111 protein-coding genes, 17 tRNA genes, 7 rRNA genes and 3 other annotated features (2 of these 138 cut by a window edge) are annotated in these 115,343 nt (G+C 52.3%); of the genes, 5 read left to right on the top strand and 130 right to left on the bottom strand.

Features of this window, described 5'->3' with window-relative positions; translation table 11 throughout:
- Positions 1-436, bottom strand: the beginning of a protein-coding gene (locus QWV57_RS00960; protein WP_119877699.1) for an IS3 family transposase. The gene continues 521 nt to the left of window position 1, outside the view; the window shows 436 of its 957 coding nt (coding positions 1-436); the start codon lies at positions 434-436; its stop codon lies beyond the left edge, outside the window.
- Between QWV57_RS00960 and QWV57_RS00955 the strand changes: the two genes are divergently transcribed.
- The gene (locus tag QWV57_RS00955; RefSeq protein WP_301100183.1) at positions 435-1,670 is read left to right on the top strand and encodes an IS256 family transposase; all 1,236 of its coding nucleotides are present in this window, start codon (positions 435-437) and stop codon (positions 1,668-1,670) included. The two genes, QWV57_RS00960 and QWV57_RS00955, sit on opposite strands and share 2 nt — an antisense overlap.
- 569 nt (positions 1,671-2,239) lie before the next feature.
- Positions 2,240-2,491: a binding site (T-box leader), on the top strand.
- Positions 2,492-2,663: 172 nt separating this feature from the next.
- Positions 2,664-3,608 (top strand): tryptophan--tRNA ligase, encoded by a 945-nt coding sequence (gene trpS, locus QWV57_RS00950; RefSeq protein ID WP_240432106.1) that lies wholly within the window; start codon positions 2,664-2,666, stop codon positions 3,606-3,608.
- A gap of 342 nt (positions 3,609-3,950) precedes the next feature.
- On the opposite strand, the gene QWV57_RS00945 is transcribed toward trpS, so the two are convergent.
- Positions 3,951-5,618 carry an IS1634 family transposase gene (locus QWV57_RS00945; RefSeq protein ID WP_023633822.1) on the bottom strand — a complete coding sequence of 556 codons (1,668 nt, stop codon included), beginning with the start codon at positions 5,616-5,618 and terminating at the stop codon, positions 3,951-3,953.
- Between the two features lie 435 nt (positions 5,619-6,053).
- Between QWV57_RS00945 and QWV57_RS00940 the strand changes: the two genes are divergently transcribed.
- On the top strand, positions 6,054-7,241 hold the full coding sequence (locus tag QWV57_RS00940; protein ID WP_081133251.1) for an IS701 family transposase: 1,188 nt from the start codon (positions 6,054-6,056) through the stop codon (positions 7,239-7,241).
- Positions 7,242-7,744: 503 nt separating this feature from the next.
- On the opposite strand, the gene glmS is transcribed toward QWV57_RS00940, so the two are convergent.
- From glmS to QWV57_RS00855, 17 genes are all read right to left on the bottom strand, one after another.
- Entirely contained in the window at positions 7,745-9,547 is a 1,803-nt protein-coding gene (glmS, locus tag QWV57_RS00935; RefSeq protein ID WP_301100182.1) for a glutamine--fructose-6-phosphate transaminase (isomerizing), read from the bottom strand.
- Positions 9,548-10,072: 525 nt separating this feature from the next.
- Entirely contained in the window at positions 10,073-11,422 is a 1,350-nt protein-coding gene (glmM, locus tag QWV57_RS00930; protein ID WP_301100181.1) for a phosphoglucosamine mutase, read from the bottom strand.
- 27 nt (positions 11,423-11,449) lie between these two features.
- Positions 11,450-12,688 carry a CdaR family protein gene (locus tag QWV57_RS00925; protein ID WP_301100180.1) on the bottom strand — a complete coding sequence of 413 codons (1,239 nt, stop codon included), beginning with the start codon at positions 12,686-12,688 and terminating at the stop codon, positions 11,450-11,452.
- Positions 12,681-13,502, bottom strand: coding sequence for a diadenylate cyclase CdaA (gene cdaA, locus QWV57_RS00920; RefSeq protein WP_014194616.1), 822 nt, complete (start codon positions 13,500-13,502; stop codon positions 12,681-12,683). The genes QWV57_RS00925 and cdaA overlap by 8 nt, the downstream gene beginning before the upstream one ends.
- 72 nt (positions 13,503-13,574) lie before the next feature.
- The gene (rsiW, locus tag QWV57_RS00915) at positions 13,575-14,186 is read right to left on the bottom strand and encodes an anti-sigma-W factor RsiW (protein ID WP_015373735.1); all 612 of its coding nucleotides are present in this window, start codon (positions 14,184-14,186) and stop codon (positions 13,575-13,577) included.
- Positions 14,187-14,200: 14 nt separating this feature from the next.
- Positions 14,201-14,764, bottom strand: coding sequence for an RNA polymerase sigma factor SigW (sigW, locus tag QWV57_RS00910; RefSeq protein ID WP_020279758.1), 564 nt, complete (start codon positions 14,762-14,764; stop codon positions 14,201-14,203).
- Between the two features lie 200 nt (positions 14,765-14,964).
- Complete coding sequence (rocF, locus tag QWV57_RS00905; protein ID WP_014194613.1) at positions 14,965-15,864, bottom strand: arginase; 900 nt, start codon at positions 15,862-15,864, stop codon at positions 14,965-14,967.
- Between the two features lie 148 nt (positions 15,865-16,012).
- A tRNA-Ala gene (locus tag QWV57_RS00900) sits at positions 16,013-16,085 on the bottom strand.
- A 6-nt stretch (positions 16,086-16,091) separates the two neighbouring features.
- Positions 16,092-16,163, bottom strand: a tRNA-Gly gene (locus QWV57_RS00895).
- 4 nt (positions 16,164-16,167) lie between these two features.
- Positions 16,168-16,243: transfer RNA gene (locus tag QWV57_RS00890), tRNA-Lys, on the bottom strand.
- A 438-nt stretch (positions 16,244-16,681) separates the two neighbouring features.
- Positions 16,682-16,756: transfer RNA gene (locus tag QWV57_RS00885), tRNA-Gln, on the bottom strand.
- 114 nt (positions 16,757-16,870) lie between these two features.
- Positions 16,871-16,942, bottom strand: a tRNA-Glu gene (locus tag QWV57_RS00880).
- Positions 16,943-16,952: 10 nt separating this feature from the next.
- Positions 16,953-17,028, bottom strand: a tRNA-Thr gene (locus tag QWV57_RS00875).
- Positions 17,029-17,035: 7 nt separating this feature from the next.
- Positions 17,036-17,110: transfer RNA gene (locus tag QWV57_RS00870), tRNA-Asn, on the bottom strand.
- A 156-nt stretch (positions 17,111-17,266) separates the two neighbouring features.
- A 5S ribosomal RNA gene (rrf, locus tag QWV57_RS00865) occupies positions 17,267-17,383 on the bottom strand.
- A gap of 358 nt (positions 17,384-17,741) precedes the next feature.
- Positions 17,742-20,671: ribosomal RNA gene (locus QWV57_RS00860) — 23S ribosomal RNA — on the bottom strand.
- Positions 20,672-21,313: 642 nt separating this feature from the next.
- Positions 21,314-22,871 (bottom strand): 16S ribosomal RNA (locus QWV57_RS00855).
- Together the 16S, 23S and 5S rRNA genes with 7 tRNA genes alongside form the textbook arrangement of a ribosomal RNA operon.
- Before the next feature lie 673 nt (positions 22,872-23,544).
- On the opposite strand from QWV57_RS00855, the gene pdaB reads away from it, so the two are divergent.
- Positions 23,545-24,300: a polysaccharide deacetylase family sporulation protein PdaB gene (gene pdaB / locus QWV57_RS00850; RefSeq protein ID WP_033004638.1), complete on the top strand. Its 756-nt coding sequence runs from the start codon at positions 23,545-23,547 to the stop codon at positions 24,298-24,300.
- Between the two features lie 137 nt (positions 24,301-24,437).
- Here pdaB and QWV57_RS00845 read toward each other — a convergent pair whose 3' ends face one another.
- Complete coding sequence (locus QWV57_RS00845; protein ID WP_013143992.1) at positions 24,438-25,037, bottom strand: KinB-signaling pathway activation protein; 600 nt, start codon at positions 25,035-25,037, stop codon at positions 24,438-24,440.
- A 149-nt stretch (positions 25,038-25,186) separates the two neighbouring features.
- Here QWV57_RS00845 and gerD point away from each other — a divergent pair, with 149 nt between their 5' ends.
- Positions 25,187-25,816 carry a spore germination lipoprotein GerD gene (gerD, locus tag QWV57_RS00840; protein WP_013143991.1) on the top strand — a complete coding sequence of 210 codons (630 nt, stop codon included), beginning with the start codon at positions 25,187-25,189 and terminating at the stop codon, positions 25,814-25,816.
- A gap of 85 nt (positions 25,817-25,901) precedes the next feature.
- Here gerD and QWV57_RS00835 read toward each other — a convergent pair whose 3' ends face one another.
- From QWV57_RS00835 to mfd, 110 genes are all read right to left on the bottom strand, one after another.
- Positions 25,902-26,918: an iron-sulfur carrier protein/transcriptional regulator SalA gene (locus tag QWV57_RS00835; RefSeq protein WP_011229655.1), complete on the bottom strand. Its 1,017-nt coding sequence runs from the start codon at positions 26,916-26,918 to the stop codon at positions 25,902-25,904.
- Between the two features lie 193 nt (positions 26,919-27,111).
- Positions 27,112-27,828, bottom strand: a complete 717-nt coding sequence (gene cwlD / locus QWV57_RS00830) for an N-acetylmuramoyl-L-alanine amidase CwlD (RefSeq protein WP_012820500.1) — start codon at positions 27,826-27,828, stop codon at positions 27,112-27,114.
- Positions 27,829-27,894: 66 nt separating this feature from the next.
- Positions 27,895-28,335 (bottom strand): YbaK family protein, encoded by a 441-nt coding sequence (locus tag QWV57_RS00825; RefSeq protein WP_015373733.1) that lies wholly within the window; start codon positions 28,333-28,335, stop codon positions 27,895-27,897.
- A 119-nt stretch (positions 28,336-28,454) separates the two neighbouring features.
- Positions 28,455-28,847 carry a 30S ribosomal protein S9 gene (gene rpsI / locus QWV57_RS00820; RefSeq protein WP_011229652.1) on the bottom strand — a complete coding sequence of 131 codons (393 nt, stop codon included), beginning with the start codon at positions 28,845-28,847 and terminating at the stop codon, positions 28,455-28,457.
- 20 nt (positions 28,848-28,867) lie between these two features.
- A complete protein-coding gene (gene rplM / locus QWV57_RS00815; protein WP_011229651.1) occupies positions 28,868-29,305 on the bottom strand; it encodes a 50S ribosomal protein L13 in 438 nt (145 codons plus the stop codon).
- Positions 29,306-29,484: 179 nt separating this feature from the next.
- Complete coding sequence (truA, locus tag QWV57_RS00810; protein WP_060788516.1) at positions 29,485-30,261, bottom strand: tRNA pseudouridine(38-40) synthase TruA; 777 nt, start codon at positions 30,259-30,261, stop codon at positions 29,485-29,487.
- Positions 30,262-30,273: 12 nt separating this feature from the next.
- A complete protein-coding gene (locus QWV57_RS00805) occupies positions 30,274-31,071 on the bottom strand; it encodes an energy-coupling factor transporter transmembrane component T family protein (protein ID WP_020754519.1) in 798 nt (265 codons plus the stop codon).
- Positions 31,068-31,937 (bottom strand): energy-coupling factor ABC transporter ATP-binding protein, encoded by an 870-nt coding sequence (locus QWV57_RS00800; protein WP_301100179.1) that lies wholly within the window; start codon positions 31,935-31,937, stop codon positions 31,068-31,070. The genes QWV57_RS00805 and QWV57_RS00800 overlap by 4 nt, the downstream gene beginning before the upstream one ends.
- Positions 31,913-32,752: an energy-coupling factor ABC transporter ATP-binding protein gene (locus QWV57_RS00795; RefSeq protein WP_011229647.1), complete on the bottom strand. Its 840-nt coding sequence runs from the start codon at positions 32,750-32,752 to the stop codon at positions 31,913-31,915. The genes QWV57_RS00800 and QWV57_RS00795 overlap by 25 nt, the downstream gene beginning before the upstream one ends.
- Positions 32,753-32,869: 117 nt before the next feature.
- Positions 32,870-33,232, bottom strand: coding sequence for a 50S ribosomal protein L17 (rplQ, locus tag QWV57_RS00790; RefSeq protein WP_011229646.1), 363 nt, complete (start codon positions 33,230-33,232; stop codon positions 32,870-32,872).
- A gap of 100 nt (positions 33,233-33,332) precedes the next feature.
- Positions 33,333-34,277: a DNA-directed RNA polymerase subunit alpha gene (locus tag QWV57_RS00785; RefSeq protein ID WP_011229645.1), complete on the bottom strand. Its 945-nt coding sequence runs from the start codon at positions 34,275-34,277 to the stop codon at positions 33,333-33,335.
- 150 nt (positions 34,278-34,427) lie between these two features.
- Positions 34,428-34,817 carry a 30S ribosomal protein S11 gene (rpsK, locus tag QWV57_RS00780; RefSeq protein ID WP_011229644.1) on the bottom strand — a complete coding sequence of 130 codons (390 nt, stop codon included), beginning with the start codon at positions 34,815-34,817 and terminating at the stop codon, positions 34,428-34,430.
- A gap of 25 nt (positions 34,818-34,842) precedes the next feature.
- The gene (gene rpsM, locus QWV57_RS00775) at positions 34,843-35,208 is read right to left on the bottom strand and encodes a 30S ribosomal protein S13 (RefSeq protein WP_008881920.1); all 366 of its coding nucleotides are present in this window, start codon (positions 35,206-35,208) and stop codon (positions 34,843-34,845) included.
- Positions 35,209-35,228: 20 nt separating this feature from the next.
- The gene (gene rpmJ / locus QWV57_RS00770) at positions 35,229-35,342 is read right to left on the bottom strand and encodes a 50S ribosomal protein L36 (RefSeq protein WP_011229643.1); all 114 of its coding nucleotides are present in this window, start codon (positions 35,340-35,342) and stop codon (positions 35,229-35,231) included.
- A 36-nt stretch (positions 35,343-35,378) separates the two neighbouring features.
- Positions 35,379-35,597, bottom strand: a complete 219-nt coding sequence (infA, locus tag QWV57_RS00765; RefSeq protein ID WP_011229642.1) for a translation initiation factor IF-1 — start codon at positions 35,595-35,597, stop codon at positions 35,379-35,381.
- A gap of 95 nt (positions 35,598-35,692) precedes the next feature.
- Positions 35,693-36,460: a type I methionyl aminopeptidase gene (gene map / locus QWV57_RS00760; protein ID WP_012820493.1), complete on the bottom strand. Its 768-nt coding sequence runs from the start codon at positions 36,458-36,460 to the stop codon at positions 35,693-35,695.
- Complete coding sequence (locus tag QWV57_RS00755) at positions 36,457-37,110, bottom strand: adenylate kinase (protein WP_014194603.1); 654 nt, start codon at positions 37,108-37,110, stop codon at positions 36,457-36,459. The genes map and QWV57_RS00755 overlap by 4 nt, the downstream gene beginning before the upstream one ends.
- A 43-nt stretch (positions 37,111-37,153) precedes the next feature.
- Positions 37,154-38,446, bottom strand: coding sequence for a preprotein translocase subunit SecY (gene secY / locus QWV57_RS00750; protein WP_011229639.1), 1,293 nt, complete (start codon positions 38,444-38,446; stop codon positions 37,154-37,156).
- Positions 38,446-38,886, bottom strand: a complete 441-nt coding sequence (rplO, locus tag QWV57_RS00745; protein WP_013143982.1) for a 50S ribosomal protein L15 — start codon at positions 38,884-38,886, stop codon at positions 38,446-38,448. Before rplO ends, secY begins: the two co-directional genes overlap by 1 nt.
- Before the next feature lie 24 nt (positions 38,887-38,910).
- Positions 38,911-39,099 (bottom strand): 50S ribosomal protein L30, encoded by a 189-nt coding sequence (rpmD, locus tag QWV57_RS00740; RefSeq protein WP_011229637.1) that lies wholly within the window; start codon positions 39,097-39,099, stop codon positions 38,911-38,913.
- A 13-nt stretch (positions 39,100-39,112) separates the two neighbouring features.
- Positions 39,113-39,613, bottom strand: coding sequence for a 30S ribosomal protein S5 (gene rpsE, locus QWV57_RS00735; protein WP_011229636.1), 501 nt, complete (start codon positions 39,611-39,613; stop codon positions 39,113-39,115).
- Between the two features lie 19 nt (positions 39,614-39,632).
- Positions 39,633-39,995, bottom strand: a complete 363-nt coding sequence (gene rplR, locus QWV57_RS00730) for a 50S ribosomal protein L18 (protein ID WP_011229635.1) — start codon at positions 39,993-39,995, stop codon at positions 39,633-39,635.
- 33 nt (positions 39,996-40,028) lie between these two features.
- Positions 40,029-40,565, bottom strand: coding sequence for a 50S ribosomal protein L6 (gene rplF, locus QWV57_RS00725; protein WP_011229634.1), 537 nt, complete (start codon positions 40,563-40,565; stop codon positions 40,029-40,031).
- 32 nt (positions 40,566-40,597) lie between these two features.
- Entirely contained in the window at positions 40,598-40,996 is a 399-nt protein-coding gene (gene rpsH, locus QWV57_RS00720) for a 30S ribosomal protein S8 (RefSeq protein WP_012820490.1), read from the bottom strand.
- Positions 40,997-41,029: 33 nt separating this feature from the next.
- Complete coding sequence (locus QWV57_RS00715) at positions 41,030-41,215, bottom strand: type Z 30S ribosomal protein S14 (RefSeq protein WP_003247599.1); 186 nt, start codon at positions 41,213-41,215, stop codon at positions 41,030-41,032.
- A 29-nt stretch (positions 41,216-41,244) separates the two neighbouring features.
- Complete coding sequence (gene rplE / locus QWV57_RS00710; RefSeq protein ID WP_012820489.1) at positions 41,245-41,784, bottom strand: 50S ribosomal protein L5; 540 nt, start codon at positions 41,782-41,784, stop codon at positions 41,245-41,247.
- 27 nt (positions 41,785-41,811) lie between these two features.
- Positions 41,812-42,123 (bottom strand): 50S ribosomal protein L24, encoded by a 312-nt coding sequence (rplX, locus tag QWV57_RS00705; RefSeq protein WP_020754510.1) that lies wholly within the window; start codon positions 42,121-42,123, stop codon positions 41,812-41,814.
- Between the two features lie 36 nt (positions 42,124-42,159).
- Positions 42,160-42,528 (bottom strand): 50S ribosomal protein L14, encoded by a 369-nt coding sequence (gene rplN / locus QWV57_RS00700; protein WP_011229630.1) that lies wholly within the window; start codon positions 42,526-42,528, stop codon positions 42,160-42,162.
- A gap of 49 nt (positions 42,529-42,577) precedes the next feature.
- Positions 42,578-42,841: a 30S ribosomal protein S17 gene (gene rpsQ / locus QWV57_RS00695; RefSeq protein WP_011229629.1), complete on the bottom strand. Its 264-nt coding sequence runs from the start codon at positions 42,839-42,841 to the stop codon at positions 42,578-42,580.
- A 24-nt stretch (positions 42,842-42,865) separates the two neighbouring features.
- Positions 42,866-43,066 (bottom strand): 50S ribosomal protein L29, encoded by a 201-nt coding sequence (gene rpmC, locus QWV57_RS00690; protein WP_011229628.1) that lies wholly within the window; start codon positions 43,064-43,066, stop codon positions 42,866-42,868.
- On the bottom strand, positions 43,066-43,491 hold the full coding sequence (gene rplP, locus QWV57_RS00685) for a 50S ribosomal protein L16 (protein WP_011229627.1): 426 nt from the start codon (positions 43,489-43,491) through the stop codon (positions 43,066-43,068). The genes rpmC and rplP overlap by 1 nt, the downstream gene beginning before the upstream one ends.
- 2 nt (positions 43,492-43,493) lie before the next feature.
- Positions 43,494-44,150: a 30S ribosomal protein S3 gene (gene rpsC, locus QWV57_RS00680; RefSeq protein ID WP_011229626.1), complete on the bottom strand. Its 657-nt coding sequence runs from the start codon at positions 44,148-44,150 to the stop codon at positions 43,494-43,496.
- A 3-nt stretch (positions 44,151-44,153) separates the two neighbouring features.
- Positions 44,154-44,495 (bottom strand): 50S ribosomal protein L22, encoded by a 342-nt coding sequence (rplV, locus tag QWV57_RS00675; protein ID WP_011229625.1) that lies wholly within the window; start codon positions 44,493-44,495, stop codon positions 44,154-44,156.
- An 18-nt stretch (positions 44,496-44,513) separates the two neighbouring features.
- Entirely contained in the window at positions 44,514-44,792 is a 279-nt protein-coding gene (rpsS, locus tag QWV57_RS00670) for a 30S ribosomal protein S19 (protein ID WP_011229624.1), read from the bottom strand.
- A 33-nt stretch (positions 44,793-44,825) separates the two neighbouring features.
- The gene (gene rplB, locus QWV57_RS00665) at positions 44,826-45,656 is read right to left on the bottom strand and encodes a 50S ribosomal protein L2 (RefSeq protein WP_011229623.1); all 831 of its coding nucleotides are present in this window, start codon (positions 45,654-45,656) and stop codon (positions 44,826-44,828) included.
- Between the two features lie 27 nt (positions 45,657-45,683).
- Positions 45,684-45,971, bottom strand: a complete 288-nt coding sequence (gene rplW, locus QWV57_RS00660; protein WP_011229622.1) for a 50S ribosomal protein L23 — start codon at positions 45,969-45,971, stop codon at positions 45,684-45,686.
- Positions 45,971-46,594 carry a 50S ribosomal protein L4 gene (gene rplD, locus QWV57_RS00655; RefSeq protein WP_011229621.1) on the bottom strand — a complete coding sequence of 208 codons (624 nt, stop codon included), beginning with the start codon at positions 46,592-46,594 and terminating at the stop codon, positions 45,971-45,973. The genes rplW and rplD overlap by 1 nt, the downstream gene beginning before the upstream one ends.
- 29 nt (positions 46,595-46,623) lie before the next feature.
- Positions 46,624-47,265, bottom strand: a complete 642-nt coding sequence (gene rplC / locus QWV57_RS00650; RefSeq protein ID WP_011229620.1) for a 50S ribosomal protein L3 — start codon at positions 47,263-47,265, stop codon at positions 46,624-46,626.
- Between the two features lie 20 nt (positions 47,266-47,285).
- Positions 47,286-47,594 (bottom strand): 30S ribosomal protein S10, encoded by a 309-nt coding sequence (gene rpsJ, locus QWV57_RS00645; RefSeq protein ID WP_008881945.1) that lies wholly within the window; start codon positions 47,592-47,594, stop codon positions 47,286-47,288.
- Between the two features lie 296 nt (positions 47,595-47,890).
- Positions 47,891-49,078 (bottom strand): elongation factor Tu, encoded by a 1,188-nt coding sequence (gene tuf, locus QWV57_RS00640; RefSeq protein WP_011229619.1) that lies wholly within the window; start codon positions 49,076-49,078, stop codon positions 47,891-47,893.
- Positions 49,079-49,206: 128 nt separating this feature from the next.
- Positions 49,207-51,285: an elongation factor G gene (gene fusA / locus QWV57_RS00635; RefSeq protein WP_060788513.1), complete on the bottom strand. Its 2,079-nt coding sequence runs from the start codon at positions 51,283-51,285 to the stop codon at positions 49,207-49,209.
- A gap of 180 nt (positions 51,286-51,465) precedes the next feature.
- Entirely contained in the window at positions 51,466-51,936 is a 471-nt protein-coding gene (rpsG, locus tag QWV57_RS00630; protein ID WP_011229617.1) for a 30S ribosomal protein S7, read from the bottom strand.
- A gap of 39 nt (positions 51,937-51,975) precedes the next feature.
- On the bottom strand, positions 51,976-52,398 hold the full coding sequence (rpsL, locus tag QWV57_RS00625) for a 30S ribosomal protein S12 (protein WP_011229616.1): 423 nt from the start codon (positions 52,396-52,398) through the stop codon (positions 51,976-51,978).
- 96 nt (positions 52,399-52,494) lie between these two features.
- Positions 52,495-52,743, bottom strand: a complete 249-nt coding sequence (locus tag QWV57_RS00620) for a 50S ribosomal protein L7ae-like protein (RefSeq protein ID WP_011229615.1) — start codon at positions 52,741-52,743, stop codon at positions 52,495-52,497.
- A gap of 134 nt (positions 52,744-52,877) precedes the next feature.
- Positions 52,878-56,477 (bottom strand): DNA-directed RNA polymerase subunit beta', encoded by a 3,600-nt coding sequence (gene rpoC, locus QWV57_RS00615; RefSeq protein WP_025950559.1) that lies wholly within the window; start codon positions 56,475-56,477, stop codon positions 52,878-52,880.
- A gap of 92 nt (positions 56,478-56,569) precedes the next feature.
- A complete protein-coding gene (gene rpoB / locus QWV57_RS00610; protein WP_015373724.1) occupies positions 56,570-60,145 on the bottom strand; it encodes a DNA-directed RNA polymerase subunit beta in 3,576 nt (1,191 codons plus the stop codon).
- Positions 60,146-60,559: 414 nt separating this feature from the next.
- Complete coding sequence (locus QWV57_RS00605; protein ID WP_301100178.1) at positions 60,560-61,162, bottom strand: class I SAM-dependent methyltransferase; 603 nt, start codon at positions 61,160-61,162, stop codon at positions 60,560-60,562.
- A gap of 111 nt (positions 61,163-61,273) precedes the next feature.
- A complete protein-coding gene (gene rplL, locus QWV57_RS00600) occupies positions 61,274-61,642 on the bottom strand; it encodes a 50S ribosomal protein L7/L12 (RefSeq protein ID WP_012820484.1) in 369 nt (122 codons plus the stop codon).
- Positions 61,643-61,696: 54 nt separating this feature from the next.
- Positions 61,697-62,197 carry a 50S ribosomal protein L10 gene (gene rplJ / locus QWV57_RS00595; protein WP_011229610.1) on the bottom strand — a complete coding sequence of 167 codons (501 nt, stop codon included), beginning with the start codon at positions 62,195-62,197 and terminating at the stop codon, positions 61,697-61,699.
- Between the two features lie 47 nt (positions 62,198-62,244).
- Positions 62,245-62,408: a sequence feature (ribosomal protein L10 leader region), on the bottom strand.
- Between the two features lie 47 nt (positions 62,409-62,455).
- A complete protein-coding gene (gene rplA / locus QWV57_RS00590; RefSeq protein WP_012820483.1) occupies positions 62,456-63,157 on the bottom strand; it encodes a 50S ribosomal protein L1 in 702 nt (233 codons plus the stop codon).
- A 181-nt stretch (positions 63,158-63,338) separates the two neighbouring features.
- Positions 63,339-63,764, bottom strand: coding sequence for a 50S ribosomal protein L11 (rplK, locus tag QWV57_RS00585; protein WP_011229608.1), 426 nt, complete (start codon positions 63,762-63,764; stop codon positions 63,339-63,341).
- A 234-nt stretch (positions 63,765-63,998) separates the two neighbouring features.
- Positions 63,999-64,532: a transcription termination/antitermination protein NusG gene (gene nusG / locus QWV57_RS00580; protein WP_012820482.1), complete on the bottom strand. Its 534-nt coding sequence runs from the start codon at positions 64,530-64,532 to the stop codon at positions 63,999-64,001.
- A gap of 112 nt (positions 64,533-64,644) precedes the next feature.
- Positions 64,645-64,827, bottom strand: coding sequence for a preprotein translocase subunit SecE (secE, locus tag QWV57_RS00575; RefSeq protein ID WP_012820481.1), 183 nt, complete (start codon positions 64,825-64,827; stop codon positions 64,645-64,647).
- A 40-nt stretch (positions 64,828-64,867) separates the two neighbouring features.
- The gene (rpmG, locus tag QWV57_RS00570; protein WP_012820480.1) at positions 64,868-65,017 is read right to left on the bottom strand and encodes a 50S ribosomal protein L33; all 150 of its coding nucleotides are present in this window, start codon (positions 65,015-65,017) and stop codon (positions 64,868-64,870) included.
- Between the two features lie 93 nt (positions 65,018-65,110).
- Complete coding sequence (gene sigH / locus QWV57_RS00565) at positions 65,111-65,794, bottom strand: RNA polymerase sporulation sigma factor SigH (RefSeq protein ID WP_013143979.1); 684 nt, start codon at positions 65,792-65,794, stop codon at positions 65,111-65,113.
- Positions 65,795-65,830: 36 nt separating this feature from the next.
- Entirely contained in the window at positions 65,831-66,343 is a 513-nt protein-coding gene (locus QWV57_RS00560) for an NYN domain-containing protein (protein ID WP_012820478.1), read from the bottom strand.
- A gap of 3 nt (positions 66,344-66,346) precedes the next feature.
- Positions 66,347-67,084, bottom strand: coding sequence for a 23S rRNA (guanosine(2251)-2'-O)-methyltransferase RlmB (gene rlmB / locus QWV57_RS00555; RefSeq protein WP_011229602.1), 738 nt, complete (start codon positions 67,082-67,084; stop codon positions 66,347-66,349).
- Positions 67,084-67,509: a Mini-ribonuclease 3 gene (locus QWV57_RS00550; protein ID WP_060788770.1), complete on the bottom strand. Its 426-nt coding sequence runs from the start codon at positions 67,507-67,509 to the stop codon at positions 67,084-67,086. Before QWV57_RS00550 ends, rlmB begins: the two co-directional genes overlap by 1 nt.
- Positions 67,510-67,515: 6 nt before the next feature.
- Positions 67,516-68,916, bottom strand: coding sequence for a cysteine--tRNA ligase (gene cysS / locus QWV57_RS00545; RefSeq protein ID WP_014194590.1), 1,401 nt, complete (start codon positions 68,914-68,916; stop codon positions 67,516-67,518).
- Positions 68,894-69,604 carry a serine O-acetyltransferase gene (gene cysE / locus QWV57_RS00540; RefSeq protein ID WP_235048601.1) on the bottom strand — a complete coding sequence of 237 codons (711 nt, stop codon included), beginning with the start codon at positions 69,602-69,604 and terminating at the stop codon, positions 68,894-68,896. The genes cysS and cysE overlap by 23 nt, the downstream gene beginning before the upstream one ends.
- Positions 69,605-69,628: 24 nt before the next feature.
- Positions 69,629-69,864: a binding site (T-box leader), on the bottom strand.
- Positions 69,865-69,936: 72 nt separating this feature from the next.
- The gene (gene gltX / locus QWV57_RS00535) at positions 69,937-71,409 is read right to left on the bottom strand and encodes a glutamate--tRNA ligase (protein WP_033005073.1); all 1,473 of its coding nucleotides are present in this window, start codon (positions 71,407-71,409) and stop codon (positions 69,937-69,939) included.
- Positions 71,410-71,612: 203 nt separating this feature from the next.
- Positions 71,613-72,089, bottom strand: a complete 477-nt coding sequence (ispF, locus tag QWV57_RS00530; RefSeq protein ID WP_013143976.1) for a 2-C-methyl-D-erythritol 2,4-cyclodiphosphate synthase — start codon at positions 72,087-72,089, stop codon at positions 71,613-71,615.
- 14 nt (positions 72,090-72,103) lie between these two features.
- Positions 72,104-72,790 (bottom strand): 2-C-methyl-D-erythritol 4-phosphate cytidylyltransferase, encoded by a 687-nt coding sequence (gene ispD / locus QWV57_RS00525; protein WP_015373720.1) that lies wholly within the window; start codon positions 72,788-72,790, stop codon positions 72,104-72,106.
- A gap of 21 nt (positions 72,791-72,811) precedes the next feature.
- Complete coding sequence (locus tag QWV57_RS00520; RefSeq protein ID WP_012820471.1) at positions 72,812-73,906, bottom strand: PIN/TRAM domain-containing protein; 1,095 nt, start codon at positions 73,904-73,906, stop codon at positions 72,812-72,814.
- Between the two features lie 308 nt (positions 73,907-74,214).
- Entirely contained in the window at positions 74,215-75,588 is a 1,374-nt protein-coding gene (gene radA / locus QWV57_RS00515) for a DNA repair protein RadA (RefSeq protein WP_015373719.1), read from the bottom strand.
- A gap of 77 nt (positions 75,589-75,665) precedes the next feature.
- Positions 75,666-78,098 (bottom strand): ATP-dependent protease ATP-binding subunit ClpC, encoded by a 2,433-nt coding sequence (gene clpC, locus QWV57_RS00510; protein ID WP_011229593.1) that lies wholly within the window; start codon positions 78,096-78,098, stop codon positions 75,666-75,668.
- Positions 78,095-79,186 carry a protein-arginine kinase McsB gene (gene mcsB, locus QWV57_RS00505; RefSeq protein WP_011229592.1) on the bottom strand — a complete coding sequence of 364 codons (1,092 nt, stop codon included), beginning with the start codon at positions 79,184-79,186 and terminating at the stop codon, positions 78,095-78,097. The genes clpC and mcsB overlap by 4 nt, the downstream gene beginning before the upstream one ends.
- Positions 79,187-79,191: 5 nt before the next feature.
- Positions 79,192-79,740 (bottom strand): protein-arginine kinase activator protein McsA, encoded by a 549-nt coding sequence (gene mcsA, locus QWV57_RS00500; protein WP_011229591.1) that lies wholly within the window; start codon positions 79,738-79,740, stop codon positions 79,192-79,194.
- 15 nt (positions 79,741-79,755) lie between these two features.
- Positions 79,756-80,217, bottom strand: coding sequence for a transcriptional regulator CtsR (gene ctsR, locus QWV57_RS00495; protein WP_011229590.1), 462 nt, complete (start codon positions 80,215-80,217; stop codon positions 79,756-79,758).
- A 264-nt stretch (positions 80,218-80,481) separates the two neighbouring features.
- Positions 80,482-80,598 (bottom strand): 5S ribosomal RNA (rrf, locus tag QWV57_RS00490).
- Positions 80,599-81,072: 474 nt separating this feature from the next.
- Positions 81,073-84,002, bottom strand: a 23S ribosomal RNA gene (locus tag QWV57_RS00485).
- 442 nt (positions 84,003-84,444) lie between these two features.
- Positions 84,445-86,002, bottom strand: a 16S ribosomal RNA gene (locus QWV57_RS00480).
- 346 nt (positions 86,003-86,348) lie between these two features.
- Positions 86,349-86,421: transfer RNA gene (locus tag QWV57_RS00475), tRNA-Ala, on the bottom strand.
- 12 nt (positions 86,422-86,433) lie between these two features.
- Positions 86,434-86,507, bottom strand: a tRNA-Pro gene (locus QWV57_RS00470).
- A gap of 4 nt (positions 86,508-86,511) precedes the next feature.
- Positions 86,512-86,585 (bottom strand) — tRNA-Arg (locus QWV57_RS00465).
- A 3-nt stretch (positions 86,586-86,588) separates the two neighbouring features.
- Positions 86,589-86,674, bottom strand: a tRNA-Leu gene (locus QWV57_RS00460).
- 16 nt (positions 86,675-86,690) lie between these two features.
- A tRNA-Gly gene (locus QWV57_RS00455) sits at positions 86,691-86,765 on the bottom strand.
- An 11-nt stretch (positions 86,766-86,776) separates the two neighbouring features.
- A tRNA-Leu gene (locus tag QWV57_RS00450) sits at positions 86,777-86,861 on the bottom strand.
- Positions 86,862-86,871: 10 nt separating this feature from the next.
- Positions 86,872-86,947, bottom strand: a tRNA-Lys gene (locus QWV57_RS00445).
- A 520-nt stretch (positions 86,948-87,467) separates the two neighbouring features.
- A tRNA-Val gene (locus tag QWV57_RS00440) sits at positions 87,468-87,543 on the bottom strand.
- An 8-nt stretch (positions 87,544-87,551) separates the two neighbouring features.
- A 5S ribosomal RNA gene (rrf, locus tag QWV57_RS00435) occupies positions 87,552-87,668 on the bottom strand.
- Between the two features lie 220 nt (positions 87,669-87,888).
- Positions 87,889-89,373, bottom strand: coding sequence for a lysine--tRNA ligase (gene lysS / locus QWV57_RS00430; RefSeq protein ID WP_015373717.1), 1,485 nt, complete (start codon positions 89,371-89,373; stop codon positions 87,889-87,891).
- A gap of 329 nt (positions 89,374-89,702) precedes the next feature.
- On the bottom strand, positions 89,703-90,704 hold the full coding sequence (dusB, locus tag QWV57_RS00425; protein WP_011229588.1) for a tRNA dihydrouridine synthase DusB: 1,002 nt from the start codon (positions 90,702-90,704) through the stop codon (positions 89,703-89,705).
- A gap of 16 nt (positions 90,705-90,720) precedes the next feature.
- Positions 90,721-90,942: a helix-turn-helix domain-containing protein gene (locus tag QWV57_RS00420; protein ID WP_011229587.1), complete on the bottom strand. Its 222-nt coding sequence runs from the start codon at positions 90,940-90,942 to the stop codon at positions 90,721-90,723.
- Positions 90,894-91,421: a 2-amino-4-hydroxy-6-hydroxymethyldihydropteridine diphosphokinase gene (gene folK, locus QWV57_RS00415; RefSeq protein ID WP_015373716.1), complete on the bottom strand. Its 528-nt coding sequence runs from the start codon at positions 91,419-91,421 to the stop codon at positions 90,894-90,896. Before folK ends, QWV57_RS00420 begins: the two co-directional genes overlap by 49 nt.
- Entirely contained in the window at positions 91,422-91,811 is a 390-nt protein-coding gene (folB, locus tag QWV57_RS00410) for a dihydroneopterin aldolase (RefSeq protein WP_014194586.1), read from the bottom strand.
- Positions 91,774-92,625: a dihydropteroate synthase gene (gene folP, locus QWV57_RS00405; protein WP_015373714.1), complete on the bottom strand. Its 852-nt coding sequence runs from the start codon at positions 92,623-92,625 to the stop codon at positions 91,774-91,776. Before folP ends, folB begins: the two co-directional genes overlap by 38 nt.
- Entirely contained in the window at positions 92,625-93,500 is an 876-nt protein-coding gene (gene pabC / locus QWV57_RS00400; RefSeq protein ID WP_015373713.1) for an aminodeoxychorismate lyase, read from the bottom strand. The genes folP and pabC overlap by 1 nt, the downstream gene beginning before the upstream one ends.
- 5 nt (positions 93,501-93,505) lie before the next feature.
- Positions 93,506-94,081 (bottom strand): aminodeoxychorismate/anthranilate synthase component II, encoded by a 576-nt coding sequence (gene pabA, locus QWV57_RS00395; RefSeq protein WP_015373712.1) that lies wholly within the window; start codon positions 94,079-94,081, stop codon positions 93,506-93,508.
- Positions 94,082-94,086: 5 nt separating this feature from the next.
- Positions 94,087-95,508, bottom strand: a complete 1,422-nt coding sequence (gene pabB / locus QWV57_RS00390; protein WP_015373711.1) for an aminodeoxychorismate synthase component I — start codon at positions 95,506-95,508, stop codon at positions 94,087-94,089.
- Positions 95,509-95,623: 115 nt separating this feature from the next.
- Positions 95,624-96,550 carry a cysteine synthase A gene (gene cysK / locus QWV57_RS00385; protein ID WP_011229580.1) on the bottom strand — a complete coding sequence of 309 codons (927 nt, stop codon included), beginning with the start codon at positions 96,548-96,550 and terminating at the stop codon, positions 95,624-95,626.
- Positions 96,551-96,636: 86 nt separating this feature from the next.
- On the bottom strand, positions 96,637-97,527 hold the full coding sequence (gene hslO / locus QWV57_RS00380) for an Hsp33 family molecular chaperone HslO (protein ID WP_015373710.1): 891 nt from the start codon (positions 97,525-97,527) through the stop codon (positions 96,637-96,639).
- A gap of 8 nt (positions 97,528-97,535) precedes the next feature.
- Entirely contained in the window at positions 97,536-98,312 is a 777-nt protein-coding gene (locus QWV57_RS00375; RefSeq protein ID WP_011229578.1) for a type III pantothenate kinase, read from the bottom strand.
- 126 nt (positions 98,313-98,438) lie between these two features.
- On the bottom strand, positions 98,439-100,337 hold the full coding sequence (gene ftsH / locus QWV57_RS00370) for an ATP-dependent zinc metalloprotease FtsH (protein WP_015373709.1): 1,899 nt from the start codon (positions 100,335-100,337) through the stop codon (positions 98,439-98,441).
- Positions 100,338-100,431: 94 nt separating this feature from the next.
- The gene (gene hpt / locus QWV57_RS00365) at positions 100,432-100,977 is read right to left on the bottom strand and encodes a hypoxanthine phosphoribosyltransferase (protein ID WP_012820458.1); all 546 of its coding nucleotides are present in this window, start codon (positions 100,975-100,977) and stop codon (positions 100,432-100,434) included.
- A gap of 11 nt (positions 100,978-100,988) precedes the next feature.
- Complete coding sequence (tilS, locus tag QWV57_RS00360; protein WP_015373708.1) at positions 100,989-102,383, bottom strand: tRNA lysidine(34) synthetase TilS; 1,395 nt, start codon at positions 102,381-102,383, stop codon at positions 100,989-100,991.
- Between the two features lie 67 nt (positions 102,384-102,450).
- Entirely contained in the window at positions 102,451-103,425 is a 975-nt protein-coding gene (gene prkT, locus QWV57_RS00355) for a serine/threonine protein kinase PrkT (RefSeq protein WP_015373707.1), read from the bottom strand.
- Positions 103,388-104,128 carry a vWA domain-containing protein gene (locus tag QWV57_RS00350; RefSeq protein WP_011229573.1) on the bottom strand — a complete coding sequence of 247 codons (741 nt, stop codon included), beginning with the start codon at positions 104,126-104,128 and terminating at the stop codon, positions 103,388-103,390. Before QWV57_RS00350 ends, prkT begins: the two co-directional genes overlap by 38 nt.
- 65 nt (positions 104,129-104,193) lie before the next feature.
- On the bottom strand, positions 104,194-106,674 hold the full coding sequence (spoIIE, locus tag QWV57_RS00345; RefSeq protein ID WP_012820456.1) for a stage II sporulation protein E: 2,481 nt from the start codon (positions 106,672-106,674) through the stop codon (positions 104,194-104,196).
- 197 nt (positions 106,675-106,871) lie between these two features.
- A tRNA-Glu gene (locus tag QWV57_RS00340) sits at positions 106,872-106,943 on the bottom strand.
- Between the two features lie 12 nt (positions 106,944-106,955).
- A tRNA-Met gene (locus QWV57_RS00335) sits at positions 106,956-107,032 on the bottom strand.
- Between the two features lie 173 nt (positions 107,033-107,205).
- Positions 107,206-107,604: a S1 domain-containing RNA-binding protein gene (locus tag QWV57_RS00330; RefSeq protein ID WP_011229571.1), complete on the bottom strand. Its 399-nt coding sequence runs from the start codon at positions 107,602-107,604 to the stop codon at positions 107,206-107,208.
- Between the two features lie 118 nt (positions 107,605-107,722).
- On the bottom strand, positions 107,723-108,094 hold the full coding sequence (locus QWV57_RS00325; RefSeq protein WP_012820454.1) for an FtsB family cell division protein: 372 nt from the start codon (positions 108,092-108,094) through the stop codon (positions 107,723-107,725).
- 16 nt (positions 108,095-108,110) lie between these two features.
- Positions 108,111-108,743, bottom strand: coding sequence for a spore cortex biosynthesis protein YabQ (yabQ, locus tag QWV57_RS00320; RefSeq protein ID WP_012820453.1), 633 nt, complete (start codon positions 108,741-108,743; stop codon positions 108,111-108,113).
- The gene (yabP, locus tag QWV57_RS00315) at positions 108,740-109,045 is read right to left on the bottom strand and encodes a sporulation protein YabP (protein WP_012820452.1); all 306 of its coding nucleotides are present in this window, start codon (positions 109,043-109,045) and stop codon (positions 108,740-108,742) included. The genes yabQ and yabP overlap by 4 nt, the downstream gene beginning before the upstream one ends.
- Before the next feature lie 122 nt (positions 109,046-109,167).
- Positions 109,168-109,449 carry an RNA-binding S4 domain-containing protein gene (locus QWV57_RS00310; RefSeq protein ID WP_012820451.1) on the bottom strand — a complete coding sequence of 94 codons (282 nt, stop codon included), beginning with the start codon at positions 109,447-109,449 and terminating at the stop codon, positions 109,168-109,170.
- 13 nt (positions 109,450-109,462) lie between these two features.
- Positions 109,463-110,923, bottom strand: a complete 1,461-nt coding sequence (yabN, locus tag QWV57_RS00305) for a bifunctional methyltransferase/pyrophosphohydrolase YabN (protein ID WP_011229566.1) — start codon at positions 110,921-110,923, stop codon at positions 109,463-109,465.
- A gap of 6 nt (positions 110,924-110,929) precedes the next feature.
- Entirely contained in the window at positions 110,930-112,480 is a 1,551-nt protein-coding gene (locus QWV57_RS00300) for a putative polysaccharide biosynthesis protein (RefSeq protein ID WP_015373705.1), read from the bottom strand.
- A gap of 275 nt (positions 112,481-112,755) precedes the next feature.
- The gene (gene spoVT / locus QWV57_RS00295; protein WP_011229564.1) at positions 112,756-113,292 is read right to left on the bottom strand and encodes a stage V sporulation protein T; all 537 of its coding nucleotides are present in this window, start codon (positions 113,290-113,292) and stop codon (positions 112,756-112,758) included.
- Between the two features lie 208 nt (positions 113,293-113,500).
- Positions 113,501-115,343 carry the 3' portion of a transcription-repair coupling factor gene (gene mfd / locus QWV57_RS00290; RefSeq protein WP_301100177.1) on the bottom strand. 1,691 nt of this gene lie beyond the right edge of the window, so the window shows 1,843 of its 3,534 coding nt (coding positions 1,692-3,534); the start codon falls outside the window, past its right edge; it ends in the stop codon at positions 113,501-113,503.

Genomic DNA, 115,343 nt, shown 5'->3' with positions numbered 1-115,343 from the left:
GATTCGAGCCTGTAATAATGCGATTTCGAGCGAGTTTCTTCGGATATGGAATCCGTTTCTCTCGCTGCGGACGTAGTAAGTCCATCGCTTTACACAATCGATATACTTTTTTCTTACTGATCACAAGCTGATGGTCTCTTCTTAACTGAATGGTCAGCTTGCGATATCCGTAGGCAAATCCTTCTCCCATCACAAGCTCAGAGAGCCATTCTTGGATTTGTTCGTCTGACACTTTTTCGCCAGTTGCCGTTAGAGAGTAGCCGGGTGTTGGACGTCCCCCACCTACTGTTTTCTTCTCGACTTTTCCGTTCTGCTGATAATAGTTAAGTCCATATAATTGTGTAAAAAGGGAAATAGAAAAAGAGCCATGTTGCTTCCCCTTTGGTAGAATAAACAGTGGACCAAAAACACCAAACATAAGGAGGAATGCAACCATGGCTCAATATCATATTACCCTAAATGATGAACTTTTGCACGGGTTATTCACCAGAGATGAGGGATTAGCTAAGCTATTGGAACAAGTCCTGAATCAAATCCTCGAGGCCCAAGTAGAAGAACAGCTGGGGGCTCGCCGTTATGAACGGACGGAAGAACGAAAAGGCTATCGAAACGGTTCGTATCCACGCCAGCTGACGACCCGGGTGGGACGGTTGACCTTGCGCGTTCCACGGACAAGAGATGGAGAGTTCTCTACGGAACTGTTCCAACGGTATCAACGGAGCGAACAAGCTCTGGTACTGGCACTCATGGAAATGGTGGTAAACGGGGTGTCTACCCGAAAAATCACTCAAATCACGGAGGAATTATGCGGCACTTCGTTTTCCAAATCCACGGTTTCCTCGCTGTGCAAGGGGCTGGATCCGATTATCCAAGACTGGAATCACCGTTCCCTTCATGAACACGTGTATCCGTTTGTGCTAGTAGATGCTATTTATACGAAAGTCCGGGAGGATGGACGAGTACGCTCCAGAGCCGTGTTGATCGCTACAGGAGTGAATGAGGAAGGATATCGGGAAATTCTTGGCCTGCAAATCGGAAACAGTGAATCGGAGTCCAGCTGGAGCGAGTTCTTCGGATGGCTGAAAGACCGGGGACTCCGGGGAGTGGACTTGATCATCTCGGATCAGCACGGTGGGCTGGTGCAAGCCATTGAAAAGCATTTCCAAGGCGCTACATGGCAGCGATGCCAGACACATTTTATTCGCAATATCCTCGATGCCGCACCAAAGTATATGCAGGATGCCTTGCTCGAGGAGATTCGTGGGATTCTTCATGCCCCAAACAAGCATACGGCCCGACTGTTATTGGAACAAGTGCTGGCCAAATGGGAAGAAAAAGCCCCAAAAGCCATGCAAATCCTCGAAGAGGGATTCGAAGACGCCACCGCCGTATTGGACTATCCGGACCGTTATCGGCGGCGTCTGCGTACGACAAACGGAGTGGAACGGCTGAACGAAGAAATTCGCCGCAGAGAACGGGTCATCCGCATCTTTCCGAACCGGGAATCGGTGTATCGCCTCGTAGGCGCCGTGTTGACCGAAATGGACGAAAAATGGATATCGGGACGCAAATACCTGGATATGTCCGACTATTGGCAGTGGCGGAAAACGAAAGAGCAAGAAGCTCGATCGGTGAATCAGGAAGTTTCGGAGATGAAAAGAGTAGGGTAACCCCTTCGCTGTGTCAAGGAGAACGTGGAATACCGGAGCGAAGCGAGGATATGCCGCGAAAGCTCCTTGACACGCCTGTTCCTTGACAACATGATCATTAGTCCGGGAAGGCGACCGGCAGGGAGACTTGCCGGACTTACCTGCCATACGTCAGGTCATCAGGTCCATGTTGTCTATCAAAGGGGAATTTACACAATAATTTGGACTTGACCTCACTTGTCAGGTGCAAAACAGTAAAACGCAGGTTGAGTCACAGATAAAATCGCACAATTTTCACAATGAATTCACAGTATAATTCAAATCAATAAAAGAGCTTGAAAAACGTTACAAGAAAACGTTCCAATCTCTTTTATATTTAATGTAGGTTATTCAACAAAGCACCCGTTAGCCAACCATGAAGCGAGCTTCATCACAGATGATGGAAGTTAATTCTTTCTTCCATGGGAGTCAACCATGCCGCATCTATGTGGCACCAGCAATGATGAAAATACTGATTTTTTGTATAATTTAGTAAAAAAACATTGCAATCATTCTACCGTGTGATTATAATAAATAAAAAAATTCCATATATCTTTGTGATGATGAAGAATAGTAGGCATGGCGGACACTTCAGAGAGCTGATGGTTGGTGCAAATCAGTGTGGAAACCATGTTGAATGGGCTTCGGAGCAACCAGACCGAAATTTAGAGTAGGTTTTGGCGGAGAGTCTCACCGTTAAAAGAGACAAGGTATCGAAACGTAATTTATGTTTCCGTACCCTAAAAGTGCGTTTGTTGTTTTACAAACGAACAAAGGTGGCACCGCGGCTTTCCGTCCTTTGGCAAGTGGATGGAAAGCCTTTTTATTTAGTTGTCTAAAAGGAGTGATTAGTCATGGAAGACGGCTGGTGGACGTTTTTTTCAATTCAAAGCATTAAAACTACAACAAAATGGAGGGATTTCGATGAATAGGGGAATATTAGTATCAGGAATAAGACCTACAGGAGAATTACATTTGGGTAACTACTATGGTGCAATGAAGAATATCCTTGAATTACAGGAAAAGTACAATTCATACTTTTTTATCAGTGATATTCATTCACTAACTACTCACCCTAAACCAGATGATTTAACGAGAAATGTTTTGGAAATTGCTAAAGATTATTTGGCAGCAGGGCTCGATCCAAATAAATCTACATTTTATGTCCAATCCTCGATTGCAGAGGAAATATGTGAATTGCATACTTATTTAAGCATGGTAATGCCATTAGGGGATTTATTACGTTGTCCGACATTTAAGGAAAAAGCAAAAAAACAACCTGATAATGTCAATTATGGATTAGTAGGTTATCCAGTTTTGATGGCAGCAGACATTCTTATACACAAAGGAAAATTTGTGCCCGTCGGCGAAGATCAATTGGTTCATTTGGAAATAGCAAGGACCATTGTACGTAGATTTAACCAACTCTATGGAGATATTTTTCCTGAACCAAGACCGATTGTGGAAAATGCTGTTCGTATTCCTTCTCTTTCAGGGAAAGGGAAAATGAGTAAATCCGATAACGCCGACAGTTATATTAGTATGAAAGATGACAATAAAACCATTCAACGAAAAGTAAAGAAGGCATATTCTGACCCTACTCGTATCTATAAACATCAAGCAGGTAACCCTTCAAAAGAAGGGTGCAACGTTTATCATTTGCACACTTACTTTACTGAAAAGGAAACGTTAGAAAAGATTCAGCTCCAATGCAGTAATGCGACGATAGGGTGCGTACAATGTAAATCCATTCTATCCGATTCGATCAATTCCATCGTTGGACCGTTCAGAGAAAAAAGAAAAAAATTGTCAGATAGTGATGTATATGATGTTTTAGAACACGGGAAAATGAAAGCGAAAGAGTCATCACAAAAAGTGATCAGTGAAGTTAGAAAGGCAATTGGATTAAGGATGTTTTAAGTGATTTAATAAGGTGTATCGAATAGTGATACACCTTTTTCTTCATCAATTTATTAACGGTTTATTATGACTAACTGCTTCGTTAGCCAACCATGAAACGAACTTCACCACAGATGATGGAAGTTCATTCGTTCTTCCCAGGGAGACAACCATGCCGCATCTATGCGGCATCATCAGAATAATGAAAAATTCATTTTCAGGATAGACCTCCATGTCGTGCTTACGGCACTAGCAAATGATGAAAATACTACCCGAGTTCGACAGTCACTAGGCAAACAAAATGCCTCTCGCCCCTTGATACAAAAGGGATCGGAGGCATTTGGGCACACTTCGGGCGTGTATCTAGGTGCGAGGGTGGATGCCTAGAATCTTTGGAGGAGGTTCCAGCCCTAGAGCCGCAAGGAATAGCGCTTGTTTGGCCGTCAGTTCGGTTCGTTGATAAAGGTCGCCGTTTTTTGAAGAAAAATGTCCAAGCATGAGACGCTCGCATTCGTCTCTTACTTTCGGCCACGATTCATGAGTTCGGATCTCCACGATCCGAACCAGCAAGAGAGCCAGCCAACTGAGCAGCACATGCGCCCGGATACGGTCTTCCAAGCGATGATACATGGGGCGCAGCTCGAGTGTTGATTTCAACGTCCGAAAGGCCTGCTCGATATCCACCAGTTGCTTATACCCGAGCGCGACATCCTCGGCAGACAAGGTGTCATCGGAGGTTCGGATGAGATATTTGCCATCGTACTTTTCCGCTTCACGAACCGCTTGCTTGTCGATGCGAAGCGTTCCATCCTTCAATTGACGCAAGTATTTTCCGTAGGACGGATGGGAACGCAGCCGGCAGGTGGCCTTATGATGAGCTTCATTGGGGAGTTGGCGAAGCCCCTCCAACTCCTCTTTCAGCGATTCGAGCAGCTTTTCCCGTTCCTTGCGTTGGCGTTCGGCTTCGCTGGGATTGTACACGAGAACATAGCGCTGACGCGCTTCTCCGTCGCCCACGATGATTTCTTTGATATGCAAGTTCTCGCGAACTTGTTGGTAGCGCCCGCGACGGTTTAGGGCCTCTTCGACGGCAGCTTTGCCGGACCGCATCTTTTCGCCGACAATGTAGTGTCCCCCGGCCTGTTGCAAGATTCGCAAATTCTCTTCAGACGAAAATCCGCGGTCCATCACGCTGATCACACGCCCAAGCTTCCAGCCAATCAAGTCTTGTTTCACCTGTTTGATGACCGTCATATCCATCGTATTGCCAGGCCATACCCAAGCGCGAATGGGGACTCCTTCCCGGGTAACGGCCAGTCCAATGACGATTTGGACCAAATCGGGACGCTTATCTTTGGAAAACCCCTGCTTTCGAAGCGATTCTCCTTCTGGTGTTTCGGATGGATCCACTTCGAAGTACGACGAAGTCGTATCAAAGTAAATCAAATCGACTTCCAGGTTCAATAAATCGGCCACGGCATGGAACACTTGGCGTTCCAATTCCGGCTGCACAGCCAGCAGCTCATCCATCGCCCGGTACAACTGGTGGCTGGCGACTTGGGGAAGATGAGGGATATGCACGTCTTTCTCCACCCACTCCTCCATCGCCAACTTGCTTGACGGATGAAGGGCACGATTCGCCACCATGGCAAAAATCAGCCGTTCCAACGGAATCTGATGATGTCGGGAGGCAAACAAGGAGTGGAGAATCTCTCCCAATCCCAGTTGTCTCCAGAGCTGATCCAAAAGCCAAGCGCCACCAAGGCGTTTGCTTGATTGAAACTGAAAGTCATCCGACACTTCTCCTGTCAACGTCTCGATTTCCCAAGCCTGCTCAGGAGAAAGGAATCGCGAAATGCTTTTGGCCAGACGCTCCAAGACAGCGCGATCCACCTCGTCTTCGCGCCCAAACGAATAAATCACCTTCGCTTTCGCATATTTGGCCTTCGGATCCCATTCGTTGTGAGCAAGCTGGAGATACGCCACGGTCGTTCCATCTTTGTTTTTGCGTGTTACTCGCCGTATGTACATGCCTATATTATAACCGATATTCAGCTGTTTTAAAAGTTAAAATAAACAAGTCGTGTGCCTATGAAATTCAGTGTTTTTTTCTAGGATCCGCATCGCGAAATCTTTGATATAACAGCATTTTGGCCATTTTCATTTGCCTAAAATGGCCTCAAAACTGTCGAACTCGGGTACTAATTTTCGGGATAGTTAAAAAAGAAATGGGTGTAAGCAAAACACCCGCAAAATGTGCGGGTGTTTCTGCTTAAATAACCATATCAATAATTCCATTAATCCATTCAGAATTTTCTTCGATTCCGAGCTTATTGTAAATTATCATCTGTAGTTGAGTAAATTTACTAACATAAATTTACAACCAAACAAAAAAGGAGACATGAACCCGACTCCTTGGTTAAAATAGATGTGCTAACCAACCATTCACAAGGAGGCTCATGTCTCATGAATAGATTAGCACATCATCAAGGAATCCACAAGTTTTTCATGGCGTTGGGGTTGGCGCTTTATTTCTCGAAACCGGTCATCAAGCATCTCGTTCATATTGTGGATGCCTTGACGACCAAGGGATTTTCGGGAACGTTGACCGATGTCCATCACTGGAGTTTTCATCCCAACCATCGAACAACGCTCAGCCATTTTTTCACGAAAAGCCCTTGGGATGAAGAGACGTTGCTTCGCAAACTCCAGCAATGGATCCTTCATCGCATCAAGCGAATCGCCAAACGGGAGAATCAACCCCTTTTTGTTTCGATTGATGATACCATTTGCCAAAAAACGAAGCCTTCGTCACGGGCCACGCACGCCATTCAAGGGTGTGATTGGCATTTCTCCCACAAAGATCATCAATCGGTCTGGGGGCATTCGCTCGTTTGGCTGATGGTACACACCATGACTCAGGCATTCCCGTTCGCGTTTCGTCTTTATGATAAGGCGGCGGGAACAAGCAAAGTCGACCTAGCGATGGAGATGCTTTCTTCGCTCAAGGTGAAGCCGGATCATCCGGTGTATGTGCTCATGGATTCATGGTATCCGTCCAAAGAGCTCATCGAAGCCTGCCTGAAAAAGGGATTCCATGTCATCGCGATGCTCAAGACGAACCGAATTCTCTACCCGAAAGGCATCGCCGTCCAAGCCAAGCAGTTCGCCCGCTATCTCGAACCGCGAGACACCCGCCTCGTCACGGTGGGGAACGAGCGCTATCGTGTCTACCGCTACGAAGGTGCGCTCAACGGTCTTGATGATGCGGTGGTGCTGCTTACTTGGAAGGCTGCTCAGCCGATGACACCCGAACATCTTCATTGCATCTTGAGCACCGATCGGGAGCTGAGTGACGAAGACATCTTGCGTTACTATGCCCAACGCTGGTCGATCGAATGCTTTTTCCGGCAGGCAAAAGACCAGCTGAAGCTTGATGGGTACCGTGTTCGCCACGTTCGGGCGGTCAAACGGTATTGGATCACCGTGTTGTTGGCTTGCGTGTACAGCATAGCCGAATCTCAACAAGACCTCTCCGCCGGACTGGAGCTTCTTCGATCGCGGAAAGGACACAGCCTAGTTGAGTTCATTTACAACGCGGCGAAGCAAGATATTCCCATTGATGTTGTCAAAAAACAACTCCATGTCGCCTAAGGGTTACCCTGTTTGTCTCTTTGTTAATGGAAAATATTGTAATGAAAATTACTCATCTACAGTTAGATATTTAGCATTTGATTCCTTCTTTAATTATACTGCCCGTTAGATGCCCATGCATCGCTTCGCGGCATCACAGATGATGAAAGAAATTTTATTCTTCCATAGAAATCAAATAAGACCGATTTTAATCAATTTACCACAATATTACAAACACTTTCAAAATGCCTTTTATTATTCAAATATTTGTTTGATCGGAAATAAAGGAAAAATTGTTGGCATAAAAATTCGCCAACACTTTTATTGAATATATAACTTTATTTTTCAGTATGCGACTTTATTTTCCGCAGATAATAGAAAAAACAAAAGCCTGCTGGATTCACCAACAGGCTTTCAGTTCCCGACTTTTTTGTTCGGTACCTAACTTTTTTGTCCGGTTCCCGACTTTTTTGTCAAGTACCCGACTTTTTTGTCATTCAACATCTTTCCGACCAATGAACCGCTTACTCCACCGTCACGCTCTTCGCCAAGTTGCGCGGTTTGTCGACGTCGCAGCCGCGGTGCAAGGCGGCATAGTATGCGATCAGCTGCAACGGCACGACGGACACAAGCGGCGTAAGATCCGGATGGACGGATGGGATGATGAAGCGGTCGCCGTCGCCTTCCAGGCCGCGCATCGAGATGACGCACGGGTTCGCGCCGCGGGCGACGACTTCTTTTACGTTGCCGCGAATGCTTAAGTTGACGTGCTCTTGGGTGGCGAGGGCAATCACCGGCGTGCCGTCCTCAATCAAGGCGATCGTGCCGTGTTTCAGCTCGCCGCCGGCGAACCCTTCCGCTTGAATGTACGAGATCTCCTTCAGCTTCAGCGCGCCTTCTAGGCAGACATAGTAGTCAACGGCGCGGCCGATAAAGAAGCAGTTGCGCGTCAGCGTCAAGTAGTCGCTTGCGATTTTCTCCATTTCTTCTTTCGCATCACACAGCATTTCCATCACATTGGCGACGATGGCGAGCTCTTTCGTCAAGTCAAAGTCCAGCTCAAAGCCTTTCGCTTTTGCCGCGGCCGCCGCCAAAATTGCCAACACGGCAATTTGCGCCGTATAGGCTTTTGTCGAGGCAACGGCGATTTCCGGGCCGGCGTGCAACAGGAGCGTATAATCGGCTTCCCGCGACAGCGTCGAACCTGGGACGTTCGTGATCGTAATCGCTTTATGGCCGAGTTTGTTCGTTTGCACGAGCACGGCGCGGCTGTCGGCCGTTTCGCCGCTTTGCGAGATAAAGATGAAGAGCGGCTTTTCCGACAACAGCGGCATGTTGTACGAAAATTCGCTGGCGATATGCACTTCCACCGGAATTTTCGCCCACGATTCGATCAACTGCTTGCCGACGAGACCTGCGTGGTAGCTCGTTCCGCACGCGACAATGTACAGGCGGTCGGCGTTCAGCACTTCGTTGATGATCGCTTGGTCAATCGTCAATCCGCCGTTTTCGTCTTGGTATTTTTGAATGATGCGGCGGATGACGAACGGCTGCTCGTCAATTTCTTTCAACATGTAATGCGGATACGTTCCTTTTTCAATGTCGCTTGCATCGAGCTCGGCCGTAAACGGCTTCCGTTCGACTGTCTCGCCGTTGAGCGTTTGAATCGTGACGTTCTCGCTCGTGACGATAACGAGCTCCCCATCCATCAGTTCGACGAATTGATTCGTCACTTGAAGCATCGCCATCGCGTCGCTCGCCACGACGTTAAACCCATCGCCCAAGCCGACGAGAAGCGGGCTTTTGTTTTTCGCCGCATAGATGGTGTTTTCGTCTTGCGCATCGATCATGGCGATGGCGTACGATCCTTTTAGCAGCGAGAGCGTTTTTCGGAACGCCTCTTCCGTTGCCAGTCCGTCGTTGACGAACTTCTCCACGAGCTGAACGATCACTTCCGTGTCCGTGTCGCTTTGGAATGTGACATCGGCCAAGTAGTCGCGCTTGACCATTTCATAGTTCTCAATGACGCCGTTATGCACGAGCGTAAAACGGCCTGAAGCGCTTTGATGCGGGTGGGCGTTCACTCGGCTTGGCGCCCCGTGTGTCGCCCAGCGTGTATGGCCAATGCCGACCGTCGCGTTGACGTTCGGGTCGACGATGCGGCGCAAATCAGCAATCCGTCCTTTTTCCTTAAACACATGCACGCCGCTTTCGTTCAACACAGCGATCCCCGCCGAATCGTAGCCGCGATACTCGAGTTTTTCCAATCCGCGCAATAAAATTTCCTTCACATCTTGATAACCGATATAGCCAACAATGCCGCACATGGCAAATGTTCCTCCTTTTCATCTTGGAGGCTGCCGCTAATGAGATCCTTCCATGTTCAGTTGTCAAAGAACAACGGGGCCTCACCGTCAATGCGGCAGACTCCCCTTTCGATTTGCGCGATGACATCCTCCCCTTTGTGCAAAGGGTCGCCCCTTTGTTTTAAGAGAGGACTTGCGGCTGTCATCGCCCCAGCCGGGAGGCATCCGCCGAAAACCTCGATAAACCTCCTCCTCGTCAACTAAGCGTTCTTCCGTCCAACGCTTAGTCCAGGCGCTTTGTGATCGTTAAAACCGATGCAACAACCAACCACCTTGTTGCTTTGTTGGCCATGCCTACGGTTGCGACAAGCCATCACTTTACCATGTTCCGCTCTTCGCCCTTCCATCGCCTCCTTTCAAGAAAAAAGCAACAACGTTAATATTACAGGACATTCCCAGCGGCGTCAACTATCTATATAAAATAACCTATGCATAAACGGAAGCGAACGTTCCGTCTATGCATAGGGTGGTTGTCCAAGCAATCGGTTATTCCGCTCCCATTTCACGGCGGACAACATCCGCGATCCGCTCAACGTAGGCGCGACACGCTTCCTCGGTTTGGGCCTCCGCCATAATGCGCACAAGCGGCTCAGTCCCCGATGGGCGGACAAGAACGCGGCCGTTGCCGTTCATCTCTGCCTCCACTTCCTGGATCACTTTTTTCACTTGTTCGTTTTCCATTGCTTTTTCCTTATCGGCCACCCGGACGTTCACAAGCAGCTGCGGGTATTTTTTCATTTCCCCCGCCAATTCGGAAAGCGGCTTGCCTTTGATTTTCATGATGTTGACAAGCTGGAGCGCCGTCAACATTCCGTCCCCCGTCGTGTTGTAGTCGAGGAAGATGATATGTCCGGACTGCTCGCCGCCGAGATTATAGCCGTTCTTCTTCATTTCTTCGACGACATAGCGGTCGCCGACTGCTGTTTGCACACTTTTAATCCCTTGAGCCTCCAGCGCTTTGTAAAACCCAAGGTTGCTCATGACGGTCGAGACGACGGTTTGGTGCTTGAGGCGGCCGGTTTCTTTTAAATATTTGGCGCAAATGTACATAATCTGGTCGCCATCGACGATGTTGCCGTTCTCATCGACAGCGATGAGACGGTCGCCGTCCCCGTCAAAGGCGAGCCCGACATCAGCTCCTTTTTCTTTGACAAACGCCGCTAACGCTTCCGGATGGGTGGAACCGACCCCTTCGTTAATGTTGAGCCCATTGGGCGAAGCCCCCATTGTCACGACATCCGCATCCAAATCGGCAAATAAGTACGTCGCAAGCGATGACGTCGCCCCGTGCGCGCAGTCGAGGGCGATTTTCATCCCGGAAAAATCTTCTTCATCGATCGTTTGTTTTAAATACTGCAAGTATTTTTGCCCGCCTTCAAAATAGTCGTTGACTTGCCCAAGTCCAGCCCCGATCGGCCGCGGCAGCATATCCTCCGCGCTGTCGATGAGCGCTTCTATCTCGGCTTCCTGCTCATCCGACAGCTTGAACCCGTCCGGGCCGAAAAATTTAATGCCGTTATCTTGCACCGGGTTGTGGGAGGCAGAAATCATGATGCCGGCCTGCGCTCCAAGCGCCTTCGTCAAATAGGCGACACCTGGCGTGGAAATGACGCCAAGGCGCATCACTTCCGCCCCGATCGACAAAAGCCCCGCGACAAGGGCCCCTTCCAACATATGGCCGGAAATGCGGGTGTCGCGCCCGATCAGTACTTTCGGGCGCTCAGCGCTTTTGGTCAGCACGTATCCGCCGCAGCGGCCGATTTGAAACGCCAACTCTGGCGTCAATTCACGATTTGCGACTCCTCGTACACCATCAGTGCCAAAATATTTGCCCATTCGTTCACTCTCTCCTTACTATGCAGTTTATTGTGCAGCCGCTTTTTCGCTAATCTGGACCATCGCCGTTTCCACCGACGGCTGCCATTGGACTTGTTCAGGGTGGTTCCATTGAATGGGAACTTGATGTTCGCCGGTGTCAAGTCCACCGACATCGACATACAAACGAATATCGTCTTTTGTCAACCCGCGGACGACATCGGGCGGACCGACAAGGCGGACCGTAATTTTGCCTTCAAGCGGTTTGACAAATTCGGCTTTGTATGAATCCGGCAAGCCGACGACAGCGATCGGCACGTCTTTCCACGTTTGTGTGACATCTTTTTCTACATCAATATGCACCTTGATTTTGTCTGGATTGACGCTTTTTGCGCCATCAGGGAGCGGAGCGCCAAGTTCTACCGTCGCATCATCAGTAATGTCGTCCAAATCAACTGTCAATCCTTCCAGCTTGTCAATATGGTTCAACACTTCCTTCGGTCCATAAATCGTCACTCGATCCGGCTCCGGCGTGATGCTGACAAGATGCACACCATCCGGCAGCTCTCCGGTTGTTCGCACTTGAACCGGCACCGTCTTGCTCGGGCTTTTCACCGGCACGGTTACTTCCACCGACGATGGCTCTGGCTCAATATCCAACTCATTTCCCCGTCGATCGTACACTCGAACGCGCGCTTCTCTCGTCAGCGTTTCCGTCGCCCCATCTAAGTCGACGATGGCTTTGACAAAGGCAATCTCGTCGATTCGTTCCTTCGCCCCGGTAATCGTCACGGCATCTGGTTTCACCGTCGGTTCTCCAACGGAATAGCCATCCGGCATTTTGTTTCGATTGAAAAATTCAACACCGACCGGAAACTGTTTCGACACTTTTTCACGAATCGTCACTTTGGCCGAGGAAGGCTGAATCGTCACTTTCAACTTGTCGGAGATGTCCCTGTATTTGATCGGCACCGTGTATGTCCCTAATGGCAATTCCGTTAAATCGACATACACCTCGAAATTTCGTTGTAGAGCCGTCGGCTTGACAATGCTGGCGGGTCCTTGGAGCGTAACGTTCACGTATTTCGGGACACCCGATACGACCAAGTTGTTTTCATCATAGTAAGCGACCACCGGAATATCGACCAACGTTTCCGTATCTTCCTGGCCAAACGTGTTGCGCGTCTCACCAGTTTTCGCCCCGACATTGGCCGACATATACAGCATAATCGCCAGCAATAAGGAGACAACGCGAATAAACCAAGGATGGTCCATCAACTTATCCATGTTTCTTCCCCCTCCACTGCCAACGGGAAGAAGCAGGCGCCTTCGTCGCTGGAGCAAGTTCGCCGGTCAACAGCTCCCGAAACTCATCGATCGTTAAATCGCGGTACAGCTCGCCGTTTTTCGTCAACGATACTGCTCCCGTCTCTTCCGACACGACGACGGTGACGCTGTCCGTCACTTCGCTGATGCCGAGCGCCGCCCGATGGCGTGTTCCGAGCTCTTTCGAAATAAACGGACTTTCCGATAATGGCAAATAACAGGCCGCCGCAGCGATTTGGTTTTTTTGAATAATGACCGCCCCATCATGAAGCGGCGTGTTCGGAATGAAAATATTAATGAGCAGTTCCGGCGATACATGAGCGTTTAACATAATGCCGGTTTCGACATAATCGTTCATTCCGGTTTCCCGCTCAATGGAAATCAGCGCGCCGATGCGTCGCTTCGCCATATACTCGGTCGCTTTGACAATGGCTTCCACCATTCGCATCCGCTCTTCCTCTTCATTGACCGTATTGCGGGTGAACAGCCGTCCGCGGCCGAGCTGCTCAAGGGCGCGCCGCAATTCTGGTTGAAAAATGATGATGATCGCGAGAAATCCCCAAATGATCGCCTGATCCATCAGCCATTGCAACGTCGTCAATCCGAGGTAATTGCTCACGAAACGAACCAAAATAATTAAAAAAATGCCTTTTAACAACTGAATGGCCTTCGTCCCGCGAATCATCATGATCAACTTGTAAATCACATACCAAACGACAAGGATATCAACCACTTTTAACAAATATGACACGATGGGGAGCTCTCCGAAGGACATCTTCACACTTCCTTTATCTCTAATTCCAATCTGTTGATGGCCACGGAAAAAGCCATCGAACGATGGCTGCCATCATTCAATCGATTGGAGCGCACGATTGAACCTTTCTTTAATATTATACCAAATCCATTCAAACACTTGATTAATTTCCTCCACTTCCCCTGTCACTTGCCCGGCGGACGCCATATATTTCTTTCCATGGATCACAGTCACGTCCCCATCAACCGTTCCTTCAATCCGAATCGAGCCATTGCGGACGACAATATCTCCTTTGACCGTTTCTCCTTTCGGCACGATGACAGTATGATCGCGGATGATGACATGTTCATCAGCTGAGACGGAAAACGCGCCTCTTTCCCCCCATGAAGAGGCTAAGCTGCCGAAAGTAAGCGCGAAAAACAACGAGGCAGCCGTAAGCAGCGGATGACGATGCAGAAAACGGCGCAGCCGCGCGGTCTTTCTCTCTTTCGGCATCGCCTCCATAACCTTGGCTGCAAACGACGGCGGCGCCGCAACGTGGGCGGCATATTGGAGGAAAGCAACCGTCTTTTTCAGCTCGTGAAAATGGGCAGCGCACGCAGCGCACGAACGCAAATGTTCTTTCAGCTGCTGCTCTCCTTCTGGCTGGAGATCTCCATCAAAATAGCTGTGCATGAGCAACACGATTTCTTTCGGACATTCCATAGTCTCCCACCCTCTTATAAATGACCCAATTGCCTGCGCAACGCTTCGCGGCCGCGATGCAGCCGCGTTTTCACCGTGCCGACCGGCAACCCTAAAATCTCGCTGATTTCTTGCAAGGACAAATCTTCCATATATTTCAACACGATCACGCTTCGATACTTTTCTGGCAACTGCTCAATCGCTCGCTGCACCGTCTCTTGCAGCTCCAGGCTTTCCACTGCCTCCTCCGGGGATGTTTCGCGGGAAGGAAGCTGAGCCTGCATCGTCAACCCGTCCGTGCCTCCGACCTCTTCATCTAAATACACGTCCGGCTTCCGTTTCCGCAATTTATCGATCGTCAAGTTCGTCGCGATTCGGTACAGCCAAGTGGAAAACTTCATTTCAGGATTGTACGTATCAATATGGATGTAGGCGCGGATGAACGCCTCCTGCGCCGCATCTTCCGCCTCATGCCGATTGCCAAGCATTCGATAGCAAAGACGGTAAATCTTGTCCTTATACAAATCGACAAGATCCGCGTATGCGTTTTGATCCCCTTTTTGGATCGCCTTAATTCTCTTTTTAATAAATAGATCCATAAAATACAATACCCCCGCCTCACGGCTTACTGTATATTACGGCGCTCGATCAAGAAAAGTTTCATGCAACATATTTATTGTATCATACAACGGAAAAAGAGGGGACTCCAAACAAATGGCAGCCCCTCTTTCACAAACAGCGGGAACAAATCATCATCATATCCGTGAATCCCGCAACCAACCCTCTTTGCCCACATGCATTACATGAGTTTTTCACCAAACAACGACCCCATCAGCGCTACAGCCACTGATGCTGTTTTGTTCCGCTCATCCAAGATCGGGTTCACTTCGACAAATTCCGCTGAAGTGATGATTTGTGCCTCGGCCAGCATCTCCATCGCCAAATGGCTTTCGCGGTATGTCAATCCTCCAATGACAGGCGTTCCGACTCCCGGTGCGTCGCTTGGGTCAAGGCCATCCAAGTCAAGCGACAAATGAACGCCATCCGTTCGTTCTTTTAAATAGGCGATCGTTTCTTCCATCACCCTTGTCATTCCGAGCCGATCAACCTCATGCATCGTGTAAATTTTGATTCCTTTTTCGCGAATAAACTTCTTCTCCCCTTCATCAAGGGAACGGACGCCGATCAACACGACATGTTCCGGCTTGATTTTGGGGCTGTATCCGCCGATTTGCGTCAGCGCCGGATGGCCAAACCCGAGGCTCGCCGCCAGCGGCATGCCATGAATGTTTCCAGACGGCGACGTTTCCGCGGTGTTGACGTCGCCATGCGCGTCATACCAGATCACTCCAAGCCGCTCATAATGTTTCGCCACCCCGGCGAGCGTGCCAATGGCGATGCTATGGTCGCCGCCCAGCACAAGTGGGAAGCGCCCCCGCTGAACGACTTGGTCAACCGCCGCCGCGAGTTTCTCATTCGCCTCCGCAACCGCTTTCAAATTGCGCAACCGTGAGTCTCCTTGCTCGTGCAACCGCTCTGCTTTTCCAATCGGAATATCTCCCAAATCTTCAATATCGTAATGAAGACGTTCCAGACGTTCGATGACGCCTGCATAACGCATCGCGCTCGGCCCCATATCAACGCCGCGGCGTGTCTGCCCTAAATCCATCGGAACCCCGATAATTGAAATTGGCTTCATGCTGTCTCCCACTCCTTTCCGGTTCCTGTTACGTCTTTATTGTAGAGGAAAGAAAGGGGATGACTCAACTTGACAAAATTTTGAATATTTATACCGATATAACAAAAAAGAGCAGGCTGCTTTTGGTTGTCAAGCAGTCTGCTCTTGATGGAGCCTATCGGGATCGAACCGATGACCTCCTGCGTGCAAAGCAGGCGCTCTCCCAGCTGAGCTAAGGCCCCGCCCCAAGCGGAAGACGGGACTCGAACCCGCGACCCCCACCTTGGCAAGGTGGTGTTCTACCACTGAACTACTTCCGCGCTATGGTGAGCCATGGAGGACTCGAACCTCCGACCCTCTGATTAAAAGTCAGATGCTCTACCTACTGAGCTAATGGCTCATGGTTGGGTATACACTCTAGGTACTACCTAGCTCTACCTGCCTCTTCCTCTCCCAGCCGATTCAAAGATGCCAAGTGCGTCGAGGCAACTCGAAGCAAACTCGAAGATGTAGCGCTCGTTACTGAGCTAATGGCTCATGGTTGGGTATACACTCACAGTGAACGATGTCCCTTCCTCTACAAGCATATTCGAAGATGCAAGATGCGTCGGGACAACTCGAAGCGAACTCGATGATGCAAAGCTCGTTGCTCTACCTACTGAGCTAATGGCTCATGGTTGGGTATACACTCTAGGTACTACCTAGCTCTACCTGCCTCTTCCTCTCCCAGCCGATTCAAAGATGCCAAGTGCGTCGAGGCAACTCGATGCCTATTCGACGATGTAACGCTCGTCACTGAGCTAATGGCTCATGACCATTTTTATGTACAAAAAAATAATGGCTGGGCTAGCTGGATTCGAACCAGCGCATCACGGAGTCAAAGTCCGTTGCCTTACCGCTTGGCTATAGCCCAACGCGATGAGAAAGAAACGCTGTATTCAATTGCTATTATATCTCAGCAATCAGGGAAGTATACACTTTTCATTTCGGCCAATCATCCTTGAAAGGACGACTGGCCGAAATGGAGTGACCCGTACGGGATTCGAACCCGTGTTACCGCCGTGAAAGGGCGGTGTCTTAACCACTTGACCAACGGGCCGGAAAATAAATGGAGCTTCCAACCGGGCTCGAACCGGTGACCTCTTCCTTACCATGGAAGTGCTCTACCTACTGAGCTATGGAAGCGTAAAAATGGCTCCGCAAGTAGGATTCGAACCTACGACCTACCGGTTAACAGCCGGTTGCTCTACCGCTGAGCTATTGCGGAATGATGAATAACTATATGTCATGCACATCTTCCCAATGTGCTCGTTGCCTCTTCCTCTGCCAGCTAATTCAAGGGAGCGAGATGCGTCGAGGCAACTCGTAGCGAATTCGAAGATGTGAAGCTCGTCGCTGAACTATTGCAGAATAATGAAACATTGCCTAGCAGCGACCTACTCTTGCAGGGGCGCTGGCCCCAACTACCATCGGCGCTGGAGGGCTTAACTTCCGTGTTCGGGATGGGAACGGGTGTTTCCCCTCCGCCATAGCCACTAGGCAATGGTTATCATCTTGGACAGTAATTATTATATCCATCCTGTTGGATTTGTCAACAGGATGTTCATTCCTTCAAAACTAGATAACCGTCGGAAGAAGCCGCTCGCCTGCGCTTTTCGCATTGTCCAGCTCCGGCTCGCCGCCGCTCGGGGTCAAATAACCTTCGCCTTCGGGATGTGAACATCCCTGCAGGCGAAGAACATTTGCCCGTCGCGGCGACCCGCTCGCCTGCGCTTTTCTTTGTCCAGTTCCAGCGCCTAGCTCTCTTCTGCCAAATAACCTTCCCCCTCGGGGTGCAAGCACCCCTGCGGGTGAAGAACATTTGGCTTCGAGAGCTAAACGCGGCGCTTCCACTTTTCTAGGTTAAGCCCTCGATCGATTAGTATCCGTCAGCTCCACGTGTCGCCACGCTTCCACCTCGGACCTATCGACCTCGTCATCTTCGAGGGATCTTACCCGCCTAACGCGGTGGGAAATCTCATCTTGAGGGGGGCTTCACGCTTAGATGCTTTCAGCGCTTATCCCGTCCGCACATAGCTACCCAGCGGTGCCCCTGGCGGGACAACTGGTACACCAGCGGTGCGTCCATCCCGGTCCTCTCGTACTAAGGACAGCTCCTCTCAAATTTCCTCCGCCCGCGACGGATAGGGACCGAACTGTCTCACGACGTTCTGAACCCAGCTCGCGTACCGCTTTAATGGGCGAACAGCCCAACCCTTGGGACCGACTACAGCCCCAGGATGCGATGAGCCGACATCGAGGTGCCAAACCTCCCCGTCGATGTGGACTCTTGGGGGAGATCAGCCTGTTATCCCCGGGGTAGCTTTTATCCGTTGAGCGATGGCCCTTCCATGCGGAACCACCGGATCACTAAGCCCGACTTTCGTCCCTGCTCGACCTGTCCGTCTCGCAGTCAAGCTCCCTTGTGCCTTTGCACTCTCCGAATGATTTCCAACCATTCTGAGGGAACCTTTGGGCGCCTCCGTTACCTTTTGGGAGGCGACCGCCCCAGTCAAACTGCCCACCTGACACTGTCTCCCACCCCGTTAAGGGGTGCGGGTTAGAATTTCAATACCGCCAGGGTGGTATCCCACCGCCGCCTCCACCGAAGCTGGCGCTCCGGCTTCCCAGGCTCCCACCTATCCTGTACAAGCGATACCAAAATTCCATATCAGGCTGCAGTAAAGCTCCACGGGGTCTTTCCGTCCTGTCGCGGGTAACCTGCATCTTCACAGGTAGTATAATTTCACCGGGTCTCTCGTTGAGACAGCGCCCAAGTCGTTACACCTTTCGTGCGGGTCGGAACTTACCCGACAAGGAATTTCGCTACCTTAGGACCGTTATAGTTACGGCCGCCGTTTACTGGGGCTTCGGTTCGCACCTTCGCTTCCGCTAAGCGCTCCCCTTAACCTTCCAGCACCGGGCAGGTGTCAGCCCCTATACGTCGCCTTTCGGCTTCGCAGAGACCTGTGTTTTTGATAAACAGTCGCTTGGGCCTTTTCACTGCGGCTCTTCAGGGCTCTTCACCCCAAAGAGCACCCCTTCTCCCGAAGTTACGGGGTCATTTTGCCGAGTTCCTTAACGAGAGTTCTCCCGCGCGCCTTAGGATTCTCTCCTCGCCTACCTGTGTCGGTTTGCGGTACGGGCACCTCTTCCCTCGCTAGAGGCTTTTCTTGGCAGTGTGAAATCGGGGACTTCCGGATCACTCCGTCGCCGTCACCGCTTGGCCTTATGATCCGCGGATTTGCCTGCGGATCAGCCTCACGGCTTGGACAGGCTCTTCCAGCCGCCTGCTCGCCCTATCCTCCTGCGTCCCCCCATCGCTCAAACGGGAAGAAGGTGGTACAGGAATCTCAACCTGTTGTCCATCACCTACGCCTTTCGGCCTCGGCTTAGGTCCCGACTAACCCTGAGCGGACGAACCTTCCTCAGGAACCCTTAGGCTTTCGGCGCAGAGGATTCTCACCTCTGTTTTCGCTACTCATACCGGCATTCTCACTTCTAAGCGCTCCACCAGTCCTTCCGGTCTGGCTTCTCTGCCCTTAGAACGCTCCCCTACCGATGACCAACGGTCATCCCGCAGCTTCGGCGGCACGTTTAGCCCCGGTACATTTTCGGCGCAGAGTCACTCGACCAGTGAGCTATTACGCACTCTTTAAATGGTGGCTGCTTCTAAGCCAACATCCTGGTTGTCTTTGCAACTCCACATCCTTTTCCACTGAACGTGCACTTCGGGGCCTTAGCTGGCGGTCTGGGCTGTTCCCCTCTCGACCACGGATCTTATCACTCGCAGTCTGACTCCCGGGCATAAGTCATTGGCATTCGGAGTTTGACTGGGTTCGGTAACCCGGTTTGGGCCCCTAGCCCAATCAGTGCTCTACCTCCAAGACTCCTAAACCCGAGGCTAGCCCTAAAGCTATTTCGGGGAGAACCAGCTATCTCCAAGTTCGATTGGCATTTCACCCCTACCCACACCTCATCCCCGCACTTTTCAACGTGCGTGGGTTCGGGCCTCCAGCCGGTGTTACCCGGCCTTCACCCTGGACATGGGTAGATCACCTGGTTTCGGGTCGACGACGACGTACTCACACGCCCTGTTCAGACTCGCTTTCGCTGCGGCTCCGCCTCTCCGGCTTAACCTCGCACGCCATCGTCACTCGCCGGTTCATTCTACAAAAGGCACGCCATCACCCATCAACGGGCTCTGACTACTTGTAGGCACACGGTTTCAGGTTCTCTTTCACTCCCCTCCCGGGGTGCTTTTCACCTTTCCCTCACGGTACTGGTGCACTATCGGTCACTAGGGAGTATTTAGCCTTGGGAGATGGTCCTCCCTGCTTCCGACGGGATTCCTCGTGTCCCGCCGTACTCAGGATCCGCTCGGGAGGGAACGAAGTTTCGACTACAGGGCTCTCACCTTCTCTGGCCGGCCGTTCCAGACCGGTTCGTCTACCCCGTCCCTTTCTTACTCCCATCGTGAGCGGTCCTACAACCCCAAGAGGACACGCCTCTTGGTTTGGGCTGTTCCCGTTTCGCTCGCCGCTACTCAGGGAATCGCGTTTGCTTTCTTCTCCTCCGGGTACTAAGATGTTTCAGTTCCCCGGGTGTGCCCTCCATGCCCTATGGATTCAGGCATGGATACTGCCCCATTACGGACAGTGGGTTCCCCCATTCGGACATCTCCGGATCAACGCTTGCTTACAGCTCCCCGAAGCGTTTCGGCGTTTGCCCCGTCCTTCATCGGCTCCTAGTGCCAAGGCATCCACCGTGCGCCCTTTCCAGCTTAACCTATTGCGCTCTCGGCTTCTTCCTTTGCTTTTCCGGTTATCTAGTTTTCAAGGAACGAAGTTGCTGCCTTGAACCTGCTTCTTCGCTGGTTTGCGTCGAGGAATTCGGCTTCTCCGAATCCGCTTGTAGACGCAGACGCAAACGAGACTACTTCTTGAATTCACTTCTCTGCAGTCTTGTGCCGAGGAATCTTGCTTCCCTGAACCTGCTAGCACACGCAGGCACAGGCGCTTTTGAAGGAACTTTTCATTCCTTCAAAACTGAACGAAGCGACTGCCTTGAGTCTGCTTCCTTGCAGCTTTGCGCCGAGGAATCCAGCTTCTCTGAATTCACTTGTAGACGCAAAGCGACTTCTTTGAACAAACTTCCTTGCGGCTTTGTGCCGAGGAATCTTGCTTCCCTGAACCTGCTAGCACACGCAGGCACAGGCGCTTTTGAAGGAATTTCTCATTCCCTCAAAACCGAACGAAACGAAAGCGCTGTGTATCGACAGTTGGCCATTGCGGCCTCCGCTTTTCGGATTGTCTAGCTCCGGCCGCCATCGGCTCGCGACGCTTCGGTCCTGCTGCGGCGGGCTAAGCCCGCTCGCAGGCCCTCCAGCGCACCTCGCCGATAGGCGGGCGACCTCCGCTTTTCTCCTTAGAAAGGAGGTGATCCAGCCGCACCTTCCGGTACGGCTACCTTGTTACGACTTCACCCCAATCACTTGCCCCACCTTCGGCGGCTGGCTCCCTTGCGGGTTGCCTCACCGACTTCGGGTGTTGCAAGCTCTCGTGGTGTGACGGGCGGTGTGTACAAGGCCCGGGAACGTATTCACCGCGGCATGCTGATCCGCGATTACTAGCGATTCCGGCTTCATGCAGGCGAGTTGCAGCCTGCAATCCGAACTGAGAGCGGCTTTTTGGGATTCGCTCCCCCTCGCGGGTTCGCAGCCCTTTGTACCGCCCATTGTAGCACGTGTGTAGCCCAGGTCATAAGGGGCATGATGATTTGACGTCATCCCCACCTTCCTCCGACTTGTCGCCGGCAGTCCCTCTAGAGTGCCCACCTTCGTGCTGGCAACTAGAGGCGAGGGTTGCGCTCGTTGCGGGACTTAACCCAACATCTCACGACACGAGCTGACGACAACCATGCACCACCTGTCACCCTGTCCCCCCGAAGGGGGAACGCCCAATCTCTTGGGTTGTCAGGGGATGTCAAGACCTGGTAAGGTTCTTCGCGTTGCTTCGAATTAAACCACATGCTCCACCGCTTGTGCGGGCCCCCGTCAATTCCTTTGAGTTTCAGCCTTGCGGCCGTACTCCCCAGGCGGAGTGCTTATCGCGTTAGCTGCAGCACTAAAGGGTGTGACCCCTCTAACACTTAGCACTCATCGTTTACGGCGTGGACTACCAGGGTATCTAATCCTGTTTGCTCCCCACGCTTTCGCGCCTCAGCGTCAGGTGCAGGCCAGAGAGCCGCCTTCGCCACTGGTGTTCCTCCACATCTCTACGCATTTCACCGCTACACGTGGAATTCCGCTCTCCTCTCCTGCCCTCAAGTCCCCCAGTTTCCAATGACCCTCCACGGTTGAGCCGTGGGCTTTCACATCAGACTTAAGGGACCGCCTGCGCGCGCTTTACGCCCAATAATTCCGGACAACGCTCGCCCCCTACGTATTACCGCGGCTGCTGGCACGTAGTTAGCCGGGGCTTTCTCGTGAGGTACCGTCACCGCGCCGCCCTCTTCGAACGGCGCCCCTTCGTCCCTCACAACAGAGCTTTACGACCCGAAGGCCTTCTTCGCTCACGCGGCGTCGCTCCGTCAGGCTTTCGCCCATTGCGGAAGATTCCCTACTGCTGCCTCCCGTAGGAGTCTGGGCCGTGTCTCAGTCCCAGTGTGGCCGGTCACCCTCTCAGGCCGGCTACGCATCGTCGCCTTGGTGAGCCGTTACCTCACCAACTAGCTAATGCGCCGCGGGCCCATCCGCAAGTGACAGCCAAAGGCCGCCTTTCAACCAAAGACCATGCGGTCTTCGGTGTTATCCGGTATTAGCTCCGGTTTCCCGGAGTTATCCCGGTCTTGCGGGCAGGTTGCCCACGTGTTACTCACCCGTCCGCCGCTGACCAAACCAGAGCAAGCTCCGATTTGGTCCGCTCGACTTGCATGTATTAGGCACGCCGCCAGCGTTCGTCCTGAGCCAGGATCAAACTCTCCAAAAGAAAGTTGATTGGCTTTTCGCATTGTCCAACTTCGGCCAAAGCGGCCTCCGCTTTTCGTATTGTCCAGCTTCGGCCCGCCGCCGCTCGGGGTCAAATCACCTTCGCCTTCGGGATTGTAAATCCCTGCAGGCGAAGAACATTTGCCCATCGCGGCGACCCGCGGGCCTCAGCTTTTCTTTCGCGCTTCGTTTCGTTCAGTTTTCAAGGAACGAGACCTCTTCTTGAACTTGCTTCGTTGCAGTCTTGCGTCGAGGAACCCAATTCCCCCGAATTCACTAGAAGACACAGGCGCAAAGTTGCTGCATTGAAACAACTTCTCTGCTGATTTGCAGTCTTGAACTGAAGAATAGTTGAAGCTTCCTATTGCAAACAGCTCTTTTATACTAACATGCCTCTTTTTTCTTGTCAAGATCTTTTCCGTTGCTTTTCGTCACTCACCGCTATCGAACACTCTGTCGGATTAGCGACGATTTTTAATATACCACTTACCAATCAAAAATGCAATATCTTTTTTAAGGGAATTTCAAGAACCGACGCCAGACCGTTCCTTTAGGCTTCCTCCATCTCTTCGACGGTAAGAGGACTGGCAAATAAGTTTCATAACCGCCATGGCTGTCCGCATAAGATGTTATTAGGACAACGATTTTACAATGCAAAAAAGGGGGCCGATGTCATGTTTTACGCGTTGAACGGACGGACGCTGAAAAAAGCTCTCATTATTATCTGCTCCGCCTTTTTCACCGCCGTTGTCTTGTACGCTTATGAAATGAACCGTCCCGTTTTTTCGCTTCCTTCTGGGCCGACGGCGGTATATAAAGTGGACAACGCCCGCAATGAGGTGGCGTTGACGTTCGATATCAGCTGGGGAGATGAGAATGCAGACAAAATTTTGGATGTCTTGAAGCAGCATGGGATTCAAAACGCGACCTTTTTCTTATCCGCCTCATGGGCCGAACGCCATCCAGCCGTGGTGAAGCGGATCAAAGAGGAGGGGCATGAGATTGGCAGTATGGGATATAACTTTGTCAACTATACGGAACTTGAGAACGCCAAAATCCGTCAAGATTTAATGATGGCGAAAAAAGTGTTTGACATGTTGGGAATGAAACAGGTTGAGCTGCTGCGCCCCCCTGGGGGGAACTTCAACAAAAATGTGTTAAAGGTTGCTCAGTCCCTCGGCTACACTGTCGTCCATTGGAGCATTGACTCGAAAGACTGGCTCAACCCTGGGACAGACCAAATTGTTGAGAACGTCACGAGGGACCTGGAACCGGGCGATATCGTGCTCCTTCACGCATCTGATTCGGCAAAACAGACAGCCAAAGCGCTGCCGAAAATTATCGCTTCCATGAAAGAAAACGGCTACAAAAACGTCAACCTCTCCGAGCTGTTGGCGAATGGCGAAGCCGAAAGCCGCGGGATCGAGTGACACGTTCCGACAACGGCCTGCGCCGGTGCGGTTGGATTGCGGCGGCAGACAAGCCGCCAATTGGAATGATTGGCTTTTGGCGAACACGCCGTTTTTTTCGCGGCTGCCATAAGAAAACAGGCGGCGCCTTGCTTTCTTTATTGTTTCGCGCCGCCTGTCAATTTATGCAGTATAAGAAGCTGGTATGCATTGCATACTAATAAAGGAATCAACATCAAATACAGCCAATCACGGTCGTTGATGCGCAACACGGGAAACCATTCAATGACCGTAACGACGACCATAAAGAACAAAGCCGGAACGAACGCCCCTTTGTTCGTCTGTGCGCTCTTGACGTAGGCAACAACGAGACCAACCACCAAAATGAACAATGCGGTCAATAGATACGGAATGATTGAATCGCCCTTGTCCGCAAACGCCATGTAGCGGAAATACACTAAATCGAACAGCACGAACATGATCAAAACAACCTGCACAGCGTTCCATAGCGAACGGAAGATGCCAAGCCCGAACCGGTGGACGGTTAAATAAGCAAAAAACCCCGCCTGACTGATGACGCTGAAAATAAAGCCAACACCGATATGCCATAACAAAACAGCCATAAATTCGACCATTTCCAGGCGCAACAGCAAGCGCCCGAATTCTTCCCAGTTGAAAACAATGCCGACGGCCGCCGTGGCGATGCCGCCGATCAGCAGCGTCGATAAAAATAAACGCACCCATTTGCGGCTGTTCACAGCTTCATCCTCCATCATTTCAGCATAACCCGCTTACCATTTTACCAGCGCCCTTGTGAAAAAGCCAGCTCCGATCTCCCCCATGTATATTTTTTTCGCCAACATTCATATTAAGGGTGAGGGATTTTTGCAGAAAGGAGCTCACTTTCATGAACAAATGCCTACCGCTCCTCTTGCTCAGTTTTCTCGTTCTTGGTTCCTGTGCCCCTCAAGAAATCAGCCCCCCTCCCCCGGATTATGACGAAACGAAAAAGATGGTTGTTGACATTTTAAAAACCGACGAGGGGAAAAAGGCGATTCAAGATATTATGTCGGAAGATCAGATGAAGCAGCAACTAGTCATAGATCAAAAAGCTGTAAAAGAAACGCTGCAACAAATGCTGACATCCGATCAAGGAAAAAAGTTCTGGGAAAGTGCGTTAAAAGACCCGAAATTCGCTGAAAGTTTTGCCAAAGGGCTGCAAGCAGAACATGAAAAAATGATGAAGGCGCTCATGAAAGATCCCGATTACCAGGCGCTGATGATCGATATTTTAAAAGATCCAGAAATGGAAAAAGCCATGGTCGATGTCTTAAAAAGCAAAGAGTTCCGCCAGCATTTGCAAAAGGTGATCACGGAAACGTTGAACAGCCCGCTGTATCAGGCGAAAATTCAAGATATGTTGATGAAAGCAGCTGAAAAGGTTCAGCAAGGCGGAGAAAAACAAGAAGAAGAAGGCGGAGGGGAAGGGGGAGAGGGAGAAGAAAGCACCGGCAACCAACAAGGCGGAGGAGGTTAATCAAGCAAAAAAGCGTCCGTGCGCTGAAAACCGCCAACGCTCTAATCGGCGGTTTCTCGCCATCGGACGCTTTTTGTGAAACCGATTAATATTTCGCAACGATTTTGCGGGCGATATCCATATAAATTTTCCCGATCGGATGATCTTCTGCGTAAACGGACGGAGCGAAGTCGTCGTCGTTCCAATCCGGCTGCTGAAGCGGCAGCTGCCCTAACAGCTCGGTTTGCAGCTCTTTGGCCAGCTTTTCTCCGCCACCCTTGCCGAAGACATACTCCCGCTCTCCTGTTTTCCGGCTCTCGTAGTACGACATATTTTCGATCACGCCGATAATTTCATGTTCGGTGCGCAACGCCATTGCCCCAGCGCGGGCAGCGACAAACGCAGCGGTCGGATGCGGAGTCGTGACGATAATTTCTTTGCACGACGGCAAGAGCGTATGGACGTCCAAGGCGACGTCGCCCGTACCAGGCGGCAAGTCAAGCAGCAAGTAATCCAAGTCTCCCCATTCGACCTCTTTGAAAAAGTTGTTCAACATTTTCCCAAGCATCGGGCCGCGCCAAATGACCGGGGCGTTATCCTCGACGAAAAAGGCCATCGAAATGACTTTTACGCCAAACCGTTCGACCGGGATGATTTTGTCGCCCCTCACCGTCGGGCGCTCGGTGATTCCCATCATGTCCGGAACACTGAACCCGTAAATGTCCGCGTCAATCAACCCGACTTTTTTGCCGAGCCGGGCGAGCGCCACCGCCAAATTGACAGAAACGGTCGACTTGCCGACACCACCTTTGCCGCTAGCAATGGCGATATACGTCGTTTTTTGCTTGTTTTCGCTATATTTCTCCACCACATCGCGCGGCAGTTCGGCGAACCGCAGCCCGACCGTTGCAGCACCCGCATCTTTCAGCTGCTCGACGATCGCCGTTTGCACGCGAAGCTGCTCGGGCGTTCCGGTTTTGGCGAGCGCGATTTTCACGCTGACATGGTTTTTCTCTTCCTTAATTTTGATTTCTTGAATGGCATTCGTCTCTTTAAACGTTTTGTTTAAAAAGGGATCTTTCATCTTTTCAAGAATGGCGCGCACTTCAGTTTCCGTCAACATCGTATTCACCAACCCTTTTGCAAATCAATGGTCATTTCTATGTGTTATCATACCATAAATCGGCAGACGGCCGCCATGTTTGACTTGCTCCCGCACGTCCCCGCGGTTGAAAAAGGGGAATTTCGAATTCCTTTTGGCGAAACAAGGCCGGTCGGCTATCTGTCTCCTCTGTTCCGACCTTAAAAAATCCCCGCTACTCGCGAGGCGTATGTTCATTGGAAAAGTAGCGGAGCACTCCTTTATAAATCGAGGCGGCCAGCTTCGTTTGGTAGCCATCAGACACAAGCAGCTCTCGCTCATCGGGATTCGACAAAAACCCAACCTCGACAAGCGCGCCGGGGATTTTTGCATGCTTGAGCAAATAGACGGTATCAATCATTTTTGCCAGTCGATGGGTGTTCTCCAAATTGCGCCGCAATTCCGCTTGGATAAATCTCGCCAGCCGCTCGTTTTCGATGAAAGACCCGTAATAAAACGTCTGCGCCCCTCGCCAACGCGGCGACGGGATGGCGTTGAGATGGATGCTGATGAAAAGATCGGCATTCGATCGATTGACGAAAGCCGTTCGTTCGAGCAAATCCTCCGTTTTCCGTCGGCTGTAGCCGCGTGTGGACGGGCTGGCCAAGTCCCGATCCGTCTCGCGCGTCATCAGGACGAGCGCCCCTTGCTGCTGCAGATAATCGCGCAGCTTTTTCGCCACGTTGAGCGCGATGTCCTTTTCCACCGCCTCACCACCGACGGCGCCGCCGTCCGGCCCACCATGGCCGGGGTCCAATACGATGATTCTCCCCGATAATGGGAGATTCCATGGTTTTGTTGATGTCAAATCGGAAAATAAAGACGGAAATAGCAAAGTGCTCATAAGGGCGACGGCAGCAAAAGCGACCAGCCACTTCCATTTTTCTTTCATTGTTTCTCCTCCCGCACGTTTCCCTTCTCTATCTTATATGGGACAAGGCGCGGGAATAGAACTCATTCAGCGAAGTTTTAGACGATGCCGTTTTTTGCCCCGCTCAAATCCTTCCGTCCACCAGTTGCCGATATATTGTTCACACGCGTCATACAGCGACTGGCTGAGGAAATCGTTGTCGATATTGCCCCAAAAGCAAAGAAAATCAAACAGCGTATCGATCAAATATTTTTCTTCTTGAGCACATCGACAGCGTACGCTGGCCGCAGGCTCCCCATAATAGCCGAATCGGCTGTAGCGAGCGCCGAGCAAATACGCTTCAATGGCCAGATCAATGCAGCCTTCCTCCACAACGGATGGGAACATCCGATACGCCGTATAAAACGGAACAAAGTGCTCAAGCGCTTTGGTCCGTAATTTCTCAAGCGACAGTTCGCGCAACATGTTCCGTTCATAGCGAAGCTGCTTTTCCTGCCTTTTTTCCGCCAATGAAGTGATGACTGTCATCGTCTTTCACGCTCCTTTACGATGTAGTGTCTAACGATCGCTCACAATCATACGCGCGGGCGAAAAGCAGAAATAAGCAAAAAACCCAGCCAAATCGGCTGGGTTGGAACATCGCGCGATTAACGTTTCGAGAATTGCGGAGCGCGGCGGGCGCCTTTGAGCCCGTATTTTTTGCGTTCTTTAACGCGAGCATCGCGCGTCAGCAAACCGGCCCGTTTCAGCACCGTGCGGAACTCCGGATCGACTTCAAGCAACGCACGGGCGATGCCATGGCGAATCGCACCGGCTTGGCCGGCAAATCCGCCGCCTTGGACATTCACCAAAACGTCGTAGCTGCCAAGCGTTTCGGTCAGTACGAGCGGCTGTTTGACCATTTCGATGAGCGCTTCCGTCGGGATGTACTCGCGAATGTCACGCTTATTGACAATGATGCGGCCATCGCCCGGGACAAGGCGGACACGGGCGACCGAGCTTTTGCGACGACCTGTGCCGTAATATTGTACTTGTGCCAAAATCATACCCTCCCTTATGATTATCCGCGAAGTTCATACACTTCTGGTTTTTGTGCTTGATGCGGATGTTCGCTTCCACGGTAAACGTGCAACTTTTTGAACATTTGCCGGCCGAGGCTGCCTTTTGGAAGCATGCCGCGCACCGCACGTTCGATCATTTGTTCCGGGTAGTTCGTACGCATTTCCAGCGCTGTTCTTACTTTTAAGCCACCCGGATATAAGCTGTGGCGATAGTACAGTTTTTTCGTCAACTTTTTCCCAGTCAGTTCAACTTTGTCCGCATTGATGACGATGACGTGATCTCCGCAGTCAACATGCGGAGTGAACGTCGGTTTATGTTTGCCGCGCAACAGCGCCGCTACTTCGCTGGCTAAGCGGCCTAACGTTTTGCCAGCTGCGTCGACAACGTACCATTTACGCTCTACTTCATTCGGTTTCGCCATATAAGTCGTACGCAATGCAGTTCCCTCCTAAAATAAAAAAATGAACAAACAAATGGTCGTTTATTTCAACACGATTATGGTCCGGGGCTAATCGTGGAAAATACATGCCATATGATATAATAGCTTGCCGGCGCGCCAATGTCAAGAAGATGTTACACAAGGACTCGTTATCTTAAAAAGCCGGGGGAAAACCATCAGCCGTACGCCAATGAGTGGTCCAAACATTCATCCTCATAGTATACGCGCCATAAATACAGCCCTTCGGCCGGCGCGGTTGGACCAGCGAGGCGCCGATCTTTCGCCGCAAGCAACATCGAAATGTCGGCGGGAGAACGCTTCCCTTGGCCGATCTCCAACACCGTGCCAACGATAATGCGCACCATGTTGTACAAAAAGCCGCTGCCGACAAACCGAAACTCGAGCATCGGGCCGTCGGCCTTCACTTCAGCCCGATACATGGTGCGCACCCGGTCTTCGATCGACGTTTTGGCGGAACAAAAGCTTGTAAAATCGTGCGTTCCATGAAGCAAACCAAGCGCCTCGTTCATCGCGCTGATATGAAGCGAATATGGATGCCATGCGCAATAATGGCGGCGAAACACGTCGCGCTCGGCAGCCGTCCATACTTTATAGCGGTATTCTTTCGCTTTCGCCGAAAAACGGGCGTGGAAGTCTGCATCGGCCTCCTGTACAAAGCGAACGACGATATCATCCGGCAGCTGGGCGTTCAACGCCTTTTTCCACTGCTCCGAGGAAAGGGAAAGCGACGTATCAAAGTGGATCACTTGGCCATAGGCATGAACGCCGGCATCCGTCCTTCCCGAAGCCGCCACACGCACTTTTGTCCCTTTATGCATCCGCCGAAGCACTTCCTCAAACTCGCCTTGCACCGTCCGCTTTCCCGGCTGGATTTGGTAGCCGGAAAAGTGGGTGCCATCATAGGCAATGATGCATTTGATCCGTGTTGTCATGGCCTTCCTCCGCTATGATCGTAATAGACAAAGCAATGCAAAAAGCAGCGCCACGGCCGCTAAAAACACGGTGTCCACCGGCTTCCAAGCGAGCTGGCGGAATTTCGTCCGCCCTTCCCCGCCGCGGTAGCCGCGCGCCTCCATGGCTGTCGCCAGCTCATCGGCTCGTTTGAACGAGCTGATAAACAGAGGCACAAGCAGTGAGACAATGGCTTTCATCCGTTCGGAAAAACGGCCGCCAGAAAAATCAACGCCGCGGGCCGCCTGTGCTTTCATAATTTTTTCCGTCTCTTCCATCAACGTTGGAATGAATCGAAGCGAAATGGCCATCATCAAGGCGAGCTCATGGACAGGAACGCGCATCTTTTTGAGCGGCCCAAGCAAGCTTTCGACGCCATCGGTCACTTCAATCGGCGTCGTCGTCAACGTCAACATCGTCGTCATCCATACAAGGAGCAAAAACCTTAGGGAAATAAAGACCCCTTGCTTGATGCCGCCTTCATATACAGAGAGCGCACCGATTTGGTAGATGACGTCTCCTTCTTTCGTCATGAATAGATGCAACAGCAATGTAAACAAAACGACCCATAAAATCGGTTTCAAGCCGCGGGCAATGAACGAAAACGGGATGCGAGACAGCGCTGCAAAGGCAAACGCAAACAGCGACAGCAGTGCATACGTCGCCGCATTGTTCGCCAAAAAGACGATCAGGACGTAAGCAAACACGATCAATAGTTTGGCGCGCGGGTCTAAGCGATGAATGACGGAATGACCAGGCACATATTGGCCGATAATCAAATGATTCGTCATGGACGCTCACCTTTGGCGAACAATTGCTGGATGGCTTCCGCTGTCTGTTCCAACGTCAAGCATGGCGACGGAATGACAACGCCGAACCGCTTTTCGAGCTGCTGTTTCAATTTGACCGTTTCCGGCACACTCAAACCGATGGCAGCCAGTTTGTCAGCGTCTCGAAAGATCTCTTCCGGCGTTCCGTGGCCCCATACCGTTCCTTCATGCATGACGATGATTTCATCGGCGTACCGGGCGGCGTCCTCCATGCTGTGGGTGACGAGGACCGTCGTCAACTGCTTTTCCCGATGGAGGCGATAAAACATCTCCATCATCTCTTTGCGCCCGCGCGGATCAAGGCCCGCGGTCGGTTCATCGAGCACGAGCACTTCTGGTTCAAGCGCGAGCACGCCGGCGATGGCGACGCGCCGCATTTGCCCTCCGCTCAAATCAAACGGCGATTTCGCCAATACGTCTTCACTCAATCCGACGAGCTTAATGAGCTCCCGCGCCTTCCGCTTCGCCTCGTCTTCCGGCACGCCAAAATTGAGCGGGCCAAAACAAATATCTTTCTCCACCGTTTCTTCAAACAACTGGTGCTCCGGGAACTGGAAGACGACCCCGACCTTTTTGCGCAGCGGTTTCAGCTGCTTTGGCCGCTTATGGCTCGTGATCGTCTCTTCGCCGATCTTCACCGCGCCGCTTGTCGGCTGCAGCAACCCGTTTAAATGCTGAAGGAGGGTCGATTTTCCTGAGCCCGTATGCCCAACCACGGCGACGTACGCCCCGCTTCGGATTGCGACATTGACATCATAGAGCGCCCGACGGGCAAGCGGTGAACGGGCGTTGTACACATGCTCTACTTTTTCGAATACAATGTCCATAGCTCCTCGACCAACTCCTCTGTCGTGAAATATCCAGCCCGAAGCGGAATGCCTTGTTCCCGCAAGCGACTGCCCATTTTCACGGCAAACGGCAAATCAAGACCGATGCGCTCGAGCTTGCTTCCGAGCCGAAAGATTTGCTCCGGCGTCCCTTCTGCCATCACTTCGCCTTTGTTCATCACAATGAGGCGGTCCGCCTTCGCCGCCTCTTCCAAATCATGGGTAATTGACAAGACGGTAATGCGCTGCTGGCGGTTCAGGCGGCGCACCGTCTCAAGCACTTCTTCCCTTCCACGCGGGTCAAGCATCGATGTCGCTTCATCCAAAATGATCATATCGGGGCGGAGCGCCAAAATGCCAGCGATGGCGACGCGCTGTTTTTGCCCCCCAGACAACCGGTGCGGCTCATAATGGAGAAACGGCTCCATATGGACTTGGCGAATGGCTTCGCGAATGCGCTCGACCATTTCCAAGCGCGGAATGCCGTTGTTTTCAAGGGCAAAAGCGATGTCGTCTTCCACGGTCGCACCGACAAACTGGTTGTCCGGGTTCTGGAACACAAGGCCAACGCGGCGGCGCACCTCCCAAACGGTTGCGTCGTTCAAAAGGCGTCCAAACAAGCGAATGGCGCCCCGCTCCGGCCGAAGCAAGCCGATCAGCATCCGAGCGATGGTCGATTTGCCGGATCCGTTATGGCCGACGATCGCTAACCACTCCCCGCGCTCGGCCGTGAAGCTGACGTTTTGCACCGCATAGTCGGATTGATTTGGATAGCGAAAGGACACTCCCTCGATCGACAAGATTGGTTCGGCCATGATCGTTTCCCCTTGCTTCGCCGCGTTGCAAACGCAGCCTGCTAAATGATGGTAAACAAAAAAAGGGCATAGATCCAGTTCAAACGAAACTGTCTCGCCCTTGTTGAAATGAAACCGTTACACGAGTTCAATAATGACCATCGGCGCCCCGTCACCGCGGCGAGGACCAAGTTTCATAATGCGCGTATAGCCGCCTTGGCGATCTTGGTAGCGCGGCGCAATGTCGCTGAACAGCTTTTGCAACGCATCCTGGCCGGTTTCGCTGTTGGCGACCTCCTTGCGGATGAATGCCGCTGCTTGGCGGCGGGCATGCAAATCGCCGCGTTTGCCGAGCGTAATCATTTTTTCCATGACCGAGCGCAGTTCTTTCGCCCGCGCTTCCGTCGTTTCAATGCGTTCGTTGATGATTAAGTCTGTTGCCAAGTCGCGAAGCAGTGCTTTTCGTTGCGAAGTCGTGCGTCCTAATTTTCTGTACGACATCAAATGTCCCTCCCTTTTAAAGTGATGTGTTCCTCATGGTGGTCATCATCAAAGCGATATGGTGAAAGTGTGTTTCCGGCTTGCCGGCGGAGGCCGGCACTTAGTCGTCTTTGCGCAGGCTGAGGCCAAGCTCAGCCAGTTTCGCTTTCACTTCCTCAAGCGACTTGCGGCCGAGGTTGCGCACTTTCATCATATCTTCTTCCGTTTTTTGCGTCAGTTCTTGAACAGTGTTGATGCCGGCTCGCTTCAAGCAATTGTAGGAACGAACCGAAAGATCGAGTTCCTCGATCGTCATTTCGAGCACTTTTTCTTTTTGATCATCCTCTTTCTCCACCATGATCTCCGCATTTTGCGCCTCATCCGTCAAGCCGACAAAAATGTTCAGGTGCTCCGTTAAAATTTTCGCTCCAAGGGAAATGGCCTCTTTCGGCCCGATGCTTCCATCCGTCCACACATCAATGGTCAGCTTGTCATAGTCCGTCACTTGGCCGACCCTTGTATTCTCGACTTGATAGGAAACTCGGGAGACCGGCGTATAAATGGAATCGATCGGAATGACGCCGATGGGCTGGTCTTCGCGCTTATTCGCCTCAGCAGGAACATATCCGCGCCCCCGCTTGGCGGTCATGCGCATGCGCAGGCGGCCGCCTTCCGCCAGCGTCGCGATATGAAGGTCCGGGTTTAAAATTTCTACATCGCTGTCGTGAGTGATATCGGCAGCCGTGACAACTCCTTCACCCTGCACATCAATCTCCAACGTTTTCTCTTCGTCTGAATAAATTTTCAACGCTAGTTTTTTGATATTCAAAATGATAGCTGTCACATCTTCCACGACGCCGTCAATCGTTGAAAACTCATGCAAGACGCCGTCGATTTGCACCGATGTTACAGCTGCACCAGGGAGTGAAGACAATAGGATACGACGCAAGGAGTTCCCTAAGGTTGTACCATATCCACGCTCAAGCGGTTCGACGACGAATTTGCCATATTTGGCATCTTCGCTCAGTTCGACCGTTTCAATTTTCGGCTTTTCAATTTCAATCATCGATTATTATACCCTCCTTCAAAACGTCGAGACCCCGATCAAACGGTACACGCCTAACAACATTCCCCCATGAATCTCTCTTTACGCTTGCCTGCCATGGTCTTTATCATATCCCATTATTGACAATGGTGCAAATTCTATACAGGGGCGTTACACGCGGCGACGTTTTGGCGGACGGCATCCATTGTGCGGGATTGGAGTGACGTCTTTGATCGCCGTAATTTCCAACCCGGCTGCTTGCAATGCACGGATCGCTGCCTCGCGGCCAGCCCCCGGACCTTTGACGTTCACTTCGACCGTTTTCATGCCATGCTCCATCGACGCTTTCGCTGCTGCTTCAGCCGCCATTTGCGCCGCAAACGGCGTTGATTTGCGCGAACCTTTAAACCCCAGCGAACCAGCGCTCGCCCAAGCAATGGCGTTGCCATGAACATCCGTAATCGTCACGATCGTGTTGTTGAACGTTGAACGGATATGGGCGATGCCTGTATCAATATTTTTTCTTACCCGGCGTTTACGAGTGTTTGTTCTGCGTGCCATTCGTCAAATGACCTCCTTTGCGTAATTATTTTTTCTTGTTCGCTACCGTGCGGCGCGGACCTTTGCGCGTGCGGGCATTGTTTTTCGTGTTTTGGCCGCGAACCGGCAATCCGCGGCGATGGCGAAGACCACGATAGCAGCCGATCTCCATCAACCGTTTAATATTTAACGATACTTCACGCCGCAAATCGCCTTCCACTTTTAAGCGGCCGACGATTTCACGAATGCGGCCAAGCTCTTCTTCCGTTAAGTCGCGAACGCGTGTGTCTTCCGATACGCCAGCTTCTTTTAAGATTTTTTGTGCTGTCGGTTTGCCGATCCCATAAATGTATGTTAACGAAATGACTACCCGTTTATCACGCGGAATATCGACACCTGCAATGCGTGCCATATGATACACCTCCTTGAAAATTACCCTTGGCGTTGTTTATGCTTCGGATTTTCACAAATGATCATGACTTTGCCGCGTCTGCGAATAACTTTGCACTTTTCGCAAATCGGTTTGACAGATGGTCTTACTTTCATGTTGTTTACCTCCCTAATTGAACGGAGTGCATTCCTTTATTTATATCGATACGTGATCCGTCCACGCGTCAAATCATACGGCGACAGCTCCACCGTCACCCGGTCGCCAGGCAAAATGCGAATGAAATGCATGCGGATCTTGCCGGATACATGAGCCAACACCGTGTGCCCATTTTCTAATTCTACACGAAACATCGCATTTGGCAATGTTTCGATGACGGTGCCTTCCACTTCAATTACATCATCTTTCGCCATCGAGCGGCTCTCCCTCCTTCGAATGAGTAACATTGTGTTGCGCAAAACCGAACGTGATATCCATGATGATCGAGAAGACGTTTACCCCTTCCCACTTATGAAGTGGGAGACTCATTTCCACAATGTGTTAAAATTTCGCAGCCATCTTCTGTAATGACAATCGTATGTTCGAAATGGGCGCACCGTTTTCCATCGGCCGTGACGACGGTCCAATCGTCGGCCAACGTTTTCACGTAACGGCTGCCGGCATTGACCATCGGTTCGATGCACAGCGCCATCCCTGGCCGCAAAATCGGGCCTTTGTTCGGTGGCCCATAATGTGGGATTTGTGGGTCTTCATGTAAGTGTTGACCAATTCCATGCCCGACATACTCGCGAACAACGGAAAAGTGATGCGCTTCGACATACGTTTGAATCGCATGGGAGATGTTCGTTAAACGAGCGCCCGGTTTTGCCTCGGCGAGCCCGACGTACAGCGATTGCTCTGTCACGTCAAGCAACCGTTTCGTCTCGGCGTCAATCTCCCCGACCGGATACGTCCAGGCCGAGTCGGCGTGATAGCCTTCATACTGCGCGCCGACATCGATCGTAATAATATCGCCTTCCCGCAATGCGCGGCCGCTGGGAATCCCGTGCACAAGCTCTTCATTCACCGAGGCGCAAATGCTCCCTGGAAACCCTTGATACCCTTTAAACGACGGAATGGCGCCATGGGAACGAATCACTTCCTCCGCGATGGCGTCCAGTTCCTTTGTTGTGATCCCGGGACGAATGTGCTTTTGCAATTCTTTCAATGTAAGGAAAACGATTTTTCCCGCCTCGCGCATCAAAGCAATTTCCTGCGCGGTTTTGCAACGAATCATCGAGCAAGTCCCCCGAGCACTTCACAAATATCAGCAAACACCTTTTCCATTTCCTGTTCGCCGTTAATGTGGCGCAAATAGCCTTTTTGCTCGTAAAAATCGAGGAGCGGCTTCATTTGTTTCATATTCACCTCAAGCCGATTGGCCACCGTTGCTTCATTATCATCGGGGCGCTGGTACAGATCGCCACCGCATTTATCGCATACGCCCGGTTTCGCCGGCGGATGAAAAACGAGATGGTACGTTGCTCCGCAGTTGCGGCAAATACGTCTGCCGGTCAGGCGCTCCATTAAGACCTCTTGGCGAACGTCGATATGGATGACATAGTCAAGCTTGCGCCCGATTTCCGAAAGCAACCTCTCAAGCGCTTCTGCTTGGGCGACCGTGCGCGGGAATCCATCGAGCAAAAAACCATTTTGGCAATCCTCTTTGCTCAGCCGTTCGCGGACGATGCCGATCGTCACCTCATCCGGCACAAGATCACCGCGGTCCATATACTGCTTTGCCTGCAACCCTAACGGCGTCCCTTCTTTGATCGCCGCTCGAAACATATCTCCCGTTGAAATATGCGGAATTCCGTAAGCCTCGACAATTTTCCCGGCCTGCGTGCCTTTGCCGGCACCCGGCAGCCCCATCAGCACTAAATTCATCCTAACTCCCCCTATCGGCAAGGGACGTCCGTTCTTGCCTTCTTTATTTGATGAATCCACGGTAATGGCGTTTCACCAGCTGGCTCTCAAGCTGCTTCATCGTCTCAAGCGCCACGCCGACGACAATAAGCAAGCTCGTACCGCCGATTCGTGCGGAAGACGGCAAGTTGGCAAAGTTCACAAAGAACACCGGCAGCACAGCGACAACCGCCAAAAAGATTGATCCGACCAGCGTCAGCCGGTATAAAATTCTCGTCACGTACTCTTGTGTGTTTTTCCCAGGGCGAATACCTGGGATGTAGCCGCCTTGTTTTTTCAAGTTGTCCGCCATCTGCTCCGGATTGACTTGAACAAACGCATAAAAGTACGTAAACGCGATGATGAGCACGACGTAAATGATCATCCCAACCGGGTGCGTATAATCAAACGTTCGGCGAATCCACAATGTTACATCATTCGTGCCAAAAAACGATGCAATGGTCGGTGGTGCAATCAAAAACGATACAGCGAAAATGACCGGAATGACTCCCGCTGGGTTCACTTTGAGCGGCAAATGAGTCGAGTGGCCGCCCACCGGGCTTCGGCCCTCAAGCCGCTTTGCGTATTGAATCGGAATTTTCCGGAACGCCTGCTGGATGTAAATGACACCAACGATGACGGCAACGACCGCCAACGCCACAAGCAGGAGCCGGACGATGCGCAAAAACACATCTTCCCCGACATTTTCAAACTGTTGGGCGTAAATTTGGTTCAAGACCGTCGGAATGCCTGAGACAATCCCGGCGAAAATAATGATCGAAATGCCATTGCCCACGCCTTTCGCGGTGATCTGTTCGCCGAGCCACATTAAAAATGCGGTGCCGGCGGTCAAGACAACCGCGATCAACAAATACGTGCCGATGCCCGGATTTCGAATGAGCATCCCGCCAGCCAAGTTGTTAAAGCCGTACGACATGCCGATGGCTTGGATAAACCCGAGCACGACCGTGAAATAGCGGGTAAACTGAGCTAATTTACGCCGGCCTACCTCGCCTTGCTTCGACCACTCCGTAAATTTGGGAACAACGTCCATTTGCAGCAGCTGGACGATAATCGATGCCGTAATATAGGGCATAACCCCCATGGCAAAAATCGAAAAGTTTTGCAGCGCCCCGCCGCCGAAAATGTTCAGGACGCCGAATGCATTCAATTCATCTTGCAGTTTTAACACATCCGCGTTCACGCCCGGAACAGGGATGAACGTTCCAATGCGGAACACGATCAACATAAGAAGAGTGAAAATAATTTTGTTTCGAATATCACTGACGCGCATAAAGTTGGAGATTGTCCGAAACATTAAATCACCTCAGTTTTACCGCCAGCCGCCTCAATGGCCTCTTTCGCCGATGCCGAGAACTTATGCGCTTTGACCGTCAGCTTTTTCTCGATTTGGCCTTTGCCCAAAATTTTCACACCCGATTTCAACTTGCTGATGACGCCCGTCTCAAGAAGCAATTCCGGCGTCACTTCCGTTCCGTCTTCAAAACGATTCAGTTTTTCCAGATTCACAACCGCATACTCTTTCCGATTGATGTTCGTAAATCCTCGTTTCGGCAAACGGCGGAACAGCGGAGTTTGACCGCCTTCAAACCCAAGACGAACTCCTCCACCTGAGCGGGCATTTTGACCTTTTTGACCGCGGCCGGACGTTTTGCCGTTGCCCGAACCGATCCCGCGGCCGACGCGCACAGCTTTCTTTCGGGATCCCGGCGCTGGTTTTAGTTCATGAAGTTTCATGGCAAAGCACCTCCTTATGATTCATTATTCTTCAATTTCTTTGACTTTGACAAGGTGGGCCACTTTGTTGATCATCCCGCGGATCGCAGGATTGTCATTGTGGATGACCGTTTGGTGCATTTTTCGCAGGCCGAGCGTTCTGACGGTAACGCGTTGGTCTTCCGGACGGCCAATCACGCTGCGCGTGAGGGTAATCGCCAGTTTTTTTGCCATGATCGTTCCCTCCTTATCCTAACAGTTCCTCGACTGTTTTGCCGCGCAATCTCGCTACGTCTTCGGCGCGTTTTAATTGTTTCAGCCCATCAAACGTTGCGCGCACCATGTTGATTGGCGTGTTGGAACCGATCGATTTCGACAAGATGTCGCTGATGCCCGCCAGCTCTAATACAGCACGCGCCGGACCCCCAGCGATGACCCCGGTACCTTCGGAAGCGGGTTTCAAAATGATTTCCCCGGCACCGAAATGGCCGATGACTTCATGCGGAATCGTTGTGCCGACGATCGGCACTTCAATTAAGTTTTTCTTCGCATCTTCAATGGCTTTGCGGATCGCTTCTGGAACCTCTTGTGCTTTTCCGGTGCCAAATCCGACATGGCCGTTTTTATCGCCGACGACGACGAGAGCTGAAAAGCGCAGGCGACGTCCGCCTTTCACGACTTTTGCTACACGGTTGACCGCGACTACACGCTCTTCCAATTCAAGTTTGTTTGGATCGATACGACGCATCGTTGTCCCTCCTTTGTAATTAGAATTCCAAGCCGGCTTCGCGGGCGGCGTCTGCCAATGCTTTTACCCGTCCGTGATATAAATACCCGCCACGGTCGAACACGACTTTTTTAATGCCTTTTTCCAACGCACGTTTGGCGACAAGTTCGCCGACTTTTTTCGCTGCCTCAATGTTGTTCGTCGAATCTAAGCCAAACTCTTTGTCCAACGTCGAGGCGCTGACGATCGTTGACGATTTTGTATCATCGATAATTTGCGCGTAAATATGTTTATTGGAACGGAACACGCTCAACCGCGGACGTTCAGCCGTGCCGAAGATTTTTTTGCGGATGCGCGCGTGTCTTTTCTTCCGAACCGCGTTTCGGTCCACTTTCGTGATCATCGAATGTCACTCCTTTCGCTTCGCTATGCCGCGTTATTTACCAGTTTTGCCTTCTTTCAGGCGCACAAGCTCACCTTCGTAGCGGATGCCTTTGCCTTTATACGGCTCTGGCGGACGAACCGCGCGAATGTTGGCGGCCAGTTCGCCGACGCGCTGTTTGTCTGCCCCTTTGACGATGATTTTCGTTTGGGATGGCACTTCAATTTCAAGCCCTTCTTCCGGCTCAATTTCTACCGGATGAGAATAACCGACGCTCAATACAAGCTTTTTCCCTTGTTTCGACGCCCGGTACCCGACACCAACGAGTTCGAGCGCTTTTTCATAACCTTTCGAAACGCCTTCGACCATGTTGGCAAGCAAGCTGCGCGTCGTGCCATGGAGCGCGCGATGATGTTTTTCATCGCTTGGACGCGTAACCGTGATGACATTGCCCTCAACCGTGATCGTCATATCTGGATGGAACGTGCGGGTCAGCTCCCCTTTCGGCCCTTTGACCGTAACCGTGTTGCCGTTGACCGTAACGGTGACACCGGCAGGAATTTCAATTGGTTTTTTGCCGACACGTGACATGTCAAAAACACCTCCATTCTTGAGCAGATAGATTACCAAACGTAGGCGATTACTTCGCCGCCCGTGCCTTTTTGCCGTGCTTCTTTGTCTGTTAAGATGCCCTGCGATGTCGAAAGAATCGCGATCCCTAAGCCGTTCAGGACGCGCGGCACTTCATGGGCTTTGACGTAAACGCGCAACCCCGGTTTGCTGATGCGTTTCAGCCCGGTAATGACACGTTCGTTGTTCGGACCGTATTTCAAGAAGATGCGGAGAATGCCTTGTTTGTTGTCTTCGATATATTCATAATCACGAATAAACCCTTCGCGCTTTAAAATTTCCGCGATTTCCCGCTTGATTTTCGAAGCCGGGACTTCGAGCTTTTCGTGACGCACCATATTCGCATTGCGGATGCGAGTCAGCATATCAGCAATTGGATCTGTCATCACCATTATGTTTTACCTCCTTCCCAATCAATGGGTTGATTACCAGCTGGCTTTTTTGATGCCTGGAAGTTGACCTTTGTATGCGAGCTCACGGAAACAAATACGGCACAATTTGAATTTGCGATAGACCGAGTGCGGGCGGCCGCAGCGCTCGCAACGGGTGTACGCTCTCACTTTAAACTTCGGCGTCCGTTTTTGTTTCGCGATCATCGATTTTTTAGCCACGATTTCGCCTCCCTTGCGTTATGGGATCATTATTTTTGGAATGGCATGCCGAGCAACGCCAGCAGTTCACGAGCTTCTTCATCCGTGTTGGCCGTTGTGACGATCACGATGTCCATGCCGCGCACTTTGTTCACTTTATCGTAGTCAATCTCAGGGAAAATGAGCTGTTCTTTAATGCCGAGCGTATAGTTGCCGCGGCCGTCAAACGACTTTTTCGATACGCCGCGGAAGTCGCGCACGCGCGGAAGCGAGACCGAAATCAACTTATCGAGAAACTCATACATCCGTTCGCCGCGCAGCGTCACTTTCGCACCGATTGGCATCCCTTGACGAAGACGGAAGCCGGCGATCGATTTTTTCGCACGCGTTACCACCGGACGCTGACCGGCGATCAGCGTCAGCTCTTCAACGGCGCTGTCTAATGCTTTCGGGTTTTGCACCGCATCGCCGACACCCATGTTGATGACGATTTTTTCGATTTTTGGCACTTGCATGATCGATTTATAGTTGAACTTGCTCATGAGAGCAGGTACGACTTCGTTTACATACTTCTCTTTCAGGCGGTTCATAAAAGTACCTCCCTTCCTGCGTCACGGTTATTTATCCAAAATCTCGCCGGATTTTTTCGCATAGCGCACTTTTTTGCCATCGACCATTTTGTAGCCGATGCGCGTCGGTTCACCCGTTTTCGGGTCGAGCGGCATGACTTTCGAAACATGGATCGGCGCTTCCTTCTCAATGATGCCGCCTTGCGGGTTCGCTTGCGACGGTTTCGCATGCTTTTTCACAATATTGACGCCCTCGACGATGACGCGGTTTTTCTTCGGAAACGCCGCCAGAATGACGCCTTGCTTGCCTTTGTCTTTGCCGGAGATTACTTGCACTTTATCGCCTTTTTTTACATGCATCGCATTCGCACCTCCTTGAAACGCTGTTCCGTTCCATTAAATAACTTCCGGAGCTAAAGAAATGATTTTCATGAAGTCTTTATCGCGCAATTCACGGGCAACCGGTCCGAAAATCCGCGTGCCGCGCGGGCTTTTGTCATCGCGGATGATGACGCAGGCGTTTTCGTCAAAGCGGATGTACGAACCGTCCGGACGGCGCACCCCGCGTTTCGTACGAACAACAACTGCTTTCACGACTTGACCTTTTTTAACAACGCCACCTGGTGTCGCATCTTTGACCGTCGCCACAACGACGTCGCCGATGTTCGCATAGCGGCGACCCGAGCCTCCGAGCACTTTAATGACAAGCACTTCGCGTGCACCAGAGTTATCAGCTACTTTCAAGCGAGATTCTTGTTGAATCATCGACGAAACCTCCTTTCGGAATTATCTCTCCGAACTAAGTGAAGAACGATTACAGAACAACCGCTTTTTCGATGACTTCCACTAAGCGGAAGCGTTTTGTGGCCGACAGCGGGCGAGTTTCCATAATTTTCACGATATCGCCGACTTTCGCGATGTTATGTTCATCATGCGCCTTATATTTTTTCGAATATTTCACGCGTTTGCCGTACAGCGGATGTTTTTTGTACGTTTCGACCAACACGGTGATCGTTTTGTCCATTTTGTCCGATACAACCCGCCCGACGTACACTTTGCGTTGATTGCGTTGGCTCATTCCACAAACCTCCTCTCAAACACATTATTTATTGGCAGCGAGCTCGCGTTCGCGAATAATCGTTTTCATGCGGGCGATGTCTTTGCGCACTTGGCGGATGCGCGCCGTGTTTTCCAATTGACCTGTGGCCAGTTGGAAGCGAAGGTTGAACAATTCTTCCTTCAACGCTTTAATTTTTTGTTCGATCTCGGCAGTGGTCAACTCACGGATTTCTTTCGCTTTCATTACGCTTCACCACCAGTTTCTTCACGTTTTACAAATTTGCATTTGATCGGAAGTTTGTGAGAAGCGAGACGCAATGCTTCACGTGCCACTTCCTCAGAAACACCGCCCACTTCAAACATCACTTTGCCTGGTTTGACAACGGCGACCCAGCCTTCCGGCGCCCCTTTACCAGAACCCATCCGCACTTCAAGCGGTTTTGCCGTATACGGTTTGGAAGGGAAAATGCGGATCCATACTTTCCCGCCCCGTCTCATGTAACGGGTCATCGCCCGACGGGCTGCTTCGATTTGCCGGTTCGTAATCCAAGCTGATTCTAATGCTTGCAACCCAAATTCACCGAAATGAACTTCCGTGCCGCCTTTCGCCCGGCCTTTCATCCGTCCGCGATGTTCACGGCGATATTTGACGCGTTTTGGCATTAACATGATTATTTTCCTCCTTCCTCAGCTTTTTTCTTGGTCGGAAGGACTTCTCCACGATAAATCCATACTTTCACGCCGATTTTTCCGTACGTCGTATCGGCTTCTGCCGTTCCATAGTCAATGTCAGCGCGCAGCGTATGGAGTGGAACCGTCCCTTCGCTGTAATGCTCCGAACGAGCGATGTCAGCCCCGCCCAAACGGCCGGATACCATCGTTTTGATCCCTTTCGCCCCAGCGCGCATCGCACGTTGGATCGCTTGTTTTTGCGCCCGGCGGAACGATACGCGGTTTTCAAGCTGACGAGCGATATTTTCAGCAACAAGACGTGCATCCAAGTCTGGTTTTTTGATTTCTACAATGTTGATATGGACGCGTTTACCGGTCAATTGCGCGAGCGCTTTACGGAGCGCTTCCACTTCCGAACCGCCTTTCCCGATGACCATGCCCGGTTTGGCGGTATGGATCGTTACGTTGACCCGGTTGGCTGCCCGTTCAATCTCCACGCGGGAGACGGCCGCGTCTTGCAGGCGTTTGCTAATGTATTCACGGATTTTCAAGTCTTCGTGCAACAGATCTGCATAGTCTTTTTCCGCATACCATCTCGATTCCCAGTCACGAATGATGCCGATGCGCAGACCGATCGGGTTGACCTTTTGACCCACGGATTATCCCTCCTTCTTTTCTGAAACGACGATCGTAATATGGCTTGTGCGTTTGTTAATGGCGCTTGCCCGTCCCATGGCGCGCGGACGGAACCGTTTCAGCGTCGGGCCTTCGTCGACATACGCTTGAGTAATGACCAAGTTGTTGACGTCCATGTCATAGTTGTGTTCAGCGTTGGCAACTGCTGATTTCAACACTTTCTCAATGATCGGGGAAGCTGCTTTTGGTGTATGGCGCAAAATAGCGAACGCTTCGCCCACTTCTTTCCCGCGAATCAAGTCAATGACTAAGCGCGCTTTACGAGGAGCGATGCGAACGGTTCTTGCAACAGCTTTAGCTTGCATATCTAGAACCTCCTCTCATTACCGTTTCGTTTTCTTGTCATCGCCAGCATGGCCGCGGAACGTGCGCGTCGGCGCAAATTCGCCGAGTTTGTGCCCGACCATGTCTTCCGTGATGTAGACCGGAACATGTTTGCGGCCATCGTACACCGCGATCGTATGCCCGACAAACTGCGGGAAGATCGTCGAACGGCGAGACCACGTTTTGATCACTTGTTTTTGCCCTGTTGCATTCAGTTTTTCGATTTTTTTCATCAAATGCTCATCGCAAAACGGACCTTTTTTCAAGCTGCGACCCATAAGTGAACCTCCCTTCTGAATTGCGCTCGTTCATTATTTCTTGCGGCGACGGATGATGAATTTATCCGATTTGTTTTTCTTTTTGCGTGTTTTGTATCCAAGCGTCGGTTTGCCCCATGGTGTCATCGGCGATTTGCGTCCGATTGGCGCTTTCCCTTCACCACCGCCGTGCGGATGGTCAACCGGGTTCATAACCGAACCGCGAACTGTCGGGCGAATTCCCAACCAGCGGGCGCGTCCTGCTTTCCCGATGTTGACAAGTTCGTGTTGCTCGTTGCCGACTTCACCAACCGTTGCACGGCATTTGCCTAAAATCATGCGCACTTCGCCGGAAGCCAAACGAACGATGACGTATTTTCCTTCTTTCCCAAGCACTTGCGCCGACGTACCAGCTGCACGCACCAATTGTCCGCCGCGGCCCGGTTTCAGCTCAATGTTGTGGACGAGCGTACCGACTGGGATGTTCTCAAGCGGAAGCGCATTGCCGATTTTAATGTCCGCATCCGGACCGGACATGATTTCCATGCCGACTTTCAAGTTTTTCGGCGCGATAATGTAGCGTTTTTCACCGTCTGCATAGTTGATAAGCGCGATATTGGCAGAACGGTTCGGATCGTATTCAATCGTAGCAACGCGTCCTGGAATTCCGTCTTTGTCGCGTTTAAAGTCGATAATCCGATATTGGCGTTTATGGCCGCCGCCTTGATGGCGCACCGTAATTTTCCCTTGATTGTTGCGGCCCGCCTTTTTCTTTAACGGAGCAAGCAGCGATTTTTCCGGCTGATCCGTCGTAATTTCCGAGAAATCAAGCACCGTCATGCCGCGACGGCCGTTCGATGTCGGTTTGTACTTTTTGATCGCCATCGGAATGTCCCTCCTTCATCGTTTATGTTACACTTCAAACAGTTCGATCTCTTTGCTGTCCGGCGTCAGCGTGACGATCGCTTTGCGGCGGCGGTTCGTATAGCCGCTGTAGCGGCCGACGCGTTTAAATTTCCCTTTATAGTTCATGATGTTCACTTTGGCTACTTTAACGCCAAAAATTTTCTCGACGGCGTCTTTCACTTCCGTCTTGTTCGCTTTGACGTCGACCTCAAACGTATATTTTTTTTGCCCGATCAAATTCATTGTATTTTCCGTGATGATGGGGCGCTTAATAATGTCGCGAGGGTCTTTCATTATGCAAGCACCTCCTCTACTTTCTCCACGGCCGCCTTCGTAATGACGAGTTTGTCATGGTTGAGCACATCGAGCACATTGATGCCGTTGGCTGCCACCACTTTGACGCCAGGAATGTTGCGCGCCGACAGATATACATTCTCATTCAGCTCGTCGGTCACAATGAGTGCTTTCCGATCCACTGAGAGATTGTTTAAAATTTTGACCATTTCCTTCGTCTTCGGTGCTTCAAGCGACAATTGATCCAATACAACGATGTCGTTTTCGAGCACTTTCGAAGACAATGCCGATTTGATCGCTAAACGGCGAACTTTTTTCGGAAGTTTGTAGCTGTAGCTGCGCGGAACTGGACCAAAGACCGTACCGCCGCCGCGCCATTGCGGAGCGCGAATCGAACCTTGACGGGCGCGTCCTGTCCCTTTTTGGCGCCATGGCTTGCGGCCGCCGCCGCTCACTTCAGCGCGGTTTTTCGTTTTATGCGTTCCTTGACGCATCGAGGCGCGTTGCATAATCACTGCTTCGAACAACACATGCTTATTCGGTTCAATCCCAAAAACGGCGTCGTTCAACTCGATTTCGCCGACCGTCTGACCGTTTTGGTTGTATAATGCTACTTTTGGCATTACGTAGTTCCTCCTTTCTTGGCCGGATGTTATTTCGCCTTCTTCGCCGCTTTCACGGCGCTTTTGACGATGACTAAGCCTTTTCTCGGACCCGGCACATTGCCTTTAATGAGCAGCAAGTTGCGCTCCGGATCCACTTTCACGATTTTCAAGTTTTGGATCGTCACGCGCTCACCGCCCATGCGGCCCGGCAAGTTTTTCGTTTTGAAAACGCGGTTTGGCGCGATGGACCCCATCGAACCCGGACGGCGATGATAACGGGAACCGTGAGCCATTGGTCCGCGTGATTGACCGTGGCGTTTGATCGCCCCTTGGAAACCTTTCCCTTTCGAAATGCCCGTGACATCGACAATTTCGCCTTCGCTGAAAATGTCAACTTTCACTTCTTGGCCAACTTCATATTCATCGATGTTGGCGCCGCGGATTTCACGAATGAAGCGCTTAGGTGCCGTGTTCGCTTTGGCAGCATGGCCAATTTGCGGTTTATTGGCGCGTTTTTCGCTAATATCTTCAAAACCTAATTGGATCGCTTCGTAACCGTCGTTTTCGATCGTTTTCTTTTGCAGGACGACGTTCGGCGTCGCATGGATGACGGTTACCGGAATCAAATCGCCATTTTCCGCAAATATTTGCGTCATACCGATCTTTCTTCCTAAGATTCCTTTCGTCATGTGTCACACCTCCCAGTCGATCAAAGTTTAATTTCAATATCAACGCCCGACGGCAAATCGAGACGCATTAACGAATCAACCGTTTGCGGAGTCGGGTTGATGATGTCGATCAAACGTTTATGCGTCCGCATTTCGAATTGTTCACGGGAGTCTTTGTACTTATGAACGGCACGCAAGATCGTATACACCGTTCTTTCCGTCGGCAACGGGATCGGCCCCGACACTTTTGCCCCGGAACGTTTTGCGGTTTCCACAATTTTCTCCGCCGATTGGTCTAAAATTCGATGATCGTAAGCTTTTAAACGAATGCGAATTTTTTCTTTTGCCATTTGGTTTCCCTCCTTCTTCGCCTATTTTGAAAATAGACTTCTCCACGGAAATTTCCTGCACACCGCCGTGGCAAAGCGGCCGGGTGTGTCAGCAACCTTCCGCTTCATCGCAGTCAAAGACCAACATTTGATATTATACTGGTATGTAAGCAAGATTGCAAGTGATTTCTTTGCTTTTCCCACACTTCTTCTATTATACATAGCCGCCATCCCGTTTTCAACACAGCCGCCAATCTGACGGTCAAGATGGCATCAAAAAAAGGATGTCCATTGCTGGACACCCTTTTTTGCCGTGATTACTCGATGATTTCCGATACAGAGCCAGCGCCGACCGTACGGCCGCCTTCGCGGATCGAGAATTTCGTACCTTCTTCGATCGCGATCGGGGCGATCAGTTCCACCGTCATTTCAACGTTGTCGCCAGGCATAACCATTTCGACGCCTTCCGGAAGCGTGATAATGCCCGTTACGTCCGTCGTACGGAAGTAGAATTGCGGACGGTAGTTCGAGAAGAACGGAGTATGGCGTCCGCCTTCTTCTTTCGTCAGGACGTATACTTGCGCTTTGAATTTCGTGTGCGGCGTGATCGAACCAGGTTTCGCCAATACTTGGCCGCGCTCGACTTCATCACGAGATACGCCGCGGAGAAGCGCACCGATGTTGTCGCCGGCTTCCGCTTGATCGAGAAGTTTGCGGAACATTTCTACACCCGTAACGGTCGTCGTTTTCGGCTCATCCGACAAACCGATGATTTCAACCGGGTCGCCAACTTTCAACGTACCGCGTTCAACACGGCCTGTTGCAACCGTACCGCGGCCCGTGATCGAGAAGACGTCCTCGATTGGCATCATGAACGGTTTGTCCACTTCACGTTGCGGCGTCGGGATGTATTCGTCAACCGCATTCATCAGTTCAATGATTTTTTCTTCCCATTGCGGGTCGCCTTCAAGCGCTTTTAATGCCGAACCTTTGATGACCGGCACTTCATCGCCTGGGAAGTCGTATTCAGAGAGAAGATCGCGAACTTCCATTTCAACAAGTTCAAGCAATTCTTCGTCGTCCACCATGTCGCATTTGTTCAAGAATACAACGATGTACGGAACACCGACTTGGCGGGAGAGAAGAATGTGTTCGCGCGTTTGCGGCATCGGACCGTCAGCCGCCGATACAACAAGGATCGCGCCGTCCATTTGCGCCGCGCCCGTGATCATGTTTTTAACGTAGTCAGCGTGGCCTGGGCAGTCAACGTGCGCATAGTGGCGAGCATCTGTTTCATACTCGACGTGCGCCGTCGAAATCGTAATCCCGCGTTCACGCTCTTCCGGAGCAGCGTCGATTTGGTCGTACGCTTTTGCTTCGGCTTTGCCTTGTTTCGCCAAAACCGTCGTGATCGCAGCTGTCAACGTCGTTTTCCCGTGGTCAACGTGGCCGATCGTGCCAATGTTGACGTGCGGTTTCGTGCGCTCAAATTTCGCTTTAGCCATGAGAGATATCCTCCTTAAAAGTAAGATATGAATTTATATGGTTGGGTAAGTATAGGATGCTTGGGAACAAAATGTTCCCAAGTCTTACTTACATAAGTATTTATAGCGAAACTAGCAAGAGAAATCAATTATTCGCCTTTATTTTTTTTGATAATTTCATCGGCGATGTTTTTCGGAACTTCTTCATAGTGGTCAAACACCATCGAGAACGTTCCGCGTCCTTGCGTGTTCGAACGGAGCGATGTCGCATAACCAAACATTTCAGCCATCGGCACCATCGCCCGGACGACTTGGGCGTTGCCGCGCGCTTCCATCCCCTCGATGCGGCCGCGACGGGACGTGATGTCGCCCATGATGTCACCGAGGTACTCTTCAGGGATGACGACTTCGACTTTCATGATCGGTTCCAAAAGAACCGGATCGCACTTCGTCGCGGCGTTTTTCAATGCCAAGGAAGCAGCGATTTTGAATGCCATTTCGCTCGAGTCGACATCGTGGTACGATCCGTCGAACAGCTTCGCTTTAATGTCGACAACCGGATAGCCGGCTAAGACGCCGTTTTGCATCGCTTCTTCCAATCCAGCTTGGACGGCCGGCACATACTCTTTCGGAACAACCCCACCGACGATGGCGTTCTCGAATTCGAAGCCTTTGCCGCGCTCGTTCGGCGAGAATTCGATCCAAACGTGGCCGTATTGACCGCGGCCGCCGGATTGACGGATGAATTTGCCTTCGACTTGCGCCGATTTGCGGAACGTTTCGCGGTAGGCAACTTGCGGCGCCCCGACGTTCGCTTCGACTTTGAACTCGCGGCGCATCCGGTCGACGATGATGTCAAGATGCAACTCGCCCATTCCGGAGATGATCGTTTGGCCCGTTTCCGGGTCGGTGTGAGCGCGGAAAGTCGGGTCTTCTTCTTGCAATTTTTGCAGCGCTTGGCTCATTTTGTCTTGATCGGCTTTCGACTTCGGCTCGATTGCCACCGAAATGACCGGTTCTGGGAATTGCATCGACTCTAAAATGACAGGATGCTTGTCATCACATAGAGTATCACCGGTCGCCGTATCTTTTAAACCTACCGCTGCGGCAATATCACCGGCATAGACTTTCGAAATTTCTTGACGGTGGTTCGCGTGCATTTGCAGCAAGCGGCCGATCCGTTCGCGCTTCCCTTTCGTCGTGTTCATCACATATGAACCGGAATCAAGCGTTCCAGAGTAGACGCGAATAAACGTCAATTTCCCGACATACGGGTCAGTCATGATTTTAAATGCCAAAGCGGCAAACGGAGCGTCATCGCTTGCTTCACGTGTCACTTCTTCTTCGGTATCCGGAACGACGCCGCGAATCGCCGGGATGTCAACCGGAGACGGCAAGTAGTCGACAACGCCGTCAAGAAGCAGCTGAACACCTTTGTTTTTGAATGCCGAGCCGCAGAAGACCGGGAAGAATTCAACGCTGATCGTCGCTTTGCGGATCGCGGCCTTCAGCTCTTCCGCCGTGATTTCTTCTCCTTCCAAATATTTCATCATTAATTCTTCGTCCAGCTCAGCGACCGCCTCAATCAGCTTGTTATGGTACTCTTCTGCCATATCGCGGTATTCTTCCGGAATGTCAATGCGCTCAATGTTTTTGCCAAGCTCATCATGGTAATGGTACGCGCACATTTCAACCAAGTCGATAATGCCGGAGAATTGATCTTCAGCACCGATCGGCAGTTGCACCGGATGGGCGTTCGCTTGCAGGCGGTCATGGAGCGTTTTCACCGAATACAAGAAATCGGCGCCGATTTTATCCATTTTGTTGACGAACACGATCCGTGGGACGCCATATGTCGTCGCTTGGCGCCAAACGGTTTCCGTTTGCGGTTCAACACCCGATTGCGCGTCTAAGACCGTGATGGCCCCGTCCAATACGCGCAACGAACGCTCAACCTCGACCGTAAAGTCGACGTGCCCCGGCGTGTCGATGATATTGATGCGATGGCCTTTCCATTGCGCCGTTGTCGCCGCCGACGTGATCGTAATTCCGCGCTCTTGTTCTTGTTCCATCCAGTCCATCGTGGCCGCACCTTCATGCACTTCCCCGATTTTATGAACGCGGCCGGTATAGAACAAGATCCGTTCCGTCGTCGTCGTTTTCCCGGCGTCAATGTGCGCCATAATCCCTATGTTGCGAGTCTTTTCCAAGGAGAACTCTCTTGCCATAGTGGTTATTTTCTCCTTCCTTCAAATATGAAATATAAGTAGATGGCGCCGCCATCGATGGCGCAATCCCCTTGTCTTTGAAGTTGTCCCACGCGCGACCGGAAAGGCCGCAATATATAGGAAGATAGGTGAATAGGCAACCGCAGTGCCTCCTCACCTATTTCCTTTAGGCGGCGCTCCTTACCAGCGGTAATGGGCAAACGCGCGGTTCGCTTCAGCCATTTTATGTGTATCTTCGCGTTTTTTCACCGCTGCACCCGTGTTGTTGGCAGCGTCCATAATTTCATTTGCCAAGCGCTCTTCCATCGTTTTTTCGTTGCGAAGACGTGCATATTGCACGAGCCAGCGCAAACCGAGAGAAACGCGGCGGTCCGGACGAACCTCGACCGGAACTTGGTAGTTCGCCCCACCAACGCGGCGAGCGCGCACTTCCAACACCGGCATCACGTTTTTCAACGCTTGCTCAAACACTTCCATTGGATCTTTACCCGTGCGCTCACGGATAATATCAAACGCGGTGTAAAGAATTTTTTGCGCTTTTGATTTTTTGCCGTCGATCATAATTTTATTGATCAAACGGGTAACAAGCTTCGAATTGTAAATTGGATCCGGCAGTACGTCACGTTTAGCAACAGGGCCTCTACGTGGCATAGTGTTTCCTCCCTTCAGGAAAACATTCTCTTCATTTCATTATTTTTTCGCTGCTTTTGGTTTTTTCGCGCCGTATTTCGAACGACCTTGCATCCGGTTCGCTACGCCTGCAGCATCCAGCGCCCCACGGATAATATGGTAGCGTACCCCCGGCAAGTCTTTGACACGTCCGCCGCGGATGAGCACAACGCTGTGTTCTTGCAAGTTATGGCCGATCCCCGGAATGTACGCCGTAACTTCAATCCCATTTGTCAAGCGGACACGGGCGTATTTCCGCAACGCCGAGTTCGGTTTTTTCGGCGTCATCGTGCCGACACGCGTGCAAACGCCGCGTTTTTGCGGAGACGACACATTCGTTTGCTCTTTTTTGAAGCTGTTATACCCTTTGTTCAACGCAGGGGATTTCGATTTCACGACTTTTTTCTCGCGTCCTTTGCGGACCAATTGGTTGATTGTAGGCATGAAAAGATCCTCCTTTCGCATGTATCGTTTAAGCCCACATATCCAGGTGGTTCATCGTTTATGCAAATAAAGGTTTTAGGGGAGAAAGGCAAAACGTTACCGAAGGATCGCCACTGCAGCCGCACCGACTTGGATTTTGCACGCCTTGCCAAGCTTTTTCATCGAATCGACTTTTGTGACCGGCACGTTTGCCTCATTGGCGGCGGCGGTCACTTTTTCGATGATCGGCAAGTCGGCATCCTCCGCCACGATCACTTCCGCTGCTTTCCCTTCCTTTAAAGCCCTTATCGTTTGTTTGGTTCCAATGACAATTTTTCCAGCCTGTAATACTTTTTCATAAGACATGTAACATATCCTCCAAAGTACCAGGTTGTTGGAACACCTTTATTAGACTACCATTTTCTTTGTCGATTGTCAACTGGATTTTTCATTAGATGATGGCCGGCCAAGGAGCGCCTTAGCCGGCCGCTTGACTCGCGTTATTTGGACGACACCGTGTCGCCAGCCGTTTCCTTTTTGACGGCCGGCTTCACTTTCCGGTAGCGGGCCATACCGGTTCCAGCCGGGACGAGTTTGCCGATAATGACGTTTTCTTTTAAGCCAAGCAGTTCATCACGTTTTCCTTTGATCGCTGCATCGGTCAAGACGCGCGTCGTTTCTTGGAACGAAGCAGCAGACAAGAATGAATCCGTCTCAAGCGACGCTTTCGTGATGCCAAGCAACACCTGGCGGGCCGTCGCCGGCCGTTTCCCTTCGCGAAGAGCTTTGGCGTTGACATCGGTAAACTGGTGAACATCCAAAAGCGTACCCGGCAGCACATCGGTGTCGCCGGCATCGATGACGCGCACTTTGCGCAACATTTGCCGCACCATGACCTCGATATGCTTGTCGCTGATTTCTACCCCTTGCATCCGGTACACTTTTTGCACTTCGCGGAGCAAGTACTCTTGCACGGATGTAATATCGCGCACGCGCAACAACTGTTTCGGGTCGACCGAGCCTTCTGTCAGCTCTTGGCCGCGTTCGACGCGCTGACCTTCTTCGACTTTCAGCCGCGCATTGTACGGCGCTACATATGTCCGCGTTTCAACCTCACCTTGCACGACAACTTCATATTGGTTGTCACGCGTTTTGTTAATCGAGATGACCGTGCCGTCAATTTCCGAAATGACCGCTTGCCCTTTCGGGTTGCGCGCTTCAAACAGCTCTTGCACCCGTGGCAAACCTTGAGTGATATCGTCGCCGGCGACGCCGCCTGTATGGAACGTCCGCATTGTCAGCTGCGTGCCCGGCTCGCCGATCGACTGAGCGGCGATAATGCCGACGGCTTCGCCAACTTCGACGTCCATGCCGGTCGCCATGTTGCGGCCGTAACATTTTTTGCAGACGCCATGGCGCGTGTTGCAGGCGAATACGGAGCGAATCCATACTTCCGTAATGCCGGCTTTCATGATCTCATTGGCGATATCTTCGGTGATCATCTCGTCTTTGCGGACGATCACTTCGCCCGTTTCCGGATGGCGCACCGTTTTGTGCGCATAGCGGCCGACAAGCCGCTCTTCAAGCTTGACGACAACTTCCGTGCCATCCGTCAGCGCCCGCGCCAAAATGCCGCGGTCGGTGCCGCAATCTTCTTCGCGGACGATGACGTCTTGGGCCACGTCGACAAGGCGGCGCGTGAGATAGCCTGAGTCGGCCGTTTTGAGCGCCGTATCCGCCAATCCTTTTCGCGCGCCGTGCGTCGAGATAAAGTATTCCAATACCGTCAAGCCTTCGCGGAACGACGACTTGATCGGCAGCTCAATGATCCGGCCGGCCGGGTTGGCCATCAAACCGCGCATCCCCGCAAGCTGCGTAAAGTTCGACGCGTTCCCGCGCGCTCCGGAATCGCTCATCATAAAGATCGGGTTGCGTTTATCAAGCGACTTCATCAACCGGTCTTGAATTTTGTCTTTCGCCGCGCTCCAGATGGAGATGACGCGCTCGTACCGCTCTTCGTCCGTAATTAAGCCGCGGCGGAACTGCTTCAAAACCGTATCGACTTTCGCTTGCGCTTCATCCAAAATTTCTTGTTTTTCCGGCAGGACGACGATATCGGCCACGCCGATCGTGATGCCGGCCTTCGTCGAATATTGGAAGCCAAGGTCTTTCATGCGGTCGAGCATCTTCGATGTTTCGGTGATTTTGAACCGTTTGAACACTTCAGCGATAATTTGCCCGAGCACTTTTTTCTTAAACGGCGGCACGAGTTCGCGCTTGCGAATTTCTTCGCGCACGTTGACCCCTTTGTCAAGGAAGTACTTGTCCGGCGTCCGCCCTTCAATGTTTTCCGTCGTCGGCTCGTTGATGTACGGGAACGAATTCGGCAAAATTTCGTTGAAAATGAGCTTTCCGACGGTCGTTAAGAGCAGCTTGTTGTTTTGCTCTTCGGTAAACGTTTCGTTTTTCAGCGAACCGGCATGAATGGCGATGCGCGAATGGAGATGGACGTAGCCGTTATGGTAAGCAAGCAGCGCCTCGTCCGTGTCTTTGAACACCATGCCTTCGCCGATGGCTCCCTCGCGCTCCATCGTCAAGTAGTAGTTGCCCAACACCATGTCTTGTGATGGTGTCACGACCGGCTTCCCGTCTTTCGGGTTCAAAATGTTTTGCGCCGCCAACATCAACAAGCGCGCTTCGGCTTGCGCCTCAGCCGACAGCGGCACGTGCACCGCCATTTGGTCGCCGTCAAAGTCAGCGTTGTACGCCGTGCAAACAAGCGGATGAAGACGGATCGCCCGCCCTTCCACAAGCGTTGGTTCAAACGCCTGAATGCCGAGACGGTGCAGCGTCGGAGCGCGGTTTAACAGCACCGGATGTTCTTTGATGACATCTTCAAGCACATCCCACACTTCCGGATGGACGCGCTCGATTTTCCGTTTCGCGCTTTTAATGTTATGCGCCAACCCCCGCTCCACAAGCTCCTTCATGACGAACGGCTTGAACAACTCTAGCGCCATTTCTTTCGGCAGCCCGCATTGATACATTTTTAAGTTTGGGCCGACGACGATGACGGAGCGGCCGGAATAATCAACGCGTTTGCCGAGCAAGTTTTGCCGGAAGCGCCCTTGCTTCCCTTTCAGCATGTGGGAAAGCGATTTTAACGGACGGTTCCCCGGACCGGTCACCGGACGGCCGCGGCGGCCGTTATCGATCAAAGCATCAACCGCCTCTTGCAGCATCCGCTTCTCATTTTGGACGATAATGTTCGGCGCACCGAGATCAAGCAGCCGTTTCAGCCGGTTGTTACGGTTGATGACGCGGCGGTACAAATCGTTCAAATCCGATGTTGCAAACCGCCCGCCGTCAAGCTGAACCATCGGGCGCAACTCCGGCGGAATGACCGGCAGTACATCAAGCACCATCCATGCCGGGTCGTTCCCTGAACTGCGGAACGCTTCAAGCACTTCAAGCCGCTTAATGATGCGGGCGCGCCGTTGCCCTTGCGCCGTTTTCAGCTCTTCTTTCAGCGCGGCTACCTCTTTATCCAAATCAATGTCTTGGAGCAGCTTTTTGATCGCCTCCGCCCCCATCGACGCTTGGAACGATTGACCGTACTTCTCGCGATAGGCGCGGTATTCCTTTTCCGACAACAGCTGCTTTTTCTCAAGCGGCGTATCACCCGGGTCGGTGACGACATAGGATGCAAAATAAATGACCTCTTCGAGCGCCCGCGGCGACATGTCAAGAACCAACCCCATCCGGCTCGGGATGCCTTTGAAATACCAGATATGCGAAACCGGGGCAGCCAGCTCGATATGGCCCATCCGTTCGCGGCGGACTTTCGAGCGCGTCACTTCGACGCCGCAACGGTCGCAGACGACGCCTTTGTAGCGAACGCGTTTATATTTGCCGCAATGGCATTCCCAGTCTTTCGTCGGACCGAAAATGCGCTCGCAAAACAAGCCGTCTTTTTCCGGCTTTAACGTCCGATAGTTGATTGTCTCTGGCTTTTTGACTTCGCCATACGACCAAGAACGAATTTTCTCCGGGGAAGCGAGCCCAATTTTCATGTACTCAAATTTATTGACATCCAGCAAGGGGTATACCTCCCTTTTTGATCCGTCGGTTTTCCGTTCCCTCAAGCGGCCAATGGCGGGGAACAGCTCCCCGCCTGGCCGTTATGGCCGGTTTATTCTTTCGTCACCGCATCTTTCTCTTCGCCGGCTTCTTCCCGTTCGGCCGGTTTGACGTCCACCATGATGGCATCCGGTGCATGGTCATCATCATCATCATCAAAGTTTTCCATGTTGATTTCTTGTTCATCGCTCGTCAAAATCGTGACGTCCATGCCCAAGCTTTGCAGCTCTTTGATCAACACTTTAAACGACTCCGGCACACCCGGCTCCGGAATGTTTTCCCCTTTGACGATCGCCTCGTACGTTTTGACACGGCCGACGACATCGTCGGACTTGACGGTCAAAATTTCTTGCAGCGTGTATGCCGCCCCATACGCCTCAAGCGCCCATACTTCCATCTCACCAAAGCGCTGGCCGCCGAACTGCGCCTTGCCGCCAAGCGGCTGTTGAGTGACAAGCGAGTACGGGCCGGTCGAGCGAGCGTGGAGTTTGTCGTCGACCATGTGGGCAAGCTTGATCATGTACATGATCCCGACCGACACGCGGTTGTCAAACGGTTCGCCCGTCCGCCCGTCATACAGCACCGTTTTGGCATCGCGCGCCATGCCGGCTTCTTCGAGGATGTTCCAAACGTCTTCCTCCGTCGCCCCGTCAAAGACCGGGGAGGCGATGTGCAGGCCGAGTTTTTTCGCCGCCATGCCAAGGTGCAGCTCAAATACTTGCCCGATGTTCATCCGCGACGGAACGCCGAGTGGGTTTAACATGATGTCAATCGGCGTGCCATCCGGCAAGAAGGGCATATCTTCCTCCGGCAAAATGCGGGAAATAACCCCTTTGTTTCCGTGGCGACCTGCCATTTTGTCGCCCTCGGAAATTTTCCGCTTTTGCACAATATAGACGCGCACCAGTTGATTGACACCCGGCGGAAGCTCGTCGCCGTCTTCGCGGTTGAACACTTTCACGTCAAGGACGATGCCGCCGCCGCCGTGCGGGACGCGCAACGACGTATCACGCACCTCGCGCGCTTTTTCGCCGAAGATCGCGTGCAAAAGCCGCTCTTCCGCCGTCAGCTCGGTCATTCCTTTTGGCGTCACTTTGCCGACGAGCAAGTCGCCGTCTTTCACTTCTGCGCCGATGCGGACGATGCCGCGTTCATCCAAGTTTTTCAGCGCATCCTCGCCGACGTTTGGAATGTCGCGCGTAATTTCTTCAGGACCGAGTTTCGTATCGCGCGATTCGGCTTCATACTCTTCAATATGAATGGATGTATACACGTCTTCTTTGACGAGCCGTTCGCTCATGATGATCGCGTCTTCGTAGTTGTAACCGTCCCATGTCATAAAGGCGACAAGCACATTGCGGCCAAGCGCCAATTCGCCCTTATCCATCGACGGGCCATCGGCCAAAATTTCGCCCTTCTCAACGATATCGCCTTTTTTCACGATCGGCCGCTGGTTGTAGCACGTGCCTTGGTTCGAACGAACGAATTTCAGCAACCGATATTTATCTAGATCACCCTTGACTTCTTTGCCGTCCACTTCAATCAGCCGACGCACCCAAATTTCCTTTGCTTCGACGCGCTCGACGATGCCGCGGTGCTTGCAAATGACCGCTGCGCCCGAGTCTTTCGCCGAAACATACTCCATCCCCGTGCCAACGATCGGCGCTTCCGGTTCCAACAGCGGCACGGCTTGCCGCTGCATGTTCGCTCCCATCAGCGCGCGGTTCGAGTCGTCGTTTTCCAAAAATGGGATGCACGCTGTCGCTGCCGAGACGACTTGCTTCGGCGAAACGTCCATGTAGTCGACGCGATCGCGCTTGACGACGATGTTCTCGCCGCGGAAACGGGCGACAACGTTTTCTTCAAGGAACGTGCCGTCCTCCGCAAGCGGTACGTTCGCCTGTGCTACAACGTAATTGTCCTCTTCATCGGCTGTCAAATAATCGATTTGGTCCGTCACCCGCCCTGTTTCCGGATCGACGCGCCGGTATGGCGTTTCAATAAAGCCGAACTTGTTCACTTTCGCGTAAGTGGACAGCGAGTTGATGAGTCCGATGTTCGGACCTTCCGGCGTTTCAATCGGACACATCCGCCCGTAGTGCGAATAGTGAACGTCGCGCACCTCAAACCCAGCGCGCTCACGTGTCAATCCGCCAGGGCCAAGCGCGGACAGACGCCGCTTGTGCGTCAGTTCGGCCAATGGGTTCGTTTGATCCATGAACTGTGACAGCTGCGAGCTGCCGAAAAACTCTTTGATCGCCGCGATCACTGGGCGGATGTTGATCAGCTGCTGCGGCGTAATCGTGTTCGTATCTTGGATCGACATGCGCTCGCGCACGACGCGCTCCATGCGCGACAGGCCGATGCGGAATTGGTTTTGCAATAGTTCGCCGACCGAACGGAGGCGGCGGTTGCCTAAATGGTCGATGTCATCCGTATCGCCGACGCCGTGGAGCAAGTTGAAGAAATAGCTGATCGACGCAATGATGTCAGCCGGTGTAATATGTTTGACATCCTCGGCGATGAAGCCGTTGCCGATGACGTTGATCACTTTTTCGCCATCCGGGTCATTCGGGGCATAAATTTTGATCGTTTGCACCGAAATGTCCCCGTCCACCACCCCTTCGGCCGGGCGGTATGTCTGTAAGCCGACCCCTTTTTCCAAATACGGGAGCAGGCGATTCAGCGTTCGGCGGTCGATCATCGCTCCAGCTTCGGCGATGACTTCCTTGGTTTCGGGATCAATGATCGTTTCCGCGAGCCGCTGATTGAACAGGCGGTTTTTAATATGAAGTTTTTTATTGATTTTATAACGGCCTACGCTCGCCAAGTCATAGCGCTTCGGATCAAAAAAGCGCGACGCCAGCAAATTTTTCGCATTCTCAAGCGTCGGCGGCTCTCCCGGACGAAGACGCTCGTAAATTTCAATCAACGCTTTTTCCGTGCTGTCGGTATTATCTTTTTCAAGCGTATTGCGCAAGTATTCGTTGTCACCGAGCAGATCGATGATTTCTTGGTCGGAGCTGAACCCAAGCGCACGGAGAAGCACCGTAACCGGCAGTTTACGGGTGCGGTCGATGCGAACGTAAACGACGTCTTTCGCATCGGTTTCATATTCAAGCCATGCGCCGCGGTTCGGAATCACTGTCGCCGAGTAGCCGCGTTTGCCGTTTTTATCAACTTTGTCGCTGTAATAGACGCTTGGCGAGCGGACGAGCTGGGAAACGATGACGCGTTCCGCCCCATTGATAATAAACGTTCCGGTTTCCGTCATGAGCGGAAAATCGCCCATAAACACGTCTTGTTCCTTCACTTCGCCCGTTTCTTTATTGATCAGGCGAACTTTGACGCGAAGCGGCGCCGCATATGTAACGTCGCGTTCTTTCGCCTCTTCGACCGTATATTTCGGTTCTCCTAAACTATAGTCGATAAATTCAAGCGAGAGATTGCCGGAAAAGTCTTCAATCGGGGAAATTTCCCTAAACATTTCCCGCAACCCTTCATCGAGAAACCATTGGTAGGAGGACGTTTGAATTTCGATCAAGTTCGGCAATTCCAGCACTTCGCTGATGCGTGCATAGCTTCTGCGTTGGCGGTGTCGCCCGTATTGAACTAGTCGGCCTGTCAAGAGTGATTCACCCCTCAAATGTAGACATTAGTGAAAACCGGAACCGGAACAGCTCCATCATCCGCTCTGCTCAGCAATCAATGCCTTCAAGGCGGACTGGCCGCTCCGTCATTCCGGGGCAAAGCACTAGGCATGCATGCAGCCGGCCCCCGCCATCCGGGCGGAAACGGCTTCGTTGCGTGCACCGCCGTTTCATTTAGGGGATTTAACACGCTCCCGGCGCGAGGAAACCAGGCGTTGAGTTGAATGGAGAAAAAAAAGAAAATGGTTTCTATTCCAATAGAAAACCATATGGTTCGTTGTTTATTGATTTTATCATTGTTTCCATTGCGTCCAAAATTATACGTCATCCCCTCTGCACGGGAAATGTGCATATTTAGCATTTTATAATGCTACCACAATAAAAAAACGGTGTCAACATTTTTTCGCCTTTATGATATAATATCCTTTTTTCTTCGCGACGACTTCTACAGCGGGAAAGCATTCGTTCAGCTTTTGCAAGGCCGATGGGGCGCCTTGCTTTTTTTGAATGACGACCCATAGCTCGCCATGATCAAGCAGATGATCGCGGCTTTGTTCAAAAATCGCGTAAACGACCCGTTTGCCAGCCCGGATCGGCGGATTGGTGACGACCGCTGCAAATCGCTGTTCTCCGACTTCCGAAAAAAGATCGCTTTTGTAAATCACCGCATTGTCAATCCCGTTTGCCTGCTTGTTTTCCTGCGCCAGTTCGAGCGCCCGCTCGTTGACATCAATCATGTGAACGCGCCGGTTTGGAAACGATTTGGCCAAGGCAAGCCCGATCGGCCCATATCCGCAGCCGACATCCAACAAATCCCCAGCCACTCCCGGCTCCTCGAACGTTTCAATTAACAGGTGTGTGCCAAAGTCGACTTCGCGCTTTGAAAACACTCCGCTGTCGGTCGTAAAGCGGAATTCATGCCCCCGCAACACGTACGTCCACGTTTGCGGGTTTCGCTCCGACTTCGGATTGACTGAGTAATAATGCTCGCTCATCATCATCCCCTCCTCCTTGTCGACAGGCTGCACTGCCTTCCGTTATATAGTGTAACAAAAAAGAGGCCGTCCCTTGCTTCGGGCAAGCCTCTTTTTTCAATGGCGCAGCCATTACTTGATTTCGACTTTCGCGCCAGCTTCTTCGAGTTTTGCTTTGATTTCTTCTGCTTCTTCTTTCGCAATGCCTTCTTTGATCGGCTTCGGGGTGTTGTCGACCAAGTCTTTCGCTTCTTTCAGGCCGAGGCCAGTGATTTCGCGAACGACTTTGATGACTTTGATTTTTTGCGCGCCGGCGTCGGCAAGAATGACGTCGAATTCCGTTTTTTCTGCCGCTGCTTCAGCGCCAGCTGCTGCGCCGCCCGCGACAACAACCGGAGCCGCAGCTGTTACGCCGAATTCCTCTTCAATTGCTTTGACTAATTCATTTAATTCCAATACCGTCATGTTTTTCACAGCTTCGATGATTTGTTCTTTCGTCATCACAACTTCCTCCTTTGTTTTCTGAATGATTGTTAAGCACATATCGATGCGCCATTACGCGCCTTGTTCCTCTTGCTTGTCAGCCACCGCTTTAATCGCAAGCGCAAAGTTGCGGATCGGGGCTTGAAGAACGCTAAGCAACATCGAAAGCAACCCTTCGCGGGACGGGAGTTTCGCCAACGCATCGATTTCTTCTTTGCTGGCGATGTTCCCTTCGATGACGCCGCCTTTGATTTCCAATGCTTCATGCGTTTTCGCAAACTCGCTTAAAATTTTTGCCGGCGCCACGACATCTTCATTGCTGAAGGCGATGGCATTTGGACCGGTGAACACTTCATCCAGTCCTTCCAAGCCGACTTCCGCGAGCGCCCGGCGGGTCAAGGTGTTTTTGTACACTTTAAACTCGACGCCTGCCTCGCGCAGCTGTTTGCGCAACTCGGTCATTTCCGCCACGTTCAAGCCGCGGTAATCAACGATGACGGTTGCCTTGCTGGCCCGGAATTTGTCTGCGATTTCCGCGACCACTTGTTTTTTCAGTTCAATCGCGCTCGACACGTCCTGCACCTCCTGTAAGGAAAATGAGAGAATACCACTTATACCGTCTGCTCAATAAAAAACCTCCATGCCGCGTAGACATGGAGGTGTCGTTCAACGCACCGCCGCTCGTCCCCGACGCAGGGCGCGCTGTTCTATCGTCCACATACCTCGGTAGGAAATTAAGCCTCAAACAGGCACCTACTGTCTACGGTACAAATGATATTCATTTGTTCAGCCAAATGGCATTTTAACAGACGGACAAACAAAAGTCAACGGTTATTGTGCAACAGCAACCGTGGACGGGTCAACCTTGATGCCAGGGCCCATTGTGGATGTAATCGTGACGTTTTTCACGTACGTCCCTTTTGCCGCCGCCGGTTTGGCTTTCAAAATTGCTTCATAGACGGCTGCGAAGTTTTCAGCCAATTTCTCGTTGTCAAACGACACTTTGCCGATCGGAACGTGGATGTTGCCCGCTTTGTCGACGCGGTATTCCACTTTACCAGCCTTGATTTCTTGCACCGCTTTTGCTACGTCAAACGTGACTGTTCCGGTTTTCGGGTTTGGCATCAACCCTTTCGGCCCTAAAATGCGGCCGAGTTTCCCGACTTCACCCATCATGTCCGGCGTAGCAACAACGACATCAAAGTCAAACCAACCTTGCTGGATTTTGTTGATATATTCTGTATCGCCGACATAGTCAGCGCCAGCCGCTTCTGCTTCTTTCGCTTTTTCCCCTTTCGCGAACACCAACACGCGCGCCACTTTCCCTGTGCCGTGCGGCAGGACGACGGCGCCGCGAATTTGTTGGTCCGCTTTTTTCGGGTCGACGCCCAAACGGAACGCCACTTCCACCGTGGCATCGAATTTCGCGATGTTCGTTTTTTTCACGAGCTCGATTGCTTCAGCAATCGGGTATGCTTTGGAGCGGTCGACGAGTTTCAATGCTTCTAAGTATTTCTTTCCTCTTTTCGGCATGTGAAAAATCCTCCTCGGTTGTGGTTTTAGCGGAAAAACCTCCCACATTGAACGTTCTTCGCTTCTTTCGAAAACGAAGAAGCGGACGGATGCCCATTCATCAGGCCCGTCTTGCTGTTTTTGTTCATGGAGAGAGAGGTTGCCCAATGACGCAACCTCCCCTACAAACGACGCACCGGCTTTAGTCTTCAATCACAATGCCCATGCTGCGGGCCGTGCCTTCGATCATGCGCATGGCCGCCTCAATGCTCGCCGCATTCAAATCCGGCATTTTCAGCTCAGCGATCTCACGCACTTTGTCGCGTTTAATTGTCGCCACTTTGTTGCGGTTCGGTTCGCCGGAGCCCGATTCAATGCCCGCCGCTTTTTTCAGCAATACAGCGGCTGGCGGCGTTTTCGTGATGAATGTAAATGAACGGTCTTCAAAAACCGTAATTTCAACCGGAATGATCAACCCTGCTTGGTCCGCCGTGCGGGCATTAAACTCTTTGCAAAACGCCATAATATTGACACCGGCTTGACCCAACGCAGGACCTACTGGCGGCGCCGGATTCGCTTTCCCTGCAGGAATTTGCAGTTTGACGACCTTGATTACTTTTTTCGCCACGAGACACACCTCCTTAAGTCCGTGATGTGGTATTAGGGATTGCCCCTCCCACTCATCCGGCTCCGGTCTACTGAGCCGTTTTCCTATCTCCCGTTCAGTTGAGAGGATCAGCGTAAAAACAAAACGGCTCCCTTATACAAGTGTATAAGTTCACCGCCATATGTCTCCGTTTAAGAGACATACTGACTTTAAAATAGTATCACTTTTCCCTATCAATTGCAAGTTCTTTATCCATTAGATTTTTTCTATTTGCGAAAACTCAAGCTCCACCCGTGTTTCACGCCCAAACATATCGACAAGCAGCTTCACTTTATGTTTATCCGGGTCAATCGCTTCAATTTTCCCTGTAAAGTTCGCAAACGGACCTTCTTTGATCCGCACCGTTTCATTTACCTCATAGTCTACGTCAACCTCGGCAAGCGGCATGCCCATCCGCTTCAAGATCATTTTTACTTCTTCCTCCATAAGCGGCGTCGGTTTCGAACCAGCTCCGCTTGAGCCGACAAATCCAGTGACGCCCGGCGTGTTGCGCACGACATACCATGAGTCATCCGTCATGACCATCTCAACGAGCACATAGCCAGGGAACACTTTCTTTTTCGTCGTTTTCCGTTTTCCGTTTTTGACGTCCGTCTCCGTCTCTTCCGGAACGACGACGCGAAAAATTTTATCTTGCATTCCCATCGATTCGACGCGTTTTTCCAAATTGGCTTTCACTTTGTTTTCATATCCCGAATATGTATGGACAACATACCAGTTTTTCTCCATCAACAAGCCTCCCCAAGGCGGTTTTCGTTTTATTTTTTGCGCAAAACAAAAACCCGTTGCCGGGTTCCATACGCGCACGATTATCTTTCATTATAACATATCCTTCGTCCGCTTATTCAAACACGAGGCGAATCAACTCAGAAATGCCGAGGTCCACAACGGCAAAAAAGACGGTGAAAAACGCCACCGTGGCCAACACGACCGCCGTGTAGTTCACTAACTCCTTCCGGTTTGGCCAACTCACTTTTTTCAGCTCGCGTACGACTTCTTTTAAAAAGTTGATTACTCGCTGCATCACTCGTACCTCCATCATCGTTCAAAACTATCTCCACCGTCTATTTCGTTTCACGATGGATTGTATGCTTGTTGCATGTTGAGCAAAACTTGTTGGCCATAAGGCGCTCACCAAGGCGACGTATTTGTTTTGCTGCCGTATAGTTTCGGCTTCCGCACTGCGCGCAAGCCAGCGTCACTTTTTGGCGCATCAGCATTCCACCGTTCCTTCGAGATGTCCATAAAAATTTATCATATTGGCTGTTTCGCTGTCAATGACATCTTTTGATGCGGCGGCACGATGCCTACAAACTGATCTCGCGGTATTCCAAATATTTCTCGAGCTTCCGCTTGACGCGTTGCAACGCGTTGTCGATCGACTTGACATGGCGGTTCAGCTCTTCGGAAATTTCCTGGTATGAGCGTCCATCCAAATACAAAGCGAGCACTTTCCGCTCGAGGTCGCTGAGCAGTTCCGCCATCTTTAGTTCAATATCATCGACTTCCTCGCGGTTGACAATCAATTGTTCCGGGTCCGTCACCTGCGTGCCGGACAACACATCCATCAGCGTCCGGTCAGATTCATCGTCATAAATCGGCTTATCCAAGGAAACGTAAGAGTTGAGCGGAATATGCTTTTGGCGGGTCGCCGTTTTAATCGCGGTAATCATTTGCCTTGTGATGCAAAGTTCTGCAAACGCTTTAAATGAGGAAAGCTTGTCCCCCTTAAAATCACGGACGGCCTTATACAGACCGATCATTCCTTCCTGCACGATATCTTCCCGATCAGCTCCGACTAAAAAATAGGAGCGAGCTTTGGCGCGCACAAAGTTTTGATATTTATGGATTAAAAAATCAAGTGCTTCCCCATCCCCTTCGTGAACGAGCGCAACAAGCTGCTCATCGTCCAGCTGATGATAATCTTTCCCTTTCATTGCTTTCAAGCATTCCCCCACGCTGATCCCCCCGACCGCATCAATCGCTAACATGTATTATACAGGACAAATTTTTACAGCGTCAACCGCTCATTTTTCTCCTCTTCGCCATTTTTCAAAAATTTCAGCAATTCTATCATTTAGCGGAACTTTGGAGATCGGAGTGCGCTGCCGCATCGCTTTTACTTTTTGGGAAATGTCCCGCTCAACCGTCTCGACTTCATCCAATAGCTCGCGCGCCGACTTGCGCAGGGCGCCTTGGCCGAACACCGTCCATTGTTCGGTGTAGTCGGAGGTAGCGACATACACTTTTGTGCGCGCATTCATCAATGTTTTCGCCAACCGTTCAATTCGCTCATCGGCCGTCTCATGTTCCTTTGTAAAAATGACATCGACGTCGTAATGTTTATACTTTTTCTCGTTTCCTTGCACGAGGTGGGCATCGAATACGATCACGACATGGTCCCCGGTGAATCCTTTGTAGTCAGCCATTTTTTCAATCAATAAATCCCTTGCCGCTGCCAGATCGCCCTCTTCTTTCAGCCGGCGCAGCTCCGGCCACGCTCCGATGATGTTATAGCCGTCGACAATCAAAATGTTCATTCGCTATTCTCCCAACGGATACCGCTTCCGGTACACCTCGTACATGAGCAGGCTGGCGGCGACAGAGGCATTGAGTGAGGTGACATGGCCGCGCATCGGCAACCGGAACAAGAAATCGCACTTTTCAAGCACTAGGCGGCTGATCCCTTTTCCTTCGCTCCCGATGACGAGCGCCAACGGCATCGTGCCATCGAGCGAGCGGTAGTCGTCTTGAGCCGATGCATCCGTTCCGGCTACCCACACTCCGCGCTCTTTCAGCTCGTCAATCGTCCGCGCCAAGTTTGTCACACGCGCGACCGGAACGTGCTCAATCGCCCCGGTCGACGCCTTCGCCACCGTTTGGGTCAGCCCGACCGAACGCCGCTTCGGGATAATGAGGCCGTGCGCCCCGACCGCATCAGCGGTGCGCATGATGGCCCCTAAATTATGCGGATCCTCAAGCTCGTCCAAGATGAGAAAAAACGGCGCCTCGCCCCGCTCGGCGGCGCGAGCGAACAAGTCATCGATTTCATAGTAGCGGTAAGCCGCCGCCTGAGCGATCACCCCTTGATGAGCTCCTTCAGCCATCTGATCAAGCTTGCGCTTCGGGACATATTGGACGAGCACGCCCCGCCGCTTTGCCCATTCAAGCACAGGTTCGACGGTATGGCGCTGCGCCCCTTCCGCGATCCAAATTTTATTGATGTCGCGCCCGGCTTTGAGCGCTTCAATGACCGGATTTTTGCCGATAATGTAGTCCATCATTCCAACGCCCTTTCTTCCCTTTCAATAATGGCAAACGAACGGCCGATCAGCTCATCAACCCGCTTTTCATTATTAACCAAAAAATGATAACCGATGAGCGCCTCAAAGGCCGTGCTATGCCGGTATGTTTGTACATCCGTATTTTTCGGGATTGTGCCTGATTTGGCATTGCGGCCGCGGCGGACGATGTCCTTTTCCTCCTCGGTCAGGACGCCCTCGTCAAGCAACGCCAAAATCACTTGCGCTTGCGCCCGCGCCGACACATAGCGGACCGCCCGCCGATGCAGCTCATGCGGCCGCACGCTGCCGCCAGCAAGCAAATGGCGTCGCACATACACCTCGTACACGGCGTCGCCAATATAGGCAAGCGCCAGTCCATTTAACTGCTTCACATCGTTGACCATTTCAAACTCCGCCATCATCGCGTGCTATCCCCGTTTCCATCTCGTTCCTTGCGGCGTGTCTTCCAAAATAATGTTTTTCGCTCTCAACTCGTCGCGAATGCGGTCGGCCAGCGCAAAATCGCGGTTTTTCCGCGCTTCATTGCGCTTTTGGATCAACGCCTCGATTTCCTCATCAAGCAGCTCATCCTGCTTCAAGGTGAGTCCAAGTACGTCCGCCAGCTGTTCGAACTCGCGCAAAAACGCGTGAATGACCTTCTCGGATGTCGTTTTTTCCTGCAAGTACAAGTTAGCCTGCTTCGCCAGTTCAAACAATACGGCAATGCCGTTCGCCGTGTTGAAATCGTCGTCCATTTCACGGATGAACGAGGCGCGGATGTCGGCAATGCGCGAAACCCATTCCTCGTCATTGTCCGTTAAGTTCGTGCTTGCCTGCAGGCGATGCTGCAAATTGCCATACGCCGTCTTCAGGCGCTCGAGTCCGCGCCGCGCACTCTCAAGCAGTTCCTCGCTGTAGTTGATCGGATGGCGGTAATGCACCGACAGCATGAAAAAACGCAGCACTTGCGGGTCGATCTCCCGGATGATATCGTGAACGAGCACGAAATTGCCAAGCGACTTCGACATTTTTTCGTTGTTAATATTTAAATACCCATTGTGCAACCAATATTTCGCGAACGGTTTGCCGGTCAGCGCCTCTGACTGGGCGATTTCGTTTTCATGGTGCGGGAATGTCAAGTCCTGGCCGCCGGCGTGGATATCGATCGTATCGCCCAAATATTTGCGCGCCATCGCCGAGCATTCGATATGCCAACCAGGCCGCCCTTTCCCCCATGGACTGTCCCAACAAATTTCTCCTTCCTTCGCTGCTTTCCAAAGGGCGAAATCAAGTGGATCGTCTTTTTTCTCTCCAATTTCGATGCGCGCCCCAGCTTGCAGCTCATCGATCGATTGATGAGACAGCTTGCCGTATTCGCGGAACTTGCGCGTCCGGTAATACACGTCGCCGTCGACTTCGTAGGCATATCCTTTGTCAATGAGCGCCTGAATGAATTCGATAATCGTATCAATGTTTTCGGTCACCCGCGGATGGATGTCCGCTTTTTTGCAGCCAAGCGCCTGAATGTCTTCAAAATACGCCTCAATAAACCGCTCAGCGATCGCCGGCACGCTCTCGCCGAGCTCGCGGGCCGCTTTGATCAACTTGTCATCAACATCGGTAAAGTTCGATACATACGTCACATCATAGCCGCGGAACTCCAAATAGCGGCGGATCGTGTCAAAAACGATGGCGGCCCGAGCATTGCCGATGTGAATATAATTATAGACGGTCGGGCCGCACACATACATTTTCACTTTATTCGGTTCCAGCGGCTCAAACGGTTCTTTTTTTCGCGTCAGCGTATTATAAAGCCGGATGCTGCTCATACTCGTTCTTCCTTTCTTGTTGTTTCAATGCCTCAAGCTCGCTTTTCAGCCGGGCGATTTCCTCTTCAAGCTCCCGAAACCGGTCGGCGATCGGGTCAGGAAGGTCGGTATGGTTTAAATCTTTCTTCACTTTCACCCCGTCGCGCACAACGACGCGGCCCGGAATGCCAACGACGGTCGAATTGGGCGGTACGTCTTTTAACACGACCGACCCAGCGCCGATTTTCGAGTTTTCCCCGATCGTAATCGAACCGAGCACTTTTGCGCCGGCAGCGATCAAACAGTTGTCTTTGATCGTCGGGTGCCGCTTCCCTTTTTCTTTCCCTGTCCCGCCTAATGTGACCCCTTGATAGACGGTGACATTGTCGCCGATTTCGCACGTTTCGCCGATCACCACGCCCATGCCGTGGTCGATGAAAAAGCGGCGGCCGATTTTCGCGCCCGGATGGATTTCAATGCCAGTGAAAAAGCGGCTGATTTGCGAAATCAAGCGGGCAAGAAAGTAAAATTTCCGCTTGTAAAGCGCATGGGCGATCCGATGCGCCCAGATGGCATGCAGGCCGGAATATGTTAAAATGACTTCCAAATAGCTTCTCGCCGCCGGGTCTTGCTCAAAAATGACCTCAATATCCTCTTTTAACGTTTTAAACATCATGTCCTCCCTCCATCCCTCTAAGTTGTCTTGAATAAAAAAGCGTCCCTGTGCCGAAGACACAGAGACGCTTTTGGCGCGGTTCCACTCTGTTTAGCGAAACGGGGCGCCGTTTCGCTCACTCGATTCCGATAACGGAGATGCTCCGCTCCCCTCTACTGCAGAACGTCTCTGTTCCGGTTCGAAAGGAGACTCCGAGGCGCACTTCAGACAGCACCGAACATAAGCCGCTTCCAGCCAAGGCGGCTCTCTCTGGGATGCCGATGCTTCCTACTTCTCCTCGTCAACGCTTTTTCTTTATGCACTTGTTCCATCGAAATTTTATATTATTATACCACATCCATCATGCAAACGTGCATAGAGGCCGATTAAAATTTTTCTTGCAACGCCCGCTCCAGCCGCTCGATCACTTTTTCTTTGCCGAGCAACTGAATGGCAAACGGCAGCTCCGGTCCGTGCGTTTGTCCCGTCACCGCCGCGCGGATCGGCATAAACAACTTTTTCCCTTTTTGCCCGGTCGCCTTTTGCACCGCTTTAATGGCCGCTTTAATCTCGTCTGCCGTAAACGGCTCAAGCTCACGCACGCTCTCAAGGAAGGTGGAAAGCACAGCCGGCACTTGCTCTTCAGCAAGCACTTGACGCGCCTCGTCCTCGTAGTCGATTTCTTCTTTAAAGAACAGCTCAGACAGCGGGACGATCTCCGCACCGTAGCTCATTTGCTCTTGATACAAAGCAATTAAATCGCGCGCCCATTGCCGCTGTTCGTCCGTCATATCCGCCGGCAGGCGCCCGGCTTTCACTAAATGCGGCAAGGCCAGCTCGACAAGCCGGTCAAGATCAAGCTTTTTGATATATTGGTTGTTCATCCATGTCAGCTTTTTCGTATCAAACATGGACGGCGATTTTGACAGCCGGGAGACATCGAACATGCGGATCAGTTCGTCTTTCGTAAAAATTTCTTCCTCTCCTTCCGGCGACCAGCCAAGCAAAGCGAAAAAGTTGAACATCGCTTCCGGCAAATAGCCAAGTTCTTTGTATTGCGAGACGAACTGAATGATGGATTCATCGCGCTTAGACAGCTTTTTCCGCTGCTCGTTGACGATCAACGTCAAGTGCGCGAACTGCGGCGGCTCCCAGCCGAAGTACTCGTATACCATGAGCTGCTTCGGCGTATTGGACAAATGTTCCTCACCGCGAAACACATGGCTGATTTCCATTAAATGGTCGTCGATGACAACAGCGAAATTGTATGTCGGAATGCCATTCGCCTTGACAATCACCCAATCGCCGCCGACATCTTTCGATTCAAACACCACTTTGCCGCGCACTAAATCGTAAAATTCGTACTTTTTCCCTTCCGGCACCTTCAGGCGGATCGTATACGGCTTCCCTTGCGCCTCGAGCTCCGCGACCTGCTCCGGCGTCAAATGGCGGCATTTGCCGCTGTACTGCGGAGCGGCGATGCCGGCCGCCCGCTGCGCCTCCCGCTCGCGCTCGAGCTCTTCCGGCGTGCAAAAACATTTGTACGCATGCCCTTGCTCAAGCAATTCATTCACATATTTTCGGTAAATATCGAGCCGCTCCGTTTGCCGGTACGGCCCGTAGCCGCCATCTTGATCAATCGATTCATCATAATCAATGCCGAGCCATTTTAAGTTTTCGAGCTGCGACTTTTCGCCGCCTTCGACGTTCCGTTCAATATCTGTATCCTCGATGCGGACGATCATTTTTCCACCGTGATGGCGGGCAAACAAATAGTTAAACAGCGCTGTCCGCGCCCCGCCGATATGCAAATGGCCGGTTGGGCTCGGCGCATAGCGCACGCGCACCTCTTTTGCCATCATCCAAACCCTCCACTTCCATCAAAGCTTGTGCTATTATTGTACCGTTTATCGCGGCAAAGTTCAAAACAGACAGCTCTCGCCTAAGCCGCACCACGCCGCCGACGCCCCCCCTTTACACCTCCTAGCCAGGACGGCGAACAAAGCGCTTATGTATTAAGGGAACGAGGCCTTCCCAAATGATGTTGCCAAAGGCCGCTCCATTAGCTTTTTTGCAGCAAGACGACCGCCTGGGCGGCAATGCCTTCCTCCCGCCCAGTGAATCCAAGCTTCTCCGTCGTCGTTGCCTTCACATTGACTTGCGAGCGCTCGGCTTCCAGCAACCGAGCGATCACCGCCCTCATTTCTTCAATATACGGCGCCATCTTCGGCTTTTGTGCGATGATCGTGCAGTCGGCGTTCACGAGCCTATACCCTTCCTGCCGAGCGAGCGCCCATACGTGCGCCAACAGCTCAGCCGAGTCGGCATCTTTAAAGCGCGGATCTGTGTCCGGAAAATGCCGGCCGATATCGCCGGCGCCGATCGCCCCAAGGCATGCGTCCGCCACCGCATGAAGCAGCACGTCGGCATCTGAGTGGCCGAGCAGCCCCTTTTCATACGGAATGGTGACGCCGCCAATGATCAGCGGACGCCCTTCAACAAGCTGATGGACGTCAAACCCTTGTCCAATGCGAAACATCTCTCCACCCCCATCTATTCGGCCATCCGGCTTGCCAAAATCGCCTCAGCAAACAAAAGGTCCTCCGGCGTCGTCAGCTTAATATTGCGATAATCCCCTTCAATGATCTTCACCGGCTTGCCGATTCGCTCCACAAGGCTGGCGTCATCCGTGCCGAGATAGCCAGCCTGTTTCGCCGCTTCGTGCGCTTCCATGATCAAAGACAGACGAAAAGCTTGTGGCGTCTGCACCGCCCACAAGCTGGAACGATCAATCGTCTGTTCGACAAACAAACCGTTCGCTTTTTTGATCGTATCTTTCACCCGCACTGCCGGGATCGCCGCCCCGTACTGAACAGCGGCGTTCACGAGCTCGTGCAAATGATGGACGCGGACAAATGGGCGGGCGCCGTCATGGATGAGAACAATCTCCTCCCCCGCGAGCGCCTGCAATCCGTTGTAGACGCTATGCTGCCGCTCCTCGCCGCCGTCGGTAAGCGCGGCGACTTTTCGAATGCGAAAGCGGGCGAGCAGCTGCTCAAATCGGCTTCGCTCGGCTGGGTTGACGACGAGCACGATGCGGGTGCACCGCTCATCGCGCTCAAACACGTTCAGCGTCCGAACGATGAGCGGCTCACCGCCAAGCTCAAGGAATTGCTTGTTCATGCCGGCGTTCATCCGCTTTCCCCGCCCGGCCGCCAAGACAATCGCTTCGTAATTCATTGGCCGTTTCCCCTATTCGTTTTACAACGCTTTTTGCAGCAGTTTCAATTTGGCAAAAATCATTCTCCCCGCAGATGTTTGTAACACGCTGGTGACTAAAACGTCAACCCGTTTGCCGATATATTCTTTGCCATCTTCGACGACGATCATCGTCCCGTCGTCCAAATAGGCCACGCCTTGGTTATGCTCCTTCCCATCTTTAATGACGTGTACGTTCAGCTCCTCGCCTGGCAGCACGACCGGTTTGACGGCATTCGCTAAATCGTTGATATTCAAAACACGCACGTTTTGCAGCTCACATACTTTGTTTAAATTGAAATCGTTCGTCACGACAACGCCTTGAAGTTGCTTCGCCAGCTTGACGAGTTTGCTGTCGACTTCCTGGACGTCGCTGAAATCCGCTTCATGGATTTCCACTTTCATCGCCATTTCTTTTTGGATGCGGTTCAAAATATCCAAGCCGCGGCGGCCGCGGTTCCGCTTCAGCACATCGGACGAATCGGCGATATGCTGCAATTCTTCGAGCACAAACCGCGGAATGACAAGCGGCCCTTCCAAAAACCCGGTTTGGCAAATGTCTGCGATCCGCCCGTCGATGATGACGCTCGTATCCAAAATTTTCACAGCACCGCCCTTTGACGGTTCGTTTTCCGCTTCTCCACCTTTTTTCTTCGCCATGCGGTTGGACAAGGAAAATAAGTTCATCAACTCATTCCGTTTCTTTAAACCGACGCGAAACCCTAAGTAGCCAAGCAACACCGTCAAAAAAATCGGCAACACCGTATTCAACACTTGAATGTGAAACGACTGCAACGGCATGACAACGAAAAACGCGATAATAAGACCGAAAATCAGCCCGAGACTGCCAAACAGCACGTCGGCGGCCGGCGCCTTCACGAGCGTTTCCTCCACCCAGCGAATCATGTCGACCACATAATCGACAAGCCAAAACGTCAACAAAAAGAAAACGACTGCCCCCAGCACCGCAAGCGTATAAGAATTATTGAGAAGCGGCATGCCGCTCACATTCATCAGCTTAAGCAAGTCAGGAAAAAACATGGCGCCTAACGTTCCGCCCACGGCGAGGAAAAATAATTGCACAATGCGTTTGACCATCAGCCCATCTTCACCTCCCTATTTAACATTATAAACAGTTTCCAATGTTTGAAACCAATTGGAAGACAATTTTTAATCGTTTTTGAACATTCGACATCTGCTTGTAACAATAGCGAAAAACGCCGGCCAAACGCCATAGTTGTTTCGGATCACCCTACTATTTTTTACGTACATCAGAGCGAAAAGGTTCAATCCTTTTAGGCTGTTTATGCCTCTGCTTAAACACTTAAGAATGAAGAGGCGATGAATTTTTGATCGCTCATATCCCCTTGGGCGCGAAGAACCGGGTTGCGCAGGTGAAAGAGCGATTAACACATTGTATGCTCAAGCGCCTCGGCCACATGCGAAACACCGATCACTTGCACACCTTTTGGCGGCTGCCAGCCAGCTAAATTGTTTTTTGGCACAATGATGCGGGAAAAGCCTAATTTTACCGCCTCCTGCACGCGCTGTTCGATGCGCGAGACGCGGCGCACCTCTCCAGTTAAGCCGACTTCGCCGATAATGACATCCGCCGGATTCGTCGGCCGATCGCGAAAGCTCGAGGCGATGCTGACAGCGACCGCCAAGTCAATTGCCGGCTCATCAAGCTTCACGCCGCCCGCCACTTTCAAATAAGCATCTTGGTTTTGCAACAGCAGCCCAACCCGCTTTTCGAGCACGGCCATCAAAAGCGACACACGGTTATGGTCAAGGCCGGTTGCCATCCGTCTCGGGTTGCCGAAGCTCGTCGGCGAGACGAGCGCCTGGATTTCCACGAGCACCGGCCGCGTCCCTTCCATCGCCGCCACGACCGTCGAGCCAGCCGCTCCGCGCGACCGTTCTTCTAAAAACACTTCTGATGGGTTTTCCACTTCCTTCAGCCCAATGTCGCGCATCTCAAAAATGCCGATTTCGTTCGTTGAGCCAAAACGGTTTTTCACCGCTCGCAAAATGCGATACGTATGGTGTCGCTCCCCTTCAAAATAGAGAACGGTGTCCACCATATGTTCGAGCAGGCGCGGCCCGGCGATCGCCCCTTCCTTCGTCACATGACCGACGATAAAAATGGCAATGCCTTTTGTTTTCGCCAGCTTCATCAGCTCGGCCGTGCATTCGCGCACTTGGGCGACGCTGCCCGGTGCAGAGGAAATATCGGTGCGATACACCGTCTGAATCGAATCAATGATGACACAAGCAGGTTGAACCGTTTCAACCGCTGCCACAATGTATTCCAAATCTGCTTCCGCCAACACGTACAGCCGATCGCACTCCGCACGAAGGCGTCCAGCGCGCAGCTTTACTTGTTTGACCGATTCCTCACCGGAGACATACAGCACTTGATGCCCAGCGGCGGCCAGCTGCGCCGATGTTTGCAAAAGCAACGTTGATTTGCCAATGCCAGGGTCGCCGCCGATCAAAACGAGCGAACCTTTGACGATTCCACCGCCCAACACGCGATCGAGCTCCGCGCTGTTCGTTTTCATGCGCGGCTCTTGCACCGCCTCCACGGCTGTAATCGGGACCGGTTTGGCCGAACCCGCCCGCTCCGAATGAAGAAATGCGCCGCGCACAGTCGGTTTCTCCTGCTCCATTTCCTCAACAAACGAATTCCATGTTTGGCATCCCGGACAGCGTCCAAGCCATTTGGCCGACTCATATCCACACTCTTGGCAAACGAACTTCGTTTTCTTCTTCGCCATCGATCTTAACCCTTTCTGTAACGTTTTCCAACGAAAAAAAGGCATGGGCAGGAAGCTGCCGCATGCCTTTTCTTCCCTCACACGACCGCCTGTTTCGACAATACGACAAACTCCCCGTCTTTGACATCCACGACGACTTTTTGCCCTTTGGCGATCGTGCCTTTTAACAATTCTTCGGACAAACGGTCTTCAACATGCTTTTGCAAGGCGCGGCGCAGCGGACGGGCACCGTATTCTGGATCGAACCCTTCGGCGGCGATTTTCTCAATGGCGGCCTCCGTCAGCTCAAGATCAATGTCTTGCTCTTTCAGCCGCTTCACGAGCGTATCGGCCATCAATCGGACGATTTGTTTCAGATGGTCTTTTTCGAGCGAATGGAAGACGATGATTTCGTCGATCCGGTTTAAAAACTCTGGACGGAATGCTTTTTTCAGCTCATCCATCACTTTGCTTTTCATATCTTTGTATTGCTGGTTCCCGTCTTGAATGTTGAAGCCAACGTACTTATTCCGTTTCAGCGCATCGGCGCCGACGTTGGACGTCATGATGATGATCGTGTTGCGGAAGTCGACCGTCCGCCCTTTCGAGTCAGTCAGCCGCCCATCTTCCAACACTTGCAGCAAAATATTGAACACGTCCGGATGCGCTTTTTCCATCTCATCTAACAGGACAACCGAATACGGCTTGCGGCGCACTTTTTCCGTCAGCTGGCCGCCTTCTTCATAACCGACATACCCCGGCGGCGACCCGATGAGCCGCGATGTCGAGTGTTTTTCCATATACTCGGACATATCGATGCGAATGAGGGCGTCTTCATCGCCAAACATCGCTTCTGCCAAGGCTCGGGCCAACTCCGTTTTCCCAACGCCGGTCGGACCAAGGAAAATGAACGAACCGATCGGGCGTTTCGGGTCTTTCAGGCCAGCACGGGCGCGGCGCACCGCTTTGGCGACCGCTTTGACCGCCTCGTCTTGGCCGACGACACGCGAATGCAAAATTTCTTCCAGCTTGAGCAGCCGCTCCGTTTCCGTCTCAGCGAGCTTCGATACTGGAATGCCGGTCCAACTCGAGACGACCGCGGCGATGTCTTCGACCGTCACTTCCAAATTTTCTTGGCCTTGTTTTTCTTTCCACGCACGTTTCGTTTCCTCCAGTTCTTCGCGCAGCCGCTGTTCCATATCGCGCAGCGATGCTGCTTTTTCAAATTCTTGGCTTTGCACGGCCGCGTCTTTTTCTTTCCGCACTTCCTCGAGCTTTTGTTCAAGTTCTTTCAATTTCGGCGGTGCGGTGAACGAACGAAGGCGCACTTTCGAGCAAGCCTCGTCGATCAAATCGATCGCCTTATCCGGCAAGAAACGGTCGGTAATGTAGCGGTCGGACAATTTGACGGCTTGCACGATCGCCTCGTCGGAAATCGAAACGCGGTGGTGCGCTTCATACCGATCGCGCAACCCTTTTAAAATTTGGATCGATTCTTCCACTGTCGGTTCATCAACGTAAATCGGCTGAAAGCGGCGTTCAAGCGCGGCGTCTTTTTCAATATATTTCCGGTATTCATCGAGCGTTGTCGCGCCGATGCATTGAAGCTCCCCGCGCGCCAACGCCGGTTTCAAGATGTTCGACGCGTCGATCGCTCCTTCTGCCCCACCGGCGCCAATTAATGTATGCAACTCATCGATGAACAAGATGATGTTGCCCGCTTGACGAATTTCATCCATCACTTTTTTCAGCCGGTCTTCAAATTCCCCCCGGTATTTCGTTCCGGCGACGACCGTCCCCATATCGAGCGTCATGACCCGCTTGTCGCGCAGCGTTTCCGGCACTTCGTTATTGACGATTTGTTGGGCTAACCCTTCAGCAATGGCCGTTTTCCCAACGCCCGGCTCGCCGATCAACACCGGATTATTTTTCGTCCGCCGGCTTAATACTTCAATGACGCGCTGAATTTCTTTACTGCGGCCGATGACCGGGTCCAGCCGTCCTTCGCGGGCAATCGCTGTCAAATCACGGGCGAGGCTGTCAAGCGTCGGAGTGCTCACATGCGACGCGCCGCCGCCATGGCCTGACATCGACTCATTGCTGCCGAGCAGCTGCAACACTTGCTGGCGCGCTTTGTTCAAGCTTACTCCCAAGTTGTTCAGCACGCGGGCGGCCACCCCTTCGCCTTCGCGGATCAATCCAAGCAAAATATGTTCTGTGCCGACGTATGAATGGCCGAGCTTCCGCGCTTCATCCATCGACAGCTCAATGACTTTTTTCGCCCGCGGTGTATAGTGGATCGTATGCGACACTTCACTGCCACGGCCGATGAGCGATTCGACTTCTTTTTGAATTTTATCTGGGCCGAGCCCAAGCGCCATGAGCGCCTTAGCCGCGATCCCCTCGCCCTCGCGGATGAGGCCGAGCAAAATATGTTCTGTGCCGATATTGTTATGGCCGAGGCGAATGGCTTCTTCCTGCGCCAGCGCCAGCACTTTTTGCGCCCGTTCCGTAAATCTGCCAAACATCATCGTTCATCACCCTCCATCTTTCTTCGTTCCTCCATCTTTAAACGCTCCCGGATCAGCGCCGCGCGGCGGACGTCCCGTTCTTCAGGGCGAAGCGCCCCGCCGGCATATTGCTGCAAAAATCCCGGCTGCGTCAAAATCATCAGCTCATTTAAAATGTTGCGCGAGATGTTCTTGATATATCCTAGATCAATCCCTAAGCGAACATCGGACAGACATTGCGCCGCTTCTTTCGATTCGATGACGCGGCAGTTGGCCAGTATGCCGTATGAACGGAACACCTTGTCTTCTAATTGTATGCCCAAAGTTTTCACTAATGCCTGACGAGCCGCTCTTTCTTGGGCGATCAGCTGCTGAACGATCGTATGCAAATCAGCAACAATGTCTTCCTCCGATTTCCCAAGCGTGATCTGGTTGGAAATTTGGAATATATTTCCCAACGCTTCACTCCCTTCACCGTATGTTCCACGGACAACAAGCCCAAGCTGGTTGATGGCAGGAATAATACGGTTAATTTGTTGCGTCAGCACAAGCGCCGGAAGATGCATCATCACCGAAGCCCGCAATCCCGTCCCGACATTGGTCGGGCAGCTCGTTAAATAACCAAGCCGCTCGTCAAAGGCATAGTTGACATACCCTTCAATCCAATCGTCCAATTCGCTCGCCGCCTCGAGAGCCTCAGCAAGCTGCAACCCCGGGAATAGGCATTGGATGCGGATATGATCCTCCTCGTTGATCATGATGCTGATTTCTTCATTTTCCGAAAGCAGACAAGCGCCAAACGGCGAATCCTCAGCCAGATGCGGACTAATTAAGTGTTTTTCTACCAATACCCGTTTTTCAATCGGCTGAAGCTCCGACATTTTCAACAACTCGAAGCGGCCTGCCCCTCCGTAAGAACGATGGGCGAACGTCCGTTCAAACAACGCGACGATTTGCATCGCTTCTTCACTGCTAAACAGCGTTGGAAAACGAAAGTCAACGATGTTGCGCGCCAGTCGGATGCGACTGCTTAAGACGATGTCCGAATCCGGCCCCTCTTGGCTCATCCACGCGCTGACCGCCGTATTGAAAAACTTCTCGAACGACATACCGCTTACATATCCCCCTCTCCGCGTCGACGCAGTTCATCCTCCAACGAGCGGATTTGGTCGCGCACCTCGGCCGCCCGCTCGAATTCCTCACGAGCGACGAGCTCCTGAAGCTTTTGTTTCAACATAGCAAGTTGCTTGCGCAAATGGAGAACGCCGCCTTTTCGCTTCGGAATTTTTCCTGAATGAGCGGTATTGCCGCTATGGAGCCGTTTCAAAATCGGCGGCAAGTAGCGTGCAAACGTCCGGTAGCAGTTAGCGCAGCCGAACCGCCCGATTTGTGTGAATTGATGGTATGTCATTTGGCACGTCTCACATTGAAGTACATCCGGGTTCGGAAACGCGTTCGCCGTCATCTCTTTCATCGGCGCTTGAAAGTTAAGAAGCCCCGCCAACAAGTTGTTGAGTGAAAAATCATCATTGCCGTAGAACGTAAACATATGGCCATGCTCTCTGGCGCATTGCTCGCAAAGATGGAACTCCGTTTTCTCTCCGTTTACAATTTTTGTAAAGTGCATCGTGGCCGGCCGCTGCTTGCATTCTTGGCAAATCAATGCCTCCCCCTCCCCCTATTTGTATTTCAGCGACGTCAGCATCGCTTTTAACATGCGGGCCCGCAGTTCGTCCCGCTCGGGCAAATCGATATATAAAACAGAACGATCCATAGCGCTTAACATAATTTTCGCTTCCCGCTCCGAAATTACCTTTTCTTCAACGAGACGTTTTACCACATCTTCAGCATTCGATTGGCTGATGCGGTGGCCGACAAGCTCGAGCAGCTGGTCAATAAGCTGTGCTTCACTCTTTGTCTTCACTTTCATAATGCGGATATACCCACCGCCACCGCGCTTGCTTTCGACGATGTACCCTCTTTCAAGGGTAAACCTCGTATTGATGACATAGTTGATCTGCGACGGAACACATTGGAATTTATTAGCGATTTCGCTTCGTTTAATTTCAACGATATCTTGGTCGCTCATATTGAGCACTTGCTTTAAATATTGCTCAATGATGTCGGAAATGTTCGGCACTCTACCTACCACCTTCCTTACAACCAAGCTGCCTGGCGATGGGCCGTCCGCTGACAAGGACACCCCACTGCCTATTCGTTGACTTTGACTATATTTGACCTTACTCTTACTATACAATGTATTACGGAAAATTTCAAGAGTGACCAAAGAAGGAAAACTAACTATAGAATATCCGTTTTTCTGGACAATAAAACGTCAAGCAGCCGAATAAATGAAAAAGCACGCCTTTTCTTCCAAGGAAAGAAAAGACGTGCTTTCCATTTTGCCTAGCAGCGACCTACTCTTGCAGGGGCGCTGGCCCCAACTACCATCGGCGCTGGAGGGCTTAACTTCCGTGTTCGGGATGGGAACGGGTGTTTCCCCTCCGCCATAGCCACTAGGCAACAATGGACAAGTCTTATTATAAGGAAAGTTGACCTGTTGTCAAGACTTTTTCATTCCCTCAAAACTAGATAACCGTGCTCAGGAAGAAGCCGCTCGCCTGCGCTTTTCGCATTGTCCAGCTCCGGCTCGCCGCCGCTCGGGGTCAAATAACCTTCGCCTTCGGGATGTGAACATCCCTGCAGGCGAAGAACATTTGCCCGTCGCGGCGACCCGCTCGCCTGCGCTTTTCACTGTCTAGTTCCGGCCGCCATCGGCTCGCGACGCTTCGGTCCTGCTGCGGCGGCGACAGCCTCCTCGCAGGCCCTCCAGCGCACCTCGCCGATAAGCGGGCGGCCTCCACTTTTCTTGCTGTCCAGTTCCAGCGCCTAGCTCTCTTCTGCCAAATAACCTTCCCCCTCGGGGTGCAAGCACCCCTGCGGGTGAAGAACATTTGGCTTCGAGAGCTAATCGCGGCGCTTTCACTTTTCTCACTAGGTTAAGCCCTCGATCGATTAGTATCCGTCAGCTCCACGTGTCGCCACGCTTCCACCTCGGACCTATCGACCTCGTCATCTTCGAGGGATCTTACCCGCCTAACGCGGTGGGAAATCTCATCTTGAGGGGGGCTTCACGCTTAGATGCTTTCAGCGCTTATCCCGTCCGCACATAGCTACCCAGCGGTGCCCCTGGCGGGACAACTGGTACACCAGCGGTGCGTCCATCCCGGTCCTCTCGTACTAAGGACAGCTCCTCTCAAATTTCCTCCGCCCGCGACGGATAGGGACCGAACTGTCTCACGACGTTCTGAACCCAGCTCGCGTACCGCTTTAATGGGCGAACAGCCCAACCCTTGGGACCGACTACAGCCCCAGGATGCGATGAGCCGACATCGAGGTGCCAAACCTCCCCGTCGATGTGGACTCTTGGGGGAGATCAGCCTGTTATCCCCGGGGTAGCTTTTATCCGTTGAGCGATGGCCCTTCCATGCGGAACCACCGGATCACTAAGCCCGACTTTCGTCCCTGCTCGACCTGTCCGTCTCGCAGTCAAGCTCCCTTGTGCCTTTGCACTCTCCGAATGATTTCCAACCATTCTGAGGGAACCTTTGGGCGCCTCCGTTACCTTTTGGGAGGCGACCGCCCCAGTCAAACTGCCCACCTGACACTGTCTCCCACCCCGTTAAGGGGTGCGGGTTAGAATTTCAATACCGCCAGGGTGGTATCCCACCGCCGCCTCCACCGAAGCTGGCGCTCCGGCTTCCCAGGCTCCCACCTATCCTGTACAAGCGATACCAAAATTCCATATCAGGCTGCAGTAAAGCTCCACGGGGTCTTTCCGTCCTGTCGCGGGTAACCTGCATCTTCACAGGTAGTATAATTTCACCGGGTCTCTCGTTGAGACAGCGCCCAAGTCGTTACACCTTTCGTGCGGGTCGGAACTTACCCGACAAGGAATTTCGCTACCTTAGGACCGTTATAGTTACGGCCGCCGTTTACTGGGGCTTCGGTTCGCACCTTCGCTTCCGCTAAGCGCTCCCCTTAACCTTCCAGCACCGGGCAGGTGTCAGCCCCTATACGTCGCCTTTCGGCTTCGCAGAGACCTGTGTTTTTGATAAACAGTCGCTTGGGCCTTTTCACTGCGGCTCTTCAGGGCTCTTCACCCCAAAGAGCACCCCTTCTCCCGAAGTTACGGGGTCATTTTGCCGAGTTCCTTAACGAGAGTTCTCCCGCGCGCCTTAGGATTCTCTCCTCGCCTACCTGTGTCGGTTTGCGGTACGGGCACCTCTTCCCTCGCTAGAGGCTTTTCTTGGCAGTGTGAAATCGGGGACTTCCGGATCACTCCGTCGCCGTCACCGCTTGGCCTTATGATCCGCGGATTTGCCTGCGGATCAGCCTCACGGCTTGGACAGGCTCTTCCAGCCGCCTGCTCGCCCTATCCTCCTGCGTCCCCCCATCGCTCAAACGGGAAGAAGGTGGTACAGGAATCTCAACCTGTTGTCCATCACCTACGCCTTTCGGCCTCGGCTTAGGTCCCGACTAACCCTGAGCGGACGAACCTTCCTCAGGAACCCTTAGGCTTTCGGCGCAGAGGATTCTCACCTCTGTTTTCGCTACTCATACCGGCATTCTCACTTCTAAGCGCTCCACCAGTCCTTCCGGTCTGGCTTCTCTGCCCTTAGAACGCTCCCCTACCGATGACCAACGGTCATCCCGCAGCTTCGGCGGCACGTTTAGCCCCGGTACATTTTCGGCGCAGAGTCACTCGACCAGTGAGCTATTACGCACTCTTTAAATGGTGGCTGCTTCTAAGCCAACATCCTGGTTGTCTTTGCAACTCCACATCCTTTTCCACTGAACGTGCACTTCGGGGCCTTAGCTGGCGGTCTGGGCTGTTCCCCTCTCGACCACGGATCTTATCACTCGCAGTCTGACTCCCGGGCATAAGTCATTGGCATTCGGAGTTTGACTGGGTTCGGTAACCCGGTTTGGGCCCCTAGCCCAATCAGTGCTCTACCTCCAAGACTCCTAAACCCGAGGCTAGCCCTAAAGCTATTTCGGGGAGAACCAGCTATCTCCAAGTTCGATTGGCATTTCACCCCTACCCACACCTCATCCCCGCACTTTTCAACGTGCGTGGGTTCGGGCCTCCAGCCGGTGTTACCCGGCCTTCACCCTGGACATGGGTAGATCACCTGGTTTCGGGTCGACGACGACGTACTCACACGCCCTGTTCAGACTCGCTTTCGCTGCGGCTCCGCCTCTCCGGCTTAACCTCGCACGCCATCGTCACTCGCCGGTTCATTCTACAAAAGGCACGCCATCACCCATCAACGGGCTCTGACTACTTGTAGGCACACGGTTTCAGGTTCTCTTTCACTCCCCTCCCGGGGTGCTTTTCACCTTTCCCTCACGGTACTGGTGCACTATCGGTCACTAGGGAGTATTTAGCCTTGGGAGATGGTCCTCCCTGCTTCCGACGGGATTCCTCGTGTCCCGCCGTACTCAGGATCCGCTCGGGAGGGAACGAAGTTTCGACTACAGGGCTCTCACCTTCTCTGGCCGGCCGTTCCAGACCGGTTCGTCTACCCCGTCCCTTTCTTACTCCCATCGTGAGCGGTCCTACAACCCCAAGAGGACACGCCTCTTGGTTTGGGCTGTTCCCGTTTCGCTCGCCGCTACTCAGGGAATCGCGTTTGCTTTCTTCTCCTCCGGGTACTAAGATGTTTCAGTTCCCCGGGTGTGCCCTCCATGCCCTATGGATTCAGGCATGGATACTGCCCCATTACGGACAGTGGGTTCCCCCATTCGGACATCTCCGGATCAACGCTTGCTTACAGCTCCCCGAAGCGTTTCGGCGTTTGCCCCGTCCTTCATCGGCTCCTAGTGCCAAGGCATCCACCGTGCGCCCTTTCTAGCTTAACCTATTGCGCTCTCGGCTTCTTCCTTTGCTTTTCCGGTTATCTAGTTTTCAAGGAACGAAGTTGCTGCCTTGAACCTGCTTCTTCGCTGGTTTGCGTCGAGGAATTCGGCTTCTCCGAATCCGCTTGTAGACGCAGACGCAAACGAGACTACTTCATTGAATTCACTTCTCTGCAGTCTTGTGCCGAGGAATCTTGCTTCCCTGAACCTGCTAGCAGACGCAGGCACAGGCGCTTTTGAAGGAATTTCTCATTCCCTCAAAACCGAACGAAACGAAAGCGCTGTGTATCGACAGTTGGCCATTGCGGCCTCCGCTTTTCGGATTGTCTAGCTCCGGCCGCCATCGGCTCGCGACGCTTCGGTCCTGCTGCGGCGGGCTAAGCCCGCTCGCAGGCCCTCCAGCGCACCTCGCCGATAGGCGGGCGACCTCCGCTTTTCTCCTTAGAAAGGAGGTGATCCAGCCGCACCTTCCGGTACGGCTACCTTGTTACGACTTCACCCCAATCACTTGCCCCACCTTCGGCGGCTGGCTCCCTTGCGGGTTGCCTCACCGACTTCGGGTGTTGCAAGCTCTCGTGGTGTGACGGGCGGTGTGTACAAGGCCCGGGAACGTATTCACCGCGGCATGCTGATCCGCGATTACTAGCGATTCCGGCTTCATGCAGGCGAGTTGCAGCCTGCAATCCGAACTGAGAGCGGCTTTTTGGGATTCGCTCCCCCTCGCGGGTTCGCAGCCCTTTGTACCGCCCATTGTAGCACGTGTGTAGCCCAGGTCATAAGGGGCATGATGATTTGACGTCATCCCCACCTTCCTCCGACTTGTCGCCGGCAGTCCCTCTAGAGTGCCCACCTTCGTGCTGGCAACTAGAGGCGAGGGTTGCGCTCGTTGCGGGACTTAACCCAACATCTCACGACACGAGCTGACGACAACCATGCACCACCTGTCACCCTGTCCCCCCGAAGGGGGAACGCCCAATCTCTTGGGTTGTCAGGGGATGTCAAGACCTGGTAAGGTTCTTCGCGTTGCTTCGAATTAAACCACATGCTCCACCGCTTGTGCGGGCCCCCGTCAATTCCTTTGAGTTTCAGCCTTGCGGCCGTACTCCCCAGGCGGAGTGCTTATCGCGTTAGCTGCAGCACTAAAGGGTGTGACCCCTCTAACACTTAGCACTCATCGTTTACGGCGTGGACTACCAGGGTATCTAATCCTGTTTGCTCCCCACGCTTTCGCGCCTCAGCGTCAGTTGCAGGCCAGAGAGCCGCCTTCGCCACTGGTGTTCCTCCACATCTCTACGCATTTCACCGCTACACGTGGAATTCCGCTCTCCTCTCCTGCACTCAAGTCCCCCAGTTTCCAATGACCCTCCACGGTTGAGCCGTGGGCTTTCACATCAGACTTAAGGGACCGCCTGCGCGCGCTTTACGCCCAATAATTCCGGACAACGCTCGCCCCCTACGTATTACCGCGGCTGCTGGCACGTAGTTAGCCGGGGCTTTCTCGTGAGGTACCGTCACCGCGCCGCCCTCTTCGAACGGCGCCCCTTCGTCCCTCACAACAGAGCTTTACGACCCGAAGGCCTTCTTCGCTCACGCGGCGTCGCTCCGTCAGGCTTTCGCCCATTGCGGAAGATTCCCTACTGCTGCCTCCCGTAGGAGTCTGGGCCGTGTCTCAGTCCCAGTGTGGCCGGTCACCCTCTCAGGCCGGCTACGCATCGTCGCCTTGGTGAGCCGTTACCTCACCAACTAGCTAATGCGCCGCGGGCCCATCCGCAAGTGACAGCCAAAGGCCGCCTTTCAACCAAAGACCATGCGGTCTTCGGTGTTATCCGGTATTAGCTCCGGTTTCCCGGAGTTATCCCGGTCTTGCGGGCAGGTTGCCCACGTGTTACTCACCCGTCCGCCGCTGACCAAACCAGAGCAAGCTCCGATTTGGTCCGCTCGACTTGCATGTATTAGGCACGCCGCCAGCGTTCGTCCTGAGCCAGGATCAAACTCTCCAAAAGAAAGTTGATTGACTTTTCGGATTGTCCAGCTTCGGCCAAAGCGGCCTCCGCTTTTCGTCGCGCTTCGTTTCGTTCAGTTTTCAAGGAACGAGACCTCTTCTTGAACTTGCTTCGTTGCAGTCTTGCGTCGAGGAACCCAATTCCCCCGAATTCACTAGAAGACACAGGCGCAAAGTTGCTGCATTGAAACAACTTCTCTGCTGGTTTTCGTCGAAGAATCTCGCTTCTCTCCATTCACTTGCAGGACACAAGGTTGCTACTTTCGTTTGCTTCTCTGTAATCCTACCGAGGAACCTCACGTCTTCAAATTCCCTTGCAAGCGGCAGGCACAGACATAAAGCAACAGTGGAGCCTATCGGGATCGAACCGATGACCTCCTGCGTGCAAAGCAGGCGCTCTCCCAGCTGAGCTAAGGCCCCATATATCCGCTATCGGGAAGACAGGATTTGAACCTGCGACCCCATGGTCCCAAACCATGTGCTCTGCCAAACTGAGCTACTTCCCGCCAACGCGCTCGAGAGGATTCGAACCCCTAACCTTCTGATCCGTAGTCAGATGCTCTATCCAATTGAGCTACGAGCGCAAGTGCCGAGGGCCGGACTCGAACCGGCACGGTAGTGACCTACCCCAGGATTTTAAGTCCTGTGCGTCTGCCAATTCCGCCACCCCGGCTAAATGGGCAAATAAATGGAGCGGAAGACGGGACTCGAACCCGCGACCCCCACCTTGGCAAGGTGGTGTTCTACCGCTGAACTACTTCCGCTCGAATCAACATGCGGGTGAAGGGACTCGAACCCCCACGCCCGTAAAGGGCACTAGACCCTGAATCTAGCGCGTCTGCCAATTCCGCCACACCCGCAAATCAATTGTGGTGAGCCATGGAGGACTCGAACCTCCGACCCTCTGATTAAAAGTCAGATGCTCTACCTACTGAGCTAATGGCTCATAGTCAAGTATACACTCACAGTGAACGATGTCCCTTCCTCTGCTAGCATATTCGAAGATGTCGGATGCGTCGGGACAACTCGAAGCAAATCCGAAGATGCTTCGCTCGTTGCTCTACCTACTGAGCTAATGGCTCATGGTTAGGATAACACTCTACAGCTTCGTTTCACTCTACCTGCCTCTTCCTCTCCCAGCCGATTCAAAGATGCCAAGTGCGTCGAGGTAACTCGAAGCAAACTCGAAGATGCAACGCTCGTTACTGAGCTAATGGCTCATAGTCAAGTATACACTCACAGTGAACGATGTCCCTTCCTCTGCTAGCATATTCGAAGATGTCGGATGCGTCGGGACAACTCGCAGCAAACTCAATGATGCAAAGCTCGTTGCTCTACCTGCCTCTTCCTCTACAAGCTTATTCGAGAAAGTCAAATGCGTCGAGGCAGCTCGCAGCCAATTCAAAGATGCATCGCTCGTTACTGAGCTAATGGCTCATAGTACTTATATATAGATATAATATAAGTGGTGGAGGATGACGGGATCGAACCGCCGACCCCTTGCTTGTAAGGCAAGTGCTCTCCCAGCTGAGCTAATCCTCCACAAGATTGCCTAGCGACGACCTACTCTTGCAGGGGCGCTGGCCCCAACTACCATCGGCGCTGGAGGGCTTAACTTCCGTGTTCGGGATGGGAACGGGTGTTTCCCCTCCGCTATCATCACTAGACAATCAACAGACAAGTCATATTATAATTAAATTTATTTATTTGTCAATAGGTCCTTGTTTTTGATTAGTGCTGTCATTTCAACGTGCTATCATAATATAACACGTTGGGAGTGGTTTGTCAACTCGACTTCCTGTGTTTGTTTTTCAACAAAACAACGACAACTATTTTTACATAAATGAAAAGCCCCCTGCTGCTTGTCTTTGCAGGGAGCGATCAAATTTATTTATGACGCATTTGCGGGAAAAGCAACACGTCGCGGATCGACGGCGAGTTCGTCAGCAGCATGACCAGACGGTCGACGCCGATGCCAAGCCCGCCTGTTGGCGGCATGCCGTACTCGAGCGCTTCAAGGAAGTCTTCGTCCATTTCATGTGCTTCATCGTTTCCTTGTTCACGCTCTTTCAGCTGCGCCTCAAAGCGTTGGCGCTGATCGATCGGATCATTCAATTCGGTAAAGGCGTTGGCATGTTCGCGCCCGACGATAAACAGCTCAAATCGGTCGGTAAAACGCGGGTCGTCCGGATTTTTCTTGGCCAACGGTGAAATTTCAACCGGATGGCCATAAATGAACGTCGGCTGAATGAGGTGAGACTCGACTTTTTGTTCAAAAAATTCGTTGACAATATGGCCAAACGTCATATGTGGAGCAACTTCCACTCCATGTTCTTTCGCCAGCTCCCGCGCCTCTTCGTCGCTCATCTGCCGCCAGAAGTCGACGCCGACATATTCCTTGATCGCATCGACCATATGGAGGCGCCGCCACTCGGGCGTTAAGTCGACGACATGCTCGCCGTATTGAATTTTCGTCGTTCCAAGCACTTCAGTGGCAATGTGGGCGATCAAGTTTTCCGTTAGTTCCATGATGTCACGGAAATCGGCGTACGCCTCGTACAATTCGAGCATCGTAAACTCCGGATTATGGCGGGTGGAAATGCCTTCGTTCCGGAAAACGCGGCCGATTTCATACACTTTTTCCAAACCACCGACGATGAGCCGTTTTAAATGGAGCTCGATGGCGATTCGCATATAAAGGGTCATATCCAATGCGTTATGATGCGTAATGAACGGGCGCGCCGCAGCGCCGCCAGCAACGGCGTGCATCATCGGCGTTTCAACTTCCAAATAGCCACGGCTGTCGAGATACCGCCGCATCGATTGGATGATGAAACTGCGGGTGATGAACGTCTTTTTGCTCTCCGGATTCATAATTAAATCGAGATAACGCTGGCGATAGCGTTGCTCTATGTCTTTCAAACCATGGTATTTTTCCGGCAGCGGACGCAACGCTTTCGTCAAAAATTCGTACGACGACACTTTGATGGAAAGTTCACCAACTTTTGTTTTAAACATTGTGCCGCGCACGCCGACGATATCGCCAAGGTCAGAGATTTTAAACAGTTCGTACTGCTGTTCGCCAACATCGTCTTGACGGACGTAAATTTGAATCTGCCCGGTGACATCCTGGATATGGGCGAACCCGGCTTTTCCTTTGCCGCGCTTTGTCATGATGCGGCCGGCGACGGCGACTTCAATTTGCTTTTCTTCAAGTTCCTCTTTCGACAAATCGCCGTACAGTTCGAACAGTTCTTGCGCTTTATGAGTGCGCTCGAACCGTTTGCCAAACGGGTCGACACCCAATTCCTCAATTTTTTTCAGCTTTTCCCTGCGGACGCGCAGTTGGTCGTTCAATTCTTCATGACTCATACCTCATTCACTCCATTTAGCGATTTTTTACGAAAAATACTGCCAGCGCTCGCTGGCAGTCCTCCGCTGCATGAACGTCATCTCCGTTGTGTGAACTACCCACACCTACGCTTCGCTTAGAGGTGGAGGCTTCAAGCGACTTGTGCGTGTTCGCCGAACGGTAAGCCACACACAAGAACCCTTTACGCTTCCCTTCGTTCCGAAGGTGTCCGTTCTAGCCATATTCTATCCTATTCGTTGGCTAACGCCAACCGACATTCATCTCCCACCTACTCACTGGGTTACACCCTTCGCGTTCCTTGAGGTGGGAGACTTCTTTCGGAAATCCGTTAAACGGCTTCGGCGTTCGCCGCTGCTTGGACTTCCGCTTCCTCCGCCACGCGAAGCAACAGTGCGGCCAGTTCGTCCCGCGTTTCACATTCATTGATGGCGTTGCGGATTTTCGCTGCGCCGCGAATGCCTTTTAAATACCAAGCAGCGTGTTTACGCATTTCTTTGACGGCGATATATTCGCCTTTTAAGGCAATTAATCGGTCTAAATGCAGCAGGCAGACATCGATTTTTTCCCTCGGCGTCGGTTCCGGGATGAGCTCTCCAGTTTCTAAATAACGGACAGTGCGATAGATCATCCAAGGGTTTCCAAGCGCCGCCCGTCCGATCATGACGCCGTCGACCCCTGTTTCTTCAAGCATCCGCTTTGCATCTTGAGGCGTTTTGACATCTCCGTTGCCGATAACCGGGATGTTGACGGCTTCTTTCACTTGCTTGATGATGTTCCAGTCCGCTTTTCCTTCATACATTTGCACCCTTGTCCGTCCGTGGACGGCGACGGCCTTCCCGCCGGCGCGCTCAACGGCTTGAGCGTTTTCGACGGCGTAAATGTGCTTTTCATCCCAACCGATCCGCATTTTCACCGTGACCGGTTTTTCAACGGCATCGACGATCGCGGCAACGACATCATAAATTTTATTCGGGTCAAGCAGCCATTTCGCTCCAGCGTCGCAATTCGTAATTTTCGGCACTGGGCAACCCATGTTGATGTCGATGATATCTGCATTCGTATTTTTATCGACAAATTTCGCCGCTTTGACGAGCGTTTCTTTCTCGCCGCCGAAAATTTGCAAGCTGATCGGCTTTTCCCGTTCATCAATATATAACATGTTTAACGTCTTTTCGTTGTTGTATACGATTCCTTTGTCGCTTACCATCTCGGCGCATACAAGCCCGGCGCCGAATTCTTTGACGGTCAGGCGGAACGCGGAGTTGCATACGCCTGCCATCGGAGCGAGCACGACGCGGTTTTTAATTTCGACATCGCCAATGCGAAACATCGCAGATGCCTCCTTTCTACTTGTTCGATTCGAGTTTCGGCGGCGCCAGTTCTTCCACCGATATATTCAGCCGTTCGGCGATTTGTCCAACGAGCGAATCGGACGGCATCCGGTTCCCCCGTTCAATTTCACCAAGGATCGATACGGAAATGCCTAGTTCTTTCGCCAGTCTTTCTTGCGTATATCCTTTCAACTTTCGAAAAGCGCGAATACGTCTTCCCCATCTTTCCGCTTCCATACATGAACTCCTTTTTTGTCAGGTAGTCGGCCAATGATGTCGATTAACGGCTCGGAAAGGTTCGGTATTGCCACGTGGGAGTTGACTTCAAACAACGGGATGAGCACGAACGCCCGCTCCGCCATGCGCGGATGCGGGATCGTCAGCTGCTCTGTTTCAATATTTTCATGATTATACAGCAAAATGTCAAGGTCTAACGTCCGTGGTCCCCAGCGAATTTCCCTTTTTCTTCCAAGACGTCGTTCGATTTGCTGGGTCACGTCAAGCAAGGCAAACGGCGACAACGTCGTCGCCACCTCGATCACCATGTTTAAAAACTTGCCTTGGTTGACATAGCCGACCGGATCGGTTTCATAAATCGATGAGCTCGATGTGATCAAAATTTCCTGATGATGATGGAGCGCTTCAATGGCAGAACGCAAATAGGAAACACGATCTCCGAGGTTGGAGCCTAAAGCGAGATATGCGATGTTTTCCATTTAACGACCCCTATCAATTTCGACTGCGACATGTTGATAATGGCCGCGAATCGGCGGATTCGGCTTCGTCACTTTGACAATGCAGCGCTCGACAACAGGAAAGGCAGCGAGCAAGTCGGCGGCGATCGCTTCAGCGACCGCCTCGATCAAGGCGAACGTCCGCTCCTCAACGATCGCCCGGCAGCGCTCGTACACATCGGCGTAGTTGACGGTATACTCAAGACAATCGCTCCGCCCGGCGGGCTGCAAGTCGAGCTCCAACGTCACATCGACCAAAAATCGCTGGCCAAGGATGTTTTCTTCGCGAAACACCCCGTGGTAGCCGTAAAACTCCATGCCTTGCACATAAATTTTATCGATGACCGCTCTCTCCCTTCCCAAGCATAGCATCCATCATTTTGGCCATGCGGGCAATCGGCAATACATCATGGACTCGGACGATGTGCACCCCTTTCATGATGCCGAGACAAACGGTCGCTCCTGTTCCTTCGACCCGCTCCTCGACAGGCACGCCGAGCACATGGCCGATAAATCGTTTGCGCGACGTGCCAAGCAAAAGCGGATAGCCGAGAGCGGCAAATTCATCAAGGCGCCGCATCACCTCCAAGTTATGCTCGACCGTCTTGGCGAAGCCGATCCCTGGATCTAAAATAATGTTCTCATCTTTCACACCCGCCTCTTTGACAATGCGAATGCTTTCTTTCAAATCGGCGATCATGTCGGAAATCAAATCGCGATAGGCCATATCGCGGCGGTTGTGCATTAAAATGATCGGCGCGCCGTACGTGGCGGCAACACCGGCCATATCAGGGTCCGCCTTGGCTCCCCAAACGTCGTTGATGATGTGCGCCCCAGCCTCCATGGCTTGCCGCGCCACTTCCGCTTTGTACGTGTCAATTGAGATCGGCACACTCACCGCCTTAGCAATCGCTTTTACCGCCGGAATGACGCGGCGCAATTCTTCATCAAGCGGCACTGGATCCGCCCCCGGACGAGTTGATTCACCGCCGATGTCAATGATGTCTGCTCCTTCCGCCACGAGCCGCTTCGCGTGCTTGACCGCGTTTTCCACGTCGTAAAACCGGCCGCCGTCGGAAAACGAATCGGGCGTGACGTTGACAATGCCCATGATCAACGTTTTTTTGTTTAAGTCAAGCTCATGCCCGCGGCATTGAAGCCGAAGAGGGCGCATCGATGTTGTCATCAGTCGTTCATCCTTTCTGCCAATTCGTTCCTCGTCCATAGCCGATGGGTCAAGCGTCGGTAATGGTGCTGCAAGGCCCGGACCACCGGACCATTTTTTCCTTGGTAAACGCAATGGCCAATGCGGCAAAGGGGTACAATTTCCTGCACAGAGTTGGTGATAAATGCTTCATCAGCCTGCAACAAATGGGACAGCGGATATACCCCTTCTTCAACTGGGATGCGCAACTGCTTGAGCAAAGCAATGATGAATTGTCTTGTGATGCCGTTTAATATGCCGACAGCCGGCGCTGGCGTGTAGACGATGCCGTCTTTCACCCAAAAAATATTGGAAACGATCCCCTCCGCTACCGCACCATCTGAATTCAAAAAAATTCCTTCCGCATGAGGTCGATGTCCGAGCTCCCATTTCCCAATCATATTGTTTAAATAATGGTGCGACTTTAGTCGCTCATTGCCTTCCGGGCTGTTTCGCCTTGCCGCGAGCACCACCCCTTCTTTTCCTTCCGGAGGGACGGACGGCGGAAGCGGCTTCATATAGACGATGACGGTCGGGTTTCGGTAACGTTCGATCGGCAAGCCGAGATCGCCGACCCCGGCCGATACATTGAAGCGCACATAAGCGTCGCGCAAGCCATTGGCCTCGAGCAACTGCTCGATGATCGCCACCACTTCGGCGCGGCCGAACTGCCTTTCGATGTGAAGCTCAGACAGCCCTTTGTTCAATCGGGCCAAATGATCGTCAAGCAAAAAAGGGTGGCCGCTATACGTGCGGAATGTTTCAAATAAGCCGAGCCCATATAAAAAGCCGTGATCAAACGCTGATAACTGCGCTTCTTCGCGCGGAACGACCGCGCCGTTGATATACACGTACATGACTGTCACGCCTTTTTATACGTGTTGATAAAGTTTTTCAACAGCTGCATCCCATGGCTTGTCATAATCGATTCCGGGTGAAACTGCACGCCTTCCACCGGCAGCGTTTTATGGCGAATCGCCATCACTTCACCCTCTTCCGTCCAAGCCGACACGACGAAACAGTCCGGAAGCGTCTCTTTCTCGACGATAAGGGAATGGTAGCGCGTTGCCGTAAACGGGTTCGGCACGCCGCGGAAAATCGTCTCCCCATCATGGTAGACGGACGATGTTTTCCCGTGCATCAGCCTTGGAGCGCGGACAACGCGGCCGCCGAACGCCTGGGCGATGGCTTGATGTCCGAGGCAGACGCCGAAAATCGGAATTTGGCCGGCAAAGCGATCGATGACTTCCAGGCTGACCCCTGCCTCATTCGGTGTGCATGGACCGGGGGAAATCATAATAAAATCAGGGCGGAGTCGTTCGATTTCAGCCACCGTAATTTCATCATTCCGTTTGACAATCAGCTCTTCTCCCAACACGCCCAAATATTGCACCAAATTGTACGTAAATGAATCGTAGTTATCAATCATGACGATCATCATTCTCACCTCATGCTCGGAAATAATGCCTCTGCTTCGCTCAGCTCTTTCGCTTTCCAAAGGGCAGCCGCTTTCTTTAAACATTCCTTGTACTCATGCTCTGGGTTGGAATCGATGACGATGCCCGCTCCTGCCTGTACATGCGCCAATCCGTCTTTGACGACCATCGTTCGAATGGCGATGTTTAGCTCCATGTTTCCTTGAAAATCGATCCAACCGATCGAGCCCGTGTACAAGCCGCGGCGGACCGGTTCCAACTCTTCAATAATCTCCATTGTTCGCACTTTCGGAGCGCCGGTGATCGTCCCGCCGGGAAACATGGCGCGAATGACGGAAAACGCATCGTGCTCCGTCGTCATGGTGCCAGATACGTGAGAAACGATATGCATCACATGGGAATACTTTTCGACGGTCATCCATTCGTCAACTCGAACCGTCCCGTATGCACAGACGCGCCCAAGGTCATTCCGTTCAAGATCAACGAGCATGGCGTGCTCGGCCCGCTCCTTTTCACTCGCAAGCAACTTGCGAGCAATTTGTTCATCCTCTGCCGCCGTCCGACCGCGCGAACGTGTGCCGGCAATCGGCCGCGTCTCAAGACGCCATCCCCGCTTGCGGACGAGCAACTCCGGCGAGCCGCTGACGACTTGAAATTCCGGGGTATGCAAATACGCCATGTAAGGGGACGGGTTCAGCATCCGCAACTGCTTGTAGACGGCAAATGGATGCGTCACCAGCGGCTGCGACTGACGCACCGATAAGTTGACTTGAAACACATCGCCCGCCGCAATATAGCGTTGCACGCGGCGAACCGCATCCATAAACCTCTCTTTTGTCATGGAAACAGACGGCGCAGCTGTCGAGGCAGCAAGCGGCCAGACCAGCGCTTCATTCCGATCCTCGAGCCACATCCGTGCTTGCCGCGCAAGCCGCCGGTTTGCTTCGCTTTCCTCCCCTTCATTCGCGTAGGCAAGCAAATGAAGCTGTTCAGTTTGGTGATCATAAATCGCTACGTCGTCAAAGAGGAAAAAATACATGAGCGGCAGCCGCAAATCATCTTGCGCGAGCACCGGGAGCCGTTCCAGATAGCGAACCGCATCATAGCTAATGAAACCGATCAGCCCGCCTTGGCAAGGCAACGACTCCCCCTCATCCGGCACGGCGAAACACCGAAGCCATTGCCGGAGCCCTTCGAGCGGCGAGCCATCCAGCACCGTTTCAACCCCGCGCTGCTTGATGATGAGCCGCCGCTCGTCAGCGCGGATCACTCCGATCGGGTCAAGGCCGATCATGCTGTACCTTCCCCCTTGGCCGCTCTCAAGCAACACATGATGAGGCCGGCTATAGGCCAGCTGTTCGTACTGGCGGAACCAATCCCGTCCGCGATAATCGATAGTTCGTTTCAGTCGCCTGCGCCGCTGTTCCATCCTCGTCAGCTCCTTACGATGTCCATAGTTACTTTTATTGTACAATGATTGTCCGTCTGGGTCACCATCCTCGTAAAAAAAATTCGACAGGGTTGCCCCTGCCGAAAAAGTCTGCTTAGTCTTCAAATTGGTAAAGAGGCGTGCTCAAATAACGTTCGCCGTTGCTCGGGATGATGGCGAGCACTTTTTTCCCTTTGCCGAGCTCTTTCGCCACTTTCAATGCCGCATGAATCGCAGCGCCGGACGAAATGCCGCCGAGAATGCCTTCCTCGCGAGCCGCGCGGCGGGCCGCCGCAAACGCTTCTTCCGTCGTTACCGTAATAACCCCATCGTAAATGCTCGTATCCAAAATATCTGGAACAAAGCCAGCGCCGATCCCTTGGATTTTGTGCGGGCCCGGTTTTCCTCCCGACAAGACTGGGGAATCGGCCGGTTCAACGGCGTAAATTTTAATGTTTGGGTAAGCTTCGCGCAACACTTTGCCTGCTCCGGTGATCGTTCCGCCCGTGCCAACGCCGGCAACAAACGCATCAAGCTGGTCGCCCATTTGCTCCACGATCTCTTTCCCGGTCGTCAAGCGATGGATTTCCGGGTTCGCCTCGTTTTTAAATTGCTGCGGCATAAAGTAGCCGTGCTCGCGGACGAGCTCTTCCGCCTTTGCGATTGCTCCGCGCATCCCTTGTGCACCCGGTGTGAGCACAAGCTCGGCTCCATACGCCCGCAGCAGGTTGCGGCGCTCCAAGCTCATCGTATCCGGCATGACCAATACAGCCTTATATCCTTTCGCCGCCGCGACCATCGCCAATCCGATCCCAGTGTTGCCGCTTGTCGGCTCAACGATCGTGTCGCCCGGCTTCAGCTTGCCCGCTTTTTCCGCCGCTTCAATCATCGCCAACGCAATCCGGTCTTTGACGCTGCTGCCCGGGTTCATAAATTCCAGTTTCAAATACACATCCGCGCTGTCTTCATCAACGATGCGGTTCAGTTTCACGGCCGGCGTATCGCCGATCAATTCGGTTATCGAGTTGACTGTGCGTGCCATTGTTCCACCTCTAATCCCCATTAATTTTATCGACTTTGTCTCCAATGTATCAACTATTGGCGTAATTGTCAATCATTTTACTGTTTTCATTCTTTTTTTGCGAGTTGTTTCAACTGTTCCAGCTCCGCTTTGTCGAAATGGTACGTTTCATTGCAAAAATGGCACGAAGCTTCCGCCTGCCCTTCTTTGTCGATGATGTCTTGGATTTCCTCGGGCCCTAGGCTGATAAGGGCATCAGCGATCCGCTCGCGCGAACAGCGGCAGACGAATGACACCGGCATCGTCTCGAGCACACGGACGCCTCCATCTCCCAACAGTTGTTCGAGCAGCTGTTCCGGGCTGAGCCCTCTTTCGATCATGCGCGACACGGGCGGAATTTGTTTCAGCCGCTCTTCAATGCGAGTGATCGTGTTCTCCTCCGTCCCGGGCATCAACTGGATCATAAATCCTCCGGCGGCTCGGATGGTATGGTCGGGATTGACGAGCACCCCGACGCCAACCGATGACGGAATTTGTTCGGACGAAGCAAAATAATACGTAAAATCATCGCCAAGCTCCCCGGAGATAAGCGGCACTTGTCCGGTGAAAAAGTCGCGCAGCCCAAGATCCTTCACAACCGTCAACATCCCATTTTTTCCGACCGCCCGTGCCACATCAAGTTTCCCGTGCTCGTTCAGCTCAAAATGCACATGCGGATTCGTTACATAGCCACGCACTTCCCCTCTGGCGTTGCTGTCGACCAAAATGACGCCGATCGGGCCGCCGCCGTCAATTTTAATCGTCAACGTTTCCTCGCCTTTCAGCATCGCTCCCATCATAACACCAGCGGTCAACGCTCGACCAAGGGCCGCTGAGGCGGTCGGCCATGTTTGGTGGCGGCGTTGCGCCTCGGCGACCGTTTCCGTCGTTCTTGCGGCATACGCTCTCACTTGTCCATTGTAAGCGAGTGCTTTGACTAAGTAGTCTCCCATCTTCATCAAGCCTTTCATCCTTTTTTCTCGGTGTTTTTCTCGTACAACAATTTTAAGCCAGTCAGCGTCAAAAACGGATCAACGACATCGATGATGTCCGATTCGCTGGCAATGAGCGGAGCCAAACCGCCAGTAGCAATCACCTTCGGCGGGATTTTGCTTTTCGCCTTCATTCGCGACACGATGCCTTCCACTTGTCCGACATAACCGTATAAAATACCGGCTTGCATGGCGCTGACCGTATTTTTGCCGATGATATCATCCGGGCGGGCGATTTCAATGCGCGGCAATTTCGCCGCCCGCGCAAACAGAGCCTCTGTCGAGATCATAATTCCCGGGGCAATGGCCCCTCCCATATATTGTTTATGTTCATTAATATAACAATACGTCGTCGCCGTGCCAAAATCGACGATAATCAGCGGACTGCCGTACAAATGGATGCCGGCGACCGCGTTGACAATCCGGTCGGCGCCCACCTCACGCGGATTGTCATATTTGATGTCGAGCCCGGTTTTAATGCCCGGACCGACGATGAGCGGTTTGATATGGAAATATTTTAGACACATGCGTTCAAGAGCAAACATAATCGGCGGCACGACCGAGGAAATGATGATGCCTCGAATGTCGGAAAACTGCAAGCCGACATGGTTCAAGAGCGCTTTGATCATCATGCCGTATTCGTCTTCCGTTTTCGAGCGGCTTGTTTCAATGCGCCAATGATGTTTCAGTTCGTCCCCGTCATACACCCCTAACACCGTGTTTGTATTGCCGACGTCCAATACAAAAATCATCGCTTCATTCCTCGCTTTTCCTCGATAAATTCCCATTCTTTATCATATCATACTTACGGGAAAAAAACTGTCCTTCTTTCCCTGGGCCGCCGGCAAAAAAAAGATGCCTCCGAACAGAGACATCGATTACTCCTCTTTCTTTTGGATGTTGATTTTCACATCGCCGTCGCTTTTGCCGGACTCCTCGCGCCCGTTCCGGTCTTTGGGCAGCGTGCCATGTTCGAACAAATGTTTAATTTGCTCCGCATCGAGCGTCTCGACTTCTAACAGCGTGTTGGCGATCAAATCCAATTTGTCCCGATGTTGGGTCAAAATTTGTTTCGCTTTTTCATAGCACTCTTTAATGATGCGCTGAATCTCTAAGTCAATTTCATAGGCGATTTTGTCGCTGTAGTTTTGCTCGTTGTGTAAGTCACGTCCTAAAAACACTTGCCCGCTCGGTTGGCCGAATTGAAGCGGACCAAGCTTTTCGCTCATGCCAAACTCCGTCACCATCCGGCGCGCGATGTTTGTCGCCCGCTGAAAATCGTTATGGGCCCCTGTACTCACTTCATTGAACACGATTTCCTCGGCAACGCGCCCGCCGAGCAGTCCGGTGATTTTATCCATCAGTTCGGCTTTCGTCATAAAGTAGCGGTCTTCTTTCGGCAGCATGACCGCATAGCCTCCGGCTTGGCCGCGCGGCACAATCGTCACTTTATGCACCATTTCCGCATCGGCGAGCACCATGCCGATGACCGTATGCCCAGCTTCGTGAAACGCGACGATGCGCCGTTCTTTTTCCGAAATGACGCGGCTTTTTTTCGCCGGTCCGGCAATCACCCGGTCCGTCGCCTCGTCGATGTCGCTCATATCAATTTTCTTTTTGTTGCGGCGCGCTGCAACGAGCGCCGCCTCATTCAGCAAGTTTTCCAAGTCGGCGCCGGAAAATCCAGGCGTCCGCATCGCGATCGTCTTCAAGTCAACCGATTCATCGAGCGGCTTGTTGCGGGCATGCACGCGCAGCACCGCTTCGCGCCCTTTGACGTCCGGGCGGTCGACGGTAATCTGCCGGTCGAAGCGCCCCGGGCGCAACAGCGCCGGGTCTAAAATGTCCGGCCGGTTGGTGGCCGCGATAATAATGATCCCTTCGTTGCCGTTAAAGCCGTCCATTTCGACAAGCAGTTGGTTGAGCGTCTGCTCACGCTCGTCATGGCCGCCGCCAAGGCCGGCGCCGCGCTGGCGGCCGACGGCGTCGATCTCATCAATGAAGATGATGCACGGGGCATTTTTTTTCGCCGTTTCAAACAAGTCGCGCACCCGCGATGCCCCGACCCCGACGAACATTTCCACGAAATCCGACCCGCTGATCGAGAAAAACGGCACGCCCGCTTCTCCGGCAACCGCGCGCGCCAACAGCGTTTTCCCGGTTCCGGGCGGCCCAACGAGCAATACCCCTTTCGGAATGCGGGCGCCAAGTTCCGCAAACTTGCGCGGATCTTTTAAAAACTCGACGATTTCCACCAACTCTTCCTTTTCCTCATCTGCCCCAGCCACATCGCGGAAGCGGACTTTCCGCTTGTCATCCGTATACAGCCGCGCCCGGCTTTTGCCGAAATTCATCACCCGGCTGCCGCCGCCCTGTGCCTGGTTCAAAATGAAGAAGAACAAAATAAAAATAATCACAAATGGGATGATGGAAGTGAAAAACGTCACCCATCCGCTCGTTTCGTCCGCTGGCACGACTTCCACCCGCGTCCGCGCCGCCGCCGCATCGATGCGGTCAAGCACTTTGTCACTGTTCATGACGTAGGTGGAAAAGTACTGCCCTTCGCTATATGTTTTCAACTGGCCTTTGATTTCATATACGCCGCGCTCCGGCTTAATGGAAAACGACTTGACATCCCCGTTTTCCAGATGAGTGATGAACGCATCGTACGTCATCGGCTCCGTTCGCTGGTTCGTGCCGTTAAAAAAGCTGACGACGCCGATCACGACGAGGAAAATCAGCAAATAAAAGATGGTATTGCGGAAAATCCGGTTCATTTCTTGCCTCCTCCCATATGAAACACACTATACTCAATACTATCATAGAAATTTGTTTCAATACAAACAATTCGGCCGTCGCCCAGCAACCGTTCTACTTTTGGTACACTTCCGGCTTTAAGACGCCGATAAACGGGAGGTTGCGGTATTTTTCCGCGTAATCGAGCCCATAGCCGACGACGAATTCATCGGGGACGGTAAATCCGGTGTAATCGGCTTGAATGTCCGCCTTCCGTCCAGACGGCTTGTCAAGAAGCGTGACGATTTTGATCGAATTCGCCTTCCGGTAGCGAAACAAGTCGACCAAATAGCTGAGCGTCAGCCCGCTGTCAATAATATCCTCAATGATCAAAATATCCCGTCCTTCGACGGATGTGTTCAAGTCTTTGACGATTTTCACTTCGCCGGATGAAACGGTCGCATTGCCATAGCTTGATACGTCCATAAAATCCATTTCTAAATATGTATCAATATGTTTGAGCAAGTCGGCCATAAACGGCATCGCCCCTTTGAGAACGCCGACAGCGAGCGGAAAACGGCCTTCATATTCTTTCGTTAACAAACCGCCGAGTTCTTTGACTTTTGCCTGAATTTCCTCTTCCGTGATCAACACTTTTTGAATATCGTCTTTCATCCCCATCTTTTTTCCTCCTAGCTGTTCATCGCCTGATATTGCAGCAAAATATAGCGAGCTTGCCCAAGGTTTTGCGCTTCGAAAGCCGATTTTTTCAAGCCAGGCACCCAAAGGATGCGACCGTCGGCATCTTCGACAATCGGCCAGCGATCCCTTTCCATCCGCGGAATTTTTGCTTCAATGAAAATTTCTTTCAATTTTTTTGTGCCTCCCGTCCCCTTGAGCACCATCCGGTCGCCGCGCCGACGCGTCCGCACGCGAAGCGGCAAGGAGACGGAAGCAGGATCCACGACGAACCAATCATTCCCGGCCTGCTTTCTTGGATAGTGTTCCCCAAATTCACTGATGATTGCATAGCCGTTTGGGAGGGGCAATAGCGCCGGAACCGGCAGTTCAAACCAATAGCCTTTCTCGCCGCTTTCTGCGTCAAACGTAAACAAACAGCGGTCGTACGAGCGAATCACTTTGAGCCCTTTTGGCAAATCGATCATTCCGGAAGGGCGGCCGCGCTCACAAAGCATCAGTATATGGCCGATATGTACGGAAGTCAATGTCGGCGGAACGCCGTCATAAAGACGGAGAAGCAACAGCTGCAGCACCCGGCGCTGCAGCGGTCGCGGCAGCGCCAAAAATGGTCCGATGGAAAGCGCCGCATCGCGATGTTGTTTTTCCATTACTTTATTCAGCGCGTCCGCGGCTAATTCCTCCAAAAATTGCTCATCTTCCGCCATCATTTCGCTGTATTGCTGAAACCGCTCGTGCAGGCGCGGATTTTCCTGCCGCAGCAACGGGACAATATGATGGCGGAACCGGTTGCGCGTATAATCGTCTTTTTCATTGCTCGGATCGCGGCGTGGAGACAGCTCCATCTGCCGGCAATACGCTTCAATCTCCGCCCGGCTGACAGCCAAAAACGGACGGATGAGATAGCCGCCGTGAAACGGCCGTTTGACGGGGATACCAGCGTATCCTTTGCTTGTGCTGCCGCGCACAAGCCGCATTAAAATCGTCTCGACTTGATCGTCGCCATGATGGCCTACGGCGACGTACCCCGCTTGATGCTTTTCCATTAGTTCGGCAAAAAAGCGGTAGCGGCAGATCCGCGCCGCCTCTTGGGCGCCGAGACCTGCGCTGCGCTGAAAGGCCGGGACGTCGATTTGCGCAGTCTCACATAAAATACGGCGCTCCACGCAAAAACGTTTCACAAACTCCATCTCTTCTTCTGACTCCCGCCCACGAAACATATGGTCAACATGGGCCGCTATGACCTGAAGCTTCCATTCGTCGCGCAGCGACAAAAAAACGTGCAGCAACGCAAGCGAATCCGGGCCTCCGGAGACACCAACGATGACGGCCGCTCCTTCTGAAAGCAGTTGATGCCTGTGGATAAAGGCGCGCACTTTGTCGATCATCCGAGCCAACCTCTTTGCGTTTCGTTCAGCTTCATCGTAACACGTCCGCCCTGTTTTCTCAAAACAATTACATCGCCAGCTGCCAATATATATAAAAGGCATAGGCGCCCAGCAATGCGGCGGCGATGACCACCGTTTCGACAATCCCTCTCGCTTGGCGGCGCCGTTTCACCTGCCGCCCCGACCGACGGCTTGGCACTGCCTTTCTTTCGTTTTCCGCCGATGTATGGCGGGAAGAGGCGGCCAATAAGTCGCGACGCATATCGGCCGCCTTTCGATATCGGCCGTCAAGCGCCTTTTGCAGCACCTCCTTGTATCGGGTTAAAAAGCGGTCCGTTTCGATGATGGACAACAGCTGCGCCCGACCGTCACCCTTTTTCTCAATCGGCCCCGGGCAGCAAGAAGAAATCATCACCATCGCCGCCGCAAACAAGTCGTAAGATGGCTCCGCTTTGCGCGATCCAAGCCCCCAATAGCCGCGGTCATACAGCTCAGTAAACTCTTTTACCGCCCTTCCTTGCAGCGTCGTCCCGCCCACATCAAGCAACCGAACCGACGGCGGCGACCCGGTAACGATCAAATTATCCGGCTTTAAATCCCCAAATACCCATCCTTCTTGATGAAGCCGATCAAGCACCGACAACAGCTGCATCATGAGCACGGGCGCCCATTCTTTTCCACGGCGGCGGATGAAAGCAGCGAAATTCTCCCCTTCAATATACTCCATCACATAAAACGGGATCGTCTCCCGCGCAAACGGGCTTTGCCAGTCATCGGCTTCCAGCAAAGAAGGCCCGAGGGCGGCTCCCTGGACCTTAGCAAAACGGCGCAATATATTCATTTCCGATGCCAATGACGCATAGTCATCGCTCAACTTGACGGCGACGCGAGTCCGGCCGTTCTCCGCCAAATAGACGACGCCGTTCGCCCCGCTGCCAAGCCGCCGCAGCAGCCGGTAGGAACGGCCATGCCATTTCCCAGTGATGACCGTACCAGGCGGCAAATTACAAAGACGATTCTTCGATGTATGGCTCATCGCCATCGCCGATCCAGCTCCTTAACGACCGTTTACGCTCAAAATAGGCGATTGCCTCACGCAGCGCCGGTCCGGTCGGCGTCAGCCCGCCCGACGCCAATTTCGGAAAGATGGTGGACAACTCTTCAATCCTTGGCGTCCAGTCGATCATTTTTTCGGCGTGCGCCCGTTTTCCCGGGAAGATGAACACCGAAAAGCGGTTTTCGCCCATGCGCGCATTTAAGCTGAGCGATAAATCGATGAGCGCCTCTTTGACGGTCGGCAGTTTTGTTTTCATGCTCCCGCTCGTATCGATCAAAATGAGCACATCAAGGGCAACCGTTTCCCCGAGTTCATCGACGACTTCCATCACTTGGCCGCGCTTGTCCGGCGGCAAGTCCTCAAGCGAAACGTCAGAACCAAAGATTTGTTTCAACTCGCGATTGACGAGCCCTTGCAACGTCTGAGTCATCGCTTGGCGCGTCACCATTTGCACGGTTTGCGACAGCTGTTTCGCGTACACGACTTGGCTCATCCCGCCGCCAGCCGCGGCGATCGCTTCAATTTCCCGCCGTCCGTTTTCATCCATCGCACCTTGATCCAAGATGCCGATCACGTTCACCGTAATGCCTTGCTCACGGGCTAGCGCCGCCATGGCGGCTGGGTCCTCACCATGGTTGGAGCAGCCATCGGTAATGAGCAAAATTTGCCGCAACGTTCCCTTTCGCACGTTCGTTCCCCTCCTTGGCGAATGTATTACCATCATCGCCGCAGGGGAACGTTTTTATACGCTAGCTATTGCGCCTTTTTCATATACATGTATGCCGGAATCGTCGCCCATTTCGGCGTATTGTGCCGAACTTTGGCGACAACGACGGTCATATCGTCTTCAATCTCGCCGCCGCATTGGCGAATCACTTCTTCCATGATCAAATCGGCGACTTCCTGCGGGTCGTTCGTCTTTAATTCTTGAATTTTCCGCTTCATCCAAACATCATGGTTTTCGACGTTCATCGGCCCTTCAAACACACCATCGCTCATCATAATGAGCAAGTCGCCCGATTTCAGCTGCTCGGTGACAACGTCAAATTCCACTTCTTTAATGATGCCCATCGGCAAGTTGCTCGCTTCCACTTTCATCACCTTGTCACCGCGCTTAATAAAGCTTGGCGTCGATCCGATTTTCAAAAACTTCGTCGCCGCGTTTTGCAAGTCGATGATGGCCAAATCGAGCGTCGCATACATGTCTTCTGTCGTCCGCAATGCCAAAATCGAATTGATCGATTTGATGGCAATCGACTCGTCCATTCCCGTCTGCAAAATCTTTTGCAACAGGCGCAGCGTCTCGCGGCTTTCGTCATGCGCCCGCTCCCCATTGCCCATGCCATCGCTGATGGCAACGGCGTACTTGCCGGTAGCAAGTTCAATCGTTGCATAACTGTCGCCAGAAATGAACCCCCCTCCTTTGGCGGCAAACGCGACGCCCGTTTCGACGACGAACGCTTTCGTCGAGCCGAAGGCGACGCGGCAGTAGCCGTTCGGGTAGGCGGCGCACTCTTCGCGCTTGACGACGATCGTCTCTCCTAAAATATCTGACAGCATCGGCGCGATCAGTTTTTCGCACTCACCCCGCCCTTCGCAGTAAGGAATGCTCATTTCAATATCGATATTTCCTTTTTCCAAACTGTAAATGTCGACATGGCCCACTTCGATGCCAAACTCTTGCAGCGCATGGTAAATTTGTTCTTCCTGCAAATAATGGTTTTCCTGTTCTTTCTGCATTTCTTTGGCGAAATCGTCCATCACTTGCGAAACGCCCAACAGCTGTTCAGCGACAAGCTTCCGGCTTTCGTGGATTTGCCGTTTGAGCTTGCGGTTTGCTTGATAAGCAACCATCTCTTTTTCAATCGCGTCGACGACTTTGCCGGCCTTGACGCAATACCGCTCCCACTCGCGCAGCAACTGATGGTTTTGCGACAATGTTTTTTCGTCCGCCTCGCCCATCATTTGCTTCATGTACGCATAGGTTGTACGAAAGTTGTCCGCCCAGCATTGCGTCTTCTTAAAGCACGTTTGGCACGTTTTTTCCGTGATGTCGCTCAAAAAATAGTCGACTTCACGGTCGCTGTATTCATTGGCATCCGGAAGCGGTTCGGGCGAAAAGCTTTCCGCCAGCGCCTGAAAGACGTTGGAAAACTGCGAGACGCGTTGCACCGTCATATCGCGGATTTTCCGGACGTATTGTTGTTGCTCATTGATATATTCTGCCGTGCCGGGAATGTATTTGGCGATTTTCTCCGTCAGTGAACGGGATGTACCAAAAAACAGCATAATTGCGATGCCGGATTCAAGCAACGTCGGCACAAGCTCACTCTTCCCTTCGCCGTATAAACCAAGCAACAACGTCGCGACGAGGAGGCCGAACGCCACCCCAAGTTTTTTCCCTTCCCTCAGCAACCCGCCAAGCAGCCCGGCGAAAGCAAGCAAACTCATTTCCGACAAGTTGCCGACATTTGCCAAGCTCAGTACAAGCCCGGTGACAACGCCGACGGTGGAGCCGGTCGCCGCCCCGGCGACAAACGCGAACAACAAAACGAGGTAGCGCGACATCACATGCTCAAGCGACAAACCGTACACAGCCCAACCGATCATCCCGGTCAACATCGAGGCGAGCAAAATGATCAACGAAATGATCTCTTCCGCTCGCAACGCATGTTTATGCTTCTGCACTGTCAACAACGGGATGCTTTGCATAAAAATCAAGGTCAATACAAGCGACAGCCCGGCTTCGACGACCGCCATGGCGGCGCCGTAGACCGATCGCTCTCCGAGCCAATAATAGGAGATCAGCCATTTGGCGGAAAGAGACAGCACAAACACAACAAATGGAACGATTTTCAGTGACTCACTGATCACCCTCCGCACCCATCCGTAAATAAAGAGAAAGCCAAAAATGGAAATGCCGACAAACAGCGCCACATCAAGCGACAGCGTCAAAGCACCGGCCAACAGCGAGATCAACGCAAAAGCGGCCTTGTCGCGGCGCAGCATATAGACCGAAACGAAAAATGGCAAAGCGAACGGGGTCAGCTTCGATAAAATCAACGCTCGTCCAAGCAAAAAGCCGACAAGAAGAAGCAAAAAGCCTTGATGGATGAACAGATGACCAAGGCGCAGCTTCACATGGCGCATCCAGCGCGACACCGTTGCTTGCGTGTCATGAATCGGCACTTCCGAAATGCTGCGGCGCACCGTCCCTCTTTCTACTCTTTCCATTCCCGATCCTCTCCTTTACCTTTCTATTACCCCCTATTATATAGCTTGAATTGTCAGAAATTTGTCAAAACCACAGAGAAAAATAAAAAATCGTTCGACGTTTTCCACGGCAAAACGCGGTCAACAGGCTTGTTCCGACAGAAAGAGACAAAAAAGAAAAACGAGCATGTCGCTTGATGGCGCATGCTCGTTTGCGATGACCCGTACGGGATTCGAACCCGTGTTACCGCCGTGAAAGGGCGGTGTCTTAACCACTTGACCAACGGGCCATGTTTGATTGTTGGTGGCGGTGGAGGGGATCGAACCCCCGACCTCACGGGTATGAACCGTACGCTCTAGCCAGCTGAGCTACACCGCCGTGTGACAACAGTTTATATCATAACGGAGGAGATGACGATTGTCAATACATATAGGCGGAAAATGCAGAGGGGAAATATATCCTCTTATTCCATACAGAAACAAAAAAGCATCCATAGCGACGGATGCTTGTTTCCTAATTTGTCATCCTTCAAACAATCTTTCAGCAGCAAGTTACCCTCGTCTCGCTCCACGACCTCCCCGCTTCGACTCCGTATGACGGCGCAACGATGCCAATCGGTCTTCACTCTCTTTTAAGAATCGGCTGATTTTTTGTTCTAAGCTGTCCGCCGCGGAGCGGTCGTTTGTCCGATGGCGCGGCCGCTGCGAAGAAGGCGTGTCTTTTGCTTTGCGAATGGACAGGCCAATTTTTCCATCTTGACCGACGTTGATGACTTTGACATACACCATATCGCCGACTTTCAGATGATCGTTGATGTCTTTGACATAGTTATCGGCTACCTCGCTAATGTGAACGAGTCCTGTGACCCCCTCCGGCAGCTCCACAAACGCCCCAAATTTCGTAATGCCCGTGACCTTGCCTTGTAACTTGCTGCCTACTTCAATCGACATAAAAAAAGTGCTCCTCCTTAAAACGCTTTAAAGATGGTGTTTTTTTTATTATAGCGAATGAAAAAAATGCGTGTCAATATGACGAATGCCCATAGAAAACGGGCATTCGCAGGCAAAATTATTTTTCCGGCAAGACGAAAATAATTTCTCCATCTTTCGATAAGTAATATTTTTTCCGCGCCAGCTCGGCGATATAGTCATCATCATGCAACTTTTTCATTTCCTCTTTCAGTTGCTTTTCCTTCCGTTTAAGCTCCGCAAGCTGCTCTTTCAGCTTTTGCTGTTCCGCCGTTTTTGCATCGATCGCCTTCGCTTGCGAGTGCAAGGTGTAGACAAGAGCGGAGGCGAACATCGCAAACAACAACGACCAGACAACCAAACGGACAGCGACAGCCCGCCGTCTTCTCGCCGCCTTCTGCTTTTTCTCCTCATGCTCAGCTATGTACGTCGACGACAGCTTCGTCACATTCGTTCTCCGGGGCACGTTCATCGCGTTTACACCTCTTTTACTCGCGCCATTTCGCAAACCACATGCTTATTTTCTCTTTTGTATTCTTGATTTGTCCAGCAAATCCTTTTAAACGTCGAAAAAATTTTTCCACCCCGGCTCGTCTTTGCGGCGGCACCCGCCGCCAAATCATGATGCCCGTCCAACGCAGCGGAGCAAGCAAAAGGCGGATCATCTTCCAAACAGCCAGCAGCACAAACCGAACGATCCACAACAAAAGCCGCCAAGCGAACAATAGAAGTGCCAGCGCCATTTGCCCAAGGAGGATGAGCGGGCGCATGACCATGAGGCGGAACAGCTGAACGAGCGTCTGTCCGAGTCTTACCGCAAGCCCAATGAACCACTCGAGCACCCGAACATAAAAGGAGCGGAGCAAGCTTTGATAAGCGGCATATCCGCATAAAAGCGCGAGAAACAAATAAAAGCGAAGCTCGCCTTCATTGACGAAAAGAAGCACATAAAACACGATGAGCGCCTGCACCGCCCAAAACAGCACGTCATTCACAAAGACGAGCCAGTGCGCCCGCTCATGCCGTTTCAACATCCGGCTGTACGTATCCCACGCCAGGCCAAGCCAGCCGCCCATGCCAATCATCGCCAGCATGGTGTACAGCTGTATGCTGACATTCATTTGAACAACTTGCTAAAGAATCCTTTAGCCTTCTCCTGATGGTCATCTAAATAAACGAGGTCGAAAATGCGCCCTTTAATCGAAACAACGCCTTTGTCGACATCTAAGTTTTTCATCTGCAAGTTTTGCCCGCGGATGGCCAAAAAGCCCATGACCGTCTCAAGCAAAAACTCCTCGTTGTCAAAGCTCTCGACTTGTTTCACCCCGGTGATGTCAAGAAGGCGCCGGCCGCGCATGATCACATCATGTTCCTGGACCGGACCTTTGTTCGTGCTTCCGCCAAATTCATCGTGTCGACTCATGTTCATCCCCCGCATTTCCATTTAGTATAGAAAGCCGGCAAGGCCAACCGCCTTTTCTCATCCGTTGTTTGTACCATATGTATGTCAGCGGGGGATGGTTTAGAACAAGCCTGCAGGACAAATTAGACGTCGTCTTGTTCCGGCGCCGGGGTGGTCCGTTCTTCGCGGATCAATTCGTACAGCCCGGTTGCCTCCTCTTTTTTCGTTGTTTCTTTTAGATCCGTCACTTTTACCGTTACCCGCTTTTGCCCAAATTGAATCGTCAATTCATCGCCGACTTTCACATCAGAGCTCGCTTTGGCGACATGGCCGTTGATCCACACTCTCCCTTGATCGGCGATTTCCTTCGCCAACGTGCGGCGTTTGATGAGGCGGGACACTTTTAAAAATTTATCAAGGCGCATTGCATGATCCCCCTTACCGTTCGTTTTCTTTGGCTTCTTCCCAAAAACGATCGAGTTCGGCAAGCGAAAACGAGGTGATCGATCGGCCGCTTTTTCGCACTTGTTCCTCGATATAAGCGAAACGGCGGGCAAATTTGTCGTTGGCCATTTGCAACGCTTCTTCCGGTTGAATCCCGTAATAACGGGCAAGGTTGATGAGCGCGAACAATAGATCGCCAAACTCGCCGACAAGCCGATCGCGACGGCCGCCGGACGTTTCGGCTCGAAACTCGGCCATTTCTTCTTCGACTTTTTGCCATATCGGCGCGGCATCATCCCAGTCAAACCCGACTTTCGCCGCTCGTTTCTGCAGCTCGTACGCCCGCATCGTCCCCGGCAGACTTTTCGGAATGTCGGCAAGAATCGATTCCGAAAGCCCGCCTCCTTTTTCTTTCTCCTTGATCTTCTCCCAGTTGGCAACGACTTGTTCGGCCGTCTCGGCCGTGACATCGCCAAACACATGCGGGTGGCGTCGGATCATTTTCGCCGTCAGCGTGCGGATGACGTCGTCGATCGAAAACAACCCTCGGTCGGCGCCGATTTGCGCATGGAGCATCACTTGCAGCAATACGTCGCCGAGCTCCTCGACCATATGATCATCGTCACCCTCGTCAATCGCCTCGAGCAGCTCATACGCCTCCTCAAGCAAATAGCGCTTCAGCGACGCATGCGTCTGCTTCCGATCCCATGGACAGCCGTTCGGCCCTCTCAGCGTGGCGATGACGCGGCGCAGCGTCTCAAACCGGTGGTAAAGCAACGGCTCGTCCTTCACCGGCGGCACGTAGACGCTTGTCAAGTTGTCAAGCTCCGTCTCGCGGTCCAACTCATAAAGCGGCACGCGCTTTACTTGCTCGTCCTTCGTGCCTGCCGCGGTGACAATGTAGATCGGGTAATCGTCGGGAAGCTGCTCCATCAAAGAAAGCTTCACGTTCGAGGCCACAAACGAATCGTACACTTGACAAAAAACAGCATGCAGTGAAGGCGACCATTCTTCTCCTCGAAAAGTCGTCGCATCAAGCAATTGAAACCCTTCAATTGGATCGATGCGCACCGCCGTAAACAGCGCATCCAAAAAGCTTTGACCACCTTCGATCACGATTCGGCAGACGCCGCGCCGCTCAGCTTCGAAAAGAAGCTGCACCGTCCGCTCGGCAACAAGCGGATGGCCGGGAACAGCGTAAAACACATCGCCGCGCTTCGCCTGTTCCGTCAATTGATCGACGATGTCAGCGTACACATCAGCAAACTGCTCGTGTTTTTCATACACTTCATCAAATGACGTAAACGCAATCCCTTCCTCCGTAAGCCATTTGACCACCGGGTGTTCTTTCGTCCGCAAAAAGAGCGGATGCGCCCGCTTTAGCTTTCGGTACACACCGATCGGCAGCTGTTTTACATCTCCGGCGCCGAGGCCGAACACATAAATCGTATTCATCGCCGATCACCTGCCTCCTAATCGTAGACGGAATTTATTAGCCAATGGGAAAGCTGCCAACTCCTGTTCAGAAAAAACATGTCCTTTCACAATACACGCAAGGTAAACGACAGCACCGATGGCAACGCCGCCAAGCGCCTCGGCAGCCGCCCATAGCCGCCCCTCGCTCGAGCTGTCCATCAGCCACCTATACCCATGCAAGACGACGGCCATCATAGCGGCCGCTTTCACGGTTGGGTACATGTATTTCCGGCCCGCCGTCCGATATTCACGCGGCAAAAAGGCGCATAAAAAGCCTGCCATGAGCGCATAAGCACCCGTCGTCGCCGCGGCGGCGCCAAGCGCTCCAAACCGCGGAGCAAGCCAATGCATAAGCGCGGCCTTCCCCGCCACTGCCAACGCCACGCCGGCAGCGGCCGTCCATTCCCTCCCCATTCCTTGCAATAATGCAGAGGCGGTCAACGCGATCGTAGTAAAAAAGACAGAGGAGGACAAGACGGCGAGAACCGACGAACCGTAGTCATTCTCGAACAACATCGCATTGATCGGTCGAATGAGGCAAATGAGCCCTAACGAAGCACCAAGCCCAATGACAACGGCAAGCCGGATGGACAGCGCTCCATAGGCGAAAACGGCACCTTGGCGGCGCGCTCCGGAAAGAAGTGGAACAAGCGCCAATGAAAACGACGTGCCGACGACCGTGCCGAGCTGAATGAGCGGCTGACCGCGGTCGTACACTCCTTTTAGCCGCTGCACCTCATCGAGCCTTGCCCCCGCTTCCTGTAGAAGCGGAACGAATAAAAATGAATCGACGAGTGGAATCAGCGTCAACGCCATATTCGTCAAGCAAATGACCGTCCCCGCCGTCAATAAACGCCGGCCCACCTGTCGATCCCAAGCTGGCGGCGTGCGGCCCGACGTTTTTAGGCGCCGACGCCGGGACAGGAAGAAAAGCAAAATGAAAAGCGCCGCCGCCATGCCTATTAGCGTCCCTGCGACCGCTGCCATGCCGCAAGCATAGACGTCGGCGCCGCGCTGCACCGCTCCATACGACAGCCCTAAAATCGCCGCCACCCGCACGAATTGCTCGCCAACTTGGGACGCCGCCGTCGGCGTCATATCATGCCGCCCTTGGAAATAGCCACGCAACAACGCGATGGGCGGAAACAGCAAAAACGAAAATGAAAGCAAGCGCACGAGCGGCGTAAGCCGTCCATCGCCCATCGCCGAGGCAATCACCCCCGCCCCTAGATACAGCGAAGCAAACAGGATGACGCCAAGGACGCTTAACACCAACAAGGCGACGCGCACACTAGCGGCAGCGCCCGCTTCATCCTGTCCCGCCAACCGCTCGGCGACAAGCTTCGAGACGGCAACCGGGTAGCCGGTCAGCGAGAGTGCGACGACGATGCCATAAATCGGGTATACTTGTTGGTAAATATAAAAACCAATGTCCCCGACCATATTTTGATACGGAACACGGTACAAAGCGCTTAATAGTTTTGCGGCCAAAGCGGCGGCCGTTAAGATCGCCGCCCCTTTCCATACGTTTCCCATCCAGTTTCTCCCCTCGCATAGACAACCCACTCAAACCTAGACGCCGGAGGGCAATAGAAGCCGCCAAGCGCCATGATGGCTACGCTCGATATTATAGCGCAACTTCCGCCTGTTGGACAAAGGTGATGGTCAACTCGCACGGCTTCATGCGCTGTTCCGCAAGCCAGGCGGACGAAAAAAGCAGGATGTGGAAGCGATTCCGGGATTCAAGGCATCTCGCCCCCATTTGCCGGGCGGAAAAAAAGGCAGCCTGTGAAGCTGCCTTGTTGTTTCGCCTATTGTTCCATTTGTCGAGCCAAAAAGCTGGCGGCTGTTTCTACTGCTTTATGCTCCACTTCACCAAGCGTTTTCTCCCGCGATAAAATGATGACGGCTCCGATCGGATCGCCGTTGGCGACAATCGGGCCGATCGTATACGATTTCAACGTTTCCGTCATCCCGTCAACGAGCTCGACTTCCCCTTCCTCCGTATGGAGGATGGAATTGCGGTCTTCCATGGCTTTTTCCACCAACGGGCTGACGCTTTTGTTCATATACTCTTTTTTCGAAACGCCGGCGACAGCGATGTATACATCGCGGTCGCAAATGAGCACAGGCTGGCCGAGGCTGTCAAACAGCGCTTCGGCGTACTCTTTGGCAAAGTCGCCTAATTCACTGATCGGCGAATATTTTTTCAAAATGACTTCTCCATCGCGGTCAACAAATATTTCGAGCGGATCTCCTTCGCGAATGCGCAACGTTCTGCGAATTTCCTTCGGAATAACAACTCTCCCTAAATCATCAATGCGACGAACAATACCGGTTGCTTTCATGCCTTGTATACCCTCACTTTCATCTAGGATTTGAAGGATACTCCGATGAACCCTTGCAATGGGGAATTCACCATTGTTGTCATTAGTATCCTTCACAATCCACGTTCTATACGTGATGAAAGTGATTTTGGCCATTTTAGATAAAATTGCCCATCCTTCATTATCGCCACATGCAGGAAACGATAAACATCATAAAACTTTTTCTTGATTATGCCGTCACCGACTTCTCTTTTTCCACCCCAGACAGCCGCCGCAGCGTCTCTTCTAAAATCATCAGCCACTCGTGCGGCTTCATTTCCTTGATATAGAGCACAATTTTCAACTTCGCTCCGTCCATGCCAAACCCGAATAAGCGGCCATGCCGGCGTCCAATGTCAGATAGACGCTGGATTTCCACCGTTTTCGATGCCGGTTCAGTAAACAAGATGTCAATTTGCTGCTTATGTTGCTTCATCGATTCGACGCCAAGCTGCTTGGCCAACACCTTCAACTCCGCAATTTGGAACAAATACGCAACTTCATCTGGATAATCGCCGAAGCGGTCGACCATTTCCTCACGCAGCTCCTCAATGTCTTCGAGCGTCTCCACTGCCTTAAATCGCTTGTACATCTCGATCTTTTGCAATTCGTCTGCAATGTATGTGCTCGGAATATAGGCGTCGACTTCGACATCGATGACGACATCCGGCTGCTCGTCTTCTCGCTTGATGCCGCGCCGTTTCTCGATCGCTTCTTTCAACATTTGCGAATACAAATCGAATCCGACCGAGTCGATAAAGCCATGCTGTTCGGCGCCGAGAATGTTGCCCGCGCCGCGGATCGACAAATCGCGCATGGCAATTTTAAAACCAGAGCCGAGCTCGGTAAACTCTTTAATGGCTTGCAGCCGCTTTTCTGCCGCTTCATTGAGCACTTTATCTTTCCGATAGGTGAAATACGCATAAGCGACGCGGTTGGAGCGGCCGACGCGCCCGCGCAGCTGGTACAGCTGCGACAATCCCATCCGGTCGGCGTCATAGACGATGAGCGTGTTGACATTCGGAATATCGATGCCCGTTTCAATGATCGTCGTCGTCACCAGCACATCGTATTGCCCTTCCAAAAACGCCAAAATGGTCGATTCGAGCTCCGTTTCCGACATGCGGCCATGCACGTAAGTGACGCGCGCTTCCGGGACAAGCTGTGCGATTTCTTCCGCTTTCAAATCGATGTCTTCAATATGGTTGTAAAGGAAAAACACCTGCCCGTCGCGGGCGAGCTCACGTTCAATCGCCTCTTTGACGAGTTCGGGCGTATATTCCATGACATACGTTTGCACCGGGAATCGGTTTTCAGGCGGCGTCTCGATGATCGACAAATCGCGCACGCCGATCATCGACATATGCAACGTACGCGGAATCGGCGTCGCCGTTAAGGTGAGCACGTCGATGTTCGCCTTCAGCTGCTTGATTTTTTCTTTATGCGCCACGCCAAACCGTTGCTCCTCGTCGATAATGAGCAAGCCTAAATCTTTAAACTTCACGTCTTTCGACAGCAGCCGATGCGTGCCGATGACCATATCGATCGTGCCGTCCTTCAACCCTTTGATTGTCTCGGCTTGCTGTTTTTTCGTGCGAAATCGGTTTAACAGACCAACCTTGATCGGAAACCCTTGAAACCGTTCGCGCACCGTTTCGTAATGCTGTTGGGCTAGGATCGTCGTCGGCACAAGAAAGGCCACTTGTTTGCCGTCCATAATGGCTTTAAACGCCGCCCGCAACGCCACTTCCGTCTTCCCGTAGCCGACATCGCCGCAAAGGAGGCGGTCCATCGGTTTGTCGCTCTCCATATCACGCTTAATTTCCTCAATCGACCGAAGCTGATCTTCCGTCTCTTGATACGGAAACGCCGCTTCAAATTCGCGCTGCATCTCGGTGTCCGGCGAAAACGCATATCCTTTGCTTGCCTCACGCTCGGCGTACAGCTTGATTAAATCTTCAGCAATATCCTGGACGGATGATTCCACTTTCCTTTTGACCTTTTTCCATTCCGAACCGCCGAGTTTGTAAATT

It is taken from the genome of Geobacillus zalihae (assembly GCF_030414215.1).
Classification (GTDB): Bacteria; Bacillota; Bacilli; order Bacillales; family Anoxybacillaceae; genus Geobacillus; species Geobacillus zalihae.
The sequence above is the reverse complement of the archived record's forward strand: the minus strand, read 5'-3'. Positions and strand labels throughout refer to the sequence as shown.

Coding starts and splice junctions, on each gene's coding strand:
- rlmB (WP_011229602.1), bottom strand. CDS start 67,084: ATGGACTACATTATCGGCAAAAATCCGGTCATTGAAGCGCTCAAAGCC.
- sigW (WP_020279758.1), bottom strand. CDS start 14,764: ATGGATCTATTTATTAAAAAGAGAATTAAGGCGATCCAAAAAGGGGAT.
- rpmD (WP_011229637.1), bottom strand. CDS start 39,099: ATGGCAAAAAAACTGGCGATTACCCTCACGCGCAGCGTGATTGGCCGT.
- tuf (WP_011229619.1), bottom strand. CDS start 49,078: ATGGCTAAAGCGAAATTTGAGCGCACGAAACCGCACGTCAACATTGGC.
- rplW (WP_011229622.1), bottom strand. CDS start 45,971: ATGAAAGACCCTCGCGACATTATTAAGCGCCCCATCATCACGGAAAAT.
- rplV (WP_011229625.1), bottom strand. CDS start 44,495: ATGCAAGCTAAAGCTGTTGCAAGAACCGTTCGCATCGCTCCTCGTAAA.
- cysK (WP_011229580.1), bottom strand. CDS start 96,550: ATGGCACGCACAGTCAACTCGATAACCGAATTGATCGGCGATACGCCG.
- secY (WP_011229639.1), bottom strand. CDS start 38,446: ATGTTTCGGACAATCTCCAACTTTATGCGCGTCAGTGATATTCGAAAC.
- rplR (WP_011229635.1), bottom strand. CDS start 39,995: ATGATCACGAAAGTGGACCGAAACGCGGTTCGGAAGAAAAGACACGCG.
- rpmJ (WP_011229643.1), bottom strand. CDS start 35,342: ATGAAAGTAAGACCATCTGTCAAACCGATTTGCGAAAAGTGCAAAGTT.
- rpmG (WP_012820480.1), bottom strand. CDS start 65,017: ATGCGCCAAAAAGTGACGCTGGCTTGCGCGCAGTGCGGAAGCCGAAAC.
- rplQ (WP_011229646.1), bottom strand. CDS start 33,232: ATGTCGTACAGAAAATTAGGACGCACGACTTCGCAACGAAAAGCACTG.
- clpC (WP_011229593.1), bottom strand. CDS start 78,098: ATGATGTTTGGCAGATTTACGGAACGGGCGCAAAAAGTGCTGGCGCTG.
- rpsH (WP_012820490.1), bottom strand. CDS start 40,996: ATGGTGATGACAGATCCAATTGCTGATATGCTGACTCGCATCCGCAAT.
- QWV57_RS00520 (WP_012820471.1), bottom strand. CDS start 73,906: ATGGTCAAACGCATTGTGCAATTATTTTTCCTCGCCGTGGGCGGAACG.
- rocF (WP_014194613.1), bottom strand. CDS start 15,864: ATGAAGCCAATTTCAATTATCGGGGTTCCGATGGATTTAGGGCAGACA.
- QWV57_RS00785 (WP_011229645.1), bottom strand. CDS start 34,277: ATGATTGAAATTGAAAAGCCGAAAATTGAAACGGTCGAACTGAGCGAA.
- hslO (WP_015373710.1), bottom strand. CDS start 97,527: ATGAAGATGGGAGACTACTTAGTCAAAGCACTCGCTTACAATGGACAA.
- QWV57_RS00940 (WP_081133251.1), top strand. CDS start 6,054: ATGAATAGATTAGCACATCATCAAGGAATCCACAAGTTTTTCATGGCG.
- lysS (WP_015373717.1), bottom strand. CDS start 89,373: ATGAGTCATGAAGAATTGAACGACCAACTGCGCGTCCGCAGGGAAAAG.
- QWV57_RS00325 (WP_012820454.1), bottom strand. CDS start 108,094: ATGAACGTGCCCCGGAGAACGAATGTGACGAAGCTGTCGTCGACGTAC.
- nusG (WP_012820482.1), bottom strand. CDS start 64,532: ATGGAGAAAAACTGGTATGTTGTCCATACATATTCGGGATATGAAAAC.
- QWV57_RS00755 (WP_014194603.1), bottom strand. CDS start 37,110: ATGAATTTAGTGCTGATGGGGCTGCCGGGTGCCGGCAAAGGCACGCAG.
- rpsG (WP_011229617.1), bottom strand. CDS start 51,936: ATGCCACGTAGAGGCCCTGTTGCTAAACGTGACGTACTGCCGGATCCA.
- map (WP_012820493.1), bottom strand. CDS start 36,460: ATGATTCGTTGCAAAACCGCGCAGGAAATTGCTTTGATGCGCGAGGCG.
- QWV57_RS00300 (WP_015373705.1), bottom strand. CDS start 112,480: ATGGGAAACGTATGGAAAGGGGCGGCGATCTTAACGGCCGCCGCTTTG.
- fusA (WP_060788513.1), bottom strand. CDS start 51,285: ATGGCAAGAGAGTTCTCCTTGGAAAAGACTCGCAACATAGGGATTATG.
- glmM (WP_301100181.1), bottom strand. CDS start 11,422: ATGGGCAAATATTTTGGCACTGATGGTGTACGAGGAGTCGCAAATCGT.
- dusB (WP_011229588.1), bottom strand. CDS start 90,704: ATGTTTCGCATTGGCGATGTCGAAATTAAAAACCGCGTCGTGCTCGCT.
- QWV57_RS00560 (WP_012820478.1), bottom strand. CDS start 66,343: ATGAACATTTTGATTGTCGACGGCTATAACATCATCGGAGCGTGGCCG.
- rplO (WP_013143982.1), bottom strand. CDS start 38,886: ATGAAACTTCATGAACTAAAACCAGCGCCGGGATCCCGAAAGAAAGCT.
- gltX (WP_033005073.1), bottom strand. CDS start 71,409: ATGGCAAAAGAGGTGCGCGTGCGCTATGCGCCGAGCCCAACCGGCCAT.
- rplF (WP_011229634.1), bottom strand. CDS start 40,565: ATGTCACGTGTCGGCAAAAAACCAATTGAAATTCCTGCCGGTGTCACC.
- spoIIE (WP_012820456.1), bottom strand. CDS start 106,674: ATGGAAAGAGTAGAAAGAGGGACGGTGCGCCGCAGCATTTCGGAAGTG.
- rplC (WP_011229620.1), bottom strand. CDS start 47,265: ATGACGAAAGGAATCTTAGGAAGAAAGATCGGTATGACGCAAATATTT.
- rpsS (WP_011229624.1), bottom strand. CDS start 44,792: ATGGGTCGCAGCTTGAAAAAAGGTCCGTTTTGCGATGAGCATTTGATG.
- rpsJ (WP_008881945.1), bottom strand. CDS start 47,594: ATGGCAAAAGAAAAAATTCGCATTCGTTTAAAAGCTTACGATCATCGA.
- truA (WP_060788516.1), bottom strand. CDS start 30,261: ATGACAACACGGATCAAATGCATCATTGCCTATGATGGCACCCACTTT.
- rpsL (WP_011229616.1), bottom strand. CDS start 52,398: ATGCCTACAATCAACCAATTGGTCCGCAAAGGACGCGAGAAAAAAGTC.
- pdaB (WP_033004638.1), top strand. CDS start 23,545: ATGTTTTACGCGTTGAACGGACGGACGCTGAAAAAAGCTCTCATTATT.
- rplE (WP_012820489.1), bottom strand. CDS start 41,784: ATGAACCGCCTGAAAGAGAAGTATGTAAACGAAGTCGTACCTGCTCTC.
- yabQ (WP_012820453.1), bottom strand. CDS start 108,743: ATGAATGTCAGCATACAGCTGTACACCATGCTGGCGATGATTGGCATG.
- QWV57_RS00605 (WP_301100178.1), bottom strand. CDS start 61,162: ATGAGCGAGCATTATTACTCAGTCAATCCGAAGTCGGAGCGAAACCCG.
- rplB (WP_011229623.1), bottom strand. CDS start 45,656: ATGGCGATCAAAAAGTACAAACCGACATCGAACGGCCGTCGCGGCATG.
- QWV57_RS00795 (WP_011229647.1), bottom strand. CDS start 32,752: ATGGCCGAACCAATCTTGTCGATCGAGGGAGTGTCCTTTCGCTATCCA.
- QWV57_RS00620 (WP_011229615.1), bottom strand. CDS start 52,743: ATGTCTTATGAAAAAGTATTACAGGCTGGAAAAATTGTCATTGGAACC.
- tilS (WP_015373708.1), bottom strand. CDS start 102,383: ATGATCGACAAAGTGCGCGCCTTTATCCACAGGCATCAACTGCTTTCA.
- radA (WP_015373719.1), bottom strand. CDS start 75,588: ATGGCGAAGAAGAAAACGAAGTTCGTTTGCCAAGAGTGTGGATATGAG.
- rpsE (WP_011229636.1), bottom strand. CDS start 39,613: ATGCGTCGTATCGATCCAAACAAACTTGAATTGGAAGAGCGTGTAGTC.
- QWV57_RS00925 (WP_301100180.1), bottom strand. CDS start 12,688: ATGGATAAGTTGATGGACCATCCTTGGTTTATTCGCGTTGTCTCCTTA.
- yabN (WP_011229566.1), bottom strand. CDS start 110,923: ATGAATACGATTTATGTGTTCGGCCTCGGCGCCGGAGATGTAAAACAG.
- folK (WP_015373716.1), bottom strand. CDS start 91,421: ATGGAAAACATCGCATATCTCGCTTTAGGCTCCAACCTCGGAGATCGT.
- spoVT (WP_011229564.1), bottom strand. CDS start 113,292: ATGAAAGCAACCGGTATTGTTCGTCGCATTGATGATTTAGGGAGAGTT.
- yabP (WP_012820452.1), bottom strand. CDS start 109,045: ATGAGTCGACACGATGAATTTGGCGGAAGCACGAACAAAGGTCCGGTC.
- QWV57_RS00805 (WP_020754519.1), bottom strand. CDS start 31,071: ATGACGAATCATTTGATTATCGGCCAATATGTGCCTGGTCATTCCGTC.
- QWV57_RS00945 (WP_023633822.1), bottom strand. CDS start 5,618: ATGTACATACGGCGAGTAACACGCAAAAACAAAGATGGAACGACCGTG.
- rpsQ (WP_011229629.1), bottom strand. CDS start 42,841: ATGAGCCAACGCAATCAACGCAAAGTGTACGTCGGGCGGGTTGTATCG.
- cysS (WP_014194590.1), bottom strand. CDS start 68,916: ATGAGCAGCATCCGGCTTTATAATACGCTGACGCGAAAAAAAGAACCG.
- QWV57_RS00375 (WP_011229578.1), bottom strand. CDS start 98,312: ATGATTTTTGTATTGGACGTCGGCAATACAAACACGGTGTTAGGGGTG.
- folP (WP_015373714.1), bottom strand. CDS start 92,625: ATGACAACATCGATGCGCCCTCTTCGGCTTCAATGCCGCGGGCATGAG.
- QWV57_RS00800 (WP_301100179.1), bottom strand. CDS start 31,937: ATGGACATTGTATTCGAAAAAGTAGAGCATGTGTACAACGCCCGTTCA.
- sigH (WP_013143979.1), bottom strand. CDS start 65,794: ATGTTAGCGATTGATGCGGTCGGGGGGATCAGCGTGGGGGAATGCTTG.
- QWV57_RS00550 (WP_060788770.1), bottom strand. CDS start 67,509: ATGATGGCGGAGTTTGAAATGGTCAACGATGTGAAGCAGTTAAATGGA.
- infA (WP_011229642.1), bottom strand. CDS start 35,597: ATGGCGAAAGATGATGTAATTGAAGTGGAAGGCACCGTCATCGAAACA.
- QWV57_RS00330 (WP_011229571.1), bottom strand. CDS start 107,604: ATGTCGATTGAAGTAGGCAGCAAGTTACAAGGCAAGGTCACGGGCATT.
- rsiW (WP_015373735.1), bottom strand. CDS start 14,186: ATGGAATGTCCGAAAGAAATCGTGTTGCTCATGCACAGCTATTTTGAT.
- QWV57_RS00420 (WP_011229587.1), bottom strand. CDS start 90,942: ATGGAAGCGGAAAGATGGGGAAGACGTATTCGCGCTTTTCGAAAGTTG.
- glmS (WP_301100182.1), bottom strand. CDS start 9,547: ATGTGCGGCATTGTTGGCTATATCGGTTATCAAGATGTGAAGGAAATT.
- rpmC (WP_011229628.1), bottom strand. CDS start 43,066: ATGAAAGCGAAAGAAATCCGTGAGTTGACCACTGCCGAGATCGAACAA.
- pabC (WP_015373713.1), bottom strand. CDS start 93,500: ATGTACGTGTATATCAACGGCGCGGTCGTTCCGCGCGAAGAAGCGCAG.
- ftsH (WP_015373709.1), bottom strand. CDS start 100,337: ATGAACCGGATTTTCCGCAATACCATCTTTTATTTGCTGATTTTCCTC.
- QWV57_RS00835 (WP_011229655.1), bottom strand. CDS start 26,918: ATGTTGACGGAAACTGAAGTGCGCGCCATTCTTGAAAAGATGAAAGAT.
- cwlD (WP_012820500.1), bottom strand. CDS start 27,828: ATGAAAGAAAAATGGAAGTGGCTGGTCGCTTTTGCTGCCGTCGCCCTT.
- rplA (WP_012820483.1), bottom strand. CDS start 63,157: ATGCCGAAAAGAGGAAAGAAATACTTAGAAGCATTGAAACTCGTCGAC.
- pabA (WP_015373712.1), bottom strand. CDS start 94,081: ATGATCGTCATGATTGATAACTACGATTCATTTACGTACAATTTGGTG.
- rplP (WP_011229627.1), bottom strand. CDS start 43,491: ATGTTAATGCCAAAACGCGTCAAATATCGCCGTGAACATCGCGGACGG.
- rplN (WP_011229630.1), bottom strand. CDS start 42,528: ATGATTCAACAAGAATCTCGCTTGAAAGTAGCTGATAACTCTGGTGCA.
- rplD (WP_011229621.1), bottom strand. CDS start 46,594: ATGCCAAAAGTAGCATTATACAACCAAAACGGTCAGACGGTCGGCGAA.
- mcsB (WP_011229592.1), bottom strand. CDS start 79,186: ATGTCGTTCGAGAAGTTTTTCAATACGGCGGTCAGCGCGTGGATGAGC.
- hpt (WP_012820458.1), bottom strand. CDS start 100,977: ATGGGGATGAAAGACGATATTCAAAAAGTGTTGATCACGGAAGAGGAA.
- rplL (WP_012820484.1), bottom strand. CDS start 61,642: ATGACGAAAGAACAAATCATCGAAGCTGTGAAAAACATGACGGTATTG.
- QWV57_RS00825 (WP_015373733.1), bottom strand. CDS start 28,335: ATGACAGTCATCACTTCATTGGCGGAAAAAAGGCAGGAAAAGCAGCTT.
- secE (WP_012820481.1), bottom strand. CDS start 64,827: ATGCAGCGAGTAATCAACTTTTTAAAAGAAGTCGTACGCGAGCTGAAA.
- QWV57_RS00955 (WP_301100183.1), top strand. CDS start 435: ATGGCTCAATATCATATTACCCTAAATGATGAACTTTTGCACGGGTTA.
- ispD (WP_015373720.1), bottom strand. CDS start 72,790: ATGAATTACGAAGCGATTGTCTTGGCGGCCGGGCGGGGAAAGCGGATG.
- pabB (WP_015373711.1), bottom strand. CDS start 95,508: ATGGAACAGCGGCGCAGGCGACTGAAACGAACTATCGATTATCGCGGA.
- ispF (WP_013143976.1), bottom strand. CDS start 72,089: ATGTTTCGCATTGGACAAGGGTTTGACGTCCATCAGCTTGTTGAAGGG.
- gerD (WP_013143991.1), top strand. CDS start 25,187: ATGAACAAATGCCTACCGCTCCTCTTGCTCAGTTTTCTCGTTCTTGGT.
- rpsM (WP_008881920.1), bottom strand. CDS start 35,208: ATGGCACGCATTGCAGGTGTCGATATTCCGCGTGATAAACGGGTAGTC.
- cdaA (WP_014194616.1), bottom strand. CDS start 13,502: ATGTCCTTCGGAGAGCTCCCCATCGTGTCATATTTGTTAAAAGTGGTT.
- rplX (WP_020754510.1), bottom strand. CDS start 42,123: ATGCATGTAAAAAAAGGCGATAAAGTGCAAGTAATCTCCGGCAAAGAC.
- prkT (WP_015373707.1), bottom strand. CDS start 103,425: ATGGCGATGAGCCATACATCGAAGAATCGTCTTTGTAATTTGCCGCCT.
- folB (WP_014194586.1), bottom strand. CDS start 91,811: ATGCTATGCTTGGGAAGGGAGAGAGCGGTCATCGATAAAATTTATGTG.
- rpsK (WP_011229644.1), bottom strand. CDS start 34,817: ATGGCACGCAGAACAAACACTCGTAAACGCCGGGTAAGAAAAAATATT.
- QWV57_RS00310 (WP_012820451.1), bottom strand. CDS start 109,449: ATGCGCCTTGATAAATTTTTAAAAGTGTCCCGCCTCATCAAACGCCGC.